Annotated in this window: 91 protein-coding genes and 3 pseudogenes; 55 read left to right on the top strand and 39 right to left on the bottom strand. The window is 71.8% G+C overall.

Translation table 11 applies throughout. From position 1 onward, the window contains the following. Nucleotides 1–168 precede the first annotated feature (168 nt). Nucleotides 169–504 carry a hypothetical protein gene (locus ACIA3K_RS28290; RefSeq protein ID WP_396804652.1) on the bottom strand — a complete coding sequence of 112 codons (336 nt, stop codon included), beginning with the start codon at nucleotides 502–504 and terminating at the stop codon, nucleotides 169–171. Between the two features lie 291 nt (nucleotides 505–795). On the opposite strand from ACIA3K_RS28290, the gene ACIA3K_RS28295 reads away from it, so the two are divergent. Beyond that, nucleotides 796–1,563 (top strand): helix-turn-helix domain-containing protein, encoded by a 768-nt coding sequence (locus tag ACIA3K_RS28295; protein ID WP_396804653.1) that lies wholly within the window; start codon nucleotides 796–798, stop codon nucleotides 1,561–1,563. Further along, entirely contained in the window at nucleotides 1,560–1,754 is a 195-nt protein-coding gene (locus ACIA3K_RS28300) for a DUF397 domain-containing protein (RefSeq protein WP_396804654.1), read from the top strand. Before ACIA3K_RS28295 ends, ACIA3K_RS28300 begins: the two co-directional genes overlap by 4 nt. A gap of 264 nt (nucleotides 1,755–2,018) precedes the next feature. Here ACIA3K_RS28300 and ACIA3K_RS28305 read toward each other — a convergent pair whose 3' ends face one another. Beyond that, on the bottom strand, nucleotides 2,019–3,200 hold the full coding sequence (locus ACIA3K_RS28305; protein ID WP_396804655.1) for an ABC transporter substrate-binding protein: 1,182 nt from the start codon (nucleotides 3,198–3,200) through the stop codon (nucleotides 2,019–2,021). 446 nt (nucleotides 3,201–3,646) lie between these two features. Here ACIA3K_RS28305 and ACIA3K_RS28310 point away from each other — a divergent pair, with 446 nt between their 5' ends. From ACIA3K_RS28310 to ACIA3K_RS28325, 4 genes are all read left to right on the top strand, one after another. Further along, entirely contained in the window at nucleotides 3,647–6,823 is a 3,177-nt protein-coding gene (locus ACIA3K_RS28310; protein WP_396804656.1) for a nitrate- and nitrite sensing domain-containing protein, read from the top strand. Beyond that, nucleotides 6,820–7,227, top strand: a complete 408-nt coding sequence (locus ACIA3K_RS28315; protein WP_007465177.1) for a roadblock/LC7 domain-containing protein — start codon at nucleotides 6,820–6,822, stop codon at nucleotides 7,225–7,227. Before ACIA3K_RS28310 ends, ACIA3K_RS28315 begins: the two co-directional genes overlap by 4 nt. Nucleotides 7,228–7,316: 89 nt before the next feature. After that, the gene (locus tag ACIA3K_RS28320; RefSeq protein ID WP_151488101.1) at nucleotides 7,317–7,682 is read left to right on the top strand and encodes a DUF742 domain-containing protein; all 366 of its coding nucleotides are present in this window, start codon (nucleotides 7,317–7,319) and stop codon (nucleotides 7,680–7,682) included. Continuing rightward, nucleotides 7,663–8,289, top strand: coding sequence for a GTP-binding protein (locus tag ACIA3K_RS28325; RefSeq protein ID WP_396804657.1), 627 nt, complete (start codon nucleotides 7,663–7,665; stop codon nucleotides 8,287–8,289). The genes ACIA3K_RS28320 and ACIA3K_RS28325 overlap by 20 nt, the downstream gene beginning before the upstream one ends. A gap of 72 nt (nucleotides 8,290–8,361) precedes the next feature. Here ACIA3K_RS28325 and ACIA3K_RS28330 read toward each other — a convergent pair whose 3' ends face one another. From ACIA3K_RS28330 to ACIA3K_RS28350, 5 genes are read right to left on the bottom strand one after another with little or no spacing between them, the layout of a single operon-like run. Further along, on the bottom strand, nucleotides 8,362–9,450 hold the full coding sequence (locus tag ACIA3K_RS28330) for a uroporphyrinogen-III synthase (RefSeq protein ID WP_396804658.1): 1,089 nt from the start codon (nucleotides 9,448–9,450) through the stop codon (nucleotides 8,362–8,364). Continuing rightward, on the bottom strand, nucleotides 9,450–9,797 hold the full coding sequence (nirD, locus tag ACIA3K_RS28335) for a nitrite reductase small subunit NirD (RefSeq protein WP_396804724.1): 348 nt from the start codon (nucleotides 9,795–9,797) through the stop codon (nucleotides 9,450–9,452). The genes ACIA3K_RS28330 and nirD overlap by 1 nt, the downstream gene beginning before the upstream one ends. An 8-nt stretch (nucleotides 9,798–9,805) precedes the next feature. Then, nucleotides 9,806–12,328 carry a nitrite reductase large subunit NirB gene (nirB, locus tag ACIA3K_RS28340; protein WP_396804659.1) on the bottom strand — a complete coding sequence of 841 codons (2,523 nt, stop codon included), beginning with the start codon at nucleotides 12,326–12,328 and terminating at the stop codon, nucleotides 9,806–9,808. Then, nucleotides 12,325–13,764, bottom strand: coding sequence for an FAD-dependent oxidoreductase (locus ACIA3K_RS28345; RefSeq protein WP_396804660.1), 1,440 nt, complete (start codon nucleotides 13,762–13,764; stop codon nucleotides 12,325–12,327). The genes nirB and ACIA3K_RS28345 overlap by 4 nt, the downstream gene beginning before the upstream one ends. After that, nucleotides 13,761–15,881, bottom strand: coding sequence for a molybdopterin oxidoreductase family protein (locus ACIA3K_RS28350; protein ID WP_396804661.1), 2,121 nt, complete (start codon nucleotides 15,879–15,881; stop codon nucleotides 13,761–13,763). Before ACIA3K_RS28350 ends, ACIA3K_RS28345 begins: the two co-directional genes overlap by 4 nt. A gap of 279 nt (nucleotides 15,882–16,160) precedes the next feature. Here ACIA3K_RS28350 and ACIA3K_RS28355 point away from each other — a divergent pair, with 279 nt between their 5' ends. From ACIA3K_RS28355 to glmM, 7 genes are all read left to right on the top strand, one after another. Next, a complete protein-coding gene (locus ACIA3K_RS28355) occupies nucleotides 16,161–16,856 on the top strand; it encodes a class I SAM-dependent methyltransferase (RefSeq protein ID WP_396804662.1) in 696 nt (231 codons plus the stop codon). A gap of 83 nt (nucleotides 16,857–16,939) precedes the next feature. Then, nucleotides 16,940–17,203, top strand: coding sequence for a DUF6364 family protein (locus ACIA3K_RS28360; protein ID WP_396804663.1), 264 nt, complete (start codon nucleotides 16,940–16,942; stop codon nucleotides 17,201–17,203). Beyond that, nucleotides 17,187–17,480, top strand: coding sequence for a hypothetical protein (locus ACIA3K_RS28365; RefSeq protein ID WP_396804725.1), 294 nt, complete (start codon nucleotides 17,187–17,189; stop codon nucleotides 17,478–17,480). The genes ACIA3K_RS28360 and ACIA3K_RS28365 overlap by 17 nt, the downstream gene beginning before the upstream one ends. Nucleotides 17,481–17,611: 131 nt before the next feature. Further along, complete coding sequence (locus ACIA3K_RS28370; protein ID WP_396804664.1) at nucleotides 17,612–19,153, top strand: MFS transporter; 1,542 nt, start codon at nucleotides 17,612–17,614, stop codon at nucleotides 19,151–19,153. Nucleotides 19,154–19,206: 53 nt separating this feature from the next. Continuing rightward, nucleotides 19,207–19,650 carry a 50S ribosomal protein L13 gene (rplM, locus tag ACIA3K_RS28375; RefSeq protein WP_007465158.1) on the top strand — a complete coding sequence of 148 codons (444 nt, stop codon included), beginning with the start codon at nucleotides 19,207–19,209 and terminating at the stop codon, nucleotides 19,648–19,650. A gap of 20 nt (nucleotides 19,651–19,670) precedes the next feature. After that, complete coding sequence (gene rpsI / locus ACIA3K_RS28380; RefSeq protein WP_396804665.1) at nucleotides 19,671–20,138, top strand: 30S ribosomal protein S9; 468 nt, start codon at nucleotides 19,671–19,673, stop codon at nucleotides 20,136–20,138. A gap of 117 nt (nucleotides 20,139–20,255) precedes the next feature. Beyond that, complete coding sequence (gene glmM / locus ACIA3K_RS28385) at nucleotides 20,256–21,614, top strand: phosphoglucosamine mutase (RefSeq protein WP_396804666.1); 1,359 nt, start codon at nucleotides 20,256–20,258, stop codon at nucleotides 21,612–21,614. A 48-nt stretch (nucleotides 21,615–21,662) separates the two neighbouring features. Here the strand turns inward: glmM and ACIA3K_RS28390 are convergent, their stop codons facing one another. After that, entirely contained in the window at nucleotides 21,663–22,859 is a 1,197-nt protein-coding gene (locus tag ACIA3K_RS28390) for a pyridoxal phosphate-dependent aminotransferase (RefSeq protein ID WP_396804667.1), read from the bottom strand. Between the two features lie 40 nt (nucleotides 22,860–22,899). Continuing rightward, entirely contained in the window at nucleotides 22,900–23,832 is a 933-nt protein-coding gene (locus tag ACIA3K_RS28395) for an MmpS family transport accessory protein (RefSeq protein ID WP_396804668.1), read from the bottom strand. A gap of 239 nt (nucleotides 23,833–24,071) precedes the next feature. Here ACIA3K_RS28395 and glmS point away from each other — a divergent pair, with 239 nt between their 5' ends. After that, a complete protein-coding gene (gene glmS / locus ACIA3K_RS28400) occupies nucleotides 24,072–25,985 on the top strand; it encodes a glutamine--fructose-6-phosphate transaminase (isomerizing) (RefSeq protein ID WP_396804669.1) in 1,914 nt (637 codons plus the stop codon). A gap of 105 nt (nucleotides 25,986–26,090) precedes the next feature. On the opposite strand, the gene ACIA3K_RS28405 is transcribed toward glmS, so the two are convergent. Beyond that, nucleotides 26,091–27,674, bottom strand: a complete 1,584-nt coding sequence (locus tag ACIA3K_RS28405; protein ID WP_396804670.1) for an alpha/beta hydrolase — start codon at nucleotides 27,672–27,674, stop codon at nucleotides 26,091–26,093. Next, nucleotides 27,671–27,967, bottom strand: a complete 297-nt coding sequence (locus tag ACIA3K_RS28410; protein WP_396804671.1) for a hypothetical protein — start codon at nucleotides 27,965–27,967, stop codon at nucleotides 27,671–27,673. The genes ACIA3K_RS28405 and ACIA3K_RS28410 overlap by 4 nt, the downstream gene beginning before the upstream one ends. 174 nt (nucleotides 27,968–28,141) lie before the next feature. Between ACIA3K_RS28410 and ACIA3K_RS28415 the strand changes: the two genes are divergently transcribed. The 6 genes from ACIA3K_RS28415 (at nucleotide 28,142) to ung (ending at nucleotide 33,583) form a co-directional block, all read left to right on the top strand. After that, complete coding sequence (locus ACIA3K_RS28415; RefSeq protein ID WP_396804672.1) at nucleotides 28,142–28,510, top strand: holo-ACP synthase; 369 nt, start codon at nucleotides 28,142–28,144, stop codon at nucleotides 28,508–28,510. Between the two features lie 55 nt (nucleotides 28,511–28,565). Beyond that, complete coding sequence (locus ACIA3K_RS28420; RefSeq protein ID WP_396804673.1) at nucleotides 28,566–30,035, top strand: NAD(P)H-hydrate dehydratase; 1,470 nt, start codon at nucleotides 28,566–28,568, stop codon at nucleotides 30,033–30,035. Between the two features lie 79 nt (nucleotides 30,036–30,114). After that, nucleotides 30,115–31,233 (top strand): alanine racemase, encoded by a 1,119-nt coding sequence (alr, locus tag ACIA3K_RS28425; RefSeq protein ID WP_396804674.1) that lies wholly within the window; start codon nucleotides 30,115–30,117, stop codon nucleotides 31,231–31,233. Further along, on the top strand, nucleotides 31,233–32,336 hold the full coding sequence (locus ACIA3K_RS28430; protein ID WP_396804675.1) for an alpha/beta fold hydrolase: 1,104 nt from the start codon (nucleotides 31,233–31,235) through the stop codon (nucleotides 32,334–32,336). The genes alr and ACIA3K_RS28430 overlap by 1 nt, the downstream gene beginning before the upstream one ends. Continuing rightward, nucleotides 32,333–32,815, top strand: coding sequence for a tRNA (adenosine(37)-N6)-threonylcarbamoyltransferase complex ATPase subunit type 1 TsaE (gene tsaE, locus ACIA3K_RS28435; RefSeq protein ID WP_396804676.1), 483 nt, complete (start codon nucleotides 32,333–32,335; stop codon nucleotides 32,813–32,815). Before ACIA3K_RS28430 ends, tsaE begins: the two co-directional genes overlap by 4 nt. Nucleotides 32,816–32,881: 66 nt before the next feature. Beyond that, entirely contained in the window at nucleotides 32,882–33,583 is a 702-nt protein-coding gene (gene ung / locus ACIA3K_RS28440; RefSeq protein WP_396804677.1) for a uracil-DNA glycosylase, read from the top strand. 34 nt (nucleotides 33,584–33,617) lie between these two features. Here ung and ACIA3K_RS28445 read toward each other — a convergent pair whose 3' ends face one another. Next, complete coding sequence (locus tag ACIA3K_RS28445; RefSeq protein WP_396804678.1) at nucleotides 33,618–34,322, bottom strand: helix-turn-helix domain-containing protein; 705 nt, start codon at nucleotides 34,320–34,322, stop codon at nucleotides 33,618–33,620. Nucleotides 34,323–34,660: 338 nt separating this feature from the next. On the opposite strand from ACIA3K_RS28445, the gene tsaB reads away from it, so the two are divergent. Genes tsaB through ACIA3K_RS28465 form a run of 4 tightly spaced genes read left to right on the top strand, consistent with a single transcriptional unit; the run spans nucleotide 34,661 to nucleotide 37,125 of the window. After that, a complete protein-coding gene (tsaB, locus tag ACIA3K_RS28450) occupies nucleotides 34,661–35,338 on the top strand; it encodes a tRNA (adenosine(37)-N6)-threonylcarbamoyltransferase complex dimerization subunit type 1 TsaB (RefSeq protein WP_396804679.1) in 678 nt (225 codons plus the stop codon). After that, on the top strand, nucleotides 35,335–35,817 hold the full coding sequence (rimI, locus tag ACIA3K_RS28455; RefSeq protein ID WP_396804680.1) for a ribosomal protein S18-alanine N-acetyltransferase: 483 nt from the start codon (nucleotides 35,335–35,337) through the stop codon (nucleotides 35,815–35,817). Before tsaB ends, rimI begins: the two co-directional genes overlap by 4 nt. After that, a complete protein-coding gene (tsaD, locus tag ACIA3K_RS28460; RefSeq protein ID WP_396804681.1) occupies nucleotides 35,810–36,856 on the top strand; it encodes a tRNA (adenosine(37)-N6)-threonylcarbamoyltransferase complex transferase subunit TsaD in 1,047 nt (348 codons plus the stop codon). The genes rimI and tsaD overlap by 8 nt, the downstream gene beginning before the upstream one ends. 14 nt (nucleotides 36,857–36,870) lie before the next feature. After that, nucleotides 36,871–37,125, top strand: coding sequence for a hypothetical protein (locus ACIA3K_RS28465; RefSeq protein WP_053660576.1), 255 nt, complete (start codon nucleotides 36,871–36,873; stop codon nucleotides 37,123–37,125). 23 nt (nucleotides 37,126–37,148) lie between these two features. On the opposite strand, the gene ACIA3K_RS28470 is transcribed toward ACIA3K_RS28465, so the two are convergent. From ACIA3K_RS28470 to ACIA3K_RS28505, 8 genes are all read right to left on the bottom strand, one after another. After that, nucleotides 37,149–37,889 (bottom strand): DUF4142 domain-containing protein, encoded by a 741-nt coding sequence (locus tag ACIA3K_RS28470; protein WP_396804682.1) that lies wholly within the window; start codon nucleotides 37,887–37,889, stop codon nucleotides 37,149–37,151. 167 nt (nucleotides 37,890–38,056) lie between these two features. After that, nucleotides 38,057–38,362: a DUF1707 domain-containing protein gene (locus ACIA3K_RS28475; protein ID WP_396804683.1), complete on the bottom strand. Its 306-nt coding sequence runs from the start codon at nucleotides 38,360–38,362 to the stop codon at nucleotides 38,057–38,059. Between the two features lie 19 nt (nucleotides 38,363–38,381). Continuing rightward, complete coding sequence (locus tag ACIA3K_RS28480; RefSeq protein ID WP_396804684.1) at nucleotides 38,382–39,563, bottom strand: ROK family protein; 1,182 nt, start codon at nucleotides 39,561–39,563, stop codon at nucleotides 38,382–38,384. A gap of 22 nt (nucleotides 39,564–39,585) precedes the next feature. Beyond that, on the bottom strand, nucleotides 39,586–40,848 hold the full coding sequence (locus ACIA3K_RS28485) for a sugar ABC transporter permease (RefSeq protein ID WP_396804685.1): 1,263 nt from the start codon (nucleotides 40,846–40,848) through the stop codon (nucleotides 39,586–39,588). Then, entirely contained in the window at nucleotides 40,845–41,663 is an 819-nt protein-coding gene (locus ACIA3K_RS28490) for an ATP-binding cassette domain-containing protein (RefSeq protein ID WP_396804686.1), read from the bottom strand. The genes ACIA3K_RS28485 and ACIA3K_RS28490 overlap by 4 nt, the downstream gene beginning before the upstream one ends. Before the next feature lie 112 nt (nucleotides 41,664–41,775). Beyond that, a complete protein-coding gene (locus ACIA3K_RS28495; RefSeq protein WP_396804687.1) occupies nucleotides 41,776–42,873 on the bottom strand; it encodes a sugar ABC transporter substrate-binding protein in 1,098 nt (365 codons plus the stop codon). 177 nt (nucleotides 42,874–43,050) lie between these two features. Beyond that, the gene (gene ybaK, locus ACIA3K_RS28500) at nucleotides 43,051–43,530 is read right to left on the bottom strand and encodes a Cys-tRNA(Pro) deacylase (RefSeq protein WP_396804688.1); all 480 of its coding nucleotides are present in this window, start codon (nucleotides 43,528–43,530) and stop codon (nucleotides 43,051–43,053) included. A 9-nt stretch (nucleotides 43,531–43,539) separates the two neighbouring features. Beyond that, a complete protein-coding gene (locus ACIA3K_RS28505) occupies nucleotides 43,540–44,721 on the bottom strand; it encodes a methyltransferase domain-containing protein (protein ID WP_396804689.1) in 1,182 nt (393 codons plus the stop codon). A gap of 258 nt (nucleotides 44,722–44,979) precedes the next feature. Between ACIA3K_RS28505 and groES the strand changes: the two genes are divergently transcribed. From groES to ACIA3K_RS28520, 3 genes are all read left to right on the top strand, one after another. Next, entirely contained in the window at nucleotides 44,980–45,294 is a 315-nt protein-coding gene (groES, locus tag ACIA3K_RS28510; protein WP_030330046.1) for a co-chaperone GroES, read from the top strand. 70 nt (nucleotides 45,295–45,364) lie between these two features. Next, nucleotides 45,365–47,002 carry a chaperonin GroEL gene (gene groL / locus ACIA3K_RS28515; protein WP_396804690.1) on the top strand — a complete coding sequence of 546 codons (1,638 nt, stop codon included), beginning with the start codon at nucleotides 45,365–45,367 and terminating at the stop codon, nucleotides 47,000–47,002. 126 nt (nucleotides 47,003–47,128) lie between these two features. Continuing rightward, nucleotides 47,129–48,694, top strand: a complete 1,566-nt coding sequence (locus tag ACIA3K_RS28520; RefSeq protein ID WP_396804691.1) for a molybdopterin-dependent oxidoreductase — start codon at nucleotides 47,129–47,131, stop codon at nucleotides 48,692–48,694. 216 nt (nucleotides 48,695–48,910) lie between these two features. On the opposite strand, the gene ACIA3K_RS28525 is transcribed toward ACIA3K_RS28520, so the two are convergent. Continuing rightward, entirely contained in the window at nucleotides 48,911–49,294 is a 384-nt protein-coding gene (locus tag ACIA3K_RS28525; protein WP_357126320.1) for a WhiB family transcriptional regulator, read from the bottom strand. A gap of 256 nt (nucleotides 49,295–49,550) precedes the next feature. On the opposite strand from ACIA3K_RS28525, the pseudogene ACIA3K_RS28530 reads away from it, so the two are divergent. Next, nucleotides 49,551–50,094, top strand: a pseudogene (locus ACIA3K_RS28530) (helix-turn-helix transcriptional regulator); the annotation flags it as partial. 77 nt (nucleotides 50,095–50,171) lie between these two features. After that, nucleotides 50,172–50,369: pseudogene (locus tag ACIA3K_RS28535) on the top strand (response regulator transcription factor); the annotation flags it as partial. A 24-nt stretch (nucleotides 50,370–50,393) separates the two neighbouring features. On the opposite strand, the gene ACIA3K_RS28540 reads toward ACIA3K_RS28535, so the two are convergent. Beyond that, nucleotides 50,394–50,819, bottom strand: coding sequence for a DUF5319 domain-containing protein (locus ACIA3K_RS28540; RefSeq protein WP_396804692.1), 426 nt, complete (start codon nucleotides 50,817–50,819; stop codon nucleotides 50,394–50,396). Nucleotides 50,820–51,005: 186 nt separating this feature from the next. Here ACIA3K_RS28540 and guaB point away from each other — a divergent pair, with 186 nt between their 5' ends. The 4 genes from guaB to ACIA3K_RS28560 all read left to right on the top strand — a co-directional run bounded on the left by guaB (nucleotide 51,006) and on the right by ACIA3K_RS28560 (nucleotide 56,860). Then, complete coding sequence (gene guaB / locus ACIA3K_RS28545; protein ID WP_396804693.1) at nucleotides 51,006–52,568, top strand: IMP dehydrogenase; 1,563 nt, start codon at nucleotides 51,006–51,008, stop codon at nucleotides 52,566–52,568. A gap of 31 nt (nucleotides 52,569–52,599) precedes the next feature. Beyond that, nucleotides 52,600–53,718 carry a GuaB3 family IMP dehydrogenase-related protein gene (locus ACIA3K_RS28550; protein ID WP_396804694.1) on the top strand — a complete coding sequence of 373 codons (1,119 nt, stop codon included), beginning with the start codon at nucleotides 52,600–52,602 and terminating at the stop codon, nucleotides 53,716–53,718. Nucleotides 53,719–53,870: 152 nt separating this feature from the next. Continuing rightward, nucleotides 53,871–55,292, top strand: a complete 1,422-nt coding sequence (locus ACIA3K_RS28555) for a M1 family metallopeptidase (RefSeq protein ID WP_396804695.1) — start codon at nucleotides 53,871–53,873, stop codon at nucleotides 55,290–55,292. 107 nt (nucleotides 55,293–55,399) lie between these two features. Next, nucleotides 55,400–56,860, top strand: coding sequence for a M1 family metallopeptidase (locus ACIA3K_RS28560; RefSeq protein WP_396804696.1), 1,461 nt, complete (start codon nucleotides 55,400–55,402; stop codon nucleotides 56,858–56,860). A gap of 49 nt (nucleotides 56,861–56,909) precedes the next feature. Here the strand turns inward: ACIA3K_RS28560 and ACIA3K_RS28565 are convergent, their stop codons facing one another. After that, entirely contained in the window at nucleotides 56,910–58,028 is a 1,119-nt protein-coding gene (locus ACIA3K_RS28565; RefSeq protein WP_396804697.1) for an LCP family protein, read from the bottom strand. Nucleotides 58,029–58,174: 146 nt separating this feature from the next. Here ACIA3K_RS28565 and ACIA3K_RS28570 point away from each other — a divergent pair, with 146 nt between their 5' ends. Next, the gene (locus tag ACIA3K_RS28570) at nucleotides 58,175–59,872 is read left to right on the top strand and encodes an FAD-dependent oxidoreductase (RefSeq protein ID WP_396804698.1); all 1,698 of its coding nucleotides are present in this window, start codon (nucleotides 58,175–58,177) and stop codon (nucleotides 59,870–59,872) included. On the opposite strand, the gene ACIA3K_RS28575 is transcribed toward ACIA3K_RS28570, so the two are convergent. Next, nucleotides 59,861–60,322 carry a GNAT family N-acetyltransferase gene (locus ACIA3K_RS28575; RefSeq protein WP_396804699.1) on the bottom strand — a complete coding sequence of 154 codons (462 nt, stop codon included), beginning with the start codon at nucleotides 60,320–60,322 and terminating at the stop codon, nucleotides 59,861–59,863. The two genes, ACIA3K_RS28570 and ACIA3K_RS28575, sit on opposite strands and share 12 nt — an antisense overlap. Before the next feature lie 172 nt (nucleotides 60,323–60,494). Here ACIA3K_RS28575 and guaA point away from each other — a divergent pair, with 172 nt between their 5' ends. Continuing rightward, nucleotides 60,495–62,051, top strand: coding sequence for a glutamine-hydrolyzing GMP synthase (gene guaA / locus ACIA3K_RS28580; protein WP_396804700.1), 1,557 nt, complete (start codon nucleotides 60,495–60,497; stop codon nucleotides 62,049–62,051). 7 nt (nucleotides 62,052–62,058) lie between these two features. On the opposite strand, the gene ACIA3K_RS28585 is transcribed toward guaA, so the two are convergent. Then, nucleotides 62,059–62,397, bottom strand: a complete 339-nt coding sequence (locus ACIA3K_RS28585) for a PspC domain-containing protein (protein ID WP_396804701.1) — start codon at nucleotides 62,395–62,397, stop codon at nucleotides 62,059–62,061. A gap of 144 nt (nucleotides 62,398–62,541) precedes the next feature. Between ACIA3K_RS28585 and ACIA3K_RS28590 the strand changes: the two genes are divergently transcribed. The 3 genes from ACIA3K_RS28590 (at nucleotide 62,542) to ACIA3K_RS28600 (ending at nucleotide 65,838) form a co-directional block, all read left to right on the top strand. Further along, a complete protein-coding gene (locus ACIA3K_RS28590; RefSeq protein ID WP_396804702.1) occupies nucleotides 62,542–63,492 on the top strand; it encodes an NUDIX hydrolase in 951 nt (316 codons plus the stop codon). Nucleotides 63,493–63,667: 175 nt separating this feature from the next. Next, a complete protein-coding gene (locus tag ACIA3K_RS28595) occupies nucleotides 63,668–64,555 on the top strand; it encodes an NUDIX hydrolase (RefSeq protein WP_396804726.1) in 888 nt (295 codons plus the stop codon). Nucleotides 64,556–64,902: 347 nt separating this feature from the next. Continuing rightward, nucleotides 64,903–65,838 carry a CDP-alcohol phosphatidyltransferase family protein gene (locus tag ACIA3K_RS28600; RefSeq protein WP_396804727.1) on the top strand — a complete coding sequence of 312 codons (936 nt, stop codon included), beginning with the start codon at nucleotides 64,903–64,905 and terminating at the stop codon, nucleotides 65,836–65,838. Nucleotides 65,839–65,889: 51 nt separating this feature from the next. On the opposite strand, the gene ACIA3K_RS28605 is transcribed toward ACIA3K_RS28600, so the two are convergent. From ACIA3K_RS28605 to ACIA3K_RS28615, 3 genes and pseudogenes are all read right to left on the bottom strand, one after another. Next, nucleotides 65,890–67,143 carry a phosphatidylserine decarboxylase gene (locus ACIA3K_RS28605; RefSeq protein WP_396804703.1) on the bottom strand — a complete coding sequence of 418 codons (1,254 nt, stop codon included), beginning with the start codon at nucleotides 67,141–67,143 and terminating at the stop codon, nucleotides 65,890–65,892. A 584-nt stretch (nucleotides 67,144–67,727) separates the two neighbouring features. Then, nucleotides 67,728–67,985 (bottom strand): annotated as a pseudogene (locus tag ACIA3K_RS28610) (hypothetical protein); the annotation flags it as partial. Then, nucleotides 67,982–69,817, bottom strand: coding sequence for a PspC domain-containing protein (locus tag ACIA3K_RS28615; protein ID WP_396804704.1), 1,836 nt, complete (start codon nucleotides 69,815–69,817; stop codon nucleotides 67,982–67,984). The pseudogene ACIA3K_RS28610 and the gene ACIA3K_RS28615, both read right to left, overlap by 4 nt. Nucleotides 69,818–69,976: 159 nt before the next feature. Between ACIA3K_RS28615 and ACIA3K_RS28620 the strand changes: the two genes are divergently transcribed. From ACIA3K_RS28620 to ACIA3K_RS28655, 8 genes are all read left to right on the top strand, one after another. After that, entirely contained in the window at nucleotides 69,977–71,242 is a 1,266-nt protein-coding gene (locus ACIA3K_RS28620; protein WP_396804705.1) for a PspC domain-containing protein, read from the top strand. A gap of 2 nt (nucleotides 71,243–71,244) precedes the next feature. After that, a complete protein-coding gene (locus tag ACIA3K_RS28625; RefSeq protein ID WP_355050784.1) occupies nucleotides 71,245–71,925 on the top strand; it encodes a response regulator transcription factor in 681 nt (226 codons plus the stop codon). Nucleotides 71,926–72,118: 193 nt separating this feature from the next. Next, a complete protein-coding gene (locus tag ACIA3K_RS28630; RefSeq protein ID WP_396804706.1) occupies nucleotides 72,119–73,282 on the top strand; it encodes a Cys-Gln thioester bond-forming surface protein in 1,164 nt (387 codons plus the stop codon). A gap of 649 nt (nucleotides 73,283–73,931) precedes the next feature. Next, a complete protein-coding gene (locus tag ACIA3K_RS28635) occupies nucleotides 73,932–75,572 on the top strand; it encodes an ABC transporter substrate-binding protein (protein WP_396804707.1) in 1,641 nt (546 codons plus the stop codon). Between the two features lie 149 nt (nucleotides 75,573–75,721). Further along, nucleotides 75,722–76,648, top strand: a complete 927-nt coding sequence (locus ACIA3K_RS28640; protein ID WP_396804708.1) for an ABC transporter permease — start codon at nucleotides 75,722–75,724, stop codon at nucleotides 76,646–76,648. After that, nucleotides 76,641–77,600 (top strand): ABC transporter permease, encoded by a 960-nt coding sequence (locus ACIA3K_RS28645; RefSeq protein WP_396804709.1) that lies wholly within the window; start codon nucleotides 76,641–76,643, stop codon nucleotides 77,598–77,600. Before ACIA3K_RS28640 ends, ACIA3K_RS28645 begins: the two co-directional genes overlap by 8 nt. 25 nt (nucleotides 77,601–77,625) lie before the next feature. Beyond that, nucleotides 77,626–78,654, top strand: coding sequence for an ABC transporter ATP-binding protein (locus ACIA3K_RS28650; RefSeq protein WP_396804728.1), 1,029 nt, complete (start codon nucleotides 77,626–77,628; stop codon nucleotides 78,652–78,654). Beyond that, the gene (locus ACIA3K_RS28655; RefSeq protein ID WP_355050671.1) at nucleotides 78,647–79,660 is read left to right on the top strand and encodes a dipeptide ABC transporter ATP-binding protein; all 1,014 of its coding nucleotides are present in this window, start codon (nucleotides 78,647–78,649) and stop codon (nucleotides 79,658–79,660) included. Before ACIA3K_RS28650 ends, ACIA3K_RS28655 begins: the two co-directional genes overlap by 8 nt. A 77-nt stretch (nucleotides 79,661–79,737) precedes the next feature. Here ACIA3K_RS28655 and ACIA3K_RS28660 read toward each other — a convergent pair whose 3' ends face one another. Further along, nucleotides 79,738–80,127, bottom strand: a complete 390-nt coding sequence (locus ACIA3K_RS28660) for a chorismate mutase (protein ID WP_396804710.1) — start codon at nucleotides 80,125–80,127, stop codon at nucleotides 79,738–79,740. Nucleotides 80,128–80,419: 292 nt separating this feature from the next. On the opposite strand from ACIA3K_RS28660, the gene pcrA reads away from it, so the two are divergent. Continuing rightward, nucleotides 80,420–82,825: a DNA helicase PcrA gene (gene pcrA, locus ACIA3K_RS28665; protein ID WP_396804711.1), complete on the top strand. Its 2,406-nt coding sequence runs from the start codon at nucleotides 80,420–80,422 to the stop codon at nucleotides 82,823–82,825. Between the two features lie 134 nt (nucleotides 82,826–82,959). On the opposite strand, the gene ACIA3K_RS28670 is transcribed toward pcrA, so the two are convergent. Together ACIA3K_RS28670 and ACIA3K_RS28675 are read right to left on the bottom strand one after the other, a co-directional pair. After that, nucleotides 82,960–83,733: a M23 family metallopeptidase gene (locus ACIA3K_RS28670; protein ID WP_396804712.1), complete on the bottom strand. Its 774-nt coding sequence runs from the start codon at nucleotides 83,731–83,733 to the stop codon at nucleotides 82,960–82,962. Between the two features lie 261 nt (nucleotides 83,734–83,994). Beyond that, nucleotides 83,995–84,702 carry a M23 family metallopeptidase gene (locus ACIA3K_RS28675; RefSeq protein WP_396804713.1) on the bottom strand — a complete coding sequence of 236 codons (708 nt, stop codon included), beginning with the start codon at nucleotides 84,700–84,702 and terminating at the stop codon, nucleotides 83,995–83,997. A 427-nt stretch (nucleotides 84,703–85,129) separates the two neighbouring features. Between ACIA3K_RS28675 and ACIA3K_RS28680 the strand changes: the two genes are divergently transcribed. The 3 genes from ACIA3K_RS28680 to sucD all read left to right on the top strand — a co-directional run bounded on the left by ACIA3K_RS28680 (nucleotide 85,130) and on the right by sucD (nucleotide 88,020). Further along, nucleotides 85,130–85,534, top strand: a complete 405-nt coding sequence (locus tag ACIA3K_RS28680) for a cobalamin B12-binding domain-containing protein (protein ID WP_396804714.1) — start codon at nucleotides 85,130–85,132, stop codon at nucleotides 85,532–85,534. Between the two features lie 417 nt (nucleotides 85,535–85,951). Then, complete coding sequence (gene sucC / locus ACIA3K_RS28685) at nucleotides 85,952–87,130, top strand: ADP-forming succinate--CoA ligase subunit beta (protein WP_234590183.1); 1,179 nt, start codon at nucleotides 85,952–85,954, stop codon at nucleotides 87,128–87,130. Between the two features lie 2 nt (nucleotides 87,131–87,132). Continuing rightward, nucleotides 87,133–88,020 carry a succinate--CoA ligase subunit alpha gene (gene sucD / locus ACIA3K_RS28690; protein ID WP_396804715.1) on the top strand — a complete coding sequence of 296 codons (888 nt, stop codon included), beginning with the start codon at nucleotides 87,133–87,135 and terminating at the stop codon, nucleotides 88,018–88,020. A 63-nt stretch (nucleotides 88,021–88,083) separates the two neighbouring features. On the opposite strand, the gene ACIA3K_RS28695 is transcribed toward sucD, so the two are convergent. Beyond that, nucleotides 88,084–88,344, bottom strand: coding sequence for a DUF4190 domain-containing protein (locus ACIA3K_RS28695; RefSeq protein WP_396804716.1), 261 nt, complete (start codon nucleotides 88,342–88,344; stop codon nucleotides 88,084–88,086). A 201-nt stretch (nucleotides 88,345–88,545) separates the two neighbouring features. Here ACIA3K_RS28695 and ACIA3K_RS28700 point away from each other — a divergent pair, with 201 nt between their 5' ends. Beyond that, on the top strand, nucleotides 88,546–89,841 hold the full coding sequence (locus ACIA3K_RS28700; RefSeq protein ID WP_396804717.1) for a DUF6350 family protein: 1,296 nt from the start codon (nucleotides 88,546–88,548) through the stop codon (nucleotides 89,839–89,841). A gap of 169 nt (nucleotides 89,842–90,010) precedes the next feature. Here ACIA3K_RS28700 and ACIA3K_RS28705 read toward each other — a convergent pair whose 3' ends face one another. Together ACIA3K_RS28705 and ACIA3K_RS28710 are read right to left on the bottom strand one after the other, a co-directional pair. Further along, nucleotides 90,011–90,571 (bottom strand): DUF4190 domain-containing protein, encoded by a 561-nt coding sequence (locus tag ACIA3K_RS28705; RefSeq protein ID WP_396804718.1) that lies wholly within the window; start codon nucleotides 90,569–90,571, stop codon nucleotides 90,011–90,013. A gap of 26 nt (nucleotides 90,572–90,597) precedes the next feature. After that, nucleotides 90,598–90,909, bottom strand: coding sequence for a CD225/dispanin family protein (locus ACIA3K_RS28710; RefSeq protein WP_396804719.1), 312 nt, complete (start codon nucleotides 90,907–90,909; stop codon nucleotides 90,598–90,600). 167 nt (nucleotides 90,910–91,076) lie between these two features. Here ACIA3K_RS28710 and purN point away from each other — a divergent pair, with 167 nt between their 5' ends. Further along, nucleotides 91,077–91,697 (top strand): phosphoribosylglycinamide formyltransferase, encoded by a 621-nt coding sequence (gene purN, locus ACIA3K_RS28715; RefSeq protein ID WP_355050659.1) that lies wholly within the window; start codon nucleotides 91,077–91,079, stop codon nucleotides 91,695–91,697. Beyond that, entirely contained in the window at nucleotides 91,694–93,265 is a 1,572-nt protein-coding gene (gene purH / locus ACIA3K_RS28720; protein WP_396804720.1) for a bifunctional phosphoribosylaminoimidazolecarboxamide formyltransferase/IMP cyclohydrolase, read from the top strand. Before purN ends, purH begins: the two co-directional genes overlap by 4 nt. A gap of 111 nt (nucleotides 93,266–93,376) precedes the next feature. Here purH and ACIA3K_RS28725 read toward each other — a convergent pair whose 3' ends face one another. The 5 genes from ACIA3K_RS28725 to ACIA3K_RS28745 all read right to left on the bottom strand — a co-directional run bounded on the left by ACIA3K_RS28725 (nucleotide 93,377) and on the right by ACIA3K_RS28745 (nucleotide 99,143). Beyond that, nucleotides 93,377–94,411: an ABC transporter ATP-binding protein gene (locus tag ACIA3K_RS28725; protein WP_396804721.1), complete on the bottom strand. Its 1,035-nt coding sequence runs from the start codon at nucleotides 94,409–94,411 to the stop codon at nucleotides 93,377–93,379. Continuing rightward, nucleotides 94,395–95,423: an ABC transporter ATP-binding protein gene (locus ACIA3K_RS28730; RefSeq protein ID WP_396804722.1), complete on the bottom strand. Its 1,029-nt coding sequence runs from the start codon at nucleotides 95,421–95,423 to the stop codon at nucleotides 94,395–94,397. The genes ACIA3K_RS28725 and ACIA3K_RS28730 overlap by 17 nt, the downstream gene beginning before the upstream one ends. A gap of 7 nt (nucleotides 95,424–95,430) precedes the next feature. Next, nucleotides 95,431–96,387 (bottom strand): ABC transporter permease, encoded by a 957-nt coding sequence (locus tag ACIA3K_RS28735; protein WP_355050655.1) that lies wholly within the window; start codon nucleotides 96,385–96,387, stop codon nucleotides 95,431–95,433. Between the two features lie 18 nt (nucleotides 96,388–96,405). Further along, nucleotides 96,406–97,344: an ABC transporter permease gene (locus tag ACIA3K_RS28740; RefSeq protein ID WP_355050654.1), complete on the bottom strand. Its 939-nt coding sequence runs from the start codon at nucleotides 97,342–97,344 to the stop codon at nucleotides 96,406–96,408. A 197-nt stretch (nucleotides 97,345–97,541) separates the two neighbouring features. Next, nucleotides 97,542–99,143, bottom strand: a complete 1,602-nt coding sequence (locus tag ACIA3K_RS28745) for an ABC transporter substrate-binding protein (RefSeq protein ID WP_355050653.1) — start codon at nucleotides 99,141–99,143, stop codon at nucleotides 97,542–97,544. 449 nt (nucleotides 99,144–99,592) lie between these two features. Between ACIA3K_RS28745 and ACIA3K_RS28750 the strand changes: the two genes are divergently transcribed. Then, a complete protein-coding gene (locus tag ACIA3K_RS28750) occupies nucleotides 99,593–100,453 on the top strand; it encodes a bifunctional methylenetetrahydrofolate dehydrogenase/methenyltetrahydrofolate cyclohydrolase (protein WP_396804723.1) in 861 nt (286 codons plus the stop codon). A 127-nt stretch (nucleotides 100,454–100,580) separates the two neighbouring features. Then, nucleotides 100,581–101,531 carry a malate dehydrogenase gene (locus tag ACIA3K_RS28755; RefSeq protein ID WP_355050651.1) on the top strand — a complete coding sequence of 317 codons (951 nt, stop codon included), beginning with the start codon at nucleotides 100,581–100,583 and terminating at the stop codon, nucleotides 101,529–101,531. Nucleotides 101,532–101,663: the final 132 nt, after the last annotated feature.

Genomic DNA, 101,663 nt, shown 5'->3' on the forward strand with positions numbered 1-101,663 from the left:
TCTGCTCCCGCTCCAACGCACTCAACCTCGACGCCATAACCACCCCAACGACAACCACCAACAGGGGGTGTTGCAACCACCGGTTGAGCCCAAGCAGCTGACGGAAACTGTCCAAGATTGCCAGCGATGGCGGGTGAAGCGACTGCCGCCGCCGTGCTGGGAGGCGTCTCAACGCGGTGCGTCGACGATCGGTCTGCGGAACGGTCCCCATCCGACGAACCGGTCGTACAGGGCTCGTGGACTCGGTCCGTCGTGCGGGTTCAGGTGGTAGAGGTCGCGCATCGCCTCGTACAGCAGCCCGGCCAGGTAGATCGACAGGCTCGGCATCTTGTTCTCGTACTCCGCCTTCAGCATCAGCCGTGCCGTCGCGCACGGCCACGGCTGACCGTCGGCGCGGCAGGCCCAGTGCGGTCGTAGCGGCGTGTGCGGCGGGGCCTGGCCGTGCCGACGCGGACGGTCCGCGACCGGCCCGCGCTCGGGGCCGGGAACCTGCGCCGAGATCATTCCTGGCCCCAGGCCGGGAGTTGCGGGGGCCGAATCGCAGGCACTGTCAGGGCGGGTTCGCTGCGCCAGAACGTGAAACGCACGGTGCCTCCTTCGCGTTGTCGTCGTGGAAAGGGGCCGCCCCCGCAAGTGCTCGCCGGACCGGGGCGGCCCCGACACGAACGCGTCCGCCGGGGTCGGGTCCTCCACCGGCCGCGCCGTCTACTAAGCACCCTGCGGGCGGTGACGGGACAAGAACAGCCCGTAGGCGATATGGTCGCGAGACATTCCGCGCATCCCTGGAGAGACGCCGTGAACGATGCGTTACGCGCAGCGCTGGCCGAGTCGGGGCATTCAATTGAGTCTCTTGCCGGGCTGGTAGGCGTCGATCGAAAGACGGTTGCACGGTGGCTCAACCATGACCACATACCTCACCCGCGTCACCGGGAGGCCGCAGCCGGCGTGCTTCACCGACCCATAGGGGACATCTGGCCGGACACCTCAAGGCGTCGCGAGCCAGTTTGGTTCAGGCCGTGGCAGGAAATCGAGCGTGACGCGGTCTCTCTGCGCTCGTATCAGTCGGTCGTCCTGCCCGGCCTTCTCCAAACCGAGGCGTACGCCCGCGCGGTGCTCGTCGGTGCAGACGTGATCGCCCGCAGCGACATCGAGCGCCACCTAGCCTCTCGGCTCGCCCGTCAGAGCATCCTGAACCGCGAAGACCCACCACGCTTCACGGCCGTCGTCGACGAGGCCGTCCTACGGCGGCCGGTCGGAGGCCGTGCCACCATGCGCGAGCAGGTAAATGCCCTCATCGCCATATGCGAGGCCCCGCACGTACGCGTGCACGTCGTTCCCGCGACTGTCGGCGCGTACGCCGGCTTGAACGGTCCCTTCGTGATCGCCGTAGGAGCCGAGCAGCAGATTGCCGGCTACCTTGACAATCAGCTTCAAGGGGAAGTCGTCACCGGCACAAAGGACATCACAGCGATACTGGCAGCGTGGGAGAACGTACGCGGCGAGGCGCTGTCCCACTGGCAGTCCGTCGACCTACTTACGGAGATGGCAGAGACATGGACATGACCGGCGCACAGTGGCGCAAGAGCACCCGCAGCAGCGGCAACGGCGGCGACTGCGTCGAGGTTGCCGACAATCTTCCCGGCGTCGTCCTCGTCCGCGACACCAAGGACCGTGACGGCGGGACGCTGACCTTCGGCCCGACGCAGTGGCAGCGCTTCATCGACCTCGCGAAGGCTGTCGGCCCCGCCTCCTGACTCAGCACCACGCCAAGGGCCCCCGGTTCGGGGGCCCTTGGCATGTCCCGGCGACGAACGCTCGTACCGGAAAGGGATCCATCGCCGCGCTCGCCGGCGCGGCCCAACTCGTACTCCTGATGAATGGCGAGAGCCGGCCTCCCGAGGAGGCCGGCTCTTTTAGCTCACGGTGACGCGGAGGGGTGGTGGCCCACCGTGCCCGGCGCGGGGATCAAGCCTGACCGCCCGGAGCCGGGCGCGGTAGGCCACCACCCCCAACCCGAGCTATCCCGCCAGCCGCCAGCGGCCGTTGCGCGCGACGAGCGTGGTGAGCGCCTGGGGCATGAGCCCCGAGTGGTTGTCGGGCGTCATGCGGATCGGGCCGGAGAGGCCGTCGATCTGGGACGTCTCCAACACGTCCCGGATGCCGTCCCGGTCGACCTTCCCCGCCGGCCCGCCGGCCCGCAGTTCGGCGTCGGCGATCAGCTGGATCGCGTCGGCGGCGAAGGATGAGGAGCCGTTGTAGCCGCCGAAGCGGGCCGTGTAGTCCTGGAACCACTGCCGCCGGGCCGCCTTCGCCGGCGTGGTGGCGATCACGTCGTCGATGACCATGGTCTGGGTGAAGACCATCGTGGCCTTCTCGGTGGCCCGGGCCGCCGCGCCGAGGAAGAGGTCGCCGGCCGCTCCCGCGTCGAAGAAGAGCGACCCGCGGAACGAGGCCTGCTGGGCGCTGGTCGCGGCGAGCGCGGCCTGCTCCGGCGGGGTCCAGACGACCAGCGCGTCGGGCTTGAGCTTGACGAGCTTGCCGATCTGCTGGCCGACCTCGGTGTCGGTGTTCTTCACCGATTCCTCACCGGCCACCTTGATGGTGGTCTTGCCCAGTTCGCGGCGCAGCGCGAGGACACCCTCGCGGCCGTAGTCGTCGTTACTGGCGAGCAGGGCGACCTTGCGGACGTTCTTGCGGCGCAGTTCGGTGGTGAGCGCGGAGGCGCTGTCGGCCGCGTTCGGGCCCAGCTTGAACACGTAGCGCCGGTCGGCGACCGGGCTCGAGATCGCCCCGGAAGCGGCCAGCGCAATGGTGGGAATCCGCTTCTCGTTGATGACGCCGACCGCGCCGACCGCGCATTCGCTACAACCGCCCATGACGATCGCGCTGACCCGGGAATCGCTGCTGAAGTCCGCGATGTTGCGCAGTGACTCGGCAGCGTCGGAACGGTTGTCCTTGATCCTAAGGTCGATCTTCCGGCCGTTGAGTGCTCCGGAGGAGTTCAACTGGTCTCTCTTGAGTTCCAGCGCGCGCTGGTATGCCCGGCCCATTGGTGCGGCGGCACCGGAGAGCTCGAGGTCGGCGGCGATCACGATCGGACTCGTGTCCTGCTCCGCTTCGCCGAACTGGCAGCCGGTGAGCGTGGTGGCCACGAGGGCCGATGCGAGCGCCGCGATGGTCGCGGAGCGGATGGGGCTCAACTCAGTCCTCCAGGTGCGGGCGCGGGCGCTGCCCGGTCACCGCCGCTAATCCGTCCTCAGTGGAGGACGGGATCTCCTCTGCCGTACGGTGTGTGCGCGAAGCCTGCAAAACCTTGCCAATGGCCGGCGCTGTGGTCAAGCGCGGACCCCGGTTGCATTTTCGGGACGGTCATCCCACATGCTGGGGTAACGCAATGTTTGCAAAACCTCACTTTGCATACACGCGTGACCACTCTGGAGTTACATGCCCTGATCAGGGGCTTGCGGAAATGAAGGTATCAGTTGACCGGATCAAGGGTTCCGCGCCGTCCGACCGTTTCCTACCTCACTGCGGCTTCCCAAACACGATCTTCTCTGATGAAATCGCGGCCGTGCCGCGCGTGGTCCCCTCCGCTCCCGGCACGGCTCGGCGAGCCAGGCGGGGAAGAAACGACGGAGGCGATGTCGTGAGCACCGGACCGACGACCCTGCCCGCGATCGGCGGCGATACCGGGCGTACGCGTCGGCGCCTGCCGAGGCTGCGGGACGCCCGGATCCGGTCCAAACTGGCGCTGATCCTGGTCGTTCCGGTGGCCGCGGTGATCGCGCTCGCCACCGTCCGACTCATCTCGATCGGCGAGGGCGCCTACGACGCCACCCGGGCCCGATCGCTCACCGCGCTCGCCATCGACGTCAGCGCGCTGACCCAGGATCTGCAGGCCGAGCGGATGGCGGCGGCGGCCTACCTGGCCACTCCGCAGCAGCCGGCCGACGCGTACAACCTGCGGGTACGCCAGACGCAGCAGCGGGTGGACGAGTACCGCGCCGAGCGTGACCGGATCGGCGAGGTGCCGGCGGCGGTGCGGGACCGGCTGGGGGCGATCGACGAACACCTGTCCACCCTGGACGGCACCCGCCAGGAGGTGCTGGACCGCCGGCAGATGGCGGTCGCCGAGGCGGTCCTGCGCTACGGCGTCATCCTCACCGACCTGATCAGCTACGGCGACGGGCTGGCCCAGCTACCCGGCGACGAGAGCCTGGCGGACAGCCGCCGCGCGGTCGCCGCCTTCGCCCGCGCCAAGGCGTCCGTCGCCGAGGAGGAGGCGGTCGCCTTCACCGCGCTGACCGCCGGCCAGCTCGACCCGGAGCAGTTCTCCTCCTTCGTGGCCACGCTGACCAGCCAGCAGGAGGCGCTGGTCTCCTTCTCGCTCGCCGCCGACCCCGTGCAGCGGGCCCTGGTCGACAGCACCGTCTCCGGTGACGCCGTCGGCCTCTCCGACCGGGTCGCCACCGACATCACCCGCTCGGTCGGGCAGCGCCCGCTGGTGAGCGCGCAGGATGCCACCGCCGCCATCGGCGCGGTCAACGACCTGATGCGGTGGGCCGAGATCCAACTGCAGGACCGGTTGCTCGACCAGGCCGACGAGGCGCGTTCGGACGTCATCCGGCAGGCCGTGGTCGAGTCGATCCTGGTGCTGCTCACCCTGATCATCGCCGTGTCGCTGGCCGTCGTGCTGGCCCGGTCGCTGAACCACTCGCTGCGCCGCCTGCGCGAGGGCGCGCTCTCGGTGGCCAACCACGACCTGCCGGACGCCGTGCAGCGACTGCAGAACATGGGCAGCGTCGGCGACGGCGGTGTGGACGAGATCGTCCGGCAGGTCCGGGACCCGATCCAGCTCAACAGCCGCGACGAGGTCGGCCAGGTGGCGTCGGCCTTCAACGTCGTACACCGGGAGGCGGTACGGGTCGCGGCCGAACAGGCCGCGCTGCGCACCAGCGTCTCGGCGATGTTCCTCAACCTGGCCCGCCGTAGTCAGACCCTGGTCGACCGGATGATCGGCGAGCTGGACGCGATCGAGCGTGGCGAGGAGGACCCGAAGCGGCTGGCCCAGCTCTTCGAGTTGGACCACCTGGCCACCCGAATGCGCCGTAACGACGAGAACCTGCTGGTCCTGGCCGGCGCCGACTCGGCCGTACCGCGCCGCGACGACGCGCTCGTCGTGGACGTGCTGCGTGCCGCCCAGTCCGAGGTCGAGCTGTACAACCGCATCGAGTTCGGCACCGTCGACACCGACATCTCGGTGGCCGCGCACGCGGTCAACGACGTCGTACGCCTCGTCGCCGAACTGCTCGACAACGCCACCCGGTTCTCGCCGCCGAACACGACGGTCGTCGCCGACGGTCGCCGCATCCGCGACTACGTGCTGATCCAGATCGAGGATCGCGGGCTCGGCCTCACCGACGAGCAGCTCGACTCGCTCAACCGTCGGCTGGCCGCCCCGCCGAGCGTGGACGTCGCCGCGTTCCGACTGATGGGTCTGGCCGTGGTGAGCCGGCTCGCGTCCCGCTACGGCATCCGGGTGGAGCTGCGCCGCAACGTCGAGGGCGGCACCGTCGCCCAGGTGACGCTGCCCGCCGCCACCGTGATCCTGCCCAGCAGCCGGGGACGCGACCAGGCGCTCACCCGTCCGCGCCAGCCGATGGCCGTCGAGCAGACGCCGCTCACCCCGGTCGGTCACGCCGAGTCGTACGCCGGCGCGACCACCACGGCGGCCACGCTGCCGGACCAGTGGCGGAGCAACGCCCCGGCGCCCGCGCAGTGGCAGTCCCCACTCGACACGCGGGACACCACCCCGGCCGTGCAGGCCGGCGGCTACACCGGTGCACGTCCGACGGTGCCGCCCGCCGCAGCGCCGGCCGCTCCGGCGCCGCCCGCGCGACCGTCGTACGGCAACGGCAACGGCACCTCGGTGGGCAGCCCCACCGTGGCGTACCCGACCATCGACGCGCTGCCCCGGCGGAGCGCGGCGGCCGACACCACGGACGCCCGGAGCGCGCCGGTGCTGCCGGTCGGGCCGGTCGCCGGGCCGGGCGCGGTCGCCCCGTCGGCGCCGCCCGCGGCGCCGCTCCCGCCCGTGCAGCCCGCCGTGCCGGTCGCGCCGCCGACGCCGGCCGCGCCGGTCAGCACCCGGCCGGAGTTTCCCGCCGAAGCGCCGATCTTCCGGGAGATGGAGGCGGTCTGGTTCCGGTCGCACGGTGACGACGCCACCGCGATCTTCACCCGGCCGCAGTTCGACACACCGCCCCCACCGGCCGACGCCGGCACGCGGGTGACCAACGGTGGCCCGTCGAGCGTCGCGAAAGCGCCGGCCCGACCGCCGCTGCCCACCCGGACCCCGGGCAGTTCCGAGGGCACCGGAGCGCAGAGCATGGGAAGCATGGACGGATTCGGCACCGCGAAGGCCGGCGGTCGTACCGCCTCGACGCCGACGCCACCACCGTCCTACGCCCCGCCGGCGGCCGCCCCGGCCGCCCCAGCGGCCCCCGTCGCGGCTCCCGCGCCGGCCGCCGCGCCGCCGGCCCCGGACCCGGACGCCTGGCGGACGGCGGCCGACGAGGGATGGACGCTGGCCAGCCGGGCCGCCGAGCCGGCTCCCGCCGGCACCACCCGCTCGGGTCTGCCGAAGCGGGTGCCGCAGGCGCAGCTCGTGCCGGGCGGTATCGAACCGAAGGGTGGCCGGGACCGCAGCCGGCGGACCCCCGACGAAGTCCGTGGCCTGTTGTCGGCCTACCACCGTGGCGTGCAGCGCGGTAGGTCGGCTGGTACGGACCTGAACAGCACCTCGACCAAGGAGAGCCGATGAACAGGCCAGCTGCCATGCAGGACATGGGTTGGCTGCTCACCAACTTCGCCGACAGCGTGGCCGGTATCGCCCACGTGGTGGCGGTGTCCGCCGACGGGCTGCTGCTCGCGTCCTCCCGGGACCTGCCGGGGGACCGGGCCGACCAGCTCGCCGCGATCACCTCCGGCGTGGTGAGCCTGACCGAGGGTGCGGCCCGGATGTTCAGCGCGGGCGGTGTGTTGCAGACCGTCATCGAGATGGACAGCGGTTACCTGTTCCTCATGTCGATCAGCGACGGCTCGTCGATGGCCGTGCTGGCCGCGCGGAGCTGCGACGTGGGCCAGGTGGGCTACGAGATGGCGCTGCTGGTGGAGCGGGTGGGCGCGGCGCTGGTGCCGCTGCCCCGGGACGCGGTGCGTTCGTAGCGCCACAGTCCGGCGCGCGGACCGCGCGCCGGAGCAGGGAGGGGAGGCGGTCCGTACCGGCTCCGCGGGAGACGAGGAGGTGATCGGGGATGGACCAACGACGCGTTGACCCGCGTGGCGCGTTGGTGCGTCCGTACGCGGTCACCCGTGGTCGTACCGAGCCCCGGCAGGACATCGCTCTCGAGGCGGTCCTCACGGCCTCTCCCACCCAGGTTGCCGAGTCCCGTTTCGCGGGGCACGACAAGCACCGAATCGCCACGGTCTGCGAAGGCCGTGCACAGTCGCTGGCGGAGATCGCCGCGTACACCCGGATGCCGCTGGGCGTCGCCCGGGTGCTGGTCGCCGACATGGTGGCCGAGAGCCTGCTGACGTTACACACTGCTGCTCCCGCCGAGGGGTTCGAGGAGCGGATGGAACTGCTTGGAAGGGTGCTAAGTGGACTTCGCAGGCTATGACCCCGCTGGGGGGCGGCAGCCGAGCCGGGGAATCGTCTCCGCGAAGATCGTCGTCGCGGGCGGTTTCGGCGTCGGTAAGACGACCCTGGTCGGCTCGATCTCCGAGATCACGCCGTTGACGACCGAGGCGGTGATGACCGCGGCCGGTGTCGGCATCGACGACCCGTCCAAGGTGCCCGGCAAGGAGACCACCACGGTCGCCATGGACTTCGGCCGTATCACCATGGCCCAGGACCTGATCCTGTACCTGTTCGGTACGCCGGGGCAGACCCGCTTCTGGTTCATGTGGGACGAGATCATCCGAGGGGCGGTGGGTGCCGCTGTCCTGGTGGACACCCGTCGGATCACGGACGCGTTCGCCCCGCTCGACTACTTCGAGAACCGGAACCTGCCGTACGTGGTGGCGCTCAACAACTTCGACGGCTCTCCCCAGTACGAGCTGGAGGAGATCCGCGAGGCGCTGGCCATCTCGCCGCAGGTACCGCTGGTCATGACCGACGCCCGGCAGCGGGACTCGGTCAAGCAGGTGCTGGTGACGGTGGTCGAGCACGCCATGCTCCGCCTCCAGGCGGAGCACGGCCGGGGCTTCCCCACGCCGGTCGGCTGAACCGTACGATCCACGGCCGGCGGCACAACCGGCAGGTCACGGCCGGCTGGCGACAGCCGGCCGTGGCGCGTTTCAGTCGACCCGGAGTCGGTAGCCGCGCTTCACCACGGTCTGCACCACCCGGGGCGCGCGCAGACCGGCACGCAGCCGGGCCACCGCCATCTCCACGGCGTGCTCGTCCGCGCCCCGGGGCAGGGTCCGCAGCAGGGCGGTACGCGACAACACCCGGCCCGGGGCCTGCGCCAGCGCCCGCAGCACCGCCATCGGCGCGGGGGCGAGGGGCCGCAGGTCGCCGTCGATCACCGCGGCGTGCCCGCGCAACGTGAGCAGGTGGCCGCCGGCCTTGAACGTCACGGTCCGCCGGGGCAGCTCGTCGACGATGGTGCGGACCAGGGCGCCCAGCCGGGCGCGGCCGGGCGCGCTCACCGGCACCCCGAGCCGGAGCAACGGCTCGGCGGTCACCGCGCCGACGCAACAGGCCAGCACGTCGGCGCGGAACGCGGACACCACCGCGTCGGTACGGTCGCCGGCCGCTCGCAGCAGCGCCTCGACCGCCGGCGCGGAGGTGAACGTCACCGCGTCCACCAGCCGGCCGGCGATCAGGTCGATCAGCCGGTGCAGCGGCGCCGGGTCGGTTGGTGGCGCCCAGCGGTAGACCGGCACCTCGATCACCGTGGCGCCGGCCGCCTCCAGCGCGAGGGTGCACTCGGGCTGCCGCTCACCGTGTAGCTGCATGGCGATCACCTGCCCGGCCACCCCCCGCCGACGCAGGTGGTCGACCACCTCGTCGCAGCTCTCCGACGCCGGTGACCACTGGTCGTGCAGGCCGGCCGCACGGATCGCGCCGCGCGCCTTGGGACCCCGGGCGACGACGTACGAGCTGGCGAGCACCGAACGCAGCGGCTCGGCCAGTCCCCAGCCCTCGGCCGCCTCCAGCCACCCGCGCATCCCGATGCCGGTGTTGGCCATCAGGATGTCGGGTGGCTGGTCGAGGCAGGCGCGGGTCGCTTCGCGCAGTTCGCTGTCGTCGGACAGCGGCACGATCCGCAGCGCCGGGGCGAGCACCACGCGTGCGCCCCGGCGTTCGAGCAGCGCGGCCAACTCGTCGCGCCGCCGGTCGGCGGTCACCCCGATGGTGAAGCCGGCCAGTTCTTCCCGCATCAGCCCTCCCGTCGCAACCGCACTTCGACGATCCCGTCGTGGCAGCGCGTGTCGTGCCGGGCGACAGCCACCCCGGGCAGATCGAGGCACTCGCCGGTGCGCAGGTCGTACACCTGCTTGTGCAGCGGCGACGCGACCGTCGGCACTCCGCCACGGCTGCCCACGATGCCCCGGGACAGCACGTACGCTCCGGTGACCGGGTCGCGGTTGTCGATCGCGAACAGCCCGTCCACGGTGTGGAAGAGAGCCACCTGCACGCCGTCGACCAGGGCGGCGACACCCCGCTCCGGTTCCAGCCGGTCGAGGGGGCAGACCGCCGTCCAGCCGAGGGTGGTCGTGGTGGTCATCGTGATGCTCATCGCCGTACCTCCGGAAGGCCGAGCGTGACGGGACGACGGCCGTGACCGTCGGGTGGGGTGCCGCCGCGCGCCGGCACCGGCTGGCCGCGCTCCACGGCGAAGGTGATGGACGGGTCGGGCACGTCGGGGGCGTTGACGAAGGAGGTGTAGCGGCGCAACCGCTCCGGATCGTCCAGCACGTCGCGCCACTCGTCCGAGTACGACGCCACGTGCCGTGCCATGGCCGCGTCGAGGTCGGCGCAGATGCCGAGCGAGTCGTCCACGATCACGGCCCGCAGGTGGTCCAGGCCGCCGTCCATGGCCTCGATCCAGCCGGCCGTGCGTTGCAGCCGGTCGGCGGTACGGATGTAATACATCAAAAATCTATCGATTAGTTGAATCAGGGTTTCTGTTGACAGATCAGTGGCGAACAGGTCGGCGTGCCGGGGCCGGAAGCCGCCGTTGCCGCCGACGTAGAGGTTCCAGCCGGTCTCGGTGGCGATGATGCCGAAGTCCTTGCTGCGCGCCTCGGCGCACTCGCGGGCGCAGCCGGAGACCGCCGACTTGAGCTTGTGCGGGGCGCGCAGCCCGCGATAGCGCAGCTCCAGCGCCACGGCCAACCCCACCGAGTCCTGTACGCCGTACCGGCACCAGGTCTCTCCGACGCAGGACTTCACCGTGCGCAGCGCCTTGCCGTACGCGTGGCCGGACTCGAAGCCGGCGTCGACCAGGCGTCGCCAGATCTGCGGTAGCTGCTCCACCCGCGCCCCGAACAGGTCGATGCGCTGCCCACCGGTGATCTTCGTGTAGAGCTGGAAGTCCCGGGCCACCTCGCCGATCACGATCAGCTTCTCCGGGGTGATCTCGCCGCCGGGGATGCGGGGCACCACCGAGTAGCTGCCGTCGCGTTGCAGGTTGGCCAGGAAGTGGTCGTTGGTGTCCTGAAGGGACGCCTGCTCGCCGTCGAGCACGTGTCCGTTGCCAAGCGAGGCGAGGATCGAGGCCACCACGGGCTTGCAGATGTCGCAGCCGCGCCCCCGGCCGTGCTCGGCGACCAGCCGGGAGAAGGTGCGGATGCCGCGTACGCGCACGATCTCGAACAGCTCGCGGCGGCTCACGTCGAAGTGCTCGCAGAGCGCCGTGGACTGTGCCACCCCGGCCGCGTCGAGGAGCTGCTTGAGCATCGGCACGCAGGAGCCGCAGCTCGTGCCCGCCCTGGTGCACGCCTTCAACGACGGTACGTCCGAACAGCCACCGGCGATGGCGTCGTCCACGTCGCCCCGGGTCACCGCGTTGCAGGAGCAGACCTGCGCGGTGGCGGGCAGCGTCCCGGCGTCCGCGCCGCCGCCGTCGGGGGCGAGCAGGGCCAGCGGCGGTGCCGGCAGCGGGCCACCCACACTGGCCCGCAGCGTCGGGTACGCGCTGGCGTCGCCCACCAGCACCCCACCGAGCAGGGTGCGCGCGTCGTCGGAGAGGACCAGCTTGGCGTAGACCCGGGTGGCCGGGTCGGTGAACGTGACGTCCAGGCAGCCCTCGGTGGTGCCGTGCGCGTCGCCGAACGACGCCACGTCCACCCCGAGCAGCTTCAGCTTCGTGGCGGTGTCCGCGCCCGGGAACGTCGCCGCGCCGCCGACCAGCCGGTCGGCTACCACCTCGGCCGTCGCGTACCCCGGTGCCACCAGGCCGTGACAGGTGCCGTCGACCGCCGCGCACTCGCCGACGGCCCAGACCCGATCGTCGGCCGTGCGGCAGGTCTCGTCGACCAGCACCCCACCACGCGGACCCAACGGCAGACCGGCGGCCCGCGCCAGCTCGTCGCGGGGCCGGATGCCGGCGGCCACCACGACCAGCTCGGCGTCGACCACCCGGCCGTCGGACAGCTCCACCGCGGCCACCGCACCGTCGGCCCCCGCGCGGATCGCCGTGGTGGCCACCCCGAGGTGGGTACGCACACCCAGGTCCTGGACGTAGCGGCGCAGCATCGCGCCGCCGGCCTGGTCCACCTGCACCGGCATCAGCCGGGGCGCGAACTCGACCACGTCGGTGCTCAGGCCGAGCAGGCGCAGGGCGTTCGCCGCCTCCAGCCCGAGCAGCCCGCCGCCGATCACCGCGCCGACCCGCCGACCGGCGGCGTACGTCCGGATCGCCGCCAGGTCGTCGAGCGTCCGGTAGACGAAGACTCCGGGCAGGTCGGCCCCGGGCACCGGCGGCACGAACGGGTACGACCCGGTGGCCAGCACCAGCGCGTCGTAGTGGTAGTCGCCCTCGGCGGTGCTCACCACCCGCCGTTCCCGGTCGATGGCGGTGGCCGGCTCACCGAGACGCATCCGCACCCCGTCGTCCGGGGTGTGCACGTTGAGTTCCTCTTCGCTCACCCCGTCGAAGTACGCCGAGAGCCGCACCCGGTCGTACGCCGGACGCCTCTCCTCGGCCAGTACCGTCACCCGCCAGTGGCCCTGCGGGTCACGGGCGCGCAGTGCATCGACGAAGCGTTGCCCCACCATGCCGTTGCCGACGACGACCAGGTCCGCGCCGCTCATCGCGTCACCTCCACCGATTCCGCTTCGGACAGCCAGTCGACGATGCCGCCGACCGCGTCGCGGCATCCGCCGCATCCCGTGCCGGCCCGGGTGCCCGCCACCACCGCGTCGACCGTCCGCGCGCCGGAGCGCCAGCAGCGCACCAGCGCGCCCTTGGTCACGGTGTTGCACTGGCAGACGAGGGCCGCGTCCGGCATCAGCGCCGGTGACGCGCTCGGCGTCGAGACGGCCCCGCCGAGCGCCCGGCCGAGCAGCAGGGCCCGCCGGTCGGCCGGCACCGGGTGACCCCGGTCGAAGAGTTGGATCACCGCGCCGATCGCCGGGTTGTCGCCGAGCAGGATCGCGCCGATCAACCGCTCGTCACGGATGCGCAGCCGGGCGTACGTGCCCCGGGTCGGGTCGGTGAACGTCAGCTCCTCGCCCGGTGCGCCGCCGACCGCCTCGCCCATCGCGGCCAGGTCGATCCCGGCCGCCTTGAGCCGGGTCACCACCGGGCGGGGCCGGTACCGGGCGAGCGGGTCCGTGCCGGTCAACACGTCGGCGAGCACCCGCGCCTGGGCCCACGCGGGCGCGACCAGTCCGGTGAGCGTCCCGTCGTGCTCGGCGCAGTCGCCCAGCGCCGAGATGGACCGGTCGTTGGTGCGCAGCCGGTCGTCCACCACCACGCCGCGCCGCACGGTCAGCCCGGCGGCCTGCGCGAGGGCGGTGTCCGGGCGTACCCCGCAGGAGAGCACCAGCAGGTCGGCGTGCAGCGACCGGCCGTCGGCCAGGTCGAGGCGGACGCCGCTGTCGTCCGCCGCCACCCCGGTGGCGGGCACCCCGAGCTGGATCGTTACGCCGAGCCCGGCGAGCGTGCCGGCCAGCACCGTGCCGGCCGCCGGATCGAGCTGCCGTTCCATGAGGTGGTTGGTCGGGTGCACCACGGTGGTGGCCAGCCCGCGCGTGGCCAGGCCCCGGGCGGCCTCCAAGCCGAGCAGTCCGCCGCCGAGCACGATCGCGGAGCGTGCGTCGCGCGCCACCGCCAGGATGCGGCGGCAGTCGTCCAGGGTGCGGAAGGGAACGACCCGCCGGGGCAGGTCGGCCGGGTCGAGGCCGGGCAGGGGCGGCACCACCGCCCGCGCGCCGGTGGCCAGCACCAGATGGTCGTAGGCGATCCGTTCGCCGTCGGCCGTGCGGACCTCGCGGGCCGACCGGTCCACGGCGGCGACCGGCACGCCCGAGCGCAGGTCGATGCCGTGCCCGGCGGCCTCGGTCAGCTCCACGTCCGGTTCGTCGATGCGGCCCGCCAGCAGCGTGGACAGCATGATCCGGTTGTACGCGCGATGCGGTTCCGCCCCGAGGACGGTGACCTTGCGCTCATCCCCGCGGGCGTGCAGCTCGGTCGCGAGCCGGGCGCCGGCCATGCCGTTGCCGACGATCACCACCCGGGCGGTCATGCCTTCTCCACCCGGACCGCGCAGATCTTGAACTCGGGCATCCCGGAGATCGGGTCCACCGCGTCGTTGGTCACCGAGTTGGCCCGCCCGGCGCCCGGCCAGTGGAACGGCGCGAAGACCGTGTCCGGCCGGATACCCGGGCTGAGCCGGGCCGGGGCGCGCAGCTCGCCCCGGCGGGACGTGACCCGCACCGGATCGCCGTTCTCGATGCCCAACCGGGCGGCCAGGTCGGGGTGCAGCTCGACGAACGCCTCGGGCGCGGCGCGACGCAGCGCCGGTACGCGGCGGGTCTGCGTGCCGGACTGGTACTGGGCCAGCACCCGGCCGGTGGTGAAGTGCAGGGGATACGTGGCGCACACCTCCTCGGCGGCCGGCCGGTGGTCGACGGGGTGGAACCGGGCCCGGCCGTCCGGGGTGGCGAACCTGTCGGCGAAGAGGCGTGGTGTGTCGGGCCCGTCCGCGCTGGGACACGGCCAGTGGACGCCGTCGGCGGCGTCGATGCGGTCCCAGGTGATGCCGGCGTAGTCGGCGATGCCGCCCGCCGAGGCGCGGCGCAGCTCGCCGAAGACGATGGCCGGGTCGGTGGGGAACCGCGTCGCCGCCGTTTCGGGGTCGCCCAACCGTCCCGCCAGGTCGGCGAGGATGGCCAGGTCGGTGCGGACGTCCGGCGGCGGTGGGCGCAGCGCGCGCCGTCGCAGCACCCGACCCTCCAGATTGGTCATCGTGCCGTCCTCCTCGGCCCACTGCGCGGTGGGCAGCACCACGTCGGCCAGCGCCGCCGTCTCGGAGAGCAGCAGGTCGGCGACGACCAGCAGGTCGAGGTCGCGCAGCCGGCCCTCGATCCGGGCGGCCCGGGGAGCCGAGACCACCGGGTTCGAGCCGAACACCAGCAGCGCCCGGGGACCGTCGGCGGTGCCGAGCGAGTCGAGTAGCCGGTACGCCGGCACACCGGGACCGGGCAGCTCGTCGGCCGGTACGCCCCAGACGCCCGCGACGTGCTCGCGGGCCGCCGGATCGTCGATCCTGCGGTAGCCAGGGAGCTGGTCGGCCTTCTGCCCGTGCTCCCGCCCGCCCTGACCGTTGCCCTGGCCGGTGAGGCAGCCGTACCCGGAGCCGGGTCGGCCCGGCAGGCCCAGGGCGAGGGCCAGGTTGACGTACGCGGTGACGGTGTCGACGCCCTTGGCGTGCTGCTCGGCCCCGCGCGCGGTCAGGATGATCACCCGGCCGCCGGTGCCCAGCGCGCGGGCGGTCGCCTCGAGATCGGCCACCGGCACCCCGGAGAGCTGTTCCGCGCGGGCCGGCCACCAGGCGGCGACGCTGCGGCGGACCGCTTCGAAGCCGGTGGTGCGCTCCGCCACGTACGCCTGGTCGACCCAGCCCTCGGTGAGCGCGATGTGCAGCAGCGCGTTGGCCACGGCGAGGTCGGTGCCGGGCAGCGGTTGCAGGTGAAGGTCGGCCTGGCGGGCGGTGGCGGTGACGCGCGGGTCGACGACGATGAGCTTCCCCCCGCCCTGGCGCTGCTCGGTGAGCCAGCGCACCAGCGGCGGCATGGTCTCCGCCGGGTTGGCGCCGACCAGCAGCAGCGTGTCGGTCTGGCCCAGGTCGGACAGGGGGAACGGCAGTCCCCGGTCGATGCCGAAGGCGCGCATCCCGGCGGCGGCCGCCGAGGACATGCAGAACCGCCCGTTGTAGTCGATGTTGCGGGTACGCAGTGCGACCCGGGCGAACTTCCCCAGCGCGTACGCCTTCTCGTTGGTCAGCCCGCCGCCGCCGAAGACGGCGACCGCGTCCCGCCCGGAGCTGTCCTGGATGGCGCGTACGCCGGTGGCGACCCGGTCCAGCGCCGCGTCCCAGGTCGCCGGGCGCAGCTCACCGCTGGCCGGGTCACGTACGAGCGGGGTGGTCAGCCGGTCCGGATGGTCGAGCAGTTCGGCGGAGGTCCAGCCCTTCTGGCACAGCCCACCCCGGTTGGTCGGGAACTGGCGGGGGAGCACGCTCACCCCTGCCTCGTCCTGGCGGAGTGTCATGCCGCACTGGAGAGCGCAGTACGGGCAGTGCGTCGCCACCTCCCGGGGCGTACGCCCCGATCGAGTTGCCGGCCGTGCACCGTCTGTCATGTCGGCAAAGCGTGCCGCCGGGCAGTTTCCAGTCCGGGTCCCTTCTGTTTCGGTCCTGTCAAGTGGGCCTCACACCGCACCGGAGAAGTGCGACGGTCGGCAGCCCTCCACCGCCCACCCTCCGCGATCTTGCACTTTCGGTGGCGACACAAGGGACATTCCGGTCATCTCGACAACAGAAACTGCAAGATCGACGAGATGGGCGGGTTCGTGTGCTGACCGCGGCGCGATGGGTTGCTTATAATGTGGGAAGTATGTCTCAATGGGTGGGAGAGTGCCATGGGTGTGGTGGACGTTTTCGACGCGGTGGCCGGCACCTACGACGAGGCGCGACGGCGGCTGGTGCCCTGCTTCGACGCCTTCTACGGCGCGGCGGTCGAGGTGGCCACGCCACCGCTGCGTGCCGCGCTGGCGGCGGGGCGTACCCCTGAGGTGTTGGACCTGGGCGCGGGCACCGGGCTGCTCTCGCTCCTGCTGGCCGCGGCGGTGCCCGGGGTCCGGCTGACCCTTGTGGACGCCGCGCCGGCGATGCTGGCCCGCGCCACCGACGAGCTGTCGGCGCGTTCGGTGCCGCACCGGACCGTTCGGGCGGACCTGTCCGACGAGCTGCCCCCGGGCCGGTACGACGCGGTGGTCAGCGCGCTCGCGATCCACCACCTTGACGACGACGGCAAGCGGGCGCTCTACCGGCGGGCCGCCGCCGCCCTGACGCCCGGTGGGGTGTTCGTCAACGCCGAGCAGGTCGCGGGGCCGACTCCCGCGCTCGACCAGCGCTACGACGAGGTGTGGATGGCGCGGATCGCCGAGTTGGGGTCGTCGCCGGAGGAGATCGCCGCCTCCCGGGGCCGCATGCGCTACGACCTTCCGGCGACCGTCGCCGACCAGTGCCGATGGCTCGACGAGGCCGGCCTGGTCGATGTCGACTGCTACTTCAAGGAGTGGCGTTTCGCGGTGTTCGGCGGACGTGCCCGCTGACGATATGCACGTTTCGACACCCGGGAGCGAGCCGGCCTCCGCGTGGATGACTGGCGGTCATACCGATGGGTAGTCTCACCGGCATGACTGCCAAGGTGACGCTGTCGTTCACGGACGAGACGATCGAGGAGGCCCGGCGCTTCGCCAAGCGCGAAGGGCTGTCCCTCTCGGCGTGGATGGACCAGGCCGCCCGGGAGAAGGCGCTGCGCGAGGTCTTCACCGCGCACGCCGCCGCCGTGGGACGCGCCGGCCTCGACCTGGAGTCCGCCGCCCTCGCCGACGCCCGCGAGGTGGGCATGGTCAACGACCTCTTCTTCGGTGAACCGCCGCGTGCTGCGCAGGGGTGAGGTCTGGCGCATCGAGGGCGCCCGGGAACGCCTCGGTCTGGTGATCAGCTCGGACGTCTACAACTCCACCGACGTGCCCATCGTGATCGTCGTCGAGGTCGTCGAGGAGTCGCTGCTGCGCGACTCGCCCCTGGCCGTGCCGATGGGCACGTACGTGGTGATGCCCGACCGGATCTCCTCGCCCATGAAGAAGTGGTTCACCGAGTGCGTGGACGTCGCCGACACCGACACGATGCTCCGGGTCGGCCGCGCGCTGCGCATCCTCCAACAGCTCTGAACCGAGGGACCTCACCAACGCCGCCGGCCCGTGGTGCGGCAGGCGTTTCCGGGCCGACCCACGACAGGCACTGCCAGGTAACTCCGCCTTCCTAGCGTTTTTCCTCGTCAGATCGACGAGGAGGAGCCGCCGTGAGCACGCTCACCAGCACCGCAGTCACCGCCGAACCACCTGCCGTCCGCGGGCGTCGACGTCCGTTGGACGACTGGCGGCCCGAGGATCCCGAGTTCTGGCGTACGACGGGCGCGCCGATCGCCCGCCGCAACCTCTGGGTGTCGATCTTCGCCGAGCACGTCGGCTTCTCCGTGTGGAGTCTCTGGTCGGTGACCGTGCTCTTCCTGGGCCCCGCGTACGGCATCGACCCGGCCGGAAAGTTCCTGCTCACCGCCGTGCCGGCCGCGCTGGGCGCGGTGCTGCGGCTGCCGTACACCCTGGCGGTGGCCCGCTTCGGCGGGCGGCGCTGGACGATGATCAGCGCGCTTCTGCTGCTGCTCCCGACGGTGCCGATGACGATCCTGCTGGAGCCGGGGGTGTCCTACTCCACCCTCATGGTGCTCGCCTGCCTCACCGGCGTCGGTGGCGGCAACTTCGCCTCCTCGATGGCGAACATCAACCTGTTCTACCCGCAGCACCTCAAGGGACGCGCCCTCGGGCTCAACGCCGGTGGCGGCAACCTGGGCGTACCGGCCGTGCAGCTCGTCGGCCTGGCGGTGCTGGCCACCGCTGGCGCCGCGTACCCCCGGTTGGTGCCCGCGGTCTACCTGCCACTCATCGTGCTGGCCGCGCTGGCGGCGGCCCGCTGGCTGGACACCGTGCCCGGGGCGCGCAACGAGCCGGGAGCGCTGCGCGAGGCGGCCCGGGACCCGCACACCTGGGTCATGTCGTTGCTCTACATCGGCACCTTCGGGTCGTTCATCGGGTTCGGTTTCGCCTTCGGCCAGGTGCTCCAGCTCCAGTTCGCCGACCGGTTCCCCACCCCCGTCGACGCCGCCTGGCTGACCTTCCTCGGGCCGCTGATCGGCTCGCTGATCCGGCCGGTGGGCGGGCACTTCGCCGACCGGCTCGGCGGGGCCCGGGTGACCTTCTGGAACTTCGTGGCGATGGCGCTGGGCGCCGGCACGGTCCTGTACGCGGCCCGCGAACGCTCGTTCGGGCTCTACCTGGCCGGGTTCCTGGCCCTCTTCGTCTTCTCCGGGATCGGTAACGGCTCCACGTACAAGATGATCCCGGCGATCTTCCGGGCCCGGGCGGCGGAGGCGGTCGCCAACGGCACGCGCGACCCGGAGGCCGCCGCCCGGTGGGCGCGACGGATGACCGGCGCGTTGATCGGGATCGCCGGCGCGATCGGGGCGTCCGGCGGGGTGTTGGTCAACATCGCCTTCCGCCAGTCGTTCCTCAGCTCCGGCAACGCGGACGCCGCCTACCTGGCGTTCATCGGCTGGTACGCGCTGTGCTTCGCGGTCACCTGGGTCGCCTACCGTCGTCCGGGGTCGTCCCAGCGGCTCGCGGGGGTGTGCGCGGGCCCCCCCCCCCCCCGCCGCCGGCCGGCGGCCCACCCCCGTTTTGACCTGCCGATGGGACGCCGGGTATCGTTGCCTGCTGTTGTACGACATCCAGAGGCGTGCCCTATCAGGTACGCTTGGTCGTTCGTGCGCGCTGGTCCGGCCTGCTAGCTCTGGTCACCTCGGCGCGCGACCCCAGACCGACGACGAGACAAGGTAGACCTGTGCGTACGTACAGCCCGAAGCCGGGTGAGATCGAGCGTCAGTGGCACGTCATCGACGCCTCTGATGTCGTGCTGGGCCGCCTGGCCACCCACGCCGCCACGTTGCTGCGTGGTAAGCACAAGCCGACTTTCGCGCCGCACGTCGACACGGGCGACTTCGTCGTCATCGTGAACGCGGGCAAGGTCGCGCTGACCGGCAACAAGCGCCAGACCAAGGTTGCCTACCGCCACTCGGGTTACCCGGGTGGTCTGAAGCAGGTTGGCTACGACGAGCTGCTGACCAAGCGCCCCGAGCGGGCCATCGAGCTGGCTGTGAAGGGGATGCTCCCGCACAACAAGCTCGGCCGTCAGCTGATCAAGAAGCTGAAGGTCTACGCCGGTGCCGAGCACCCGCACCTCGCGCAGCAGCCGGTGCCGTTCGAGATCAAGCAGATCGCGCAGTGAGCGCGGGCGAAGGAAGCAGCATGACCGACACCACCACCGAGACCGAGGTTGCCCCCGAGGCCACCGAGGCGCCGGCGCCCGTCGCCCGCGCGCCGCGTGGTGACCGCCCGATCCAGACCGTGGGTCGGCGCAAGGAGGCCATCGTCCGGGTCCGTATCGTCCCGGGCACCGGCAAGATCACCTGCAACGGCCGCGACCTCGAGGCCTACTTCCCGAGCAAGGTGCACCAGCAGCTCATCAAGGACCCGCTGGTCACCGCCGAGAAGCCCGAGGCGTTCGACGTCATCGCCAACCTGCGTGGCGGCGGCACCACCGGCCAGGCCGGTGCGCTGCGGCTGGCCATCGCCCGTGCGCTGATCGTCAACGAGCCGGACGACCGCCCGGCCCTCAAGAAGGCCGGCTTCCTCACCCGGGACGCCCGGGTCAAGGAGAGCAAGAAGTACGGCCTCAAGAAGGCCCGTAAGGCTCCCCAGTACTCGAAGCGCTGATCTTCTCCAGCGCGTTGTACTTCTGACGGACGGCCGGTCCGCCTCCCCCGACCGGGGAGGTGGGCCGGCCGTTCCGCTTTCTCCTCATCGGCAGTTGCTCATCGGAGGTTGGCGGGTATGGGTCGGTTGTTCGGCACGGACGGCGTACGCGGGCGCGCGAACGCGGATCTCACGCCCGAGTTGGCGCTGGCGCTGGCCGTGGCCGCCGCGCACACACTCGCCGAGACGGACCGCAGTCACCCGCCGCTCGCCGTGGTGGGCCGGGACACCCGGGCCAGCGGCGAGATGCTGGAGGCCGCCGTCGTGGCCGGGCTGACCAGTGCCGGGGCGAACGTCGTACGCGTCGGTGTGCTGCCCACCCCGGCCGTGGCCTTCCTCACCGCCGAGGCCAAGGCCGACCTCGGCGTGGTGCTCTCCGCGTCACACAACCCCATGCCGGACAACGGCATCAAGCTCTTCGCCGCCGGTGGTCACAAGCTGCCCGACGAGATCGAGATGAAGATCGAGGCCGCGGTGGAGGCGAACGCCACCACCGCCTGGGACCGCCCGATCGGTGCCGGTGTCGGCCGGGTGCACGACCTGCTCGACGGCGCGGATCACTACGTGCAGCACCTGGTCGGCGCACTGCCGCACCGGCTGGACGGGATCAAGGTCGTCGTCGACTGCGCCAATGGCGCGGCGAGTGAGGTGGCTCCGGTCGCCTACCGGGAGGCCGGTGCCGAGGTCGTCGCGATCCACGCCGAGCCCGACGGCCTGAACATCAACGACGAGTGCGGCTCCAACCACATCGAGGCCCTGCGTGAGGCCGTGGTGCAGCACGGCGCCCACCTGGGCATCGCCCACGACGGCGACGCCGACCGGATCGTGGCGGTCAGCGCCGACGGCGACGAGGTCGACGGCGACCAGGTCATGGCGATCCTGGCGTTGGCCATGCGGGAGGCCGGGACCCTCACCCAGGACACCCTGGTGGCGACCGTGATGAGCAACCTCGGCCTGCGGCTGGCGATGTCCGCGCAGGGCATCCGGCTGATCGAGACCAAGGTCGGCGACCGGTACGTGCTGGAGGAGCTGCGCGCGTCCGGCCTCGCGCTCGGCGGCGAGCAGAGCGGCCACATCGTCATGCCCGCGCACGCCACCACCGGCGACGGGGTCCTCACCGGCCTGCACCTGATGGCCCGGATGGCGGCCACCGGCCAGTCTCTGGCCGAGCTGGCCTCGGTGGTCACCAAGCTTCCCCAGGTGCTGATCAACGTGCCGGTCGGTGACCGGACCGTCGGGGCCAACGCGCCGGCCGTCCGCGCCGAGGTCGAGCGGGCCGAGGCAGAGCTGGGGGAGACCGGTCGGGTGCTGCTGCGCCCGTCGGGCACCGAGCCCCTGGTCCGGGTGATGGTCGAGGCCGCCACCGAGGCGATCGCCCGCGACGTCGCCGAGCGGATCGCCGCCCTGGTGCGTACGGCCAGCCCGGCCGCCGCGTAACCGGCCGCACACCGGGCCGCTGGGCTTCCGCCCGGCGACCCGGCCCGGTCAGTGGCTCGGCGTCAGAGCGCGCAGCCGGGTGACCGCCTCGGCCAGCACCTCCGGGCGCTTGCAGAACGCGAACCGGACCAGCCGCCGGCCGGCCTCGACGTCGTCGTAGAAGACCTGGGTGGGCACCGCCACGACACCGCAGCGCTCCGGCAGCGACCGGCAGAACTCCATCCCGTCGGTGCCGCCGAGCGCGGTGACGTCGGCGGTCACGAAGTACGTGCCCTCCGGCGTCAGCACGTCGAACCCGGCGTCCGTGAGGCCGCCGATGAGCTGGTCGCGCCGCTGCTGGAGCCCGTCGCGAAAACCCGTGTAGTAGTCGTCGGGCAGGGCCAGCGCCACGGCGACCGCCGGTTGCAGCGGCGCGGCGTTGACATAGGTGAGGAACTGCTTCACCCGCAGCACCGCCGAGACCAGCGCCGCCGGGCCGCTCACCCAGCCGATCTTCCAGCCCGTGCAGGAGAACGTCTTGCCGGCCGACGAGATGCGCAGCGTCCGCTCCCGCATCCCGGGCAGCGTCGCCAGTGGCACGTGCGCGCTGGACGCGTCCGTGAACACCAGGTGCTCGTACACCTCGTCGGTGACCGCGTACGCGTCGAACTCCTGGCACAGCTCGGCCACCAGCGCCAGCTCGGCCGGCGTGAACACCTTGCCGGTCGGGTTGTGCGGCGAGTTGAGCAGCACCAGCCGGGTGCGTGGCCCGAACGCCGCCCGCAGCGCCGCCGGATCGAAGGCGTACCGGCCGTCCGCGCCGGGACGCAGCGTGACCGGCCGCCGGACCGCGCCGGCCAGGGCGATCGAGGCGGCGTACGAGTCGTAGTACGGCTCGAAGCAGACCACCTCGTCACCCGGTTCGCAGAGAGCGAGGATGCTGGCCGCCACCGCCTCGGTCGCGCCCGCCGTGATCACGACCTCGCCGTCCGGGTCGTACGCCAGGTCGTAGAACCGGCGCTGGTGCGCCGCGACGGCCGCGCGCAGGGCGGGGATCCCCGGACCGGGCGGGTACTGGTTCTGCCCGCCGCGCAGCGCCTCGGCGGCGGCGGCCAGCATCTCCGGCGGGCCGTCCGTGTCCGGGAAGCCCTGGCCGAGGTTGACCGCCCCGGTCCGTACGGCGAGGGCGGACATCTCGGCGAAGATCGTCGTGCCGAACGGCCGCATCCGGGCCACCAGCGGGTCGACATCGGTGCTCGTCGTCACCTGCGCCAGCCTACGGTCACCCGCCGACCCGACTCCAGCCTCACTCGGGCTCGCAACTGGTGGCCCAGGTCCCCTGGGTCTTGTTCGTCACGGGTTTTCCGGCGCCGGTGACCGTGACGGTGCAGCCGATCGGCCTTTCCTCGTAGTCGGACCACCTGGCCTCCACCATGACCCGACTCTGGCCGTTGGTGCGGATGGTCATACGCCAGGGCAGCTTCGCGCCGTCGGCGTGGATGAGATCGCTCTCGGCGTCGAAGTACGCGATGTCCGCCCTGCCCACTCCGGTGACCTCGTAGACCACCGTCACGGGGGCCGGACCCGACGTCGGACGCGTGATCGGCTTCTTGGTGGGCCCCGCCGTGGGGGTGTCGGGCACGGTGGGCGGCTCGGGCGCGATGCTCGGCGGCCAGGTGTCGTCGCCGAAGGGGTCGCTGTCGTACGGGTCCTCGGCGACCGTGTCCGGGGCAAGCCGGCCGAGCAGTGACCCGGACACGCAGAAGCATCCGCACCCGAGGAGGGCGAGCGCCGCGACGACCGCGACGACGATCCCGACCACCCGACCGGCGCTGGCGGCCGGGCGGGCGGGCGGCGGATAGCCGGGATAAAGGTACGGCGGCGGATAGCCGGGCGGTGGGTAGCCGGGTGCCGGGTAAGCCGGTGGGTAGCCGGCCGACGGCTGTCCTGGTGGTGGTTGAGGTGGCGGCCAGGGGCCCGTGCCGGCGGGGTCCGGCGTAACCGGTACGCCGCCGGTGGGATCGGGCGTCCACGACGTGGACGGGGGCGGCGGGGTCCAGGCCGGTGGGGGTGCCCAGGGCTGGCCCGGCGCCAACGGATCCGGCGTCGGGAAGGCGTCCGGCGCGGACCAACCGGACGGAGGGTTCGTCGGCGGCGGCGCAGCCGTCGGGTCCGGCGGCGGGGCGGCGGGGTCCGGAGGTGGCGTCGGGGACGACTCGGGGGGCGGCGCGTCGGACATGGCTGCTCCGGGCGGGAGTGGGTAAGGGGTCGAGGAGTCAGCGGAGCGTGCGCCGAACCCGCCGGAAGACTGTCGTACGCCCCGGCCGTCTCGCAACCCCGTCCGGTCCCGCGCACGCCGGCCCGGCTCGTGACGTCCGTCCCATTGCGGCCCGTCAGCGGCCGATCGCTCAAATTCGGTGCTTGTTTAGCCGGCTTTCGAGCACCCATGATGAGCGAAACTGGGTTAGGCTGCGGGCCATGTGTGGAATCGTGGGATACGCCGGCGCGCGCCCGGCGCTGAGCATCGTGCTCGACGGGCTGCGGCGGCTGGAATATCGGGGCTACGACTCGGCGGGCGTCGCCATCGTCTGCGACGACCAGCTCCTGACCGAGAAGAAGGCCGGCAAGCTCGCCAACCTCGAAAAGGTGCTCTCCGAGCGTGCCGCCGACGACCCGACCTCCTGCGCGGCCAGTCCGATCGGCATCGGTGACGGCACCACCGGCATCGGGCACACCCGGTGGGCCACCCACGGCGGGCCGACCGACCGCAACGCCCACCCGCACTTCGCGCCCGACGGCCGCGTCGCGGTGATCCACAACGGCATCATCGAGAACTTCGCCCGGCTCCGCGCCGAACTGGAGGCCGACGGCGTCCAGTTCACCAGCGACACCGACACCGAGTGCGCCGCGCACCTGCTCTCCGCCGCGCTTGCCGACCTGCGCGCCGCCGGCCAGCCGGACGGCCCGCAGCTGCTCGCCGCCGGCATGCGTGTCGTGTGCCAGCGGCTGGAGGGCGCGTTCACCCTGCTCGCGGTCGACGCCTCCGTGCCCGGTGCCGTCGTCGGCGCCCGGCGCAACTCGCCGCTGGTCGTCGGGCGGGGCGACGGTGAGAACTACCTGGCCAGCGACGTGGCCGCGTTCATCGAGCACACCCGCGAGGCGGTGGAGCTGGGTCAGGACCAGATCGTTCTGATCACCGGCGACAGCATCGAGATCACCGACTTCGACGGTCAGCCCGCCAGCGGCAAGGACTTCCACATCGACTGGGACTCGTCCGCCGCCGAGAAGGGCGGTTACGACTGGTTCATGCTCAAGGAGATCGAGGAGCAGCCGCAGGCCATCGCCGACACCCTGCTCGGCCGACTCACCGAGAGCGGCGAGATCGCCCTGGACGAGGTCCGCCTCAGCGACCAGGATCTGCGCGACGTCGACAAGATCTTCATCGTGGCCTGCGGCACCGCGTACCACGCCGGCCTGGTCGCCAAGTACGCCATCGAGCACTGGACCCGGATCCCGTGCGAGGTGGAGCTGGCCAGCGAGTTCCGCTACCGCGACCCGGTGCTCGACCGGTCCACGCTCATCGTGGTGATCTCGCAGTCCGGCGAGACGATGGACACCCTGATGGCCCTGCGGCACGCCAAGGAGCAGAAGGCCCGGGTGCTCGCCATCTGCAACACCAACGGCTCGACCATCCCCCGCGAGTCCGACGCCGTGCTCTACACCCACGGTGGGCCGGAGATCGCCGTCGCCTCCACCAAGGCGTTCCTCACCCAGGTCGTCGCCTGTTACCTGATCGGCCTGCACCTGGCCCAGGTACGCGGCATCAAGTTCGCCGACGAGGTCGGCGCGGTCGTCGCCCAGCTCCAGGAGATGCCCGGCAAGCTGCGCGAGCTGCTGGACCGCATCGAGCCGGTCCGCGAGCTGGCCCGCGAGCTGAAGTCCGAGCCGACGGTGCTGTTCATCGGCCGGCACGTCGGCTACCCGGTGGCCCTCGAAGGCGCGCTCAAGCTCAAGGAGCTGGCGTACATGCACGCCGAGGGCTTCGCGGCCGGCGAGCTGAAGCACGGCCCCATCGCCCTGATCGACAAGGGCACCCCGGTGATCTGCGTGGTGCCCTCCCCGGTGGGGCGCGGCATGCTGCACGACAAGGTCGTCTCCAACATCCAGGAGGTCCGGGCACGTGGCGCGCGGATCATCGTGATCGCGGAGGAGGGCGACGAGGCCGTCGTCCGGTACGCCGACCACCTGATCTACGTGCCCCGTACGCCCACCCTGCTCGCCCCGCTCGTCACCACCGTGCCGCTGCAGGTGTTCGCCGCCGAGATCGCCGCGGCGCGGGGGCACGACGTGGACCAGCCCCGCAACCTGGCCAAGTCGGTCACCGTCGAGTAGTCGCCAGCCACGCCCCGGAGCCCCGGCCGCGCCGCACCCGCGGTGGCCGGGGCTCCGTCGTCGTCCGCCCGGGCAGCAGGGCTGGGCCTCCCGTGGCCGGCCCCGCTACCGGCCCAGTACGACGCGGGCCATCCCGTCCAGCGCCGGGTTGTCCGGCTCCCAGTAGCCGGCGTGCCCACCGCGGCCGCTGCGGAACACCCGACCGCCGAACCCGCCGTCCGCCGGGTCGTGACCGAACCACAGCTCGTGGCCGGTGCGATCCGGCCAACCCAGCACCGCGGCGAGCGGAGCGGCGCCCAGCAGTGCCGGCCGGGCCAGCTCGTCCACCGGCCGGGCCAGACGGATCACGTCGTCGGGTGCCCTGCTCGCCCACACCTGCCCGGCCGGGACGCCCAGTTCGTCGGCGTGCGCCACGCCTACCCCGGGCGAACCGACGAAGATCAGCGCGTCGGCCGCCAGCCCGTGCTCCCGGGCGGTCACCCCCACCACCAGCGACCCATAGCTGTGCCCGAGCACCGTCTGCCGGGCCGGCGACCCCTCGTGCGTGGCGCGCAGCCCCTCCTGGAAACGGTGCAGCGCCGGCCCGGCGTCCCGGGCCTGGCCGGCGGACGCCGCCTCGGTCAGGAAGTCCGGAGCGTCGTAGTCCAGCCACAGCACGGCCGCGCTGCGCTCACCCGGCGCGAGCGCCGCGCAGCGCTCCAGCACCCGGGCGGCCCGACCCAGCTCGCCCGGGGCGTCGTCCAGCCCGGCGGTCATCCCCGGCACGTACGTCAGCACCCGATCGGCGTGGTCGGGGTCGTCGAGCGCCACCACCACCCGCCCCTCACCGGTCGGGTCCAACCCCAGCAGGTACGCCCGTGGCGCCCCGCCCGCCAGCCGCTCGGTCAGCGCGTCCAGGCCGGCCAACCGCGCGGCCAGCGCGCGCAGTCGCACCGACGCCAGCGGTCCTGGCGGCACCCGGGCCAACAATCGCCGCCGCTCGGCCAGCAGCTCGTCGCGCCGCGCGCCGAGCAGCAGGCGGTTGGCCTGGTCGCGGGCCGCCACCGGTAGCCCGTCCAGGGCGCCGACCAGCGCCGATTCGTGCCCGACCAGCCAGCGCCGCTGGGCCGGCGTCAACCCGGACCACCAGGCGCGTACGACCGGTGGCGACGCCCCGGCGTCCGGCCGGCCGGGCGGTGCCGGGGACGCCCAGCCGGTGCCGGCCGCACGGGCCAGCTCGGCCAACCGGTCGGCGGCGGCCCGATCCGCCGCGTCGGCGCGTCCCATCGCCGCGCGCAGGGCCACCGCCACTCCCGCCGCCGCGATCGCGGCTGCCGACGCCGGTTGCGCCGGACCGGCCCGTACCCCGCCGACCCGGTCCACGGTCAGGCCGGCCGCGTCGGCCCGGGCGACCGCCTCGGCGAGCTGGGCCTTCGCCACGGCGAGCTGCCGGGCCAACTCGGCCAGCGTCTGGTCGGCCTCGATCAGCGCCGGTGCCACCGAGGTCAGCTCGTCGCGGAGGCCGGTGAGCCGGGCGTCGGCTGCCGTGGCCGCCGCACCGGACCAGCCAGTCCGCAGCCGTCCGGCCGTCCCGGCCAGCTCGTCGGCGTGCCGCTGGACCGGGCCGGTCAACCCGGCCCAGGCCGATCCGGCCGCCCGCCAGCCAGCCGGATCGGCGGCCCAGAGCTGCCGGTAGCCGACCCCGCTCACCGGGGCACGGTGACGAACCGGCCGGCGGCGCGGTCGTCCACCGTCTCGTACGCCGCGGCTGCCCCACGGATGCCATCGGCGGTCACCGCCACGGCCGTACCGAGCCGGCAGAACCAGCCGTGCCCGGCTGCCTCCAGCCCCGCCAGCGCCGTGGCTGTCCGCCAGCCCGGGGCCGGCACCAGCAGCCCCGGCACCCGCGCCAGACCCCACGCCAACCGGTACGCCTCGTCGTCGAGCACGCCGGCCTCCGCGCGCAGCTCCTGCGGCCGGACGGCGAACGGCTCCTCGGTCATGACCCCACCCCCGTGTCGGATCGGCATCGACACGCTGAACGCTAGGCAGAGCCGGGCCACGGCGAGGTGCCCTGTGGACGCCGGGCTGCGGTCGCACCCCGGTCTGTCCACAGGCGTTGCCCACCGCGGGCCCGACGGCTAATCTGCCGCCCCCGCCGCCGGTAGGGTGGTCTGGTGATCGTCGCTGTCGGCCTCGACGTCGTCCTGGTGGACCGGTTCACCCGGTCCCTGGCGCGGACGCCGCTGCTCGCCGATCGGCTCTTCACCGGGCCGGAGCGGGTCACCCGTTCCGGCGGTCCCCGCTCGCCGGAGTCGTTGGCCGCCCGCTTCGCCGCGAAGGAGGCCGTCGCCAAGGCCCTCGGCGCTCCCGCCGGCCTGCGGTGGCACGACTGCGAGATCGTGCCCGACACGGCCGGCCGGCCGTGGCTGAGCGTCTCGGGAACCGTCGCGGCGGTGGCCGCCGAGCGTGGGATCAACCACTGGCATCTGTCGCTCTCGCACGACGGTGGGATCGCCTCGGCGATGGTGGTCGCGGAACGGTGACGTCGGCCGGGTGGGCCGCGCCGGCCAGCCCGCGGAACGGATGGGACAGGGTGACATGAGACCGGTGTGGCGGGTGGCCGACGTACGGGCCGCCGAGGCGGGGCTGATGGGCACGTTGCCGGAGGGCACGCTGATGCAGCGCGCCGCCGCCGGGCTGGCCCGCCGGGCCGCCCTGCTGCTCGCCGAGCGCGGCGGCGTGTACGGCGGCCGGGTGCTGCTGCTCGTGGGCTCGGGCGACAACGGCGGCGACGCGCTCTACGCCGGTGAGCGGCTGGCCCGCCGGGGTGTCGAGGTCTCCGCCCTGCTGCTCACGCCGGGCCGGGCGCACGTCGCCGGGTTGGCCGCGCTGCGGGCCGCCGGTGGCCGGTTGGTCGACCGCCCCGTCGGCCCCGTCGACCTGGTCCTGGACGGCATCGTCGGGATCGGCGGCACGGGTGGGTTGCGGGCGAACGCGGACGAGGTCGTCCAGGGGCTGGGCGACCTGCGTGGGCGCGACAGCCAGCGGGCCACCGTACTGGCCGTGGACGTGCCGAGCGGGGTCGCGGTGGACACCGGGCACGTGCCGCTGTCCGCGTCCGGCCGGCCGACCGCCGTCCGCGCCGACGTGACCGTCGCGTTCGGCGCGCTCAAGCCCGCCCTGGTGGTCGGGCCGGCCGCCGCGTTGGCGGGGCAGGTCGAGCTGGTCGACATCGGGTTGGAGCCCTGGCTGCGGGGCACCCCCGCGCTGAACGTCACCGACTGGTCCGACCTTCAGCGGTGGTGGCCGGAGTTGGGCGCGGCGTCGGAGAAGTACACCCGGGGTGTGGTGGGGGTGGCGACCGGCTCGGCGACGTACCCGGGCGCGGCGGTGCTCTCCGTCGGCGGGGCGCTCGCCGGGCCGACGGGCCTGGTCCGGTACGCCGGTGGGGCCCGCGACGAGGTGCTTCACCAGCACCCCTCGGTGATCGCCACGCCCCGGGTGGCCGATGCCGGCCGTGTGCAGGCGTGGGTGTGCGGGTCGGGGTTGGGTACCGGAGACGAGGCGGCGGCCGAGCTGCGGGCCGTCCTGGCCACACCGGTGCCGGTGGTGCTCGACGCGGACGCGTTGACCCTGCTGGTCGACGGTTCACTCGCCGACCGGCTGCGCGGCCGGGACGCGCCGATCGTCGTCACCCCGCACGACCGGGAGTTCACCCGGCTGTGCGGGGAGGAGCCGGGCGCCGACCGCGTCGGGTCCGCGCTGCGACTGGCCGCCTGGATGAACGCGGTGGTGCTGCTCAAGGGGGACCGCACGGTGATCGGCACGCCGGACGGCCGGGCGTACGTCAACCCGACCGGCACCCCGGCGCTGGCCACCGGCGGCACCGGCGACGTGCTGGCCGGGCTGCTCGGCTCGCTGCTGGCGGCCGGGGTGCCGGCGGACCGGGCGGCGGCCGGGGCCGCGTACCTGCACGGGCTGGCCGGTCGGGAGGCGGCCCGCGGCGGCCCGGTGACCGCGCCCGACGTGGTGACCGCGCTGCGCCCGGTCGTCGCCCGGCTGGGCTGATCGTCCCGTCCGACCCGACCGGTGCGGTGGGCCGAGCGTCGCCGCCCACGGTGATCGGGCTGGAAAGTAGGCTGGGCGCATGTGGCAGGCCGAGGTACGTGTCGATCTTGACGCGATCCGCGAGAACGTGAGCCGGCTCCGCTCCGGCACCACCGCCGAGCTGATGGCGGTGGTGAAGGCCGACGGGTACGGCCACGGCATGCTCCCGGCCGCCCGCGCGGCGCTGGACGCCGGGGCCGACTGGCTCGGCGTCTGCACCCTCGACGAGGCGCTCACGCTGCGCCGCAACGGGATCACCGCGCCCGTGCTGGCGTGGCTGCTCGCGCCCGGACTGCCACTGCACGAGGGCGTGAGCGCCGGGGTGGATCTCGGTGCCGCCAGCCTGCCGCAACTGGACGAGATGATCGAGGCGAGCCGGCGTGCCGAGCGCCCCGCCCGGCTGCACCTGAAGATCGACACCGGGTTGTCGCGGGGTGGCGCCACCGTCGCCGACTGGCCGGCCCTGCTCGACGCCGCCGCGAAGGCCCAGGCCGACGGCCTGGTCGAGGTGGTCGGTGTGTGGAGCCACTTCGTGTACGCCGACATGCCCGGCCACCCGACCACCGACCGGCAGCTCGCCGTCTTCCACGAGGGACTGGCCATGGTCGAGCGCGCCGGGCTGCGCCCCCGGTGGCGGCACCTGGCCAACTCGGCGGCCACCCTGACCCGCCCCGACACGCACTTCGACCTGGTCCGCCCCGGACTGGCCATCTACGGACTGTCCCCGGTGGCGGGCGAGACGTACGGGCTGCGGCCGGCGATGACCGCCCGGGCCCGGGTGATGCTCACCAAGCGGGTGCCCGCCGGGACGGGCGTCTCCTACGGTCACACCTACACCACGGAGTCGGACGCGAACCTGGCCGTGGTGCCGCTCGGGTACGCCGACGGTGTGCCCCGGCACGCCTCCAACACCGGGCCGGTGCAGCTCGCCGGCGCGCGGCGGACGATCGCCGGGCGCGTCTGCATGGACCAGTTCGTGCTCGACTGCGGCGACGACCCGGTGGCCGACGGCGACGTGGCGACCCTGTTCGGCAGCGGCGCCGACGGCGAGCCGACGGCCGACGACTGGGCCGAGGCGGTCGGCACGATCAACTACGAGATCGTCACCCGTTTCGGCAGCACCCGGGTGCCGCGCGTCTACGACGGCGAGCGCCCCTGATGGCGTACCGCATCCCGCGTCCGCGGACCGCGGCCGGCCGCGTGGCCGGCCTGGTCGGCGCCGCGGTCGGGGTGGCGGCGGCCGGCCTGGCCGCCGGCGTCGCGACCGAACGCACCCTGGTTCGCCGGCTCAAGGCCGACCCGGCCGACCGCTACGCCCAGGAGACCTTCGGCGAGCAGCGGTACGACGAGGCGTTCCGGCTCGAGCTGCCGGACGGCACCGACATCCACGTCGAGGTGGTCGAACCGACCCGCCCGGTGCCGGGCCACCCGACGGTGGTGCTGGTGCACGGGTTCTGCCTGGACATGGGCACCTTCCACTTCCAGCGCGAGATGCTCGCCGCGCGTGGCGACTACCGGATCGTGGCGTACGACCAGCCCGGTCACGGTCGCTCCGGCCGGCTGGAGACCGGCGAGTACGACCTGGCCGTGCTCGGCCGGACCCTGCGCCGGGTGATCGACCGGGTCGCCCCGGAAGGGCCACTGGTACTGGTCGGCCACTCGATGGGCGGCATGACCATCATGGCGTTCGCCGAGCTGTTCCCGGAGCTGTTCGGTGACCGGGTGGTGGGCACGGTGCTGATGGCCACGTCGGGCGGTCTCGTCGCGGAGACCAAGTTGGTCGCCCCGGCGCTGCTGGGCCGGGTCGGTGGTCCGGTGCTCTACATGGTCAGCAACGCCACACGGTACGGCGGCCCGGTGATCGACAGGGCCCGCAAGTCGACCTCGAACGTGGCCTGGCTGCTGACCCGCAAGTACGGCTTCGGCACCCGCAAGCCCAGCCCTCGGCTGGTGTCCTATGTGGAGACCATGAACTCCCGGACCTCGGCCGACACGGTGACCCGCTACCTGCGGACCCTCGCCACGCACTCGCGCTTCCCGGCGCTGGCGGCGTTGGCGAACGCGCCGGTGCTGGTGGTCGTCGGCGACAAGGACATGATCACGCCGGTGACCCACTCCGAGGAGATCGTCCGGCGGCTGCCGCAGGCCGAGTACATCAAGATCAAAGACAGTGGTCACGTGGTGATGCTGGAGCACGCCGACGAGGTCAACGCCGCGCTGGAGCGGTTCCTCGAATCACTGGAGAGCATGGAGGACCGGTGAGTTTCGTCGTCAAACTGCCGACCGTCGAGGACACTCGGGAGTTCGGCCGCCGGCTGGCCGGGCTGCTGCGGGCCGGTGACCTGGTGCTGTTGACCGGCCCGCTGGGCGCCGGCAAGACCGCGCTCACCCAGGGCATCGGCGTCGGGCTCAACGTCCTCGGGGACGTGACCTCGCCGACGTTCGTGATCGCCCGGGTCCATCGGCCCGATCCGGCCCGGGGCGGTCGGGTGGCCCTCGTCCACGCCGACGCGTACCGGCTGGGCGCCGCCAGCGACCCGCGCGCCGAGATCGACGACCTGGACCTGGACGCCTCGGTGGACGCGTCGGTGACCGTCGTGGAGTGGGGCGAGGGCCTGGTGGAGCAGTTGGTCGACGCGCACCTGCGGGTCCGTCTCGACCGCCGCGACGACGACACCCGGGTCGTCGAGCTGGATCCGGTCGGTGGTGACTGGGCTCGGCGGTTGGCCGAGCTGGGTTAGGACGCGGCGCTGTCGGACGTGATGCCTAGAGTGCGGGGGACCGACCCGCGCTGGAAGAGGTTCCTGATGCCCGACGATGCCCCCGCCCTGGATCTGCTGGCGCTGCTGCCGGAGCAGTGGCGTGCCGTGCTCACCCCGCACCTCGACCCGGCCCGCACGGCCGCGCTGGCCGAGTTCGTCGCCCGGGAGTACGCGACGCAGACCGTCTTCCCGCCGCTGGAGGACCTCTTCTCGGCGTACCGGCTCTGCCCGCCGGCGGCCACCCGGGTGCTGATCCTCGGGCAGGACCCCTACCACCGGGCCGGGCAGGCGCACGGGCTGAGCTTCAGCGTCCGCGAGGGCGTGTCGGTGCCGCCCTCGCTGCGCAACGTCTTCAAGGAGCTGGGCGAGGACTTGGGCGTGCCCAAGCCGCGCAGCGGCAACCTCGACGGTTGGGCGGCGCAGGGCGTGCTGCTGCTCAACGCGGTGCTGACCGTCCGTCAGGCCACCCCCGGCTCGCACGCGAACGCCGGCTGGGAGGAGTTCACCGACGCCACCATCCGGGCGCTGGACGCCCTGCCGGACCGGGTGGTCTTCCTGCTCTGGGGCGGCTACGCCCGCAAGAAGGCCGGTCTGGTCACCAACTCTCGGCACGTCGTGCTGGAGGCCGGCCACCCGAGCCCGATGAACCCGCGCGGCTTCCTGGGCAGCCGCCCGTTCAGTGCCGCCAACAAGGCCCTCGCCGACGCCGGCCGTACCACCATCGACTGGGAGCGCACCGCCGACTGACCCCGACCCGCGTCGCCCGCGTCGTCCCGGGGATCTAGCTCTGGACGGCGCGGCGCCGGGTCCGGTAGCGGCGCAGCAGGTCGGCGGCCCGCGGCTCGGTCAACTCCAGCTCGACCAGCGGCACCACCCGATAGTCGCGGCCATCGTGGCGTACCTCGATCGTCTCAGGCAGCTCGTCGCACATGGTCGCCCTGATCTCGCCGTACCGGGTCGACCAGCGGTGCTCGCCCGGCTCCTCCGGCTCCAACCACACCCCGCCGAACTCGCCCCACCGGGCGTTCCACCGCTGGCCGTAGTTTGCCTCCAGCCAGCCGGTGAACCGTTTCGAGTCCTGCCAGCGGAGGGCGATCTCGACGGCGTCCACCGGCACGGGCGCGCCCTGCAACAGCGCCGCCGTGCTGCCGGTGAGCACCTGCGGAAAGTCGGTCAGTCGGTCCAGCGTCTCGTTGAGGCCCAGCTCGTCGATGCGTTCGCCGATCGGGCGGGCGGCCAGTTCGTCGATGCGAGCGTCGAGGTGTACGTCCAGCGGCTCGACCCCGACCACCACCTGCACGTCCATCGCGGTGAACAACCGCTCCAGCACCGGGACGCTCGGCGCTCGTTCGCCGCGTTCGATCCGGGCCACGGCCGCCTGACTGACCTCGGCGAGCCCGGCGAGCTGGCGCTGGCTCAGCTCGCGTCGCTGGCGTTGTTGCCGCAGCACGGCGCCGAGGAGGGTGACGAGGCGAGTCGATGGCATCCCGGCATGCTGGCCCAGCATCAGACGTTCGCGGTAGCTCTGCGGCGGATTCACGACTCGCGGTCTTCCGGGCCGCGATCAGCACGGTCTGGGCCACATCGCTGAGCGGCGGCAATGATGCTGATGAGCGTGATGCCTGTGAGTCATCTAGATGACTCACAGGCATCACGCTCATCAGGGTGGTGCCGTCGCCGTCGCCGTCGCGTGGCGTGGCGGTCGGGGAAGACGCGTGGCGACGGGTGGAGCCGCGGCGCTGCTCGTCCGCCGGTGGGCCGGGTGGTGGCCGAGGGGCGGGGCGTCACGGGCGGGCGGTGGCGGGGCCGCTAGGCTGGCTAACCGTGCTCGTACTCGTGGTGGACAGCTCGACCCCCGCGGTGACCGCAGCGTTGGTGGAGATCTCGGCGGACGGCGTCACGTCCCGGGCGCACCGGTGCACGGTCGATGCCCGCGCGCACGGTGAACTGCTCGCGCCTCAGGTCGACGCGGTCCTCGCCGACGCCGGCGCGCGCCCGCGTGACCTGGGCGCGATAGTCGCCGGGCTCGGCCCCGGGCCGTTCACCGGGCTGCGGGTCGGCCTGGTCACCGCCGCCACGATGGGGCAGGTGCTCGGCGTTCCGACGTACGGCGTCTGTTCTTTGGACGCTATCGGCCACCCGGCGGCTGCCGGCGAACCGGTGCTGGCCGCCAGCGACGCCCGCCGCAAGGAGCTGTACTGGGCCGTCTACGACGGGGCCGGCCAGCGGATCGTCGGGCCCGAGGTGTCCTCGCCGGCGGTGGCCGCAGCCCGCGCCCGTGAGCTGGGCGCGACGGTCGCCGTCGGCGACGGAGCACACCGGTACGCCGAGACTCTGGACCTGCCGGTCCGGGTCGAACCGCGCTACCCGGAGGCCACCGTGCTGGCGTTGCTCGCCGCCGAGCGGATCCGGGCCGGCGCTCCCGGCGAGCGACTCACCCCGCTCTACCTGCGCCGTCCCGACGCCGTGGCGGCCACCGGCCGCAAACCGGTCCTCCCGTGACGTCGGTACGGCTGGAACCGTTCCGCTGGTGGCACGTCGAGCAGGCGATGCCGCTCGAGGCGGACCTGTTCGGCGCCGGGCAGTGGTCGCCAGCCATGTTCTGGAACGAGCTGGCCAACGGGCACCACTACCGGGTCGCGACCGACAATGACGGGGCGGTGCTCGGCTACGCCGGGCTCGCCGGCGCCCCACCGGACGAGGTGTGGGTGCAGGTCATCGCCGTCCGGCGGGACGTCCAGCGGCGTGGCGTCGGCCGCGTCCTCCTGGAGGAACTGCTCGCCGAGGCGAACCGTCGGGGCGCCCGCAGCACCCTGCTGGAGGTGGCCGTGGACAACGCCCCCGCCCAGCGCCTCTACGCGACGTACGGGTTCGAGCCGATCGGGGTGCGTCGCGGCTACTACCAACCGAGCAACACCGACGCGCTGGTCATGCGGCGCGACGCCGAGCCGACCGGGGACGGACCACACGACCATGGCTGACGAACCGCTGATCCTGGGCATCGAGACCTCGTGCGACGAGACCGGCGTCGGCATCGTACGCGGGCACACCCTGCTGGCCGACGCGCTCGCGTCCAGCGTCGAGGAGCACGCCCGTTTCGGGGGCGTGGTGCCGGAGGTGGCCAGCCGAGCCCACCTCGAAGCCATCGTGCCGACCATGCAGCGGGCGCTCACCGACGCCGGTGTCACCCTCGCCGACATCGACGCCATCGCGGTCACCTCCGGACCGGGTCTGGCCGGCGCGCTGCTCGTCGGCGTCGCCGCCGCCAAGGGGTACGCCCTTGCCGCCGAGAAGCCGGTGTACGGCGTCAACCACCTCGCCGCGCACGTGGCGGTGGACACCCTGGAACACGGCCCGCTGCCCGAACCGGCCATCGCGCTGCTGGTCTCTGGCGGGCACTCGTCCCTGCTGCTGGTCGACGACCTGGCCCGGGGTGTCACCCCGCTCGGCGCCACCATCGACGACGCGGCCGGTGAGGCGTTCGACAAGGTGGCCCGGCTGCTCGGGTTGCCGTTCCCGGGCGGTCCGCCCATCGACCGCGAGGCCCGGGCGGGTGACGCCGCCTCCATCGCCTTCCCGCGTGGCCTGACCGCCGCGAAGGACCTGGCGGCCCACCGGTACGACTTCTCGTTCTCCGGTCTGAAGACGGCCGTGGCCCGCTGGGTGGAGGCACGGCAACGCGCTGGTGAGCCGGTGCCGGTCGCCGACGTGGCCGCGTCCTTCCAGGAGGCGGTCTGCGACGTGCTGACCAACAAGGCCGTCGCCGCCTGCCGCGCACAGGGGATCGACACGCTGGTGATCGGCGGGGGAGTGGCGGCGAACTCCCGGCTGCGGGCGTTGGCCGAGGAGCGGGCCGAGAAGTACGGCATCCGGGTCCGGGTGCCGAGGCCGAAGCTGTGCACCGACAACGGGGCGATGGTGGCCGCGCTCGGATCGCACCTGGTCGCCGCCGGGGTCGCGCCGAGCCGGCTGGATCTGCCGGCCGACTCGGCGCTGCCGTTGACCACGGTCAGCGTGTGACGGGGACGCCAGAGATGATCGTGCGGATGTGGGAGGCGCGCGCCGAGGCGTACGGCGTCGCCGACCTGATCACCTGGGTGTGCGACACCGCCCTGCCCGAGCTGGAGCATGACCCGCTGCACGTGTCCAGCGAGGTCTTCTCGTCCACCGACCACCGTGTCGTGGTCATCTCGAAGTGGCGCAGCAACCCGCGTCCGCTGCCCGATCCGCCCGCCCTGCTGGTGGCCCGCGCCCCGCACTCCTGGGACTTCACCCAGGTCGACCGCTGACTCCGGGCCACCTCGACCGTCGGTCAGCTACGGCGCAGCATCCGGTAGGTGGCGATCCCGCCGGTACCGAGCGCGGCGAGGAAGACCAGCCAGACGACGGTGCTGCTCACCCCGACCTGCGGCCCCGCGTTCGCACCGGCGGCGGCGAGCAGGCCATCCTTGCCGGGCGCGGGAAGCGCGGCCGGCGGCAGTTCGGGCCACCGGACCAGTCCGGTGGACTCCAGCATCTGCATGTGGTGCTGCACGAAGGCGTTGGCGTCCTCGCAGAGCTTGCGGACGGTGGCGTCGCGGGTGCTGGCCCGTACCGCGCCGATCACCGGGAAGATCTTGCCGTGGGCCACCCGGAGGCGGGTCACGAAGATCTGGTCGAACCGGGCGCCGGAGGCGTTCTGCATCTCCGACAGCCAGCCCTTCTGTTCGGCCGTCGGCTCGGTGGGGATGGACGCGCCGAGCTTGTTGGCGGCGTCGACGACGAGCTGGTCGAGCTTCTGGTGCTCGCCGGCGATGTTCGCGCCGATCTCGCGTACCTTCGGCGACTGTCCCTTCTCGGCGGCCATCTGGCCGGCCGGCATCTCCCACAGCCCGGCCAGGCGCACACCGTTGAGCAGCGTCATGTCGGCGGCGTTGAGTTGCTGCCCGCCAGCGGGGGCGGCGATGGCCACGCCGGGCAGGACACCGACCCCCGCGATGATCGCGATGAGCAACATCGCCGCGCGGTGCATCCGGGTTCCCGGCCGACGACGGGCGGTTCTGAGCGGTGCCATGTCTGCGGTGCCTCCTCGGTCCGGACCAAACGCGTCTGGACCGGGCAGCCGCATCCTGCCGGCCGCCCGTCCGCCCACTGGTACGGACTGATCGTGCGATCAGTTCATCCGCTCGTGCCGTGGAAATGCGGACCCCGTCGAGCGCGCCGTCGGGCGGGCGACTCAAATCAGCGGGTGACGGCCAGGAAGCCACCGAGCAGCAGCAGGGTGAGCGCGGCGACGGCGAAGAGCACCAGCAGCTCCCGGCGGCCGTGCCCGATCCCGCCGTCGCCCGTCGTCGCGGCCGCGGGCTCGGGCAGGGCCGGCAGGTCCCGGGTCAGCGCGGCGAGGTCGCCGAGGGTGCGGGAGGTCCACACCGCGCCGACCCGTTCGGAGAACTCGTCCAGGGTGAGTCGGCCCACCGTGGTGTGCCGGTGCAGCTCGGCGACCACCCGGTGACGGTCGTCGTCGGAGGCGCGCAGCTCGACGTCCACGCCGGACAGCGTACGCGGGTCAGCCCACGTCGAGGGGGTCGGCGAGCAGTCGTTCGAAGGCCAGCTCGGCGGCCCCGATCAGGGGCGCGTCCGCACCGAGTTGCGGTGTACGCAGCCGGACGTGCTCCAGGCACGCGCCGAGTGCGTTGGAGTTGAGCCGGCTGCGGATCTGGGCCGCCGCCGCGAGGTAGAGGTCGCGCATGGTGCCGCCGAAGATGACCATTTCGGGGTTGAAGACGTTGACCAGGTTGGCGACCCCGAAGCCGAGCCAGTCACCCGCCTGGCGTACCGCCGTCTGGGCGCGGGCGTCCCCCCGGTCGGCGGCGTCGAAGACGGCCAGCAGGGCGTCGCGTCCCCGCGCGTCGGAGCGTCCGGCCGCGCGCAGCAGGCCGTGCTCGCCGATCTCGGTCTCCCAGCAACCCCGGGCACCGCACTCGCAGGGCAGACCGTCGCGGACCACCTTCATGTGCCCGACCTCGCCGCCGTACCCGCCGTGTCCGGTGAGCCGACGCCCGCCCGCGATGATCCCGGCGCCGACGCCGACATCGCCGTACAGGTAGATGACGTTGTCGCAGCCGGCCGCGACGCCCCTGGTGTGCTCGGCGAACGCCGCCACGTCGGCCACGTTGCCGACCGTGACCGGCACGTCCAGGCTCATCTCGGCCCCGAGCGCCGCGCCGATCGGCTCGTCCACCCAGCCGGTGGTGGGCCCGAGCCGTACCAGGCCGTCCTCCCGGCGGACCATGCCGCAGACCGCGACGCCGGTGCCGACGCAGATCGCGCCGCCCGGGACCGCCTGCTGCATCTCCTTGACGGCGCCGGCCAGCATCGGCGCGGCCTCCGCAGCCAGCAGACCGCGCGGGCGGTCCAGCTCCCGGCGGTCCAGCACCGCGCCGCCCAGACCGACCCGGGCGGCGCGCAGCCGGTCCACCTCGACGGAGTACGCGTACGCGTACACCCGGGCCGACTCGGGCCGGACGACAATGGACGGTCGTCCGGCCCGGCCGGTCTCCTTCGGGGTTCCCTCACTGACCAGCCCGACGCCGGCCAGGTCGGCGGTGAGTGCGCCGATGGTGCTCCGGTTCAACCCCAGCGCGGTGGTGAGCTCGGCACGGGTGGTCGACCCGTGGACGTGCACGTACCGCAGCAGGGCCCCGAGGTTCTGCCGGCGAACCTCCTCCTGGCTGGGTGCCGGGCGCATGCTGGTGCTACCTCCCGCGCGGTCAGCGGGTGCCGGTGGCTGCCGCGCGACGGCGGGAGAGCGCGTCGACGCTGGCGGCGAGCAGGAGCACGACGCCGGTGACCACGTACTTGACTCCCGCGCTGTAACCCATCAGGCCCATTCCGTTTTCGATGACCGCCACCACCGCGCCGCCGAGAACGGCGTCGAGGACGCGACCCTTGCCGCCGAAGAGGCTGGTGCCACCGATGACGGCCGCGCCGACCGCGTAGAGGAGTACGTTACTGCCCCCCGTGTTCGGGTCGACCGAGTTGGCCCGGCTGGCGGCCACGATGCCTCCGACGGCGGCCATCGACGAGCAGATCATGAACACCGAGATCCGGATGCGGTCGACGCCGATGCCGGCCCGGCGGGCCGCTTCCCGGTTGCCGCCCACGGCGTAGATGTGCCGGCCGTAGCTGGTGCGTTGCAGCACGAACGTCCACACGACCAGTAGCACCGCGATGATCGGCACCACGATCGGCACGCCCTTGAGCGAGCTGATCAGGACGTTGCGGCTGCGTTCCAGGTTGAGGACGTACACGGCCGTGCCGAGGATGATGGCGAGCCCGGCGATCCGCAGCGCCACCACGGCGATCGGGTCGGTGATCAGGCCGCGGGCCACCCGGTTGCGGTGCCGCAGCAGTTGCACCGCCGCGTAGCCGACGACCGCGAGGATGGCGAACGCCCAGCCCAGGGTGGGGGTGAGGTTGCGGTTGGCGATGGCGACGAGCACGTCGTCGCGGACGGAGATGTTGGTGCCCTCCTTCACCAGCAGGAGCACGATGCCCTGGAAGGCGAGGAAGCCGGCGAGGGTGACCACGAAGGACGGAATGCCGACCTTCGCGACGAGCATCCCGAGGCTGGTGCCGATGACCAGGCCGGTGGCGATCGCGGCGAGCACGGCGACCCACCAGGGGTAGCCGAGCACGGTGACCACGTTGGCCAGCACCGCCGCGCAGACGCCGCTGGCGAAGCCGGCGGAGAGGTCGATCTCGCCGAGCAGCAGCACGAAGACCAGGCCCATCGCGATCAGCGTGACCGCCGCGCCCTGCGTGAAGAGGTTGGCGAAGTTTCCCGCCGACAGGAACGACGACGGCCGCATGACCGCGAAGACGGTGCAGAGCACGATGAGGCCGAGGACGGCCGGCAACCCGCCGACGTCGCCACCGCGTACCCGACTCAGGTAGTTGCGGGCGTGCCCGCCGACGGTCGGCGGCGGTGTGACGGCCGCCGGGCCGTCCTTGCGCACGGCGGTGGTGGTCATCGGTCGCCTCCTGGAATCGAATCGGCCGGCTGCGGGCCGTCGCCGTTGCTGCCCGGCTCGGTGGCGAGGCCGAGTCCGCCCGAACGCCCGGCGGTGATCAGCTCAACGATCTGGGCGTGGGTGATGTCGGTGGTCTTCACCTGGGCGACCATCTGGCCGAGGTACAGCGCGGCGATCCGGTCGGCGACGGCGAAGACGTCGTTCATGTTGTGCGAGATGAGCACCACGGCCAGGCCGTTGTCGGCGAGGCGGCGGACGAGTTCGAGCACCTGGGCGGTCTGCGCCACGCCGAGCGCTGCGGTCGGCTCGTCCAGGATGACCAGTTTGCTGTTCCACAGCACCGCCTTGGCGATGGCCACGGTCTGGCGCTGACCACCGGAGAGGCTGGACACGTGCTGGCGCAGCGAGGTGACGGTGCGGACGGAGAGCCCGGCGAGTGTCTCGGCGGCGAGCTGTTCCATGGTCGGCTCGTCCAGGACGAGACCACTGCGCTTCTCCCGGCCGAGGAACATGTTCTGCACGATGTCCAGGTTGTCGCAGAGCGCCAGGTCCTGGTAGACGACCTCGATGCCGAGCGCGGCGGCGTCGCGAGGGCTGCCGATGTGCACCGGCTCGCCGTTGAACAGGAACTCGCCGGCGTCGGTGGGGTGGATGCCGCTGATGCACTTCACCAGGGTCGACTTGCCGGCGCCGTTGTCGCCGACCAGCGCGGTCACTTCGCCCGGGTGGACGGTCAGGGCGACGTCGCGGAGCACCTGGACGGGACCGAAGCTCTTGTCGATCCCGCGAAGCTCCAGCAGGGGGGTCGCGGACACGGGGGTCTCCTTCAGGGAGGGTCGGGGCCCGTCCGGCGGGCGCCGCCCGGCACGGGAGAGGTGCTCCCGTGCCGGGCGGCGGTGGTCGTCCCGGCGGGTACTGCGGCGTCGGTCAGCTGATGCCGGCGTCGGCGCAGGCCTTGGCGTACGCCGCGGTGCAGACCTCTTCCTTGGTCACGTAGCCGTCGGCGATGACGTCCTTGATGTTGTCCTTGTAGATAGCCTTCGGGGTGAGCAGCACCGAGGGGACGTCGCGGTTGCCCTCCGGGTCCTTCACCGTCTGGCCGGTGTCCTTCTTCTCGCCCTTGGCGAGCGCGATGGCCAGGTCGGACGCGGCCTTCGCCTCTTCGCGGACGGCCTTGTAGACGGTCATGCACTGGTCACCGGCGAGGATGTTCTGCAGTCCCTCGGTGCTGGCGTCCTGACCGGTCACCGGCACCTTGCCGTTGAGCTTGTTCTTCTTGAGGATCGAGATGGCGGCGTTGCCGAGGCCGTCGTTGGCGGACAGCACACCGTCGATCTTGCCGTTGGCCTTGGTGAGCTGCTGCTCGAAGATCGTCGCGGCCTGCGCGTTGTCCCACGCCGGCACGGCGTCCTCGGGGCCCTTGACGTACTCCTTGGAGTCGAACTTCGGCTTGAGTACCGAGTCGTAGCCGGCCTTGAACAGGGTGGCGTTGTTGTCGGTGGGGGAGCCGTTCAGGTACGCCACGACGGGGTTCTTGGCGCCCTTCTCGGTGAGGCACTTCGACAGGCCCTCACCCTGGAGCTTGCCGACGACCTCGTTGTCGAAGCTGACGTAGTACTGGGCGGAGCCGCCCAGGGTGAGCCGGTCGTAGTCGATGGTGGCGACGCCCTGCGACTTCGCCTTGTCGAGCACGGCCTTGCCGGTGCCGGAGTCCAGGTTGACGATCATCAGGGCGGTGACGCCGCTAGTGATCATCTGGTCGGCGATGGTCTGGAAGGCGGTCTTGTCGTTCTGGGCGTTCTGGATGTCGTACTTGACGCCCGCGGCCTTGAACGCCTCCTCCAGGAAGCGACGGTCCGCGGTCTCCCAGCGGGCCGAGGACTTGCTGTCCGGGAGGATCACGCCGATCTTCGGGGTCTTGGCGGAGCCGCCGGCGTCGGAGCCGGAGTCGTCGTCGCCGCACGCGGTCAAACCGCCGGTCGCGAGCAGGCCCACGGCGGCGATGGTGAGGATCCCCTTACGCATGTGCAGGGTCCTTTCGGAGGTGGGGGAGGTGTTGTTTTGTTGTGTCCGGCAACGTATTCCGCGTCACACTGGCACCACAAGACCACGCAGGTCCCAAGTTTGTTGGAAGCGATAACAATTCAGCAACGCGACTGTTACTCGCCGAACATCCCGCGAAAAGGGCGATGTAACGACAGGTCAGTGGGCCTGCAACGGCGCGGTACGGGCCTCGGTGAGCGCCACCAGGTCCGCCGCCGCCAGTTCGAGTTGCAGCCCGCGCCGACCAGCGGAGACGTAGATCGTCGGCAGGTTCAGCGCGGAGTCGTCGAGCACGGTGGGCAGCCGTCGGCGCTGCCCGAGCGGGCTGATCCCGCCCCGCACGTAGCCGGTGGCCCGCTCGGCGACCGTCCGCTCGGCGAGCGCCGCCCGCTTGCCGCCGACCGCCACCGCGAGCGCCTTGAGGTCCAGCTCACCGGTCACCGGTACGACCGCCACGGTGAGGACACCGTCCACCTCGGTCACCAGCGACTTGAACACCCGCTCCGGAGCCACGCCGAGGGCCGCCGCCACCAGGGCGCCGTAGTTCGGGGCGTCCGGTGCCACCCGGTACGGGTGGGTGCGGTGCGCGATCCCGCGCTTGGCCAGTAGTGCCGTTGCCGGAGTGCCCTGTCCCGCCACGCCTCGAACCTAGACGACAGGCTGGCCGATCAGCACTGTCGGCGCTCCGGCGACCCGGGTCAGCACCAGGCTCGCCGCCTGGTCGCCAGCCAGGCGCAGGTCCCGACGCAACTGCTCCGGCGTCAGCGCCGAACCCCGCTTGAGGATCTCCACCCGGCCCACCCGACGCTCGCGCAGCAACGCCCGCAGGCGCTTGAGCGAGAACGGCAGCACATCGGTGATCTCCAGGCAGCGCGCGTACGGGGTACGGGTCGGCTGGTCGGCGTAGAGGTACGCGATGCTCGGGTCGGCCAGGGTGGCGTCCAGCTCCGCGGCCAGCTCGGCGACGAGATGCGCGCGGACCACCGCCGGGTCCGGGTCGTACAGGTAGCGGCGCGGGGGCCCGACCAGCGCCTCCGTGTCGCCCGAGCCGGTGAGCTGGTGGATCTCCGTCCGGTACACGCTGGCGCGACGGGGCACCTCGGCCAGCTCTCCGCACCAGAGCGCGGCCTCGACCAGGTCGCCGTCCACGCCGACCCACTCCGCCTCCGCGCCGGCCGGAATGAGCGCGTGATCCAGGCCCGGCGCCACCTTCACCACCGTGCGCGGCACCCGCTCGGCCAGACCGGTCACGAAGTCCCAGGGCGGCGAGTAGGCACGCGGGTCGAAGATCCGTCGTCCGGTGCCGGTGGCCCGTCGGGCCGGGTCGCAGAAGACGCCGTCCACCCGCGACACGTCGAACGCGGTCGCGTCGCCGCACTCGACCGTGAACAGGTCGGCCAGCCCGGCTGCGGCGGCGTTGGCGGCGGCCATCGCCGCGGTCACCGGGTCGGCCTCCACCCCGTACACCCGAATGCCGGCACGGGCGGCGGCCAGCGCGTCCGCGCCGAGGCCGCACCCGAGATCGGCGAGGGTGCGCACGCCGGCCGCGTGCAGCCGGGCGGCCCGCCGGTCGGCGACCACCCGGCGGGTGGCCTGTTCCAGGCCGGGGCGGGTGAGGAACATCCCGGCGGCGGCGGGGCCGAACTTGCCCACCGCCCGGTGGCGCAGCTCGGCCTGGGTGAGGGCCGCCGCCGCCAGCATGGGGGGCACCCCGGCCGCGCGGAGCGCCGACGCCGCGGTCAGTGGATCGCCGCCGGCCAGCTCGGCCGCCGCCGTGAGGGCGGCCGACCCCTCGGGGGTACGCAGTTCCGCCAACTGATCGAGATCCACCTGCCCATTCTCCCGACCGAGGGGAAAATTCCGCTGGCGGGGCGCGACGCGCTGGCACTCTCCTTGACGGAGTGCTAGCCACGGAATAACCTGCGATTAGCACTCTCACCCTGAGGGTGCCAGCTCCCGGGTCTCGCGACCCGGGTGCGCACGCCAGGCGGACCGGCACCCGCGACGACGGCCCCGCCCGGTGGCATGAGGCAGATTGACGCTGGTCAGCCCCGCTGGCCGGCAACGAAACCAGTACCCCAGGAGGGTATGCCCGTGACTACCGCGACCAAGGTTGCGATCAAGCCGCTCGAGGACCGCATCGTGGTCCAGGCGAACGAGGCTGAGACCACCACGGCGTCGGGCATCGTGATCCCCGACACCGCCAAGGAGAAGCCGCAGGAGGGCACCGTCCTCGCTGTCGGTCCGGGGCGCGTCGACGACAACGGCAACCGGGTCCCGGTTGACGTGCAGGTCGGCGACACCGTCCTCTACTCGAAGTACGGCGGCACCGAGGTCAAGTACGCCGGCGAGGAGTACCTGGTGCTCTCCGCCCGCGACGTCCTCGCGGTCATCGAGAAGTAAGCAACCGATCAGTGTCGCTGCCCCGGTCCGGCTCGCCGGGCCGGGGCAGCGGCGCTTCGAAGGGACATTCATGGCGAAGATCCTCAGCTTCTCGGACGACGCCCGACACCTGCTGGAGCACGGTGTCAACGCCCTCGCTGACGCGGTCAAGGTCACCCTCGGACCGCGCGGGCGCAACGTCGTCCTGGACAAGAAGTTCGGTGCGCCGACGATCACCAACGATGGCGTGACCATCGCGAAGGAGATCGAGCTCACCAACCCCTACGAGAACCTCGGCGCGCAGCTGGTCAAGGAGGTGGCGACCAAGACCAACGACGTCGCCGGCGACGGGACCACCACCGCGACCGTGCTGGCGCAGGCGATGGTCCGTGAGGGCCTGCGCAACGTGACCGCCGGGAGCAACCCGGCCGGCCTCAAGCGGGGCATCGACGCGGCGGCCGCCAAGGTCTCCGAGGCGCTGCTCGGCAAGGCGGTCGAGGTCTCCGGCAAGGAGTCGATCGCGAACGTGGCGACGATCTCCGCGCAGGACGCCACCATCGGCGAGCTGATCGCCGAGGCGATGGAGCGGGTCGGCCGCGACGGTGTCATCACCGTCGAGGAGGGCTCGATGCTCACCACCGAGCTGGAGGTGACCGAGGGTCTCCAGTTCGACAAGGGCTTCATCTCGCCGAACTTCGTCACCGACCTGGAGGGTCAGGAGTCCGTCCTCGAGGACGCGTACATCCTGGTCACCACCCAGAAGATCTCGGCGATCGAGGAGCTGCTCCCGCTGCTGGAGAAGGTCCTGCAGAACAGCAAGCCCCTGCTGATCATCGCCGAGGACGTGGACGGCCAGGCGCTCTCCACCCTGGTGGTCAACTCGCTGCGCAAGACCCTCAAGGTCTGCGCGGTCAAGGCCCCGGGCTTCGGCGACCGGCGCAAGGCCATGCTCCAGGACATCGCGATCTCCACGGGCGCCGAGCTGGTCGCCCCGGAGCTGGGCTACAAGCTCGACCAGGTCGGCCTGGAGGTGCTCGGCACCGCCCGGCGCGTCGTGGTCGACAAGGAGAACACCACGATCGTCGACGGCGGCGGCCAGAAGACCGAGGTCGACGACCGGGTGGCCCAGATCCGCAAGGAGATCGAGGCCTCCGACTCCGACTGGGACCGGGAGAAGCTGGCCGAGCGGCTGGCGAAGCTCTCCGGCGGCATCGCCGTGATCAAGGTGGGCGCGGCGACCGAGGTCGAGATGAAGGAGCGCAAGCACCGCATCGAGGACGCCATCGCGGCGACCAAGGCCGCGGTCGAGGAGGGCACCGTGCCCGGCGGCGGCGCCGCCCTGGTGCAGATCCTCCCCGTGCTCGACGACGACCTGGGCTTCACCGGCGAGGAGAAGGTCGGTGTCTCGATCGTGCGCAAGGCGCTGGTCGAGCCGCTGCGCTGGATCGCGCAGAACGCCGGCCACGACGGCTACGTCGTGACCCAGAAGGTCGCCGGCATGCAGTGGGGCAACGGCCTCGACGCAGCCACCGGCGAGTACGGCGACCTGGTCAAGTCCGGCATCATCGACCCGGTGAAGGTGACCCGCAACGCCGTCACCAACGCCGCGTCGATCGCCGGTCTGCTGCTCAGCACGGAGAGCCTCGTGGTGGAGAAGCCGGAGCAGCCCGAGCCGGCCGCGGCCGGTGGCGGCCACGGCCACGGCCACCAGCACGGCCCGGGCTTCTGACCCGGTAGCGACACCCGTTCCGGGGCATACCGCCGTATGGCGGTGTGCCCCGGTTTCGTCCACGCGAGCATTACCAAGCGATGACGTCGTTGGCGACCGGCCGAGATGATCGCGCACACTGGGCCGATGAGCACGACGTCACGGCGGTACGCCGCGCTGGCCGGAATCACCGCCGCCGCCGTCGCGATCGGCATCGCGGAGCCGGTGGCGGTGCTGACCGGCCCCCGGTCGGCGCCACTGGTCGCGGTCGGCGGGGTGGTCGTCGACGCCGTTCCCGAGCCGCTCAAGCAGTTCGCCATCGACATCTTCGGCACCGCCGACAAGATCGCCCTGCTGACCGGAACGGCCCTGCTGCTGGCTGGGTTCGCGGCCCTCTTCGGATTGCTGGCGATCCGCCGGCTGGCCCTGGGCCTGGCCGGTATCGCGGCGTTCGGCGCCGTCGGTGTGGCCGCCGCGCTGACCCGGCCCGGCGCGGACGTCTTCGACGCGCTGCCGTCGCTGGTCGGCGGCGGGCTCGGCGCCCTGGTGCTCTGGCTGTTCATTGCCGGCCCGTTCGAGCTGGACCCCTGGCCGTGGGACCCACCCACGCCGGCGACGCCGGCCGCGCCGGTCGAGGGCGTCGACCCGGAGTCGCGCCGACGTTTCCTCACCGGCACCGGAGTGCTGCTCGGTACGGCGGCCGTGGCCGGTCTCGGCGGCCGTTGGCTGGCCGGACGACGGGGTGTCTCGGCGGCCCGGGACGCGATCCGGCTGCCCGCCCCGGCCGTCCCCGCGCCGGCCGTGCCCGCGGGAGCGGATCTGTCCCTGGCTCAGCTCGCGCCGTACGTCTCGCCGAACTCCGGGTTCTACCGGATCGACACCGCCCTGGTGGTGCCGCAGGTGAACCCGGACACCTGGCGGCTGCGCATTCACGGTCGGGTGGGTACCGAGCGCACCTACACCTACGCGGACCTGCTGGCCCGGCCGCTGGTCGAGCGGTACGTCACGCTGGCCTGCGTCTCCAACGAGGTCGGCGGGGACCTGATCGGCAACGCGCGCTGGCTCGGCGTACCGCTGCGGGAACTGCTGGACGAGGCCCAGCCGGACGAGGACGCCGATCAGGTCGTCGGCCGGTCGGTCGACGGCTGGACCTGCGGCACCCCCACCGCCGCCCTGCGCGACGGGCGCGACGCGCTGCTGGCGATCGGCATGAACGGTGAACCGCTGCCGGTCCAGCACGGCTTCCCGGTGCGGATGGTGGTGCCCGGTCTCTACGGCTACGTGTCGGCCTGCAAGTGGGTGACCGAGTTGGAGTTGACGCGCTTCGCCGACTTCGACGCGTACTGGGTGCCGCGCGGTTGGTCCGCCCAGGGGCCGATCAAGACCCAGTCGCGGATCGACGCGCCACGACGGCGCAACCGGCTGACCGCGGGCCCGGTGACGGTGGCCGGGGTGGCCTGGGCGCAGCACCGGGGCATCAGCCGGGTCGAGGTACGCGTCGACGACGGCCCCTGGCAGGAGGCGGCGCTGGCCCCGACGGTGTCGGTGGACACCTGGGTCCAGTGGTCCTGGCGCTGGGACGCCACGCCCGGCGAGCACCGTCTCCAGGTCCGGGCGACGGACGCGACCGGCGAGACCCAGACCGAGCGCACCCAGAGCGTCGCCCCCGACGGGGCCACCGGCTGGCACACCGTCCCGGTAAACGTCCGCTGAACCTGCCGGCGGCCAGGGTAGAGCCCGACCTCCTTTGCTCTGCTTCAATCCAGGCAACACCGGGTGTCCGGATGGCGGACACCCGGGTGTTGCCTCCGCTGAAGCAGAGCAAAGGGCTAGCGAAGCATCCACGCCCTCCGTCGAGGAGGGCGTGGGGCGAGAGGCGGGCGTGGGACGAGACGAGACGGGCCGTGTCGACCCGTCAGTGGTGTCGGGTCAGGCGACGTTGCGCTGGGCGGGAACGGTCGACTTGTGCGGGCGACCCAGGCGGGCCTCCAGGCGGGCCACGTCGACCCGGATCTGCCGGCGGTCCGCCAGGTCCTCCCAGCCGACGGCGAGCAGGCGTAGCCGCTCCGACTCGCTGAAGCCGCCCCACACGCCGTACGGCTCGCGGACCGACAGTGCGTGTGCGGCGCACTCGGCGCGGACCGGGCAGGCGCGGCAGACCGACTTGGCCGACGACTCCCGCCGCAGCCGCGAGGATCCGCGCTCCCCGTCCGGGTGGAAGAACTGCGCGCTGTCCCGGCCTCGGCAGGCACCGAGCCGCTGCCAGTCCCAGAGGTCGACGATGGGTCCGGGCAGTCTACGTACGTTCGACATCAGCACCCCTCCTCCCGCGCGGCACCGCGAGAATGCTTGTGGCCGGCTTCCGGGCGGCGGGCCGCGCAGGCGCACCGTTCCCGGCCTGGACCCCCCGGTACCCGGGTCGTTGCCGGCTCACACGTCTGTGATCGAAAACCCCTGGCAACTTGCGGCTTTTGCCCCTTCTGTCGGAAAAGTTCAGATGATTGCCGGGAACCTCCTCCCCAGCCGACCCCGTCATGGTCTGCTCGTGTGCGGAGAGGAGACCATCACAGTGCGTACCGTTCTTGTGTGCGTTCGAACACCGCTCGCGGCTCAGCACCTCACTTCTGCTGCCGCGCGGCTGGGTTTGTCCGCGATCGTTCGTACCGCCGTCTCCGATCCCGAGGTGATGCTGCGCCTGGCCGAACGACCGGCCGACGTGGTTCTGGCCGACACGGCCCTCACCCGGCCGGACAGCGCGGGCTTCGTCCGCCGGGTGCTGGCCCGCGCGCCGCAGGCAGCGGTCGTGCTGCTCGGCGCCGAGGAATCCGAGGCGGCGGCCGCCACCATCAGCGCCGGCGCCCGTGGGTTGATCCAGAACGCCGACCACGACCTCACCAGCGCGGTGGCGAAGGCCCTGCTCCTGCTCACCGCACCCGGCCGGGCCTCCCGGCAGCGGGTCACCGACCCGGCGCGGGATGCGGCGGCGGTCGGCGGCTCGGCCCGCCCCACTTCGTCGGTACGCGGCGCCGCAGAGCCCGGCTGGACCGCCGCGACCGGCGACGGGCCGGCGGGCGTCGCCTCGGTACCCGTGCAGCGGGGCGACGACGAGGTCGACTCGGCGACCGACGGGACCGCCACCGGGCAGTCCGACGCCACCCGGCCCGGCGCGGGCGTTCGTGGCGGCCGGTCGGCGATCGGGCTCACCGAACGGGAACTCCAGGTGCTGCTGGGCATGGCCGAGGGCAAGAGCAACGCGGAGATCGGCCGGGAACTGTTCGTCTCGGAGGACACCGTCAAGACACACGCGCGGCGGCTGTTCCGCAAGCTCGGAGCCCGGGACCGCGCCCACGCGGTCGCCGCCGGCTTCCGGGCCGGCCTGGTCTCCTGACGCCGGGAGCGGCCCGGCGGGACCTCAGTCGGCGGTGGTGGCGGTGCCCGGGTCCGGGTCGTCCTCGGTGCCCTCGGTCAGGGTGTCGTGCACCCCGTCGGCGTATCCGCGGGCGTAGTCCCAGGTCACGTAGTGGTCCGGATCCGGGTCGTACGCCGGCTCGTGCACCCGGGGCCGCCCCGAGTTGAGCAGGTGCCGCAGGTTGCCCCGCAGCAGGTCCCAGTCGAAGTAGTGCGGTTCCCGGCAGTCCTCGCATTCGATGACCAGCCCGCGCACCCCGATGGGCGCCAGCAGGGCCTGGTAGATCTCCAGGTCGGCGAGGTCTTCCAGCACATCCTGCCGCTCGACGTCGGTCAGCGGATCCGGCGTCGTGTCGTCGCCCGGATCGTCCAGCCCCGCGGTCGGGTCGGCCGGGTCGCCGTTGAACGGGTCGATGGGCTCGTCGTGCACCCCCTCACCGTAGACCCAACGCGGCGGGAACGTCCGCCCCCGGGCACCGCGCCCAGGGAACCGCCGCCGATCCAGGTCGCGCAGGTCACTGGGTACGATGGGACGACGTGCCGGCACCGTGGCGTGTTCCGGTGCCCGCCCGCGCCACCTCGCTGAAGCCCATCCGAGCAGCTCAGGGGAGCAATCGTGGAAAATTCGCCCAGCACTGATCTTCCGGCCGGCGTCGAGCACGCCGACCTGGGCGGCCACCTGCCCGAGCTGCCCGCCGGCTCGGCCCGGGTGGTTCCGCTCGGGCTCACCTTCGACGACGTGCTGCTTCAGCCGGGCGAGTCGGACGTGGTGCCCAGCCGGGTCAACACCCGGACGAAGCTCACCCGCAACGTCGAACTGACCGTCCCGCTGCTCTCCAGCGCCATGGACACGGTCACCGAGGCGCGGATGGCGATCGCCATGGCCCGCCAGGGCGGCATCGGCGTGCTGCACCGCAACCTCTCCGTGGAGGACCAGGCGCTCCAGGTCGACCTGGTCAAGCGCTCCGAGTCCGGCATGATCACCAACCCGGTGACCGCCAGCCCGGACGACACGCTGCGCGAGGTCGACGAGCTGTGCGGGCGGTACCGCATCTCGGGCGTCCCGGTGGTGGACGGCAACGGCCACCTGGTCGGCATCGTCACCAACCGCGACATGCGCTTCGTCTCCGAGCCGGACACCCCCGTCCGGGAGATCATGACCCGGACGCCGTTGGTCACCGCCCCGGTCGGGGTGAGCAAGGACGACGCGCTGGCGCTGCTGCGCCAGCACAAGGTCGAGAAGCTCCCGATCGTGGACGACGCCGGCCGGCTGCGCGGGCTGATCACCGTGAAGGACTTCACCAAGAGCGAGCAGTACCCGAACGCCACCAAGGACGACGCCGGCCGGCTGCGGGTGGCCGCCGCCGTCGGTGTGGGCGAGGACTCGTACAAGCGGGCGCGCACGCTCGTCGACGCCGGTGTCGACGTGCTGATCGTGGACACGGCGCACGGGCATCAGCGGGCCGTGCTGGACATGGTCCGCCGGCTCAAGAAGGACGTGACGATCGACATCGTGGGCGGCAACGTGGCCACGTACGCCGGCGCGAAAGCGCTGGTCGAGGCCGGCGCCGACGGCATCAAGGTGGGTGTGGGCCCGGGCGCGATCTGCACCACCCGGATCGTCGCCGGCGTCGGCGTCCCGCAGATCACCGCGATCATGGAGGCGGCCCGCGCTGCCCGGCCGGCCGGCGTGCCGGTGATCGGTGACGGTGGCATCCAGTACTCGGGCGACATCGCCAAGGCCCTGGTCGCCGGCGCGGACACCGTGATGCTCGGCAGCCTGCTGGCCGGCTGCGAGGAGAGCCCCGGTGAGCTGATCTTCATCAACGGCAAGCAGTACAAGGCGTACCGCGGGATGGGCTCGCTCGGCGCGATGCAGTCCCGGGGGCAGGCCAAGTCGTACTCCAAGGACCGGTACTTCCAGCAGGACGTTCTCGCCGAGGACAAGCTGGTCCCCGAGGGCGTCGAGGGTCAGGTGCCCTACCGGGGCCCGCTGTCCGCGGTCGCCCACCAGCTCATCGGCGGGCTGCGGGCCGCCATGGGGTACGTCGGCGCGGAGAGCATCCCCGAGCTGCACCGGCGTGGCCAGCTGATCCGGATCACCGCGGCCGGGCTCAAGGAGAGCCACCCGCACGACATCCAGATGACCGTCGAGGCGCCCAACTACCACTCCCGCTGACCCCACCACCCCCAACAATCTGGAGTCCCCCATGCGTGACGTGGTCGAGATCGGGCTGGGCAAGACCGCGCAGCGCGGCTACCACCTGGACGACATCGCCATCGTGCCGAGCCGTCGGACCCGGGACGTCGACGACGTCTCGACCGCGTGGCAGCTCGACGCGTACCCGTTCGGTATCCCCTGTGTCGGGCACCCCTCGGACGCCACGATGAGCCCGTCGTCGGCGGTCCGGTTGGGTCAGCTCGGCGGTCTCGGTGTGCTCAACGTCGAGGGTCTGTGGACCCGCTACGAGAACCCGACGAAGGTGCTGGACGAGCTGGCCGGCCTCGACGAGGAGGCCCGTGCCACCAAGCGGCTCCAGGAGGTCTACGCGGAGCCGATCCGTCCTGACCTGATCGCCGAGCGGGTGCGCGAGCTGCGTGCCGGCGGCGGCACGGTGGCTGTGCGGGTCTCCCCGCAGCACACCCTCGCGCTGGCGCCGGTGATCCTGGACGCCGGGGTGGACATCCTGGTCATCCAGGGCACCATCGTCTCGGCCGAGCACGTGTCGACGACCGACGAGCCGCTGAACCTCAAGGAGTTCATCGCCGACCTCGACCTGCCCGTGATCGTCGGCGGCTGCACGGACTACAAGACGGCGCTGCACCTGATGCGGACCGGCGCGGCCGGCGTGATCGTGGGTATCGGCGGCGACGAGTGGTCGACGACCGAGTCGGTGCTGGGCATCCGGGTGCCGATGGCCACCGCCATCGCGGATGCCGCGGCGGCCCGCCGGGACTACCTGGACGAGACCGGTGGCCGGTACGTGCACCTGATCGCCGATGGTGACATCCAGACCTCCGGTGACATCGCCAAGGCGCTCGGCTGCGGCGCGGACGCGGTGATGCTCGGTGAGCCGCTGTCGCTCTGCGACGAGGCCCCCGCCGGTGGCGCCTGGTGGCACTCGGCGGCGAGCCACCCGTCGCTGCCCCGGGGTGCCTTCGAGGTGTCCGGTGAGCCGCTCGGCTCGATGGAGCAGCTGCTCTTCGGGCCGGCGGACGAGGCGGACGGCCAGCTCAACCTGTTCGGTGGGCTGCGTCGGGCCATGGCCAAGTGCGGCTACCGCGACCTCAAGGAGTTCCAGAAGGTCGGCCTGGTCCTCGACCGCTGATCGCTCGCGTCGCCCGAAGGGCCGGCTCCGCCACCGTGCGGGGCCGGCCCTTCGCCGTCACCGTCGACGCCCTGGCCGTCGATTCGGGCCTGCGCCAGCGTGCCGCTGGCTACGCTCGGTCCTGACCCCGGGTGGCGCGGAAGGAGTGGTGCATGGTCCTGCGCGGACTGACGCCGCCGCGCCGTCGGCTGGCCGCCACTCTCACGGCTCTGAGCTGCGCCGTCGCGCTGACCACGGCCGGCTGCACGGGCGACGACGACGGTTTCCGGCCCGGTGCGGCGGACGCCGGTGACCCGTACGTTCCGGGCCGGGGCAACGGGGGTTACGACGTCACGCACTACGGGCTGGACGTCCGCTACGACCCGGGGACGGACCGGCTCACCGGTCGGGCCACCATCACGGCGACCGCCACCCAGGAGTTGTCCCGGTTCAACCTGGACCTGGTCGGCCTGAACGTCGACGGGGTCACCGTCGCCGGCGAGCGCGCCCAGCACCGACGCGAGGACGGCGAGCTGGTCGTGACCCCACGAGACGGGCTGGCGCGCGGTCGGTCGTTCACGGTGACCGTCGACTACGCGGGCGTGCCCACCCCCGTCGACGACGGCGTGCTGGGCAGCGGCGGTTTCCTGCACACCGCCGACGGGGCCATCGCGCTCGGGCAGCCCGAATCGGCGGCCACCTGGTTCCCGGTCAACGACCACCCGTCGGACAAGGCCAGCTACGACATCGCGGTGACCGTCCCGGACGGACTGTCCGCGTTGAGCAACGGGGTGCCCGGCCCCCGGAGCAGCGCCGACGGGTGGACGACCTGGCGCTGGTCGGAGCGCACCCCGATGGCCAGCTACCTGAGCACCCTCGTGATCGGGAACTACCGGGTGGTCTCCGGCACCCACGCCGGAAGGCCGATGGTCACCGCGGTCGCGGCGAGCCTGCCGGCGAACGGTGGCGCGGCCGGCTCGGTGGCCCGCACCGGGGAGATCGTCGACTTCCTGGCCAGCCGCTTCGGTCCGTACCCCTTCGACTCGTACGGCGGGATCGTGGTCGCGGACGAGCGGATCGGGTACGCGTTGGAGACGCAGTCCCGGCCGGTCTACGGGCCTGCCTTCTTCACCGGCGACCACCCGAACCCCGGGGTGGTGGCGCACGAGCTGGCCCATCAGTGGTTCGGCGACAGCGTGTCGCTGCGCAGGTGGAGCGACATCTGGCTCAACGAGGGCTTCGCCAGTTACGCCGAGTGGCTGTGGGAGGAGCACGACGGCGGCCGGACCGCGCAGCGCAACTTCGAGCTGCAGTACGCGTCGACCGACTGGTCGGAGCCGTCGGTCGAGCCGGGCCGGGAGCGGATGTTCGGCACCGCCGTCTACAAGCGCGGCGCGCTCGCCGTGCACGCGCTGCGCCGGACGGTCGGTGACGACACCTTCTTCCGCATCCTGCGCACCTGGACGTCGGAGCGGGCGTCCGGCACCGCCACCACCTCGGACTTCGTGGCGCTGGCCGAGCGGGTGGCCGACCGGCCGCTCCGGCCGCTCTTCGACGCCTGGCTGGCGGGCGGCGCGGCACCGACCCTGCCGTGACGGCCCCGTGATCATCTGTCGATAGGCTGCCGCCTGCGATCGGGCCGGAGCGCCGGTCGCGCGGGGTGGCGCGGCCCTTCCGCACCGGGAGTACGGGGAGGTTCGTGATGCGGGGTACGCGGCACAGGCTGCGGGCGGGCGTCGGTCTGCTGGTGACCGGGGCGCTCGTGTTGTCCGGGTGCGACTCGTCCACTCCGGAGGCGGCACCGCCGTCGCCCAGCGCGTCCCCGACGCCGTCGCGGAACTTCACCGCCGGTGCGGCCGGAGTCGGCGACGCGTACTTCCCCAGCTACGGCAACGGCGGGTACGACGTCGGGAAGTACACCGTCAAGGTGCGCTACGACCCGGCGAAGGACCAGTTGACGGGTACGACCACCGTGCAGGCCACGGCGACCGCGGACCTGTCGACCTTCAACCTCGACCTGGCGGGCCTGACCGTCAGGACGGTCACCGTGGACGCTGCGCCGGCCACCCACACCCGGAACAAGAACGAACTGGTCATCACGCCGGCGGCCGGCCTCATCACGGGCAACGGATTCGTGGTGGAGATCGCGTACGAGGGTGTGCCGAAGCCGCTGAAGAACGAACTGCTCGGTGAGGGCGGGTTCCTGCACACCGCCGACGGCGCCATCGCCCTGGGCCAGCCCGAGTCGGCGAGCACCTGGTTCCCGGTCAACGACCACCCGTCGGACAAGGCGGCGTACGACTTCGAGATCACCGTTCCGCAGGGCATCACCGCGGTCAGCAACGGCGTCCCGGGCGGTAGCACCACCACGGACGGCTGGACCACCTGGAAGTGGTCGGAGAAGTCGCCGATGGCCAGCTACCTGAGCAACGTGGTGATCGGCAAGTTCCGGATCACCACGGGCCAGCACAAGGGCAAGCCGGTGTACAGCGCGGTCACCACCAAGGTGGCCAAGGGCGCCTCGGACGCGTCGATCGCGAAGACCGTCAAGGTGGCCGACTACCTGGAGACCGTCTTCGGGCCGTACCCGTTCGACGCGTACGGCGGCGTGGTGGTCTCGGACAGCCGGATCGGGTACGCGCTGGAGACGCAGAGCCGCCCGGTCTACTCGGCCGGTTTCTTCCGGCGGGGCGAGAACACCGAGGTGGTCGCCCACGAGCTGGCCCACCAGTGGTTCGGCGACAGCGTGGCGCTGGCCAAGTGGGAGGACATCTGGCTCAACGAGGGCTTCGCGACGTACGCGGAGTGGCTGTGGGCGGAGCACACCAAGGAGTACACCGCCAAGCAGGCCTTCGACATCCGGTACCAGCGGGTGCCCGCGACGGTGTGGAAGACCCCGCCGGGCAAGCCGGGCGTGAAGAACCTGTTCAGCGAGTCGGTCTACCAGCGCGGCGGGATGACCCTGCACGCGTTGCGGGTGGCCGTCGGCGACAAGGCGTTCTTCGAGATCGTCAAGACGTGGGCGGCGGAGAAGCGCAACGGAGTCGCCACCACCGCCGAGTTCGTGGCCCTCGCCGAGCGGATCTCCGGCAAGCAGCTCGACGCGCTCTTCGACGCGTGGTTGTACGGCGCCAAGAAGCCCGCCCAGCCCAAGAAGCTCTGACCCCACCCACGCCCCCGCCCGCCCGACCGGGAAGGGCGGGGGCGTGGGCTCAGTTCTTGACCACCAGTTTGGGGTGGGCCTTCAGGTACGCGTCGGCGCGACCGGCCCGCAGTTCGGTGATGAACGTCCGCCCCTCACCGGTGAGCTGTTCACCCCGGTAGGCGCTGCCCTTGCCGACGCCGGAGCCGGGAAGCCCGATCAGGGTGAACTGGTTCTCCGGCACCCCGCTGAGGGCGTACGCCAGGTCGACGATCCGATCGCCGCCCACGTACACCAGGGTGTCGCCCAGGGCGGCGACCACCTGTTCGACCCGCTCGGGCTGCCGGGCCAGGCCCTCGTCGAGGATCTTGCGGGTCAGGGCTTTGACGAGTTGCTGCTGGTGACGCTGGCGGGCGTAGTCGCCGCCGGTGATGTAGCGCTGCCGGGCGTAGTCCAGCGCCTGCCAGCCGTTGAGGTGCTGTTCGCCCTTCTCGTAGACCTTCTGCGGGCCGGTGTAGCCGCCGGGGGCGCTGTCCCGGTACTTGCCGTCCGGCTTGCGGTGCAGGGACGCGACCCGCTGGTCGACGTAGATGTCCACCCCGCCGAGGGCGTTCACCAGCTTGTCGAACCCGCCGAAGGTGAGCACGGCGCCCGCGTCGATCCGCAGCCCGGTGTAGCCGCTCACCGTGCTGCGCAGCAGCTCGTACCCCTGGGCCGTGCTCGGCTGCTTGGGCTTGCCGGGCACCCGGCTGCCGAAGCTCATCGAGTGGGTGAGCTTGGTCTTGCCGCCCTTGTAGCCGGCCTTGGGGAACGGCGGGATGTCCACCAGCAGGTCGCGGGGGAGCGAGAAGAGGTACGCCCGGTTGAGGCCCTTCGGCACGTGCAGCACCAGGACGGCGTCGGAGTGCGGCTCCCAGCCCGGAACGCTGACCCGGGTGTCCACGCCGACCAGCAGCAGCGTCAACGGGCCGCTGATGTTCGCGCCCGGCGGCGGGCCGGTCGGGCTGGGGGTGGGTGGGGCGGCCGGCGACGGGCTCGGCGAGCCGGCCAAGGGCGTGCTGTTGGGCTTGTCGTCGCCGCTCAGCCGCGTGATCACCGTCGCTGCGCCGACGACCAACGCGACGACGGCGAGCGCCGCCAGCCCGAGCAGCAGCCAGCGTCGGCGCGGCTCCATCGACCCCAGGATCATCGTGTGCTTCCTTCCACCCGTATCCGGAACAACGCTCCGACGGGTGCTCCGGGTTGCGGCCGGGAGGCGACGGGTCGGTCGGCCGGTGCATGATCGCGCGAAAACGGGCGCTGGCGCGAGCGCTACTCGCGAGTAATGATGCGTCCATGCGGTACGACGTGGTCGTCATCGGGTCCGGCTTCGGCGGCGGCGTCACCGCCCTGCGGCTGGCCGAGAAGGGCTATTCGGTCGGTGTCGTCGAGGCGGGCCGCCGCTTCGCCGACGACGAGTTCCCGCAGACGTCGTGGCGCCTGCGCCGGTTCCTCTGGGCGCCGAAGCTGGGCTGCTACGGCATCCAGCGGCTCACCCTGCTCCGCTCGGCCGCCGGCCGGTCCGGTGGCGGCGTGCTGGTGCTCTCCGGAGCGGGGGTGGGCGGCGGGTCGCTGGTCTACGCGAACACCCTCTACGAGCCGCTGGACGCCTTCTACAGCGATCCACAGTGGCGCGACGTCACGGACTGGCGTGACGAGCTGGCCCGCCACTACGACCAGGCGAAGCGGATGCTCGGCGTCACCACGTACCCCGTCCACACCGGCGCGGACCGCGCCATGCGGGCGGTGGCCGACCGGATGGGGGTGGGGCACACCTTCCACGCCACCCCGGTCGGCGTGCACATCGGCCGTCCGGGTGAACGCGTCGCGGACCCCTACTTCGGTGGCGTCGGCCCGCAGCGCACCGGCTGCCTGCACTGCGGCTCGTGCATGACCGGCTGCCGGCACGGTGCCAAGAACACGCTGGCCAAGAACTACCTCTGGCTCGCCGAGCGGCTGGGCGCCACGGTGCACCCGCTGACCACGGTGACGGCCGTCCGGCCGGCGGCCGGCGGCGGATACGAGGTGCACACCGAGCGCACCGGGGCGTGGTTGCGCCGCCGACGGCAGGTCATCCACGCCGACCAGGTGGTCTTCGCGGCCGGTGCGCTCGGCACGCAGCGGCTGCTGCACGAGATGAAGGCCGCCGGGGCGTTGCCGCGCCTGTCGGACCGGCTGGGCACGTTGACCCGCACCAACTCCGAGGCGATCCTCGGCGCGTCGATCCCCCGGCGGCGGGCCCGGCAGGAGCGGACCGACTTCACCGAGGGGGTGGCGATCACCAGTTCGTTCCACCCCGATCCGCAGACCCACATCGAGCCGGTCCGCTACGGCCGCGGCTCGAACGCCATGGGCCTGCTTCAGTCGCTGCTGGTCGACGGCGGGCCGCACCGGGTCCGGCGCTGGCTGGGCAGCATCGTCCGGCAGCCGCGCCTGGCCGCGCGGATGCTGACCGTGCGCGGCTGGTCGGAGCGGACGGTGATCGCCCTGGTGATGCAGTCGGTGGACAACTCGTTGACCACCCGTTGGCGGCGCGGCCCATGGGGCCGCCGCCTGGTCGCGGGGCCGGGGCACGGCGAAGCGAGCCCGACGTGGATTCCGGCCGGCAACACCGCCACCCGACTGCTCGCCGAGCAGATCGGCGGTACGCCCGGCGGCTCGCTGACCGAGCCGTTCGACATTCCGGTCACCGCGCACATCCTGGGCGGGGCGGTGATCGGCGCCACCCCGGACGACGGGGTGGTCGACCCCTGGCACCGGGTCTACGGCCATCCGGGGCTGCACGTGGTCGACGGCGCGGCGGTCTCCGCCAACCTCGGGGTCAACCCGTCGCTGACGATCACCGCGCAGGCGGAACGGGCGATGTCCTTCTGGCCGAACAGGGGCGACGAGGACCCCCGGCCTCCGCTCGGAGATCCGTACCGACGGCTGCCGCCCGTACCCCCGCACACGCCGGCGGTGCCCGCGGCCGCCCCGGCCGCCCTACGCCCCTGACAGCGGTCGGCGCAGGATGTGGTTGACGCCGAACGCGGTGTCGCTGACGCGGACGTCGGTGTAGCCGATCCGCTGATAGAAGCCGTGCGCGGTGAGGCTGGCGCCGGTCTCCATGAACGTGTGCCCCTCGCCCCGGGCCAGCTCCTCGACGTGCCGCATCAACAGACGGCCGACGCCGCGGCCGTGCGCGTCCGGATCGACGAACATGGTGTAGACCTTGTTGCCGTCGCGGGACACCGTGCCGATCGGCCGTCCGTCCTGCTCGGCGACGTAGATCCGCCGCTCGGCGCTGAGTTCGCGGAACCGGTCGGCCTTGAAGTGGTCGCACATCCGGTCGATCAGCTCGGCCGGGTAGTCGCGGCTGTTCACCTCCCGCAGGCAGCGGGCGACCAGGACCGCCAGCGCGTCGCCGTCCTCGGGGCGGAACGCTCGGATGGTCAGCTCGGTCATCGACACCCCTCCGTCCGATCCGCGTGGGGATCGTCGCGGACCGTATCGGGACGCGGAACGCCGTCGCCACCCCACCGGACATCACGGGGTATACCGCCAACGCTGCGGCCGCCGCGCCGAGTGCGTGGGGCGCGGGTCGGGCCGGGGGTGACTGTCGGTAGGCTTTGTGCACATGAGCCTGCCTCGCCCCGTCCTCGTGGTGGACTTCGGAGCCCAGTACGCCCAGCTCATCGCGCGCCGGGTCCGCGAGGCGAAGGTCTACTCCGAGATCGTGCCGCACTCCATGCCGGTCGCCGAGATGCTGGCGAAGAACCCGGCCGCGATCATCCTCTCCGGCGGCCCGGCCAGCGTGTACGCGCCGGACGCCCCGCAGGTCGACGCCGGCCTGTTCACGGCCGACGTGCCGGTCTTCGGCATCTGCTACGGCTTCCAGGCGATGGCCCAGGCGCTCGGCGGCACCGTCGCGCGCACGGGCAGCCGGGAGTACGGCGGTACCCCGCTGCGTCCCCGCCTCACCGAGCCGGGCGTACTGCTGCGTGACCTGCCGGCTGATCTGCCGGTCTGGATGAGCCACGGCGACTGCGTCACGGAGGCCCCCGAGGGCTTCACGGTGACGGCCGAGTCGGCGGGCGCTCCGGTCGCGGCCTTCGAGGACACCGCCGGCCGCCGCGCCGGCGTGCAGTTCCACCCGGAGGTCGGGCACACGGCGCACGGCCAGGAGATGCTGACCCGCTTCCTGTACGACATCGCCGGCATCGAGCCGACCTGGACGCCCGAGAACATCATCGACGAGCAGGTCGCCCGCATCCGGGCGCAGGTCGGCGACAAGGAGGTCATCTGCGGCCTCTCCGGCGGGGTGGACTCGGCGGTCGCCGCCGCGCTGGTGCACCGGGCGGTCGGCGACCAGCTCACCTGCGTCTTCGTCGACCACGGCCTGCTGCGCGCCGGTGAGGCCGAGCAGGTCGAGAAGGACTACGTCGCCGCCACCGGCATCAAGCTCAAGGTGGTCGACGCGGCGGACCGGTTCCTCGGCGCGCTCGCCGGGGTGACCGACCCCGAGCAGAAGCGCAAGATCATCGGCCGGGAGTTCATCCGGGTCTTCGAGGCCGCCGCCCGGGAGATCGCCTCGCACGGTGACGTGGAGTTCCTCGTGCAGGGCACCCTCTATCCGGACGTGGTCGAGTCCGGCGGCGGTACCGGCACCGCCAACATCAAGAGTCACCACAACGTCGGCGGCCTGCCGGAGGACCTGAAGTTCGCGCTCGTCGAGCCGCTGCGCACGCTCTTCAAGGACGAGGTCCGGGCGCTCGGCCTCCAGCTCGGCCTGCCCGAGGCGATGGTCTGGCGGCACCCGTTCCCCGGCCCCGGTCTGGCCATCCGGATCATCGGCGCCGTCGACCGGGAGCGTCTCGACCTGCTGCGTCAGGCCGACCTGATCGCCCGCGAGGAGCTGACGGCCGCCGGCCTGGACCGGGGCGTCTGGCAGTTCCCCGTGGTGCTGCTCGCCGACGTGCGTAGCGTCGGGGTGCAGGGTGACGGGCGCAGCTACGGGCATCCCGTGGTGCTGCGCCCGGTCTCCAGCGAGGACGCGATGACCGCCGACTGGTCCCGGCTGCCCTACGAGGTCGTCGCCCGGATCTCCACCCGGATCACCAACGAGGTCGCCGAGGTCAACCGGGTGGTGCTGGACGTGACCAGCAAGCCGCCGGGCACCATCGAGTGGGAGTGAGCGGCCCTCACGCGGCCGGCGGGGTCGTCGGCGGGTAGGGCGGCGTCGGGGCGTACCCCGTCGGTGGACCGCCGGGCGCGGACCCGGCGGTCGGCGCGACGCCCGCCGGGTGCGGCCAGGCGGGCGCGCCGGTGGGCTCCTCGGGCATCAGGAACCACATGATCGGGTACGCGAGTAGCGCGACCCCGCCGGTGAGCAGGCCGGTGACCGCGAAGGCCACGCGGATCAGGGTGGGGTCGACGTCGAAGTAGCGGCCGAGGCCACTGGCGACCCCCGCCACCATGCGGTCGGTGGTGGGTCGCCGGAGCTGCTTGTACGGGGCCTGGGGAGCGGCGGTAGGTGTCATGTCTCCACGGTCCGCGCCGAGGTGCGGCCCGCCCTCGGTGACCGCCCGGATCCCTACCCTGATCGATCCCTGAGCGGGAAGCCAGGAGTCAGGAATCCGACTCTTTTCCGTTCCGGTAACGCGGCCCGGGGAGAATTTGGACCCGTGACCACCATGCTGGAGCCGCTTCGCAGGATCGCGGCATACGCAGTTTGTGCTGATTCAGACGGCCGAGTGTTGCTGGTCCGCGCATCGGAGCGCTCCGGCACACCCGGCACCTGGTCCCTGCCCGGCGGGGCGGTCGACCACGGCGAGGACCCCCACCACACGGTGGTCCGCGAGACCGCCGCCGAGACGGGCCTCTCGGTCGCCGTCTCCGGCCTGGCCGACGTGCTCGCCGACATGCGGGCGTTGCCCGATCGCGGCATCACCATCCACACCGATCGCCTGATCTACCGGGTGGCGGTGCGCGGCGGCACGCTGGCCGACCGGGCCGGCGAGCGCCCCACCGACCTGGCCCGGTGGTACACGCTGGACGAGGCGCGTCAGTTGCCGCTGCGCTCCTTCACCGCCCGCACTCTCGGCCTTCCCGCCTCCTCGGCCGACGTGGTGCCCGAGGAAGCCCCCGAGTTCCCCTCCTTCTACGCGGTCCCCGGCCCGGACGGGCTGCACCGCGCGCAGCGCTTCGCCGCGTACGCGGTGTGCACCGACCCGGCCGGGCGGGTGCTGCTCACCCGCATCTCCGACGGGTACCCGGGCGCCGGTTGCTGGCACCTGCCCGGCGGCGGCACCGACTACGGCGAGCAGCCGGGCGCGGCGCTCATCCGGGAGCTGGTGGAGGAGACCGGCCAGGCCGGCCGCCTCGTCGAACTGCTCGGTGTGGCGAGCCACCGCGACGCCGCCTCGCTCGGCCCGGAGGGTTACCCCATCGACTGGCACGGCGTACGCGCCTTCTACCGGGTGGTGGTCGACCAGCCCAACCCTCTGATCATCGGCGACGTCGGCGGCTCCACCTGCGAGGCCCGTTGGTTCGCCCGCGAGGAACTGGGCGCCCTCGGAACCGACCGCCTAACCGAGGTGACAGCCGAAGCAGTCCAAGCAGCCCAACTAACCTGACCCCCCGGTCCCCCCTCCCCCCACCCACCCTCCCTCCCACCCACCCGCCTCGCGGTGATCATGAAGTTATTGTCAGGACACGCCGAGATGGACGGCGATAACTTCATGATCACCAGGTGCTGCGGGGGACGGGGCAGGGGGCAGGGGAGTGGGTGTGGGTGTGGGTGTGGGTCGGGTGGAACTGGTGCGGCGGGTTGGTTCCTATGGTCTCTTGGGGGATCTGGGGCGGTTTCTGGTTGTCTGGGATAGCGGGGCGCGGGCCTGGTCGCTGCCGGGAGGGCTCGTCGCGCACGCTGAGCACCCGGAGCGGGCCGTGGTGCGCGCGTTCACCGAGGAGACCGGTTCGACCGCGTCGGTGGGTCGGTTGCGGGCCGTCGTCGCGGACGTGAACGCCGGCGCGGGTGGCGGTACGTCGGTGCACACCGACCGCCTGCTGTTCGACATCGCCCTACTGGACGGTGTGCCGGAGGTCACCGGCGGTCGCGTGGCGACCCGTTGGGTCGACCCCGAGGCCGTGGCCGAGCTGCCGTTGACGCCGTTCAGCGCCGAACTGCTCGGCCTGCCCGCCGTTCCGCTTCCCGTCGACGCGTGCCCGTCCACCGAGCCGCCCGCGCCGTCGCATCCGGATCGCCGGCTGCGCTTCGGGGCGTACGGGCTGGTCACCGACCCGGCGGGGCGGATCCTGCTGACCCAGATCGCCGAGGGCTACCCCGGGGCCGGCAAGTGGCACCTGCCCGGCGGCGGCACCGATCACGGCGAGCAGCCGACCACCGGATTGCTCCGGGAACTGGTGGAGGAGGGCGGTCAGGTGGGCCGCGTGGTGGAGCTGCTCGGCGTGGACAACCTGCACAACCCGGCCGCACTCGGCCCGGAGGGCCGTCCGTTGGACTGGCACGGCGTCCGGATCGTCTATCGGGTGCTGGTGGACGAGCCCACCGACGCCGTGGTGACCGAGTCCGCCGGTGGCTCGACCGCGCGAGCGGGCTGGTTCACCGTCGCGGAGGCCGCTGAGCTGCCGCTGACCGGTATCGCTGCCTCGGCAATCGGACAGCTGGCCGCATAGCACTCGGCTCAGCGAGCCGAGTTGGCTACCCTCCGGTAGAGTCAGAGGCGGGAATGGTGGAGGAAACGGGCGATGAGGCCCGGGATGGGGAATAACAAGCGGATCGCGCGGTTTGTACCAGATAAGTACCGCCGGCAGCTATCGCCAAGCCCCGTTCCCCTGTGCGATGGTGTACTCCGCCAACACGGCTGCCGGGCCACGTAAGGTCCGGCACGAGACAGCCGGACACCCGCCCCCCGAGGGCGGTAAGCCGATCCGGTGATGGAGGAAACGTGCCGAGAGCCCTTTGGCGCCGGCGTCGTACGACTGACAGTCCGCGCCCCGCAGGGCGTCGCTGGGCGGGCCAGTTGCGCCGCAGCAGCACGTTCGCCCGCCAGGTGTTGCTGGTCCGGGTGGGCCGCCGTGACGGTGACCTGCGGACCACCGACCTGACACTCCCCGAGCACCGGTACGCCGACCGCCAGCGCCGTCGCTACGGCCTGGACCGGCTCAGCCGGCCTGCCGGCGTCAGCCGCGCCGGCATCGAAGCGGTCATGCCGGTCAGCCCGGCGCTGCCGATGGCGCAGCACACCGACGAGGCCACCGCCGGGTCGATCCCCCTGCTCCCCGGCGAGCGCACGATGGCCCGCCGGATGAAGTTCGCCGTGGTCAACGCCTGCACCCTGTCCAGCCTGATGCTCGGCATGCTGGCGATCTTCCTGGCCATGCAGGGCGAGGTGCGCATCGCCGCCCTCTGCCTGATCGCCTGCGTCATCTTCGACGGCCTGGACGGTGCGTTGGCGCGTCGGCTCGGCGTCGCCAGCCCGTTCGGCGCTCAGATGGACTCGCTCGCCGACATGTGCTCGTTCGGCCTCGCCGCGCCCGTGGTGGTCTACGCCTCGCTCGCCGGCTCCGTGTCGACGGCCGCGGCTGCGGTCGCCTGTGCGCTGGTCGCGGCGTGCGCGGCGATCCGGCTGGCCCGCTTCAACGTCTCACCGAAGGACGGCCGCTTCTTCTGCGGTGTCCCCACCACGATGGCCGCCGCCGTGCTCGCCGTGACCGTGGCGATCGGTCTGCCGGTACCCGGCTTCGTGCTCGTGGCCGGCGTGGCGCTACTCGCCTTCGCGATGGTGTCCAGCTTCCCGTACGCCAAGCTCGCGCGCCTGGTGAAGCTGCCGCCGTGGCTCTGGCTCGCCCCGGTGCTCGGCGCGCTCGTCGACATCCGGCTCACGTTCGCCCTGATCGTGGTCGGCTACCTGATCAGCGGGCCGGTGCTCTGGCTGCGCCAGCGTCGTACCGCCTGACCCGACGTACGAGAACGGGGCGCCGCGGACAGCGGCGCCCCGTTCTTCGTCTCAGCGCCAGCGGGCGATGACCGTGGCGCCGCCGACCACCTTGTCGCCCGGCCCCACCAGCGGTTCCGCGGCGTCCGCCGGCAGGTAGACGTCGGTCCGCGAGCCGAACCGGATGAGCCCGAACCGCTCGCCCTTGGCCAGCAGCGCGCCGATCGGCGCGCGCTGCACGATGCGGCGGGCGATCAGGCCGGTCCGCTGCGCGACCACCACCGTGCCGCGGCTGGTGTCCAGCACCGTGTACGCGGCGACGTTGTGCTCGGCGTCCGGCTTCATCGCGTTGACGAAACCACCGTCGGCGACGAAGTAGTCCACCACCTTGCCGGCGACCGGGGCACGGTTGACGTGCACGTCCAGCACGGACAGGAAGACCGCGACGCGCAGCCACTCGCCGTCACCGAACCGCTCGTCGTACAGCCGCTGCACCGACAGGACCTTGCCGTCCGCGCTGGCGACCACGGCGTTCGGGTCCTCCGGCACGTCCCGCTGCGGATCCCGGAAGAACGCGGCGACCGGGCCGGCCGCCAGTGCCGGCAGCAGCCACAGCTTGGACGACGGACGCGCCACCCGGGCCAGCGCCGCCAGACCCAGCGTGATGCCCGCCGCTGCCACCCCGTTGGAGTCGATGTGCATGCCCCTGGTCAGCGGCACGCTGGACGGCCGGTACGCCGGGGCCAGCTGATCGGCCGCCGCCGGACTGGCCGGCGTGAACCGCAGTCGGTGGACCCGTACCGGCGGCGAGTTGCGCAGCACCAGGTCGCTGCCGACGCCGTACAGGGCGTCCTGGCGGCCCAGCTCGCCGGCGGCACCGGTGGTCCGGCCCGGCGTCGCGGTGGTGGCGACGCTCAGTACCGCGCCGTCGATGAGGTACTTCGACAACCCCTGGATGTCGGCACGGGCCTCCTCGGCGGTGCCGACGAAGACCTCACCGGCGACGACCACCGCCGCGGGCTCGGCGTCGGCGAGCGCGTCGACCACGTGTACGCGGTCGGCGACCCATCGGCCCTGGGCGGTGACGTGCTCACGGAGCGCGGCGGCGGTGGACGACTCGGCGGGCACCAGGGTGAGCCGGTCGCCGGGGAGCAACGCCTCGATCGCCGCGGCCAGCACCGCGGACTCCGGGGTCGCGCCGACCAGCAGGGCGACCTTCGGGTCGTTCATCCGGGCCAGCTCGGAGACGAGCGTACGGGCGGCGCGCTCGCCGATGCGGACCGGACCGGACCGGCCGGTGGTACGCACGGCGGGGGACTGCGTCATGACGGGCGGGCTCCTGACGGGGTAGAGACGGGAATCGCGGCGGGGGCGCCATGGCGGGACGGGCCGGCCGGCGGAGGCGAGATCTCCACCGGCCAGCATATGCGCCTGTCCGCCCCGGCCGCACCGGCGAGCCCTCCGGCCCGGGACGACAGCCGGGGTCAGGAATCCTCTCGCCGCGCCGCCCGCTCGTCCGCGCCCGCCGGATCGTCGCCGGTGGCGTGGTCGTCGCTGGCCGCCGGATCCTTGTCGCCGCCCGCCGGATCGGCCGACTTCTCGGCCGCCGGATCGGCCGACCGGTTCTCGCCGTTCGGGGTGACCGGGTGGTCGACCCGCGTCGACTCGGCGGCCCGCGCCGTCACGGGCGAGGTCTCCGCCTCGGCCGGGGCGTGAGCCAGCCAGGCGGGATGGACCATGCCGGCCGTCGACGCGTCCGGTGTCCGCAGCTCGGCCGTGGGCGGCTCCGGCGTGCGCAGCTCGGCCGTGGGCGCAGGGTCGGGCGTGGACTCGAACATGGTCGGCGCGGGCGGCTCGTACACGGGCGGCTCGAACGAGGCGGTCCGCGGCGTGCCCTGCTCGGCTGCGACGGGCTCGGGCGCGACCGTCGCAGCGGAGGCCGTCGCACCCGGCCCGGTGGTCTCGATCGCCTCCGGGCGGGCGGACCGGCCGGAGCGCAGCGCGCCGACCAGACCGAAGACCCCGATCAGGATCAGCGCGCCGGCCAGGAACCAGCCGACCGGCGGCAGCGCGAGTCCGAGGATCTGGGCGAGCAGCCACCAGGCCGACAGCGCCAGGAACACCAGCCCGAAAGCGAACGAGAGCAGGTCGGTGCGGTGAGCCTTCACCGGGTCACCTCCAGGTTGCCGGCATTGACGTGGATGTACAGGCGCAGCTTGCCGCCGCCGGGGCCGTCCGCGCCCAGGTCGGTGGACTCCCGCAGCCGGCCGTCGATCCCGCCGGAACGGTTGCCGAAGACCTTGGCGTCACCGGCGTTGACGTCGGCCACCGTGGTGACGTCCACGTTGGGCGGTACGACCACCGTCGCCTGTCCGAAGTTGATCGCCACGGTCACCTGGGTGTCCCGCTTCGTGAAGTCGATGCCGCGCAGGTCGAGGACGGCGTCACCGAAGCTGTTCTCGTACCGGTCGGCGAGGTCGCGGTAGTCGGTGGGCGCCCAGGTGACCGCGCCGTCCACGCCCCGGATCCGGTCGTACGACTCGGCGACGGTCGCCGTGCCCAACGCGGCGGCCGTCACCAGCCCCAGCGCGATCAACCAGCGCGCCCGGCCGAACCAGGTGCCGACCAGCAGTCCCAGCCCGATGGTGGCCAACGCGGCCGCGAAGTACGCCGAGGCGCCGACGTCGAAGACGTCCAACAGGTCGAGCAGGGCGACCACGCCGAGCGCCAGGAAGATCAGCGAGAAGGTCACCGGACCGAGCGGCGAACGCTCCCGGGGCCGCTTGGGTGGCTTCGGTGGCTTGGGCGGGGGGTAGGCGGCCGGAGCCGGCGCGGCGTACGGGCCGTGTGGAGCGAACGGAGGGCGGTATCCGCCCGGCGTCGTCGCCCCGGGATGGGTGGACGGGCCGGCGGCGGGTACGGCGGTCACCGGCGCGGACGGCCAGCCGCTGGTGGGCGTGTCGCTGCCCGGCCAACCGGGATCGGGGGCCGGCCAGCCGGTGCCCTGCGAGGCGGCCGGCTGCGCGGACACCGGACCTGCCCCGGACACCATCGCCGCCGGGGAGGCCGGCTGCGCGCCGACGGTCGGCTGCGCCGTCGCGGGCGGCTGACCGCCCTGGACAGGCGGGTAGGCGCTCTGCGGCGCGGCGGCGTACGACAGGGTGTCACCCGCCAGCGGCGCGGTCGCCAGCGGACCGCCGGGCGGCACCGTGCCGTACGCGGGAGCGGGCCAGGCGACCGGCGGGACCGGCCCGGGTGGCGTGCCCGCCGGGGAGGGCGGCACCGGTCCACCTGAGGGCTGTGGCCCACGGTTGTCCCGGTTGAGGAGCAGCGCGCCGCCGATCAGGATGGCCGCGCCGAGCAGGACCGCGCGGAAGGCGTCGGTGACGATGTAGCCGAAGCTCGCGGCCACCAGGATGCCCAGGATGATCACGGTTACCGGGGACATGCTGGAACGGCCCCGCCCCAGCATGGACTCCACCGGAGAGGCCGTGTCGCCCTCGTTGGGGATGATCAGCCAGGCGGCGACGTACACCAGGATGCCGATGCCGCCGAAGAACCCGAGCACCGCGAGGAGTACCCGCCACAGCACCGGGTCGGTGTTGGTGGCCCGTCCGATCGCCGCGCAGACCCCGGCGAGGTAACGGCCGTCGCGGGGCCGGACCAGCCCGTACCGCGAGGTGAAGCCGGCGCCGCCCAGCGGCCCCCCGGACGGACCGGCCGTGCCGGGCCCCCCAGGCGTACCCGTACCCCCGCCGGGTCCGTAGCCGGTGCCGGTCGTACCCGCGCCGGGGCCGTAGCCGGTGCCGGCCGCGAAGCCGGCGCCCGGCGCGTAGCCGGCGCCCGGCGGCTCGTCCCGGCCGTCGGCCGGCGGTGCGGCGGGTGGGCCGAACGTGGTCGGCTCGGCCCAACCGGCGGGTGTCGTGGGCGGTGCGGGCGGTACTGAACCGCCCGGCTGTGCCGACCCGGGGCGGGGCGGCGGGGCAGCTTCCTCGGTCATGCCTCGATCCTGCTGCCCACCTCGCCCGAACGACCTCAGGACCCGACCCTGACGCCACCCTGAGATCCCGGGGGCCGGAATGTCGGGGGCGTCCCCGTGGTCGGGGGACACCGCCGCGTGTGACGATCGGACTCACCGACCCGCACCCAACCCACCACCGTGACCAGGGAGCCTGCGATCAGCACCGTGACCCCGCCTCCGCGCCTGTACCGGGCCCCCGAGCATCGGATGGCCGCTGGCGTCGCCGCCGGTATCGCCGACCACCTCGGCATCTCGGTGCTGCGCGTGCGCGTCGCGTTCATGGTGCTGCTCGGGCTCAGTGGGCTCGGCCTGCTGCTGTACGCGGCGTTCTGGGCGGTGGTGCCGCTGCGGCCCGGTGACACCGCCGTGCCGCCCCGGCGGGACGTGGCCCAGCTCCTGCCGTTCGTCGCGATCGGGCTCGGCGTCCTGTTGATCCAGGTGATGGTCTTCGACTCGGTCGGCGCGGCGGGCACCGCCGGCTGGCTGGTGGCCATCATCGCGGTCGGCGCGGGCGTGATCTGGCACCAGTCGGCGCCCGAGCGGCGACGGCGTTGGGGCGAGACGATGCCGGTCCCGTGGCTCGGGGCGGTCGTCGAGGAGAGCGACCGGCGGGCCTTCGTGCTCCGGTTCATCGGCGGCGGGGTGCTGGTCGCGGTCGGCATCATCGGTGTCGCGGCGGTCTACTCGCCGGCACAGAACTTCGACGCGGTGATCAACGGGGTGATCTTCGCGCTGGTCGGGTTGGCCGGGGTCGGCGTGGTCGCCGCGCCGGTGCTCTGGCGGACGTACAACCAGCTCCGCGCGGAGCGTGAGGGTCGGATCCGGGAGCAGGAGCGGGCCGAGCTGGCCGCGATGGTGCACGACCAGGTGCTGCACACCCTGGCGCTGATCCAGCGCAACGCGGGCGACGTCAAGACGGTGCAGCGGCTGGCGCGGGGGCAGGAACGCTCGCTGCGCAACTGGCTCTACAAGCCCACGGCCTCGCCGAACGAGCGCTTCGCGGCCGCCCTGGAGCAGGCTGCCGCCGAGGTCGAGGACACGTTCGCGATCACCGTGGAGGCGGTGGTGGTGGGTGACCGCGAGACCGACGAGAAGGTCGGCGCGCTGGTCGCCGCCGCCCGGGAGGCGCTGGTGAACGCGGCACGGCACGCCGGCGTGCAGACCGTGTCGCTCTACGCCGAGGTGGAACCGGAACAGGTAAGTGTCTTCGTCCGGGACCGGGGCAAGGGCTTCGATCCGGATACGGTGGAGGACCACCGGCACGGCGTACGCGGTTCGATCATCGGACGGATGAAGCGGCACGGCGGACGGGCCGAGATCCGGTCCGGCCCGGGGGAGGGGACCGAGGTCCGGTTGATCCTGCCGATCTCCCGGGACTCGTCCGCGGCGGAGAGGAACAAATGACCATGGCCGAGCAGCCGACGGAGCAACCGGTTCAGAGCCGCCCGGAACGCCTGCGGGTCTTCCTGGTGGACGACCACGCGATGTTCCGCGCCGGGGTACGCGCCGAGCTGGGCGCGCACGTCGAGGTGGTGGGCGAGGCGAGCACGGTGGCCGAGGCGGTCGCCCGGATCGCCGTCACGGTGCCCGACGTGGTGCTGCTCGACGTGCACATGCCCGACGGCGGTGGCCGCGCGGTGCTGGAGGCGATGCGGCGCAGCCACCCGCAGGTCAAGTTCCTGGCCCTGAGCGTCTCCGATGCGGCCGAGGACGTGATCGGGCTGATCCGGGCCGGCGCGCGGGGATACGTCACCAAGACCATCTCTCCGGACGAGTTGGCCGCCGCGATCCGCCGGGTGGCCGACGGCGACGCCGTGTTCAGCCCTCGGCTGGCCGGGTTCGTGCTGGACGCGTTCGCGGCCCGGCCGGACGCGCCGGTCGCCGACCCGGAGTTGGATCAGCTCACCAACCGTGAGCGGGAGGTGCTGCGCCTGCTCGCCCGGGGGTACGCGTACAAGGAGATCGCCAAGGAGTTGTTCATCTCCATCAAGACGGTGGAGACGCACGTGTCGAACGTGCTGCGCAAGCTCCAGATGTCCAACCGGTACGAGCTTTCCCGCTGGGCGGCGGACCGTCGGCTCGTGTGATTAATTCCTCCGCCCCGGCAATTCGGGCACATGCCACGGATGCCGCCGGGCGGGGCTGACAAAAGATCAATCGTGGTTCCATACTGCCCCGGTCCCGTTTTCCGCGCGTGGGTGTCGCATCCCGCGGAAACGACGGCTCACGCGCGTGCCCGCGAATCGCGGGTCACCCCTGGGGGAAGAGGTACCACTTCTGATGTTCGGACAACGAGGACGACGCTGGGCGCGGGTAGCCCTGGCGGCTGTCGCCGGCAGCGCCCTGGCGTTCGGCGTGGCAGGCGCCGCCGCAGCCGCTCCGGCCACCGGTGTGGCCAAGGCGGTCGACGGCAGCGAGGTCACCCTCAAGCTCGACGGCAAGACGCGCACCACGTCCGCGCTCGCCCTGAAGATCGACGGCAAGCTGGTGCCGGCGTTCTGCATCGACTACCACACCAACGTGAAGCTCGACGGCAAGTACGAGGAGGGCACCTGGGACGAGTCCCAGGTGAAGAACCTCGGCAAGGTGCAGTGGGTGCTCACCCACGGCTACCCGAACGCCGACTCCACCAAGCTCCTCGCCGCCGCCGGCGTGGAGACCAAGATCGGTAAGAAGCAGCTCGACAACCTGCTCTACTTCGGCACCCAGACCGCCATCTGGCACTTCAGCGACGGCATCGAGCTGGGCGCCTGGGAGAAGGACCTGCAGCCGCGCAACCAGTACGAGGTGATCACGAAGGTCCGTGACTACCTCATCAAGAACGCCACCGACCAGCCCGAGCCGCGTGCCGAGCTGTCCGTCAGCCCGGCCAGCGCCACCGCGACGGTCGGCGGCAAGGCCGGCCCGTTCACGGTGCGGGGCCCGGCGGGCGCCATCACCGTCGCGGTCACCGGCGGCACCGCCGTCGACGCCGAGGGCAAGCCGGTCACCACGACCACCAACAACGGGCAGTTCTGGCTGGCCGCCGAGGCCGCCGGCACGGTCAACGTGACCCTGACCGCGCAGGACTCGGTCTCCTTCGGCCGGGTGTTCCTGTTCACCGGTGCCAAGAAGGCGCAGAAGCTCATCCTCGGTGGCAGCACCGGCGCCACCGTCACCACCCGGGTTTCGGCCACCTTCACCGCCGTCCCCACGACGCCGCCGGCCACCCCGTCGGCGACCCCGAGCGCGTCGCCGTCGCCGACCACCCCGTCGGCCACGCCGTCGGACTCGGCGCAGCCGGCCAGCCCGGCCCCGTCCACCTCGCCGGCGAGCAACGGTGGCGGCCTGCCGCTGACCGGTTCGCCGATCGCGGCGGCGGCGACCGCGGGTCTGCTGCTGCTCGCCGCGGGCGCGGTGGCCGTCCTGGTGGTGCGTCGCCGTAAGGTCCGCTTCACCGCCTGATCCATCTCGCCCCACCATCGGCCCCGGAACCGCGCGAGCGGTGCCGGGGCCGATGTCGTTCCGGCACTGGGCAGTGGTCAGAAGTCCGTCCGCGGCGCACTCGTCCACCCAGTCGGCGCTGGTGCCCGTGTAGCGGACGAGGGCATCATCCGGACGGGTAAAGAACACTGAGTGCGCGAGCGGTCACCGATCGACGGCCCCGGGTGCGGGGTGACTCACAGAGACCCGATCTGAGCGCCGCACGGGTCTCTCAGCAGGTCGGGGCGTTGAAGCCGGGGAGCTGCACACCGACCGTTTTATGATCATTTTTCAAATATCGGCTACGTGGCGGGCAACTAACGGCTTGATAACGGCACCTTCACGGAAGAGGCCGGTGGGTGTCACAGTGGCAGCACCTCACCCTCGGTGTGTGGCACTCCGTACGGCCCACGACCATGATCTCCGTTGCTTCCCGGCGGGTTCGTGGTCGCGACGCCTGCGTAGGGTCGTGCCCCGTCGGGTGGGGAGCCCGGCGGATCGGAACATCAGGGGTGTCTCCCAACTTCCCTGTGGTCCCGGCGACCTCCGCCCCGAGGTAGCCGGGCGGTGTCACCCCCAAACGTGCGTGAAACCCACGACGGACCAGGTTAGAAAGAGGAGGCCCCTCGGAATGAGAGTCTCGAAGCGGGCGACGAGCGCGATCGCGCTCAGCGCGGCCGCCGCGCTTGTCGCGAGCGGTTGCTCGAGCGGTGACGGCGACGGCGACGCCGCCGCCAGCAAGGATGGCGCGATCGTCATCCACGGCGTCCAGCCGGAGAACCCGCTGGTTCCGTCGAACACCACGGAGACCGGCGGTGGCAAGGTCATCGACTGGCTGTTCACCGGCCTGGTCGAGTACCCGAACGACGGTGGGGCCCCGCGCAACGCGCTGGCCGAGTCCATCGACACCAAGGACTCCAAGGTCTTCACGATCAAGATCAAGAAGGGTACCAAGTTCCACGACGGTACCGAGGTGAAGGCGAAGAACTTCGTCGACGCCTGGAACTGGGCCGCGTACTCGCCGAACGGCGCGCAGAACGGCTCCTTCTTCGCGGACATCGCGGGCTTCGACAAGACCTACACCGAGGACCCGGACGGTGCGGACGGCCCGCAGAAGGCCCCGACCCCGTCGGCCAAGGAGCTCTCCGGCCTGAAGGTCATCGACGACCAGACCTTCGAGGTCACCCTCGCCGCGCCGACCGCGGTCTTCCCGACCAAGCTCGGCTACAGCGCCTTCATGCCGCTGCCGGACGCCTTCTTCACCATGAAGCCCGAGGACTTCGGTAAGAAGCCGATCGGTAACGGCCCGGTCAAGTTCGTCTCGTGGCAGGACAACGTCGTCATCAAGCTCACGCGCTTCGACGACTACAACCTGCGTGACAAGATGAAGATCAAGGACGTCGACGTCAAGCTGTACCAGGACGAGACGGCCGCGTACGCCGACCTGCTGAGCAACAACCTCGACTTCATGGAGGTTGTCCCCACCTCGGCGCTCGCCGGCGACAAGTGGAAGGCCGACCTCGGCGAGCGGGGCCTGAACACGGTCACCCCGTCGACCGCGTTCATCGCGTTCCCGATCTACGACAAGCGCTTCCAGAACCCGAAGCTGCGTCGCGCGGTGTCGCTGTCGATCAACCGGCAGGAGATCTCGGACAAGATCTTCTTCGGTACCCGCAAGCCGGCCGACAGCTGGGCGAACCCGCTGACCCCGGGCGCCAAGCCGGGCAACTGCACCGCCTGCAAGTTCGACCCGACCACGGCCAAGCAGCTGCTGACCGAGGCCGGCGGCTTCACCGGTGAGATGGTCTTCTACTACAACGCCGACTCCAGCCACAAGGACTGGATGGACGCCGTTGCGCAGCAGGTCAAGACCAACCTCGGCATCAACGCCCGCGCCGAGGGCGTCCCGACCTTCGCGGTCTTCCGGCAGAACATCAACGCGCACAAGATGACCGGCCCGTACCGTGCCGCCTGGCAGCAGGACTACCCGGACGTGGAGAACTGGGTCAACCCGCTCTTCGTCAAGGGTGGCTCCTCCAACGACGGCCTGTACAGCAACCCGCAGGTCGACACCCTGGCCAAGGAAGCCAGCGCCGCGCCGAGCCTGGAGGCCTCGCACGAGGCGTTCGCCAAGGCCGTCGAGGTTGTCGACCAGGACGTCCCGAGCATCCCGATCTACTTCTACGGCCAGCAGTCCGGCCACTCGGAGAAGATCAAGAAGCTCGAGCTGAACAACGTCGGCGAACTCGACATCACCTCGGTCGAGCTCTGATCCGTACGGTCTGACCCCGGGTCGGGCTCGCCACATCCGGTGAGCCCGACCCGGGGCCGTTCCGCGAGTGGGTGCTACAACATTCCACTCGCCACGTTGTCACCACCGTGTCGGCCGTCCGACGCGCCCCCTGTCTGGAGGACCACCCCATGGGCCGTTATCTGTTGAGACGGCTGCTCCAACTCGTGCCGGTCTTCATCGGCTCGACTTTCCTGATCTACTGGCTCGTCTGGTCGGTCCCGGGCGACCCGTTCGCCGGCAAGTGCGGCGAGCGCCGCTGCCCGGATCAGTACGTCGCGTACATGACCGAGAAGTACCACCTGGACCAGAACGTCTTCGTGCAGTACGGCAACTACATGAAGAACCTCCTTCAGGGCGACTTCGGGCAGACGTTCTCGCAGCGCGAGATCGGCGACATCATCGCCACGGCGTACCCGAACACGTTGAAGCTGGCCCTGGTCGCGCTCGCCATCGAGGCCGTCATCGGCCTCGGCGCCGGCATCCTGACCGGCCTGCGCCGCAACGGCTTCCTGGACAACCTGGTCCTGGTCTCGACCCTCTTCCTGCTCGCGCTGCCGGTGTTCGTCGTCGGCTTCGTGCTGCAGTGGCTGCTGGGCGTGCAGTGGAAGATCGTCCACCCGACGGTCTCGTCCGAGATGCGGTTCTCCGAACTGATCGTCCCGGGCTTCGTGCTCGGTAGCGCGTCAGTGGCGTACATCGCCCGGGTGGCCCGCACGAGCATTGCGGAGAACCGCCGCGCGGACTACGTGCGCACCGCCATCGCCAAGGGCCTGCCGATGCGCCGGGTCGTCGGTGTGCACCTGCTGCGCAACTCGCTCATTCCGGTGGTCACCCTGCTCGGCACCGACCTTGGCGCGCTGATGGGCGGCGCGATCGTCACCGAGGGCATCTTCGGCATCAACGGAATCGGCCGCGAGGTCTACCGCGCGATCATCACCAAGGAAAGCGCTACGGTGGTCGGCATCGTGGTCGTACTGGTGGTCGTCTATCTGTTGATGAACCTGTTGGTCGACCTGCTCTACGCCGCCCTGGACCCGAGGATCCGTTATGAGTGACCCAAGCACCGCATCGATCGTCAGCACCCCTACCCCGCAGGCAATCGACACGCCGGCCGCTCCGGGGCCCCAGAGCAACGAGAAGCCGCGCGGTCTGCTCGGTGACGCCTGGCGCGACCTGCGCCGTAAGCCGCTGTTCTGGATCTCCGCGACGGTCATCGTCATCTTCCTGTTGATGGCGGCCTTCCCGTCGCTGTTCGCCCCGGGCGACGCGGTCAACGGCTCCCTGTCGCGCAGCCTCAACAAGGCGTCCGGGGACGCCTGGTTCGGGTACGACCTGCAGGGCCGGGACGTCTACGCCCGCGTCATCTACGGCGCGCGCGCCTCCGTCGTGGTGGCTGTGCTCTCCGTGATCGGCACCCTGCTGGTCGGCGGCACCATGGGCATCATCTCCGGCTACCTCGGTGGTTGGGTCGACACGCTGCTCAGCCGGATCGCCGACGTGTTCTTCGGTATTCCGTTCGTGCTCGGCGCGATCGTCATCCTGACCACGTTCAACGGTTCGGGCGCCACCAACAGCAAGGCCGAGATCATGGGCCTGGTGACCATCTCGCTGATCGTGCTGAGCTGGCCGGTCGTGATGCGGCTGATGCGCTCCTCGGTGCTCTCCACCAAGGAGGCCGACTACATCGTCGCGGCCCGCGCGCTCGGTGCCGGTAGCGGTCGGATCATCCTCAAGCACCTGCTGCCGAACTGCCTGGCCCCGCTGCTGGTCTACGGCACGATCATGGTCGGCTCGTTCATCGGCGCCGAGGCCACCCTGTCGTTCCTGGGTGTCGGCCTGAAGTCGCCGGTGGTGTCCTGGGGCATCATGATCAGCGACGGCAAGGATTTCATCCGGGTCGCGCCGGGGCTGGTGTTCTTCCCCGCCGCCTTCCTCGTCGCCGCAGTGCTGAGCTTCGTGATGCTCGGTGAGGCGGTCCGCGAGGCCCTCGATCCGAAACTCCGCTAGGGGAGATCCAGTGTCCGACATTCTCGTGTCCGAGCAGTCCGCGCCGGGATCCGGCGGGTCCGGACGTCCCTCCGGCCGGCTGCTCGAGGTCGACGACCTGCGGGTGGAGTTCCGTACCCGGGACGGCGTCGCAAAGGTCATCAACGGGGTCACCTACCACGTCGACGCGGGGGAGACCCTCGCCGTGCTCGGCGAGTCCGGCTCCGGCAAGAGCGTCACGGCGCAGACCATCATGGGCATCCTCGACATGCCCCCCGGCTTCGTCACCGGTGGGCAGGTCCGCTTCCACGGCAAGGACATGCTCCGCATGGCCAGCGAGGAGCGCCGCCGCATCCGCGGCGAGGGCATCGCGATGATCTTCCAGGACGCGCTCTCCGCCCTGAACCCGGTCTTCACCGTCGGGTTCCAGATCGCCGAGCAGTTCCGGGTCCGGCGGGGCATGGGTCGCGCCGAGGCCAAGAAGCGCGCGATCGAAATGCTCGACCAGGTCAAGATCCCGAACGCCAAGGGCCGGTTCAACAACTATCCGCACCAGTTCTCCGGTGGTATGCGGCAGCGCGCGATGATCGCGATGTCGCTGGCGCTCGACCCCGAGGTGCTGATCGCTGACGAGCCGACCACCGCGCTCGACGTGACCGTGCAGGCCCAGATCATGGACCTGCTCGCGGAGCTTCAGCGTGAGCGGCAGATGGGCATGATCCTGATCACCCACGACCTCGGCGTGGTCGCCGACGTCGCGGACCGGATCGCCGTCATGTACGCGGGCCGCATCGTCGAGGAAGCCGACGTGTACGACCTGTACGCCAAGCCGGCGCACCCGTACACGCTGGGTCTGATCGACTCGATCCCGCGTCTCGACGAGAAGGGGCAGCAGCTCCGGACGATCAAGGGCCTCCCGCCGAACCTGATGAACATCCCGCCGGGCTGCCCGTTCAACCCGCGCTGCCCCATGGCTCAGCCGGTGTGCCGGGAGAAGGTCCCCCCGCTGCTTCAGGTGGGCCACGCCCGGGCCAGCGCCTGCCACTTCGCCGAGGAGCTGGTGAACCGTGTCTGAGAACATCCTCGAGGTCCGTGACCTGGTCAAGCACTACCCCGTCACCCAGGGTGTGGTGTTCAAGAAGACCGTCGGTCAGGTCAAGGCCGTCGACGGGGTCTCGTTCGGTCTGCGGGCCGGCGAGACGCTCGGTGTCGTCGGCGAGTCCGGCTGTGGCAAGTCGACCCTCGCCCGGGTTCTGATGAACCTGGAGAAGCCGACCGCCGGCAGCGTGGTCTACAAGGGCCAGGACATCTCCAAGCTCTCCGGTGGGGCGCTGCGCCGGCTGCGTCGGCAGATCCAGCTGGTCATGCAGGACCCGTACACCTCGCTGAACCCGCGGATGACGGTCGGCGACCTGATCGGTGAGCCGTTCGAGATCCACCCGGAGGTGGCGCCCCGGGGCAGCCGCCGGGCCAAGGTCCGCGAGCTGCTCGACCTGGTCGGGCTGAACCCGGAGCACATCAACCGGTACCCGCACCAGTTCTCCGGCGGTCAGCGGCAGCGCATCGGGATCGCCCGGGCGCTCGCGCTGCGGCCCGAGGTGATCGTCTGCGACGAGCCCGTCTCGGCGCTTGACGTCTCCATCCAGGCCCAGGTGATGAACCTGCTGGAGAAGCTGCAGGGTGAGCTGGGCCTGTCGTACATCTTCATCGCCCACGACCTGTCGGTGGTCCGCCACCTGTCGGACCGTGTGGCGGTGATGTACCTCGGCAAGATCGTCGAGATCGGCACCGAGGACGAGATCTACGAGCGGCCGACCCACCCGTACACCCAGGCGCTGCTCTCGGCGGTGCCGGTGCCGGACCCGACCCAGCGGAACAACAAGACGATCATCCGGCTCACGGGTGACGTGCCGTCGCCGATCAGCCCGCCCTCGGGCTGCCGGTTCCGGACCCGCTGCTGGAAGGCGCAGGATGTCTGCGCCGAGCAGGTCCCGCTGCTGGAGATCCGCCGCGACTCGGACCACCCGAGCGCCTGCCACTTCGCGGAGCGACGCGAGATCGTCGCCACCCACGAGGCGTGATTCACCGGAACCGCCTGCCGACGTCACCACGACGACGGCAGGCGGTTTCGTCTGCCCAGGCTCGCCGAGCAGCGCCCTCAGAGCGGCCCGCGGCCCGCTCGCAGCAGCAACAGCGCCAGTTGCGTACCGTCGGCGCCGAGCGCGAGCCGGAAGCGTTCCAGGATGTCCCGTTCCCGGGAGAGCACCAGCCGCGTGCCGCCGGAGGCCATCCGGGTCGCGCCGACCTCCCGCGACAGCGCGGCCCGCTCCTGCCAGAGCGTGATCAGGGCGTGGTCGATCTCGTCGATCCGCTCCCTGATCTGCACGATCCGCGCGGCGGCGGTCGGCTCCACGGTGCCGGTCCGCGCGTCGGCCGGTTCGCCGGACTCCACCGGAGGGCCCGCCTCCGACACGCTCCCGTCGACCGGGGCCTGTGCCGGGTCCGGCCGTGCCGGGCCGCCGTTCTGCTCCACCACGTCTGTCATCATCGGGTACCTCTCGCGCTCTGGTGCCCCGTGCCCGCAACCCGGGACGAAAAAGCCCCGGACTCCAGGAGCCCGGGGCGTTTCGCAGGTCTGATCGATCAGGCGCGACCTACGGCAGCCGGACTCCCGGTGCCGTAGTAAAAGTAGTAGCGCGCTCCGATCACGCCGTCGAGTATGCCCACGCGGATGGCCGGCGCGCAAGGATTCGACGCGGTTCGTGACGCCGTGCCCGGCTGGCGGACGGGCCCCGCACCGCTCGGGAAGTGTCCGGCTGGCGGCATAGACTTGTCGCGCGATGCATCCTCTCTTCGACATTCCCGCGTCCCCGCCCGCGCCGGAGTCCGCGCCGGCCCGTCCGCACCGGCCCGGGTCGGCCTCCGCCCGCCTCGATCCGGGGCAACTGCTCGACGGGTTGAACGGGCCGCAGCGCGACGCGGTCAGCCACGCCGGCTCCCCGTTGCTGATCGTGGCCGGCGCCGGTTCCGGCAAGACCCGGGTGCTCACCCACCGGATCGCCTACCTGCTCGCCGCACGGGACGTCCACCCCGGCGAGATCATCGCCATCACGTTCACCAACAAGGCGGCGGGCGAGATGAAGGAGCGCGTCGCCGCGCTGGTCGGGCCACGGGCCCGGCTGATGTGGGTGTCGACGTTCCACTCCGCGTGCGTCCGCATCCTGCGCGCCGAGCACGAGCACGCCGGCCTCAAGTCGACGTTCTCGATCTACGACGCGGACGACTCCCGGCGCCTGATGCAGTTGGTCGCCCGGGAGTTGGATCTCGACCCCAAGCGCTACCCGGCGCGTGGGCTGGCCGCCCAGGTCTCCAACCTCAAGAACGAGCTGGTCGACCCGGAGCAGTTCGCCGCGCGGGCCAGCGGGCCCAACGAGCGGGCGCTCGCCGAGGCGTACACGCTCTACCAGCGCCGGCTGCGCGAGGCGCACGCGCTGGACTTCGACGACCTGATCATGACGACGGTGCACCTGCTCCAGTCCCACCCGCACGTGGCCGAGAGCTACCGGCGGCGGTTCCGGCACGTGCTCGTCGACGAATACCAGGACACCAACCATGCCCAGTACATCCTGATCAAGGAGCTGGTCTCCGGCACCGACGGGTTGGCGCCGGCCGAGCTGTGCGTGGTCGGTGACGCCGACCAGTCGATCTACGCGTTCCGGGGCGCGACGATCCGCAACATCCTGGAGTTCGAGCGGGACTTCAGCGACGCGCGGACGATCCTGCTGGAACAGAACTACCGCTCCACGCAGACCATCCTCAACGCGGCCAACGCGGTGATCGACCGCAACACGTCCCGCAAGCCGAAGCGGCTGTGGAGCGAGGCCGGCGACGGCGAGCGGATCGTCGGGTACGTGGCGGACACCGAGCACTCCGAGGCCGACTGGGTGGGTCGGGAGATCGACCGCCTCGTCGACGCCGACGAGACCCGTCCCGGTGACGTCGCCGTCTTCTACCGCACCAACGCCCAGTCCCGCGTCTTCGAGGAGGTGTTCATCCGCGCCGGCCTGCCGTACAAGGTGGTCGGCGGGGTGCGCTTCTACGAGCGCAAGGAGGTCCGGGACGCGCTGGCGTACCTGCGCTCGGTGGTCAACGACGACGACACGGTGAGCCTGCGGCGGGTCCTCAACACCCCCCGGCGGGGCATCGGCGACCGCGCCGAGGCCTGCGTCGAGGCGCTCTCCAGCCGGGACCGGATCTCGTTCGGCGCGGCGTTGCGCCGGGCCCGGGAGGCACCGGGCATCTCCAGCCGGGCGGCCAACGGCATCGCCGACTTCGTGGCGCTGCTCGACGGCGCACGGGAGCTGGCCGAGACCGGCACCCCGGAGGAGGTGCTGGAGGCCCTGCTCACCCGCTCGGGTTACCTCACCGAGCTGGAGGAGAGCCTCGACCCGCAGGACGCCGGTCGGGTGGACAACCTCCAGGAGCTGGTCAGCGTCGCCCGGGAGTACACCGAGCGGATCGAGGCCCTGGGCGAGGAGGGGGACCGGGCCACCCTGGCCGGCTTCCTGGAGCAGGTGGCGCTCGTGGCCGACGCCGACCAGATTCCCTCCGACGACCCCGACCACCAGGGCGTGGTCACCCTGATGACGTTGCACACCGCCAAGGGCCTGGAATTCCCGGTGGTCTTCCTGACCGGTCTGGAGGACGGCGTCTTCCCGCACCTGCGCTCGCTGGGCGACACCCGCGAGTTGGAGGAGGAGCGCCGACTGGCGTACGTGGGGATCACCCGTGCCCGTCAGCGGCTCTACCTGTCCCGTGCGGTCACCCGCTCGGCGTGGGGGCAGCCGTCCTACAACCCGCCGTCACGCTTCCTGGAGGAGTTGCCGCCGGAGCTGGTGCGCTGGGAGCGCACCGAGGGGTCGTACACCTCGTGGGCTGGCGGAGGCGGCGGCGTCGGTGGCCGCGCGGACCGCGCGCCCGGCGGGCGCGGCACCTTCACCGGGGGTACGCCCAAGGCGGCTCAGCTCGCCCAGCGGCTCGGCGTGGACGGCAGTCGCCTGACCACGGCCAGCGAGCTGCCGCAGGGGCCGAAGGTGGCGGCCGGCGACCGGGTCAACCACCAGCGCTACGGCCTGGGCCGGGTGCTGGCCGTCGAGGGGCACGGCCCAGGCGCCCGAGCGCAGATCGACTTCGGCGACCAGACCATGTGGCTGGTCCTGCGCCACGCCCCCGTAGACAAGCTCTAACCCCCGCGCGCCCCCCGCGCGCGCCCCCCGCGCGCGCTCCACTCCCGCGCCGATCTTGCACTTTCGGTTGTCGACATGAGGGCTTCTGCCCTTCATGTCGCCGCAGAAAGTGCAAGATCGGCGCAGGTACGGGGTCAGCAGCCCAGGTCTACGCCTCGGGCGCGCATGAACGGGGCGGGGTCGATCTGGTTCCACATGCCCTGGTGCACCTCGAAGTGCAGGTGCGGGCCGGTGGCGTCGCCGGTGGCGCCCTCGTAACCGATGACCTGGCCCGCCTTGACCTTCTGGCCGACGGTGACGGCGATGCGGCTCTGGTGGGCGTAGTGGGTCAGGTAGCCGTTGCCGTGGTCGATGAAGACCGAGTTGCCGTACCCGTCGGCGGCGTCACCGGCCTGGGTGACAGTGCCGGCCGCCGCGGCGTGGATGGGGGTGCCCGAGGGCAGCGCCAGGTCGATCCCGGCGTGCAGGGTGCCCCAGCGCTGGCCGTAGCAGGAGGTGACCTCGGCCCCGGGCATCGGATTGACCCAGGCGGCCGTCGGCCTGGTGGTCTTCTTCGGCTTTGGCTTCGGCTTCGGCTTGGCGACGGCCGTCTTCGTCGGCGACGGGCTGGCGGCGACGGCCGAGGGGCTCGCGGTCGGGCTGGCCGACGGGGAGGCGGGCGCGCTCGACTCGCGGGCCGAACGGTCGGCCCGGCTGGCGGCCTCGGCCCGGGACTGCGCGTCGAGGGAGACGGCGGTCGGCGCGGGCCGGTCGGGTCCGGTGGTGGCGACGGCGACCCCGCCCAGGCCGAGGGCGACCAGGCCGGCCGCGCCGAGCACGATGAGGCGGTTCCGCCGGCGGGCGCGCCGAGGCTGCTCACCGGTGGTGTCGGGGGTGTTCTCGTTCTGGACGGGGCTGTCTTCCGGCACGGCGGACCTTCACAGTCGAGGGGCACTTGACCTCGAAATACTGGTGCCGGGCCGAGTGGGATGACCGCGTGGTCCGGCCGTCCGACGCGCGGACCCTAGGCGAGCCCGCCCGTTATGAGACGCTCTTTAGCCCCACGTCCGGAAAAATGATCATGTGCCCCGTGTGCTGGGTCACAGTTGGCGCTGTGACCCAGGGAACATCAGCACACGCAGAACCGCCCGGATCGACAGATCCGGGCGGTCAACGGTCAGTACGCAGCGTCAGGACGCGGCTGCATCGCTGTAGATTGCCTCGACTTGCAGCTTGATGTCCACTCCGCGCTCCTGGAGGTACGGAACGGGGTCGATCGTTGCGCCCTTGACATGGATTTCGAGGTGCAGGTGGGTGCCGTAGGCGTGACCGGTCTGGCCCACCAGGCCGAGCTGGTCACCCGCCTTGACCTGCTGGCCCTCCTTGACGCTGAGCGCGGAGGAGTGGCCGTAGATGGCCTCGCTGCCGTCGGCGTGCTGCACGATCACGGCGTAGCCGTAGCCGCCGAACCAGCCGGCCTTGGTGACCAGCCCGTCGTGGACGGCGACGTAGGGAGTGCCCTCGGGGACGACCAGGTCGACACCGGTGTGCAGCTTGCCCCACCGCATCCCGTACGGCGAGTTGAAGTCGTAGCCCTGCAGCGGCAGCATCCAGACATCGGGCTCGGCCGCTTCCTTGCCGCGGCTGTCCCGGGAGGCCCGGTCCGCGTTGTCCGCGCGGGCCGCCGCGTCCTGGCTGGTGACCGACGCCTGCTTGAGCTCGTCGAGCACCGACGGGCTGACGTCCTTGGCGTCCGGTAGGGCCGACGCGCCCAGCGCGACGATGCCCGCGCCGACGAACGCGGTGGTGACGACCGCCGCGTAACGGCTACGCGGGGGGGTGGGTACGCGGCGGCGGCCGCGATATCGATCGGGCTCAGACGACAGGCGCTGGCGCACGCACACCCTCCGTTGTCGGGGTTCCGAGGCGACCGGTGGACGTCCGTGAAGCTCAGATGAACGTCTGCCGACCGCGTCGTCACCCGTCCATGGACCTGATGACAACCGTGGACACGTTAGCCAACCGCCAGGCGAGTCACAAGCCAGACCGTCGAATTGGCGTGTCGACTTGTCCGTTTGCGTCCGTGATTGTCACGCATCGTGCCGTCGAACGGTGCCCCCGTAACCACCCGTTCGTCGCCGAGCGTGACCGATCCGGCGGAGTAGTCCGGCTTGACGCCGCGGCCGGGCGAGGGCGTGTGCCGCCGGGCCCGTCCGAGGTCGCCGGGATGACGGACGTGTTTCCGGCCCGGATTTCCCGGCCCCGGCCGGGCGGGTTACCGTTCGTTCAGGTGAAGGCCGTCGAGCCGGTGAAAGGTGTGCGCTGATGAGCTCTCGAATTCGGGTCGTCGTCGCCAAGCCAGGTCTGGACGGCCACGACCGCGGTGCGAAGGTCGTCGCCCGGGCCCTGCGGGACGCCGGGATGGAGGTCGTCTACACCGGCCTGCACCAGACGCCCGAGCAGATCGTGGAGACGGCCATCCAGGAGGATGCCGACGCGGTAGGACTCTCCGTGCTCTCCGGCGCGCACATGACGCTGTTCCGCCGGGTGGTGGAGTTGCTCACCGAGCGCGACGCGCGGGACATCGTCGTCTTCGGTGGCGGCATCATCCCGAACGGCGACATCCCGGAGTTGGAGAAGCTGGGCGTCGCGAAGATCTTCACGCCGGGCGCCACCACCCAGGCGATCGTCGAGTGGGTCCGCGAGAACGTGGCGCAGCCGGTCTCCTGAGCGGAAACGCTGAATCCGGGCACGGGGGAGGGGCCGGACGCACCCCTCACACGTCCGGCCCCTCTATGCACGATGCCCCGCCGCCACCCCTCGACCGACAGGGCATCGGCCGTCTCCCGTCATCGCGCTGTGCAGCGCTCCGACACCTGACTCAACGACGACCCCACGGCCGGGTTACGCACCCCCGCCAACATCGCCCGGACGGCTGACACCCGCCCTGGCCTGGCCAGAACCGGTCGTGCCCCGATCGCCTCTGTGCATTACCGCACACCGCGCACCCGCTCGGTTGCCGGCCGTGCCCACCTCGCTAGGCTGCCGCCAATGGCCTGTTTCAACTGATGACAGGCGTCAAACTGTTTTCTGAACGCTGGTGGCGGCGCGACGGCGCGCCGCGGAGACGGGACGGGACGCGCAATCGTGGACCTGTACGAGTACCAGGGGCGGGACCTGTTCGAGCGGCACGGCTTGCCCGTGCTGGCCGGCGGCGTCGCCACTACCCCGGAAGAGGCCCGCGCGATCGCCGAACGCCTTGGCGGCCGGGTGGTCGTCAAGGCGCAGGTAAAGGTCGGCGGCCGAGGTAAGGCCGGCGGCGTCAAGCTGGCCGAGGGCCCGGATGAGGCGGTGGCCCGGGCCACCGACATCCTCGGCATGGACATCAAGGGTCACACCGTCCACAAGGTCATGATCACGGTGACCGCGGACGTGGCCGAGGAGTACTACTTCTCGTACCTGCTCGACCGGGCGAACCGCACCTTCCTCTGCATCGCCAGCGTCGCCGGCGGCATGGACATCGAGCAGGTCGCCGCCGAGACCCCCGACAAGGTCGTGAAGGCCCCGATCGACGCCGTCAAGGGCGTGGACGAGGCCAAGGCCCGCGAGATCGTGACCGCCGCCGGCTTCCCGGCCGAGGTCGCCGACCAGGTGGTCGAGATCGCCGTCGGCCTGTGGCAGGCGTTCGTCGCCGAGGACGCCACCCTGGTCGAGGTCAACCCGCTCGCCAAGAACGGCGACGGCCGGATGCTGCTGCTCGACGCCAAGATCAGCCTGGACGAGAACGCGGCGTTCCGGCACCCGGACCACGAGGCGCTCGTCGACCAGGCCGCTGTGGACCCGCTGGAGCAGGCCGCCAAGGCCAAGGATCTCAACTACGTCAAGCTCGACGGCGAGGTCGGCATCATCGGCAACGGCGCGGGTCTGGTCATGTCGACCCTCGACGTGGTCGCGTACGCCGGTGAGCGGCACGGCAACGTCAAGCCGGCCAACTTCCTCGACATCGGCGGCGGCGCGAGCGCCGCGGTGATGGCGAACGGGCTGGAGATCGTGCTCTCCGACCCGGCCGTGAAGAGCGTCTTCGTCAACGTCTTCGGCGGCATCACCGCCTGCGACGAGGTCGCCAACGGCATCATCCAGGCGCTGGCCCTGCTCGAGCAGCGCGGCGAGCAGGTCACCAAGCCGCTCGTCGTCCGTCTCGACGGCAACAACGCCGAGGCTGGCCGGGCGATCCTGGACGGCGCGAACAACCCGCTCGTGCAGCGGGTGGACACCATGGACGGTGCGGCCGAGCGGGCCGCTGAGCTGGCAGCTGCGGGGGTCTGATCATGGCTATCTGGCTGACCAAGGACTCGAAGGTCATCGTCCAGGGGATGACCGGCTCCGAGGGCTCCAAGCACACCCGGCGGATGCTCGCCGCCGGCACCAACGTCGTCGGTGGCGTCAACCCGCGTAAGGCGGGCCAGACCGTCGACTTCGACGGCACCGAGCTGCCGGTCTTCGCGTCGGTCGCGGACGCCATGGCCGAGACCGGTGCCGACGTCACCGTCATCTTCGTGCCGCCGCAGTTCACCAAGGCCGCCGTGGTCGAGGCGATCGACGCCGCGATCGATCTGGCCGTCGTGATCACCGAGGGCGTCCCGGTGCACGACACCGCGTCGTTCTGGGCGTACAACGTCTCGCAGGGCGAGCGGACCCGGATCATCGGGCCGAACTGCCCGGGCATCGCCTCGCCGGGCGCGTCCAACGCCGGCATCATCCCGGCCGACATCACCGGCTCCGGCCGGATCGGCCTGGTCAGCAAGAGCGGCACGCTGACCTACCAGATGATGTACGAGCTGCGCGACATCGGTTTCTCCACCTGCGTCGGCATCGGCGGTGACCCGATCATCGGGACCACCCACATCGACGCCCTCGCGGCGTTCGAGGCCGACCCGGAGACCGACGCCATCGTCATGATCGGTGAGATCGGTGGCGACGCCGAGGAGCGGGCCGCCGAGTTCATCAAGGCGAACGTCACCAAGCCGGTGGTCGGCTACATCGCCGGCTTCACCGCTCCGCCCGGCAAGACCATGGGTCACGCCGGGGCGATCATCTCCGGCTCGGCCGGCACCGCCGAGGCGAAGCAGGCGGCGCTGGAGGCCGTCGGGGTGAAGGTCGGCAAGACGCCGACCGAGACCGCGAAGCTGATGCGGGAGATCATGTCCGGCAACTGAGCCGGCAGGGCAACAGCGAAGGGGTCGACCGGAACCGGTCGGCCCCTTCGTCGTACCGCCGGTTCAGTCGTTGTTCCAGAACGGGTAGTTGCCGGTGAGACGCAGGATCGCCCCGCCGATGATGTTGATCACGCCGAACACGATGGCGAGGTAGCCGAGCACCGGCGACTGGCCGTTGCGCCGCGCGTCGCGCAGTGACAGGTAACCGAAGATGATGCCGAGGATGCCGCAACAGATCAGGCCGAGGACGATGCCCAGCACGCCCCAGAGCGTGGTGCGGTCCCGGCCCCGGGCCGGCGGTGGCGGCGGGTATGCGGTCGTCACGACTACCTCCGGTGGGTCGTGGGCGGCCGACCTACCCCGGGTCGCGGCCGGCGGGTGGGACCCGATGGCGGCGACGGCCACCCCCTCAGGGCCGAGGCTAGACCCGTCCGGGTCGCCCGGACCCCGGTTCGCCCAACTCGCCGCCCTCCGGGGCGGGTTATCGGACTGCCACAGCCCGCGCGACGTGCCAGAGTAGAGCGGATGTCCCCCGTCACCCCTGACCGTCCCAGCCGTGCCGGCGGCGTACGCGCCGACGAGCGGCCGGTCGACCGTGCCGCGCCGCGCCGACGGGTGCCCGCGCCCCGCGCCGGTGGGTCGCCGCGCGGTCGGGCGCCGCTGCCCGTCGCCGCCGGGGTGGCCGCCGGCGGGGCCGCTCTCACCTCGTACCTGCCGGTGGCCATCGTGCTCGGCCTGGTCCAGCTCGGCGCGGACTCCACCACGCTCGGCGGCACCCTGCGTACCGCGTTGGCCGGTTGGCTGGTGGGGCACGGCGTTCCGCTGCACACCGAGGCCGGCCCGTTCGGGCTCGCCCCGCTGGCGCTGACCGTGCTCGCGCTGTGGCGACTCAGCCGGGCCGGGGTGCACGTGAGCCGCGCGATCGGCGCCCGCGACAGCCGCTCACCGCGCCGGGCGCTGATCGCGGCCGGAGCGGTCGGTCTGGCGTACGCCCTGTTCGGCGCACTCGCCGCGGTGCTGATCGGTGCGCACGGTCCACAGGTGTCGCCGGTACGGGCGGCGGCCACGTTCGCGGTGGTCGGCGCGGTCGGCGCGCTGGTCGGCGCGATCCGCATCACCGCCGTGACCCGGCTGCTCGTCACCCGGATACCCGGCCCGCTGCGCGACGGCGTCCGCACCGGCCTGGTGGCGGCGCTGCTGCTCCTCGGGGCGGGGGCCGGCGCGGCCGGCCTGGCCGTGGCCACCGGCGGCGGCGACGCGGCGGACATGATCGGCGCGTACCGGACCGGGGTGGCCGGGCAGGCCGGGATCACCCTGGTCAGCATGGCGTACGCGCCGAACGCGGCGGTCTGGTCGACGAGCTATCTGCTCGGGCCGGGCTTCGCGGTCGGCGTCGACACGGCCGTGCGTACCAGCGAGGTGTCCGTCGGCGCGTTGCCGGCCGTACCCCTGCTCGCCGGCCTGCCGCGCGGCCCGGTGGACGGCCTCGGCGCCCTGCTGCTCGCGGTGCCAGTGCTGGCCGGGATGGTCGCCGGCTGGCTGCTCGCCCGCCGGCTGGCCCGCGTCGCCGGGCCGGAGCGCGCTCCGCGACGGTGGGCGGAGTTGCTGGCGCCGGCGGCGTTGGCCGGCCCGGTGGCCGGCGTGCTGCTCGGCGTCGTCGCCGCGGCCTCTGCCGGACCACTCGGGTCGGGACGGCTCGCGCAGCTCGGGCCGGTGGCCTGGCAGGTCGGCGCCGTGGCGGCCGGCGTCGTCGCGGTAGGCGCGCTGCTCGGCGCCGCCGCCACCCGCGTACTGACCCGCACCCCCCGCCCCACCCCCTGACCCCTTCGTTGATCATGAAGTTGTTGTCATGACACGCCGAGGCGAGGGGCGATAACTTCATGATCAACGCACGGGGCGGCGGCCGGGTGGGCCGGGAGCGGTCTGGGGGCGGAAAGGCCGCGGGGCGCCCCGGAGGAGATCCGGAGCGCCCCGACGAGAGGGTTGCCGATCAGGGCTCGGTCGGCAGGTTCACGTTCGCGATGATGCCCAGGATGAACAGCAGGATGCCCAGGCCGACGCCGACCGCGCCGCAGATCAGACCGGCCTTGGCCTGGCCCGCGTTGCTGGCCTGACCCTGGGCGACCTTCTGCTTGGCGAGGTAACCGGTCACCACGCCCGCGATGCCCACCGGGATACCCAGGTAGACGCAGCAGACCAGCGGGATCGACGCGATGCCGAGGATCATCGACACCAGGCCGAGGGTGTTGTTCTGCCCCTGGGCCTGCGGGTACCCGGCGTTCGGGTACGTCGGAGCGCCGTAGGGCTGCTGCTGGCCGTACGGGTCCTGCGGCGGCTGCCCGTACGGGGCCTGCGGCGCGCCGTACGGATCCTGCGGCTGCTGGCCGTAGGGCTGCCCCGGAGCGGGCTGGCCGTACGGCTGGCCCGAGGTGGGCTGCTGGCCGTACGGGGCGGCCGGCGGCGGGGCGTACGGGTCGTGCGGCGGCTGGGGTGCGGTCGGGTCGTTCGGCTGCTGGCCGTACGGGTCCTGACCGGGATTACCGGGCTGCATTCGAGAGAACTCCTTGGTCGGTTCCGTCAGTTGGTGCTGCTGTCCCCACTCATGATCGCGCCCAGACCGCCCAACGCACAGCACAGCAACACGATGACAAGCCACGCGATGCCCACGATGAGGGCCCACTTCGACCACTTCCGCGACTCCGCGGCGGCGGCCTGGGCACCGGCGTAGTCACCCTGCTGCAGCAGCGGGTTGACCTTCGACGCGTTGATGATCGCCGGGATGGCCAGCGGCCAGAACAGGAAGATGGCGACGATCGACATCGTCATGTTGTTGTTGATCGGCGGCTGCTGCTGGGGGTGGGCGCCGGGGTGCATGGGGGTGCTCCTCATTCGATCGGCACGCTCGCCGTGCCGGATTACTGACAGGGGTGCGGGCCGGCACGGTGTCCAGCCCGAGCGACCGGCAGCGTACCGGTTCGATGCTCGTCCGCACCGGCACAGAATCGGCGCGCCGCCCGGCCGAAGGTCGTTCGTGACCTGCCCGATAGGGTGTTGCGGTGACCGAGCCCGCGTCCGTCGCCCGCATCGTCGTCCTCGTCTCCGGCTCCGGGAGCAACCTCCAGGCCCTGCTGGACGCGGCGGTCGACCCCGCGTACGGCGCCCAGGTGGTGGCCGTCGGCGCGGACCGCGACGGCATCGCGGGCCTGGACCGGGCCGAGGCCGCCGGGGTGCCGACGTTCGTCGAGCGGGTCCCGGATCACGACAGCCGGGAAGACTGGGACCGGGCGCTCACCGCGCACGTCGCCAAGCACCAACCAGACCTGGTCATCTCCGCCGGGTTCCTCAAGCTGGTCGGCCCGCACTTCCTCGCCGCCTTCGGCGACCGCTACCTGAACACCCACAACACCCTGCTGCCGGCGTTTCCCGGCATCCACGGCCCGCGCGACGCTCTCGCCTACGGCGTGAAGCTCACCGGGGCCACGCTGTTCTTCGTCGACGCCGGCATGGACACCGGGCCGATCGTGGCGCAGGTCGCGGTGCCGGTGCTCGACGACGACGACGTGGACACCCTCACCGAACGCATCAAGGAAGCCGAGCGCCGCCAGCTCGTCGAGCAGGTCGGTCGGCTGGTCCGCGAAGGCTGGACCATCACCGGAAGGAAGGTCACGGTTCCGTGAGTTCCACTCAGGACGGGCGTCGCCCGATTCGGCGGGCGCTGGTCAGCGTCTACGACAAGACCGGTCTGGTCGAGCTGGCCCAGGCCCTGCACGCGGCCGGCGTCGAGATCGTGTCCACGGGCAGCACGGCGGGCACCATCGCCGCCGCCGGCGTGCCCGTGACGCCGGTGGAGACGGTGACCGGCTTTCCCGAGGTGCTCGACGGCCGGGTGAAGACCCTGCACCCGAAGGTGCACGCGGGCCTGCTCGCCGACCTGCGCAAGGACACGCACGTCGCCCAGCTCGACGAGCTGGGGGTGGCCGCGTTCGACCTGCTGGTCTCCAACCTCTATCCGTTCCAGGCGACCGTCGCCTCGGGGGCCGGCGTCGAGGAGTGCGTGGAGCAGATCGACATCGGCGGGCCGGCCATGGTGCGCGCCGCCGCCAAGAACCACGCCTCGGTCGCCGTGCTCACCGACCCGGCCGGCTACCCGGTGCTGCTCGGGGCGCTCGACGAGGGCGGCTTCACGCTGGCCCAGCGTCGCGCGCTCGCGGCCCGCGCGTTCGCCGACATCGCCGAGTACGACGTGGCGGTCGCCCAGTGGTGTGCCCGTGAGCTGGCCCCCGCCGACGACACCTGGCCGGCGTTCGCCGGCTCTGCGCTGCGCAAGTCGACGGTGCTGCGGTACGGCGAGAACCCGCACCAGCCGGCCGCGCTCTACACGGACCCGGACGCCCCGGCGGGGCTGGCCCAGGCCGAGCAGTTGCACGGCAAGGAGATGTCGTACAACAACTACGTCGACGCGGACGCCGCCTGGCGGGCCGCGAACGACTTCGCCGACCAGCCGGCCGTGGCGATCATCAAGCACGCCAACCCGTGTGGCATCGCGGTGGGCGCGGACGTGGCCGAGGCGCACCGTCGGGCGCACGCCTGCGACCCGGTCTCGGCGTACGGCGGTGTCATCGCGGTCAACCGGCCGGTCTCGGTCGAGATGGCCCGGCAGGTCGCGGACATCTTCACCGAGGTGGTGGTCGCCCCCGGCTTCGACGAGGGCGCGGTCGAGGTGTTGCAGGGCAAGAAGAACGTCCGGCTGCTGCGTGCGCCCGCGTGGACCCCGGCTGCCGTCGAGTGGCGGTCGGTGACCGGCGGTGTGCTGACCCAGGTCGCCGACCGGGTGGACGCCCCCGGCGACGACCCGGCGAACTGGCAGTTGGCGACCGGTGAGGCCGCCGACGACGAGCTGCTGCGTGACCTGGCGTTCGCCTGGCGGGCGGTGCGCGCGGTGAAGAGCAACGCGATCCTGCTCGCCAAGGACGGCGCGACCGTCGGGGTGGGCATGGGTCAGGTCAACCGCGTCGACTCGGCGCAGCTCGCGGTCAGCCGCGCCGGCGCCGACCGGGCCCGCGGCTCGGTGGCCGCCTCGGACGCGTTCTTCCCGTTCGCCGACGGCCCGCAGATCCTCATCGACGCGGGCGTCCGCGCCATCGTCCAGCCCGGCGGCTCCATCCGCGACGAAGAAGTCATCGAAGCGGCGAAGAAGGCCAACGTAACGATGTACCTGACCGGAACCCGCCACTTCTTCCACTAACCTGCCCCGCCCCGGCCCGTAGAGCCTCGTCGATCATGAAGTTATTGCCCTGACACGCCGATGTGCAGGGCAATAACTTCATGATCAACAGGCCTGAGGGCGGACGCGGGGTCAGGCTGTGGTGGGGGAGCGGAGTTCGGCGAAGTGGCAGGCGGAGGGGTGGGGATCCGCCGCCCTTGGGACCGTTGCCGGGTCCTCGATCGCGCAGATCTCCTGGGCCTTCCAGCAGCGGGTCCGGAAGTGGCAGCCGCTCGGCGGGTCGGCCGGGCTCGGCACGTCGCCGACCAGCCGGATCATGCTGCGCTGGTCGCGTACCTCCGGGTCCGGCACCGGCACGGCCGAGAGCAGCGCCTGGGTGTACGGGTGGGTCGGCCGCTCGTAGATCTCGTCCTCGGTGCCGATCTCGACGATCCGCCCGAGGTACATGACGGCGACCCGGTCGGCGATGTGCCGAACCACGGACAGGTCGTGGGCGATGAAGATGTAGGAGAGCCCGAACTCGTCCTGGAGCTGCTCCAGCAGGTTGATCACCTGGGCCTGGATGGAGACGTCCAGCGCCGAGACGGGCTCGTCGCAGACGATCACCTCGGGCCGCAGCGCGAGCGCCCGGGCGATACCGATGCGCTGCCGCTGACCGCCGGAGAACTGGTGCGGGTACCGGTTGATGTGCTCCGGGTTCAGCCCGACCAGGTCGAGCAGCTCCTGGACCCGCTTGGCCTTGCTGCCCTTGGGGGCGGCGTCGGGGTGGATCTCGAACGGCTCGCCGATGATGTCGCCGACCGTCATCCGCGGGTTCAACGACGTGTACGGGTCCTGCATGACCATCTGCATGTTCCGGCGCAGCCGGCGCAGTTCGGACCCGGAGGCCTTGAACAGGTCCCTACCCTCCAGGGTGGCGCTTCCGGAGGTGGGCGTCTCCAGTCGCATGAGCAGCCGGGCGAGGGTGGACTTGCCGCATCCGGACTCGCCGACCACGCCCAGCGTCTCGCCCCGGCGCAGCTCGAAGCTCACGCCGTCGACGGCCTTGACCGCGCCGATCTGCCGCTGGAACAGCACACCCTGACTGATCGGGAAGTGCTTCACCAGGTTGTCGACGGAGAGGATCGTCTCCCCCCGGACCTTGGCGGAGCTAGCGGGCGCTGTCATCACGGACCTCCTGCGCGAAGTGGCAAGCGCTGGTCCGGCCGTCGCCGAGGACCAGGTCGTGCGGCACCACGTCCACGCAGACCTGCTGCGCGTACGGGCACCGGGGGTGGAAGGGGCACCCGGAGGGGATGCGCATGAGGTTCGGGGGCAACCCCTTGATCGTCGACAACGCCTGGCCGCGGACGTCCAGGCGGGGGATCGATTCCAACAACCCCTTGGTGTACGGGTGGGCCGGCGCCCGGTAGAGCGAGCGGACGTCGGCGTGCTCGACGATCCGGCCCGCGTACATGACCGCGATCCGGTCCGCGACGCCGGCGACCACGCCCAGGTCGTGGGTGATCAGGATCATCGCCATGTTGAGGTCCCGGCGCAGGTCGGCGAGCAGGTCCATGATCTGGGCCTGCACGGTGACGTCGAGCGCGGTGGTGGGCTCGTCGGCGATGAGCACCTTCGGGTCCAGCGCCAACGCCATGGCGATCATGACGCGCTGCCGCATGCCGCCGGAGAACTGGTGCGGGTAGTCGCCGATCCGCTTCGCGGCCCCGGGAATCTTGACCAGGTCCATCAGTTCGACGGCGCGGCGGCGGGCATCGGCCCGGGACATGCCGGCGCGCTGGCGCAGCGTCTCGCCGATCTGCCAACCGACCGGGAAGACCGGGTTGAGGGCGGAGAGCGCGTCCTGGAAGATCATCGCGATCTCCTTGCCGCGTACCTGCCGACGCTGCTCCTCGGAGCGGGTGAGCAGGTCCTGACCCTGGTAGAGGATCTGGCCGGAGCGGACGAACGCGGGCGGCGTGTCCAGGATGCCCATGATCGCCTGGGCGGTGACCGACTTGCCCGAGCCGGATTCGCCGAGCACGGCGAGCGTCTCGCCGGCGTCCAGGTGGTACGACACCCCGTTGATCACCCGTGCGACGCCCTCGCTGGTGCGGAACTCGACGTGCAGGTCCCGCAACTCCAGCAGGTGGCCGCCCTCGGGGGTGGCGGAGGCGGGCGTGGGTTCGACGGTCATGAGTGAATCACCGCAGCTTCGGGTCGAAGGCGTCACGGATCGCGTCGCCGAGCATGATGAACGCCAGGACGGTGAGCGCGAGGAAGGCCGACGGAACGAGGAGCGGGGTGGCCGCCTCGCGCATGTGGATCCGGCCGGTGTCGATGTCCTGGCCCCACGAGATGGTCGGGGCCTTGAGGCCGATGCCGAGGAAGGACAGCGTCGCCTCGGCGGCGATGAACGAGCCGAGCGCGATGGTCAGCACCACGATGGCCGGAGCCAGCGAGTTCGGCAGGATGTGCCGCCACATGATCCGGCTGTTACCGGCGCCGAGCATCCGGGCCGCCGCGACGTAGTCCTGTTCCTTGGCGGTGATCACCGAGGAACGGACCACGCGGGCGGCGGTGGTCCATCCGAGGAGCGCCAGCACGAAGACGACAGCGCCGATCCGGGCCCACTGGCTGTCGCTGGACACCCGCTTGAGCAGCACGATCGCGGCCAGCAGCAGCGGGATACCGAGCACCACGTCGATCACCCGGGAGAGCACCGCGTCGACCCAGCGGCCGAAGTAACCGGCGAGCATGCCGACCACGAGCGCGATGATCCCGGTGCCGAGGGTGGCGAGCGCACCGACCAGCAGCGAGGCCCGGGTGCCGTAGACCGCCCGGGAGTACGTGTCGCAGCCCTGGAAGTCGTACCCGAAGATGGCCCCGCCGGACGGCCCGGCGTGCTGTCGGGAGAGCAGGCAGTCGTTCGGATTGTTCGCGGTGAAGACCCCGGGGAGCAGTGCCATCAGGGTGAAGATGGTGACCAGCGCCAACGAGATCCAGAAGATCGGGTTGCGGCGCAGGTCCCGCCAGGCGTCTCCGGCCAGGCTGCGGGGCTTCTGCGGAGCGCCTACCTGGTTGGGTGCGCCCGGTTCGCCCGAAGGGCCCCGCCGCGCGGCCTGGTTCTCGCTGGCCGCGACAGTTTCAAAGTCACTCATGCCGGCACCTCGCTGCGCTCACTCATAGCGGATCCTCGGGTCGAGTACGGCGTACAGGACGTCCACCACCAGGTTCGAGACCAGGTAGACCACGACCAGCACGCTGACGATGCCCACCACCAGGGGGCCGTCCTCGGTGCGGATGCCGCGGAAGAGGTTGAAGCCGACGCCGGGGATGTTGAAGACGCCCTCGGTGATGATCGCGCCGCTCATCAGGTTGCCCAGTTCCACACCGAGGAAGGTGACCACCGGGATCAGTGAGTTACGCAGCACGTGGACGACGACGATGCGCCGCTTGACCAGGCCCTTGGACCGGGCGGTCCGGACGTAGTCCGCGCGCAGGTTCTCCGCCACCGAGGCCCGGGTGAGTCGCAGGGCGGTGGCCAGCGAGAGCGAGCCGAGCACGATGCCCGGCAGCAGGAGCGCGTAGAACGTCGGGTCGGAGCCGGCGGTGGGGGGGAAGAGCTGCCACTTGACGCCGAGGAGGTACTGCGCCAGGGGTGCCAGCACGATCGTCGGGATGCCGAGCACCAGGAGGGTCAGCACGAGCGTCGAGTTGTCGAAGATGCTGGCCCGGCGGATGCCGGCGAGCACCCCGGCGGTGACGCCGAAGATGATCGCCACGGCGAGTGCGATGAGCGCGAGCCGCACGGTGACCGGCCAGGCCGACTGGAGGATGTCACCGATGTTCCGGCCGGTGAGTGACTCGCCCAGGTTGCCCTGGAGCAGGTTCTTCACGTAGTCGAAGTAGCGGTAGAAGAACCCGCCGACGCCGGTGGCGTCGAGGTGGTACTTCTCGGTCAGGTAGGCCCGTTGCGCTGGCGTCACCGGCCGTTCGCCGGCGAGCGCCTGGATCGGGTCGCCCTGCCCGGCGAATGTCAGCGCGTAGACGATCAGGGTGGTCCCGAAGAAGGCGAGGACCATCTGCAGTAGGCGCCGCAGGATGTAGCGGAACATGCTTAGCAGTCTCTCCGGAAATGTGCGAAAGGGTCGCAGGACGGCATCTCTGGTCGTACCCGAAATATCCGGGATGGGCCGTCCGGCCCGGGGGAGCCGACGCCACCGACGCCGGGTCCGCTACTGCGGCCCGGCCCCGGTGGTGCAGACCGGGCCACCCGGGCTTCGTCGCCCGGGTGGCCCGCAGCATGCTCAGCTCAGCTGGCTGCTTCGATCTTGACGAGGTTGACCCGCTGGAACAGGTCCATCTGCACGTTCTTGACCTTCGACGAGTAGCCGAACACGTTCTGGCCGAAGCGCAGCGGGATCACCGGCATGTCCTTGGCCAGGATGTCCTCCGCCTGCTGGTACTTGGCGATCGCCTCGTCCTGCGTCTTGGCGGCGGAACCCTCCTTGACCAGCCTGTCGAAGTCCTTGTTGCTGTAGCCGTAGTAGTTCGACGAGCCGTTCGTGCTGTACAGCGGGCCGAGGTAGTCCTCCATGGTCGGGTAGTCCATGACCCAACCCATCCGGAACGCACCCACCGGCGTCTTCTTCTCGACCTTGGTCAGCAGGTCGGCGAACTTCGGCTCGGCCGAGCCGACCGCGTCCACACCCAGGTTGGCCTTGAGCTGGTTGACCGTGGCGTCGACCCAGTCCTTGTGGCCACCATCGCCGTTGTACGAGATGACGATCTTCGACGGGCCGCCGGCGGCCTGGTAGAGCTTCTTGGCCTCGGTCGGGTTGAACTCGCCGGCCTTGCCCGCGGTGTTCTCCCGGTACCCCGGCAGCACCGGCGAGACGAAGGAGCGCGCCGACGTCTGCGAGCCCTTGAAGACCGACTTGGTGATCTCGTCACGGTCGATCGCCATCGAGATGGCCTTGCGCACGTCCGGGTTGCTGTAGTCCTTGTCGAACGTCGGGAACGCCAGGAACTGGAACGACGACATCGGGCTGGTCTGGTACCGGTCGCCCAGGTCGGTCGGCGCGGTGCTCAGGCTCTCGGTCGGGATCGTCGGCAGCACGTCCAGGTTGTCCGCCAGGACGTCCGCGTACGCCGCGGTGAGCTGCTGGTAGATCCGGAACTCGATGTCCTTGACCTTGGGCTTCTCGCCCGGGAACGCGTCGTAGCGCTCGATGTCGATCTTGCTGTCGTGCTGCCAGGTGCCCTTCATCTTGAAGGGGCCCTGCCCGATCGGCGCCTGCTCGTAGGAGTCCTTGAGCACGCCCGGGGCCGAGAACGCGGCGTCCGGCATCGGGAAGAACGCGTTGTAGCCAAGCGTCGTGCGGAAGTCGATGTACGGGTCGGAGAGCGTCACGGTGAAGGTGAGGTCGTCGACCTTCTTCAGACCCGACATCTCCTTGGCCTTCGGCGCCTTGCCCTGCAGGTCGGCGTAGCCAGCGATCTTCTCGAAGAAGTAGTTGCTGTCCTGGCCGTTCGGGGCGTACGCGCCGTAGTTCCACGCGTTGATGTAGTTCTGGGACGTGACCTTCTCACCGTTGTGGAAGGTGTATCCGTCCTTGAGCTTGATCGTCCAGACCTTGTTGTCGGACGAGGTGATCGACTGGGCAGCCACCTCGTACGGCTTGTTCTGGGCGTCGTAGTCGACGAGCGGGCTGAACAGGCCGGCGATGACCTGAGAGCCGGACGTCTCCGTCGTGTTGGTGGGAACCAGGTGCTTCGGCTCGCCGATCTGGATGCTGACGGCCGAACTGCCGTTGCCACCGGATCCGCCGTCTCCGCCGCTGCCGCAGGCCGCGAGGCCCAGCGTCACCGCGAGCGGGAGGGCGGTCCAGGCAGCGAGTCTACGAACTCGCATTGAGCCTCCTCATCTCCTCACGCTGCGCAGTCATGCCCGACGCTGGGTTTACGCTGCGCAACAGGCGGTAACGGTAGGTCGGCTTACCGCCTGTCGACAACGGCTGGGTCGCGGGCGGGTAACGGTTGCAGTCGTACCTGCTTGCGGGTGGCCCCAGCGCGTGCTATCCCAGACCGGACAGGCGGTGCTGAACTGTGAATTCGTCGGTGATATCGGAGATCTTCCGTCCTCTGGTGAAACGGATTCGGTGCTCCGTGGCGAGTCGTCCGGTGTCGGCCACACGTACCGCTGTCGCCCGTTTCGACGGTGACCAGTTCCACAGATGGTCACTGATAGTGATGAAGGGCACGTGACTCTTCGTTACCGATGGGGGTGTGATCGGGGCCTCGGCGGCCGGCCGGAGCGAGGTCCCGGGAAACGTCAGGTGCCGGACATGAGACGATCTGGTCGTGACGGCGACGGTTCTGGACGGCAAGGCGACCGCAGCGGAGATCAAGGACGAGCTGCGGACGCGGGTGAAGGCTCTCGCGGAGCGCGGCATCATCCCCGGGCTGGGCACGGTCCTGGTCGGGGCCGACCCGGGAAGCCAGGCGTACGTCAACGGCAAGCACCGCGACTGCGCCGAGGTGGGCATCGCCTCGATCCGCCGGGAGCTGCCGGCCGACGCCACCCAGCAGCAGGTCGACGACGTGATCGCCGAGCTGAACGCCGACCCGGCGTGCCACGGCTACATCGTCCAGCTGCCGCTGCCCGCCCACCTGGACACCCAGCGGGTGCTGGAGCTGATCGACCCGGACAAGGACGCCGACGGCCTGCACCCGGTCAACCTGGGTCGCCTGGTCCTCGGCTACGACGGTCCGCTGCCCTGTACCCCGCGCGGCATCGTCGAGCTGCTCCGCCGCCACGACGTGGCGCTGCGGGGCGCCACCGTGGCCGTGGTCGGCCGGGGCAACACCGTCGGCCGTCCGCTCGGCCTGCTGCTCACCCGTCGCAGCGAGAACGCCACCGTGACCCTCTGCCACACCGGCACCCTCGACCTCGCCTCGCACACCCGCGCCGCCGACATCGTCATCGTCGCGGCCGGCGTGCCCGGACTGCTGACCGCCGACATGATCAACCCCGGCGCGGTGGTCGTGGACGTCGGCATCACGCGGGTGATCGGCCCGGACGGCAAGGGCCGCTACACCGGCGACGTCGACCCGGAGGTGGCCGAGACGGCCGGCGCGGTCGTCCCGATGCCCGGCGGTGTCGGCCCGATGACCCGCGCCATGTTGCTGACCAACGTGGTGGAGCGCGCCGAACGCGGCTGACCCGTGCACCGGAGGACGCCGGTGACGTTCGCCCCATCCCGGGGAAGGCCACCGCCCCTGGCCCGATCGGTGCCAGGATGGCTGATACGGTCCGGAAAACCGACTGGTATCAGGGAGTGGGACGACCATGGGTAAGAAGGTCACTGTCGTCGGGGCTGGTTTCTACGGCTCCACCACCGCACAGCGCCTGGCCGAGTACGACGTCTTCGACACCGTAGTGATCACCGACATCGTGGAGGGCAAGCCCGCGGGCCTCGCGCTCGACCTCAACCAGTCGCGGGCCATCGAGGGCTTCGAGACCAAGGTCGTCGGCGTCACCACCGGCCCGAACGGTGAGGGCTACGAGGCCATCGAGGGCTCCGACGTCGTCGTCATCACCGCCGGTCTGCCCCGCAAGCCGGGCATGAGCCGGATGGACCTCCTGGAGACCAACGCCAAGATCGTCCGCCAGGTCGCCGAGAACGTCGCCAAGTACGCCCCGAGCGCCGTCGTCATCGTCGTCTCCAACCCGCTGGACGAGATGACCGCCCTGGCGCAGCTCGCCACCCAGTTCCCCAAGAACCGGGTCCTCGGCCAGGCCGGCATGCTCGACACCGCGCGGTTCAGCAACTTCGTCGCCGAGGCGCTGAACGTGCCCGTGGCGTCCGTACGCACCCTGACCCTCGGCTCGCACGGCGACACCATGGTCCCGGTGCCGTCGCAGAGCACCGTCAACGGCAAGCCGCTGCGCGACGCCATGCCGGCCGAGCAGATCGAGGAGCTGGTCGTCAAGACCCGCAACGGTGGCGCCGAGGTCGTCGCGCTGCTCAAGACCGGTTCGGCGTACTACGCCCCGTCCGCCGCCGCCGCCCGCATGGCGAAGGCCGTGGCCGAGGACTCCGGCGACGTCATGCCGGTCTGCGCCTGGGTCGACGGCGAGTACGGCATCTCCGGCGTCTACCTGGGCGTCGAGGCCGAGATCGGCGCCGAGGGTGTCCGTCGGGTCGTCGAGACCGACCTGGACGCCGACGAGCGCGCGAGCCTCCTGGAGGCGGCCGAGGCCGTCCGCGCGAAGCAGGGCGACATCTCCAGCATGTGATCCACCAGCACCACGACAAAGGGCGCGCCGGCCAAGCCGGCGCGCCCTTCTCGCACCCCCCGCCCCCCCCCCCCCCCCCCCACCCCCCCCCCCCCCCCCCCCCCCCCCCCCCCCCCCCCCCGCCCCCCCCCG

This window comes from Micromonospora sp. NPDC051543 (genome assembly GCF_044454415.1).
Classification (GTDB): domain Bacteria; phylum Actinomycetota; class Actinomycetes; order Mycobacteriales; family Micromonosporaceae; genus Micromonospora.

Coding starts and splice junctions, on each gene's coding strand:
- ACIA3K_RS28290 (WP_396804652.1), bottom strand. CDS start 504: ATGATCTCGGCGCAGGTTCCCGGCCCCGAGCGCGGGCCGGTCGCGGAC.
- ACIA3K_RS28300 (WP_396804654.1), top strand. CDS start 1,560: ATGACCGGCGCACAGTGGCGCAAGAGCACCCGCAGCAGCGGCAACGGC.
- ACIA3K_RS28315 (WP_007465177.1), top strand. CDS start 6,820: ATGAACAGGCCAGCTGCCATGCAGGACATGGGTTGGCTGCTCACCAAC.
- ACIA3K_RS28320 (WP_151488101.1), top strand. CDS start 7,317: ATGGACCAACGACGCGTTGACCCGCGTGGCGCGTTGGTGCGTCCGTAC.
- ACIA3K_RS28330 (WP_396804658.1), bottom strand. CDS start 9,450: ATGCGGGAAGAACTGGCCGGCTTCACCATCGGGGTGACCGCCGACCGG.
- nirD (WP_396804724.1), bottom strand. CDS start 9,797: ATGACCACCACGACCACCCTCGGCTGGACGGCGGTCTGCCCCCTCGAC.
- nirB (WP_396804659.1), bottom strand. CDS start 12,328: ATGAGCGGCGCGGACCTGGTCGTCGTCGGCAACGGCATGGTGGGGCAA.
- ACIA3K_RS28345 (WP_396804660.1), bottom strand. CDS start 13,764: ATGACCGCCCGGGTGGTGATCGTCGGCAACGGCATGGCCGGCGCCCGG.
- ACIA3K_RS28350 (WP_396804661.1), bottom strand. CDS start 15,881: ATGACAGACGGTGCACGGCCGGCAACTCGATCGGGGCGTACGCCCCGG.
- ACIA3K_RS28355 (WP_396804662.1), top strand. CDS start 16,161: ATGGGTGTGGTGGACGTTTTCGACGCGGTGGCCGGCACCTACGACGAG.
- ACIA3K_RS28360 (WP_396804663.1), top strand. CDS start 16,940: ATGACTGCCAAGGTGACGCTGTCGTTCACGGACGAGACGATCGAGGAG.
- rpsI (WP_396804665.1), top strand. CDS start 19,671: ATGACCGACACCACCACCGAGACCGAGGTTGCCCCCGAGGCCACCGAG.
- glmM (WP_396804666.1), top strand. CDS start 20,256: ATGGGTCGGTTGTTCGGCACGGACGGCGTACGCGGGCGCGCGAACGCG.
- ACIA3K_RS28395 (WP_396804668.1), bottom strand. CDS start 23,832: ATGTCCGACGCGCCGCCCCCCGAGTCGTCCCCGACGCCACCTCCGGAC.
- glmS (WP_396804669.1), top strand. CDS start 24,072: ATGTGTGGAATCGTGGGATACGCCGGCGCGCGCCCGGCGCTGAGCATC.
- ACIA3K_RS28410 (WP_396804671.1), bottom strand. CDS start 27,967: ATGACCGAGGAGCCGTTCGCCGTCCGGCCGCAGGAGCTGCGCGCGGAG.
- ACIA3K_RS28420 (WP_396804673.1), top strand. CDS start 28,566: ATGAGACCGGTGTGGCGGGTGGCCGACGTACGGGCCGCCGAGGCGGGG.
- alr (WP_396804674.1), top strand. CDS start 30,115: ATGTGGCAGGCCGAGGTACGTGTCGATCTTGACGCGATCCGCGAGAAC.
- ACIA3K_RS28430 (WP_396804675.1), top strand. CDS start 31,233: ATGGCGTACCGCATCCCGCGTCCGCGGACCGCGGCCGGCCGCGTGGCC.
- ung (WP_396804677.1), top strand. CDS start 32,882: ATGCCCGACGATGCCCCCGCCCTGGATCTGCTGGCGCTGCTGCCGGAG.
- ACIA3K_RS28445 (WP_396804678.1), bottom strand. CDS start 34,322: ATGCCATCGACTCGCCTCGTCACCCTCCTCGGCGCCGTGCTGCGGCAA.
- tsaD (WP_396804681.1), top strand. CDS start 35,810: ATGGCTGACGAACCGCTGATCCTGGGCATCGAGACCTCGTGCGACGAG.
- ACIA3K_RS28465 (WP_053660576.1), top strand. CDS start 36,871: ATGATCGTGCGGATGTGGGAGGCGCGCGCCGAGGCGTACGGCGTCGCC.
- ACIA3K_RS28470 (WP_396804682.1), bottom strand. CDS start 37,889: ATGGCACCGCTCAGAACCGCCCGTCGTCGGCCGGGAACCCGGATGCAC.
- ACIA3K_RS28480 (WP_396804684.1), bottom strand. CDS start 39,563: ATGCGCCCGGCACCCAGCCAGGAGGAGGTTCGCCGGCAGAACCTCGGG.
- ACIA3K_RS28485 (WP_396804685.1), bottom strand. CDS start 40,848: ATGACCACCACCGCCGTGCGCAAGGACGGCCCGGCGGCCGTCACACCG.
- ACIA3K_RS28495 (WP_396804687.1), bottom strand. CDS start 42,873: ATGCGTAAGGGGATCCTCACCATCGCCGCCGTGGGCCTGCTCGCGACC.
- groES (WP_030330046.1), top strand. CDS start 44,980: ATGCCCGTGACTACCGCGACCAAGGTTGCGATCAAGCCGCTCGAGGAC.
- groL (WP_396804690.1), top strand. CDS start 45,365: ATGGCGAAGATCCTCAGCTTCTCGGACGACGCCCGACACCTGCTGGAG.
- ACIA3K_RS28520 (WP_396804691.1), top strand. CDS start 47,129: ATGAGCACGACGTCACGGCGGTACGCCGCGCTGGCCGGAATCACCGCC.
- ACIA3K_RS28525 (WP_357126320.1), bottom strand. CDS start 49,294: ATGTCGAACGTACGTAGACTGCCCGGACCCATCGTCGACCTCTGGGAC.
- ACIA3K_RS28550 (WP_396804694.1), top strand. CDS start 52,600: ATGCGTGACGTGGTCGAGATCGGGCTGGGCAAGACCGCGCAGCGCGGC.
- ACIA3K_RS28555 (WP_396804695.1), top strand. CDS start 53,871: ATGGTCCTGCGCGGACTGACGCCGCCGCGCCGTCGGCTGGCCGCCACT.
- ACIA3K_RS28560 (WP_396804696.1), top strand. CDS start 55,400: ATGCGGGGTACGCGGCACAGGCTGCGGGCGGGCGTCGGTCTGCTGGTG.
- ACIA3K_RS28565 (WP_396804697.1), bottom strand. CDS start 58,028: ATGATCCTGGGGTCGATGGAGCCGCGCCGACGCTGGCTGCTGCTCGGG.
- ACIA3K_RS28570 (WP_396804698.1), top strand. CDS start 58,175: ATGCGGTACGACGTGGTCGTCATCGGGTCCGGCTTCGGCGGCGGCGTC.
- ACIA3K_RS28575 (WP_396804699.1), bottom strand. CDS start 60,322: ATGACCGAGCTGACCATCCGAGCGTTCCGCCCCGAGGACGGCGACGCG.
- guaA (WP_396804700.1), top strand. CDS start 60,495: ATGAGCCTGCCTCGCCCCGTCCTCGTGGTGGACTTCGGAGCCCAGTAC.
- ACIA3K_RS28585 (WP_396804701.1), bottom strand. CDS start 62,397: ATGACACCTACCGCCGCTCCCCAGGCCCCGTACAAGCAGCTCCGGCGA.
- ACIA3K_RS28605 (WP_396804703.1), bottom strand. CDS start 67,143: ATGACGCAGTCCCCCGCCGTGCGTACCACCGGCCGGTCCGGTCCGGTC.
- ACIA3K_RS28615 (WP_396804704.1), bottom strand. CDS start 69,817: ATGACCGAGGAAGCTGCCCCGCCGCCCCGCCCCGGGTCGGCACAGCCG.
- ACIA3K_RS28625 (WP_355050784.1), top strand. CDS start 71,245: ATGGCCGAGCAGCCGACGGAGCAACCGGTTCAGAGCCGCCCGGAACGC.
- ACIA3K_RS28630 (WP_396804706.1), top strand. CDS start 72,119: ATGTTCGGACAACGAGGACGACGCTGGGCGCGGGTAGCCCTGGCGGCT.
- ACIA3K_RS28635 (WP_396804707.1), top strand. CDS start 73,932: ATGAGAGTCTCGAAGCGGGCGACGAGCGCGATCGCGCTCAGCGCGGCC.
- ACIA3K_RS28640 (WP_396804708.1), top strand. CDS start 75,722: ATGGGCCGTTATCTGTTGAGACGGCTGCTCCAACTCGTGCCGGTCTTC.
- ACIA3K_RS28645 (WP_396804709.1), top strand. CDS start 76,641: ATGAGTGACCCAAGCACCGCATCGATCGTCAGCACCCCTACCCCGCAG.
- ACIA3K_RS28660 (WP_396804710.1), bottom strand. CDS start 80,127: ATGATGACAGACGTGGTGGAGCAGAACGGCGGCCCGGCACGGCCGGAC.
- pcrA (WP_396804711.1), top strand. CDS start 80,420: ATGCATCCTCTCTTCGACATTCCCGCGTCCCCGCCCGCGCCGGAGTCC.
- ACIA3K_RS28680 (WP_396804714.1), top strand. CDS start 85,130: ATGAGCTCTCGAATTCGGGTCGTCGTCGCCAAGCCAGGTCTGGACGGC.
- sucD (WP_396804715.1), top strand. CDS start 87,133: ATGGCTATCTGGCTGACCAAGGACTCGAAGGTCATCGTCCAGGGGATG.
- ACIA3K_RS28700 (WP_396804717.1), top strand. CDS start 88,546: ATGTCCCCCGTCACCCCTGACCGTCCCAGCCGTGCCGGCGGCGTACGC.
- ACIA3K_RS28705 (WP_396804718.1), bottom strand. CDS start 90,571: ATGCAGCCCGGTAATCCCGGTCAGGACCCGTACGGCCAGCAGCCGAAC.
- ACIA3K_RS28710 (WP_396804719.1), bottom strand. CDS start 90,909: ATGAGGAGCACCCCCATGCACCCCGGCGCCCACCCCCAGCAGCAGCCG.
- ACIA3K_RS28725 (WP_396804721.1), bottom strand. CDS start 94,411: ATGACAGCGCCCGCTAGCTCCGCCAAGGTCCGGGGGGAGACGATCCTC.
- ACIA3K_RS28730 (WP_396804722.1), bottom strand. CDS start 95,423: ATGACCGTCGAACCCACGCCCGCCTCCGCCACCCCCGAGGGCGGCCAC.
- ACIA3K_RS28735 (WP_355050655.1), bottom strand. CDS start 96,387: ATGAGTGACTTTGAAACTGTCGCGGCCAGCGAGAACCAGGCCGCGCGG.
- ACIA3K_RS28740 (WP_355050654.1), bottom strand. CDS start 97,344: ATGTTCCGCTACATCCTGCGGCGCCTACTGCAGATGGTCCTCGCCTTC.
- ACIA3K_RS28745 (WP_355050653.1), bottom strand. CDS start 99,143: ATGCGAGTTCGTAGACTCGCTGCCTGGACCGCCCTCCCGCTCGCGGTG.
- ACIA3K_RS28755 (WP_355050651.1), top strand. CDS start 100,581: ATGGGTAAGAAGGTCACTGTCGTCGGGGCTGGTTTCTACGGCTCCACC.